General features: G+C 58.0%; 105 protein-coding genes, 1 tRNA gene and 3 pseudogenes (2 of these 109 cut by a window edge). 43 read left to right on the forward strand and 66 right to left on the reverse strand.

The window, feature by feature from the left end; all coding sequences use genetic code 11:
* Positions 1-2,869 carry the 5' portion of a phosphoribosylformylglycinamidine synthase gene (gene purL, locus N018_RS18910; protein ID WP_025390459.1) on the reverse strand. 1,028 nt of this gene lie to the left of the window's left edge, so the window shows 2,869 of its 3,897 coding nt (coding positions 1-2,869); it begins with the start codon at positions 2,867-2,869; the stop codon falls past the left edge of the window.
* A gap of 212 nt (positions 2,870-3,081) precedes the next feature.
* Here purL and mltF point away from each other — a divergent pair, with 212 nt between their 5' ends.
* Positions 3,082-4,572, forward strand: coding sequence for a membrane-bound lytic murein transglycosylase MltF (gene mltF, locus N018_RS18915; protein WP_080274873.1), 1,491 nt, complete (start codon positions 3,082-3,084; stop codon positions 4,570-4,572).
* Here mltF and tadA read toward each other — a convergent pair.
* The 4 genes from tadA to N018_RS18935 form a co-directional block, all read right to left on the reverse strand.
* A complete protein-coding gene (gene tadA / locus N018_RS18920) occupies positions 4,569-5,078 on the reverse strand; it encodes a tRNA adenosine(34) deaminase TadA (protein WP_025390461.1) in 510 nt (169 codons plus the stop codon). The two genes, mltF and tadA, sit on opposite strands and share 4 nt — an antisense overlap.
* Positions 5,078-6,451, reverse strand: a complete 1,374-nt coding sequence (locus N018_RS18925) for a multicopper oxidase family protein (protein ID WP_025390462.1) — start codon at positions 6,449-6,451, stop codon at positions 5,078-5,080. The genes tadA and N018_RS18925 overlap by 1 nt, the downstream gene beginning before the upstream one ends.
* 319 nt (positions 6,452-6,770) lie before the next feature.
* A complete protein-coding gene (locus tag N018_RS18930; protein ID WP_025390463.1) occupies positions 6,771-9,500 on the reverse strand; it encodes an AAA domain-containing protein in 2,730 nt (909 codons plus the stop codon).
* Positions 9,501-9,859: 359 nt separating this feature from the next.
* Positions 9,860-10,345, reverse strand: a complete 486-nt coding sequence (locus N018_RS18935; protein WP_025390464.1) for a hypothetical protein — start codon at positions 10,343-10,345, stop codon at positions 9,860-9,862.
* A gap of 235 nt (positions 10,346-10,580) precedes the next feature.
* Between N018_RS18935 and N018_RS18940 the strand changes: the two genes are divergently transcribed.
* Positions 10,581-11,579 (forward strand): dipeptidase, encoded by a 999-nt coding sequence (locus N018_RS18940; protein ID WP_025390465.1) that lies wholly within the window; start codon positions 10,581-10,583, stop codon positions 11,577-11,579.
* 1,407 nt (positions 11,580-12,986) lie between these two features.
* Here N018_RS18940 and guaA read toward each other — a convergent pair.
* The 3 genes from guaA to N018_RS18960 all read right to left on the reverse strand — a co-directional run bounded on the left by guaA (position 12,987) and on the right by N018_RS18960 (position 16,782).
* On the reverse strand, positions 12,987-14,564 hold the full coding sequence (gene guaA, locus N018_RS18950; RefSeq protein ID WP_024674822.1) for a glutamine-hydrolyzing GMP synthase: 1,578 nt from the start codon (positions 14,562-14,564) through the stop codon (positions 12,987-12,989).
* 105 nt (positions 14,565-14,669) lie between these two features.
* Entirely contained in the window at positions 14,670-16,139 is a 1,470-nt protein-coding gene (gene guaB, locus N018_RS18955; protein ID WP_005891653.1) for an IMP dehydrogenase, read from the reverse strand.
* A gap of 94 nt (positions 16,140-16,233) precedes the next feature.
* A complete protein-coding gene (locus tag N018_RS18960; protein WP_025390467.1) occupies positions 16,234-16,782 on the reverse strand; it encodes a hypothetical protein in 549 nt (182 codons plus the stop codon).
* 130 nt (positions 16,783-16,912) lie between these two features.
* On the opposite strand from N018_RS18960, the gene xseA reads away from it, so the two are divergent.
* The 4 genes from xseA (at position 16,913) to N018_RS18980 (ending at position 22,447) form a co-directional block, all read left to right on the forward strand.
* Positions 16,913-18,292: an exodeoxyribonuclease VII large subunit gene (gene xseA / locus N018_RS18965; RefSeq protein WP_024645266.1), complete on the forward strand. Its 1,380-nt coding sequence runs from the start codon at positions 16,913-16,915 to the stop codon at positions 18,290-18,292.
* Between the two features lie 7 nt (positions 18,293-18,299).
* A complete protein-coding gene (locus N018_RS18970; RefSeq protein WP_025390468.1) occupies positions 18,300-19,124 on the forward strand; it encodes a peptidoglycan DD-metalloendopeptidase family protein in 825 nt (274 codons plus the stop codon).
* 408 nt (positions 19,125-19,532) lie between these two features.
* Positions 19,533-21,203, forward strand: coding sequence for a 2-isopropylmalate synthase (leuA, locus tag N018_RS18975; protein ID WP_025390469.1), 1,671 nt, complete (start codon positions 19,533-19,535; stop codon positions 21,201-21,203).
* Between the two features lie 374 nt (positions 21,204-21,577).
* A complete protein-coding gene (locus N018_RS18980) occupies positions 21,578-22,447 on the forward strand; it encodes an isocitrate lyase/PEP mutase family protein (RefSeq protein ID WP_024645263.1) in 870 nt (289 codons plus the stop codon).
* A gap of 122 nt (positions 22,448-22,569) precedes the next feature.
* On the opposite strand, the gene N018_RS18985 is transcribed toward N018_RS18980, so the two are convergent.
* From N018_RS18985 to trmJ, 22 genes are all read right to left on the reverse strand, one after another.
* Positions 22,570-23,016, reverse strand: a complete 447-nt coding sequence (locus tag N018_RS18985) for a FlxA-like family protein (protein ID WP_025390470.1) — start codon at positions 23,014-23,016, stop codon at positions 22,570-22,572.
* Positions 23,017-23,075: 59 nt separating this feature from the next.
* A complete protein-coding gene (locus N018_RS18990) occupies positions 23,076-23,867 on the reverse strand; it encodes an amidohydrolase (RefSeq protein WP_025390471.1) in 792 nt (263 codons plus the stop codon).
* The gene (locus N018_RS18995; RefSeq protein WP_025390472.1) at positions 23,855-25,003 is read right to left on the reverse strand and encodes a pyridoxal phosphate-dependent aminotransferase; all 1,149 of its coding nucleotides are present in this window, start codon (positions 25,001-25,003) and stop codon (positions 23,855-23,857) included. Before N018_RS18995 ends, N018_RS18990 begins: the two co-directional genes overlap by 13 nt.
* A 111-nt stretch (positions 25,004-25,114) precedes the next feature.
* Positions 25,115-26,584 (reverse strand): ribosome biogenesis GTPase Der, encoded by a 1,470-nt coding sequence (gene der, locus N018_RS19000; RefSeq protein ID WP_003380618.1) that lies wholly within the window; start codon positions 26,582-26,584, stop codon positions 25,115-25,117.
* A 137-nt stretch (positions 26,585-26,721) separates the two neighbouring features.
* Positions 26,722-27,876 carry an outer membrane protein assembly factor BamB gene (gene bamB, locus N018_RS19005; protein ID WP_025390473.1) on the reverse strand — a complete coding sequence of 385 codons (1,155 nt, stop codon included), beginning with the start codon at positions 27,874-27,876 and terminating at the stop codon, positions 26,722-26,724.
* Positions 27,869-28,510 carry a YfgM family protein gene (locus N018_RS19010; RefSeq protein ID WP_024645258.1) on the reverse strand — a complete coding sequence of 214 codons (642 nt, stop codon included), beginning with the start codon at positions 28,508-28,510 and terminating at the stop codon, positions 27,869-27,871. The genes bamB and N018_RS19010 overlap by 8 nt, the downstream gene beginning before the upstream one ends.
* A 38-nt stretch (positions 28,511-28,548) precedes the next feature.
* Complete coding sequence (gene hisS / locus N018_RS19015) at positions 28,549-29,838, reverse strand: histidine--tRNA ligase (protein ID WP_024645257.1); 1,290 nt, start codon at positions 29,836-29,838, stop codon at positions 28,549-28,551.
* Between the two features lie 22 nt (positions 29,839-29,860).
* Positions 29,861-30,970, reverse strand: a complete 1,110-nt coding sequence (ispG, locus tag N018_RS19020; protein ID WP_024645256.1) for a flavodoxin-dependent (E)-4-hydroxy-3-methylbut-2-enyl-diphosphate synthase — start codon at positions 30,968-30,970, stop codon at positions 29,861-29,863.
* A gap of 3 nt (positions 30,971-30,973) precedes the next feature.
* On the reverse strand, positions 30,974-31,978 hold the full coding sequence (locus N018_RS19025) for a RodZ domain-containing protein (RefSeq protein ID WP_025390474.1): 1,005 nt from the start codon (positions 31,976-31,978) through the stop codon (positions 30,974-30,976).
* Positions 31,978-32,736, reverse strand: a complete 759-nt coding sequence (pilW, locus tag N018_RS19030; protein WP_024645254.1) for a type IV pilus biogenesis/stability protein PilW — start codon at positions 32,734-32,736, stop codon at positions 31,978-31,980. The genes N018_RS19025 and pilW overlap by 1 nt, the downstream gene beginning before the upstream one ends.
* A gap of 14 nt (positions 32,737-32,750) precedes the next feature.
* Positions 32,751-33,899, reverse strand: coding sequence for a 23S rRNA (adenine(2503)-C(2))-methyltransferase RlmN (gene rlmN / locus N018_RS19035; RefSeq protein WP_024645253.1), 1,149 nt, complete (start codon positions 33,897-33,899; stop codon positions 32,751-32,753).
* Between the two features lie 33 nt (positions 33,900-33,932).
* Positions 33,933-34,358 (reverse strand): nucleoside-diphosphate kinase, encoded by a 426-nt coding sequence (ndk, locus tag N018_RS19040; protein WP_002552482.1) that lies wholly within the window; start codon positions 34,356-34,358, stop codon positions 33,933-33,935.
* Between the two features lie 96 nt (positions 34,359-34,454).
* The gene (gene iscX, locus N018_RS19045) at positions 34,455-34,655 is read right to left on the reverse strand and encodes a Fe-S cluster assembly protein IscX (protein WP_025390475.1); all 201 of its coding nucleotides are present in this window, start codon (positions 34,653-34,655) and stop codon (positions 34,455-34,457) included.
* A gap of 14 nt (positions 34,656-34,669) precedes the next feature.
* The gene (fdx, locus tag N018_RS19050) at positions 34,670-35,011 is read right to left on the reverse strand and encodes an ISC system 2Fe-2S type ferredoxin (protein ID WP_007248518.1); all 342 of its coding nucleotides are present in this window, start codon (positions 35,009-35,011) and stop codon (positions 34,670-34,672) included.
* Positions 35,012-35,014: 3 nt separating this feature from the next.
* Positions 35,015-36,877, reverse strand: a complete 1,863-nt coding sequence (hscA, locus tag N018_RS19055; RefSeq protein ID WP_025390476.1) for a Fe-S protein assembly chaperone HscA — start codon at positions 36,875-36,877, stop codon at positions 35,015-35,017.
* Between the two features lie 44 nt (positions 36,878-36,921).
* A complete protein-coding gene (gene hscB / locus N018_RS19060; protein WP_024645250.1) occupies positions 36,922-37,443 on the reverse strand; it encodes a co-chaperone HscB in 522 nt (173 codons plus the stop codon).
* Between the two features lie 11 nt (positions 37,444-37,454).
* Entirely contained in the window at positions 37,455-37,778 is a 324-nt protein-coding gene (iscA, locus tag N018_RS19065) for an iron-sulfur cluster assembly protein IscA (protein ID WP_002552477.1), read from the reverse strand.
* A gap of 34 nt (positions 37,779-37,812) precedes the next feature.
* Positions 37,813-38,199, reverse strand: coding sequence for a Fe-S cluster assembly scaffold IscU (gene iscU, locus N018_RS19070; protein ID WP_007248515.1), 387 nt, complete (start codon positions 38,197-38,199; stop codon positions 37,813-37,815).
* An 82-nt stretch (positions 38,200-38,281) separates the two neighbouring features.
* Positions 38,282-39,496, reverse strand: a complete 1,215-nt coding sequence (locus N018_RS19075; RefSeq protein WP_024645249.1) for an IscS subfamily cysteine desulfurase — start codon at positions 39,494-39,496, stop codon at positions 38,282-38,284.
* 44 nt (positions 39,497-39,540) lie between these two features.
* Positions 39,541-40,032, reverse strand: a complete 492-nt coding sequence (gene iscR / locus N018_RS19080; protein ID WP_024645248.1) for a Fe-S cluster assembly transcriptional regulator IscR — start codon at positions 40,030-40,032, stop codon at positions 39,541-39,543.
* A 150-nt stretch (positions 40,033-40,182) separates the two neighbouring features.
* Positions 40,183-40,959 carry a serine O-acetyltransferase gene (gene cysE / locus N018_RS19085; protein WP_025390477.1) on the reverse strand — a complete coding sequence of 259 codons (777 nt, stop codon included), beginning with the start codon at positions 40,957-40,959 and terminating at the stop codon, positions 40,183-40,185.
* Complete coding sequence (trmJ, locus tag N018_RS19090; protein WP_025390478.1) at positions 40,959-41,723, reverse strand: tRNA (cytosine(32)/uridine(32)-2'-O)-methyltransferase TrmJ; 765 nt, start codon at positions 41,721-41,723, stop codon at positions 40,959-40,961. Before trmJ ends, cysE begins: the two co-directional genes overlap by 1 nt.
* A 215-nt stretch (positions 41,724-41,938) precedes the next feature.
* Here trmJ and suhB point away from each other — a divergent pair, with 215 nt between their 5' ends.
* Positions 41,939-42,754: a type III secretion system regulator SuhB gene (gene suhB, locus N018_RS19095; protein ID WP_007248509.1), complete on the forward strand. Its 816-nt coding sequence runs from the start codon at positions 41,939-41,941 to the stop codon at positions 42,752-42,754.
* A 67-nt stretch (positions 42,755-42,821) separates the two neighbouring features.
* Here the strand turns inward: suhB and N018_RS19100 are convergent, their stop codons facing one another.
* The 6 genes from N018_RS19100 to queA all read right to left on the reverse strand — a co-directional run bounded on the left by N018_RS19100 (position 42,822) and on the right by queA (position 48,907).
* Positions 42,822-43,361, reverse strand: coding sequence for a glycine zipper 2TM domain-containing protein (locus tag N018_RS19100; RefSeq protein ID WP_024645244.1), 540 nt, complete (start codon positions 43,359-43,361; stop codon positions 42,822-42,824).
* Positions 43,362-43,469: 108 nt separating this feature from the next.
* Positions 43,470-44,381: a protein translocase subunit SecF gene (gene secF / locus N018_RS19105; RefSeq protein ID WP_024645243.1), complete on the reverse strand. Its 912-nt coding sequence runs from the start codon at positions 44,379-44,381 to the stop codon at positions 43,470-43,472.
* Between the two features lie 9 nt (positions 44,382-44,390).
* Positions 44,391-46,259 carry a protein translocase subunit SecD gene (gene secD, locus N018_RS19110; protein ID WP_025390479.1) on the reverse strand — a complete coding sequence of 623 codons (1,869 nt, stop codon included), beginning with the start codon at positions 46,257-46,259 and terminating at the stop codon, positions 44,391-44,393.
* 63 nt (positions 46,260-46,322) lie between these two features.
* Positions 46,323-46,658 (reverse strand): preprotein translocase subunit YajC, encoded by a 336-nt coding sequence (yajC, locus tag N018_RS19115; RefSeq protein WP_024645241.1) that lies wholly within the window; start codon positions 46,656-46,658, stop codon positions 46,323-46,325.
* A gap of 54 nt (positions 46,659-46,712) precedes the next feature.
* The gene (tgt, locus tag N018_RS19120; RefSeq protein WP_152531826.1) at positions 46,713-47,828 is read right to left on the reverse strand and encodes a tRNA guanosine(34) transglycosylase Tgt; all 1,116 of its coding nucleotides are present in this window, start codon (positions 47,826-47,828) and stop codon (positions 46,713-46,715) included.
* A 14-nt stretch (positions 47,829-47,842) separates the two neighbouring features.
* Positions 47,843-48,907, reverse strand: a complete 1,065-nt coding sequence (gene queA / locus N018_RS19125; protein WP_025390480.1) for a tRNA preQ1(34) S-adenosylmethionine ribosyltransferase-isomerase QueA — start codon at positions 48,905-48,907, stop codon at positions 47,843-47,845.
* A 117-nt stretch (positions 48,908-49,024) separates the two neighbouring features.
* Between queA and N018_RS19130 the strand changes: the two genes are divergently transcribed.
* Positions 49,025-49,109, forward strand: a tRNA-Leu gene (locus N018_RS19130).
* A gap of 317 nt (positions 49,110-49,426) precedes the next feature.
* On the opposite strand, the gene N018_RS19135 is transcribed toward N018_RS19130, so the two are convergent.
* The 3 genes from N018_RS19135 to N018_RS19145 all read right to left on the reverse strand — a co-directional run bounded on the left by N018_RS19135 (position 49,427) and on the right by N018_RS19145 (position 53,904).
* Entirely contained in the window at positions 49,427-50,815 is a 1,389-nt protein-coding gene (locus N018_RS19135) for a membrane-targeted effector domain-containing toxin (protein WP_229631126.1), read from the reverse strand.
* A gap of 124 nt (positions 50,816-50,939) precedes the next feature.
* The gene (locus N018_RS19140; RefSeq protein WP_025390482.1) at positions 50,940-53,264 is read right to left on the reverse strand and encodes a type III effector HrpK domain-containing protein; all 2,325 of its coding nucleotides are present in this window, start codon (positions 53,262-53,264) and stop codon (positions 50,940-50,942) included.
* An 85-nt stretch (positions 53,265-53,349) separates the two neighbouring features.
* On the reverse strand, positions 53,350-53,904 hold the full coding sequence (locus N018_RS19145; protein WP_025390483.1) for an RNA polymerase sigma factor: 555 nt from the start codon (positions 53,902-53,904) through the stop codon (positions 53,350-53,352).
* 243 nt (positions 53,905-54,147) lie between these two features.
* Here N018_RS19145 and sctW point away from each other — a divergent pair, with 243 nt between their 5' ends.
* The 12 genes from sctW to sctU are packed head-to-tail and all read left to right on the forward strand — an operon-like array spanning position 54,148 to position 64,619.
* Positions 54,148-55,254, forward strand: coding sequence for a type III secretion system gatekeeper subunit SctW (gene sctW, locus N018_RS19150; RefSeq protein ID WP_025390484.1), 1,107 nt, complete (start codon positions 54,148-54,150; stop codon positions 55,252-55,254).
* Positions 55,254-57,341 carry a type III secretion system export apparatus subunit SctV gene (gene sctV / locus N018_RS19155; RefSeq protein ID WP_024645234.1) on the forward strand — a complete coding sequence of 696 codons (2,088 nt, stop codon included), beginning with the start codon at positions 55,254-55,256 and terminating at the stop codon, positions 57,339-57,341. Before sctW ends, sctV begins: the two co-directional genes overlap by 1 nt.
* Positions 57,342-57,374: 33 nt before the next feature.
* Positions 57,375-58,349 carry a type III secretion system inner membrane ring subunit SctD gene (gene sctD / locus N018_RS19160; protein ID WP_025390485.1) on the forward strand — a complete coding sequence of 325 codons (975 nt, stop codon included), beginning with the start codon at positions 57,375-57,377 and terminating at the stop codon, positions 58,347-58,349.
* Positions 58,346-59,695: a type III secretion system ATPase HrcN gene (hrcN, locus tag N018_RS19165; RefSeq protein WP_025390486.1), complete on the forward strand. Its 1,350-nt coding sequence runs from the start codon at positions 58,346-58,348 to the stop codon at positions 59,693-59,695. The genes sctD and hrcN overlap by 4 nt, the downstream gene beginning before the upstream one ends.
* Positions 59,696-59,697: 2 nt before the next feature.
* Entirely contained in the window at positions 59,698-60,144 is a 447-nt protein-coding gene (locus N018_RS19170) for a hypothetical protein (protein WP_024645231.1), read from the forward strand.
* A 6-nt stretch (positions 60,145-60,150) separates the two neighbouring features.
* The gene (locus tag N018_RS19175; protein ID WP_025390487.1) at positions 60,151-60,720 is read left to right on the forward strand and encodes a flagellar hook-length control protein FliK; all 570 of its coding nucleotides are present in this window, start codon (positions 60,151-60,153) and stop codon (positions 60,718-60,720) included.
* A complete protein-coding gene (locus tag N018_RS19180; protein WP_025390488.1) occupies positions 60,717-61,433 on the forward strand; it encodes a hypothetical protein in 717 nt (238 codons plus the stop codon). Before N018_RS19175 ends, N018_RS19180 begins: the two co-directional genes overlap by 4 nt.
* The gene (locus N018_RS19185) at positions 61,423-61,824 is read left to right on the forward strand and encodes a FliM/FliN family flagellar motor switch protein (RefSeq protein ID WP_025390489.1); all 402 of its coding nucleotides are present in this window, start codon (positions 61,423-61,425) and stop codon (positions 61,822-61,824) included. The genes N018_RS19180 and N018_RS19185 overlap by 11 nt, the downstream gene beginning before the upstream one ends.
* On the forward strand, positions 61,821-62,474 hold the full coding sequence (sctR, locus tag N018_RS19190) for a type III secretion system export apparatus subunit SctR (RefSeq protein ID WP_024645227.1): 654 nt from the start codon (positions 61,821-61,823) through the stop codon (positions 62,472-62,474). Before N018_RS19185 ends, sctR begins: the two co-directional genes overlap by 4 nt.
* Positions 62,475-62,481: 7 nt before the next feature.
* A complete protein-coding gene (gene sctS, locus N018_RS19195; RefSeq protein ID WP_025390490.1) occupies positions 62,482-62,748 on the forward strand; it encodes a type III secretion system export apparatus subunit SctS in 267 nt (88 codons plus the stop codon).
* Positions 62,749-63,543 (forward strand): type III secretion system export apparatus subunit SctT, encoded by a 795-nt coding sequence (sctT, locus tag N018_RS19200; RefSeq protein ID WP_025390491.1) that lies wholly within the window; start codon positions 62,749-62,751, stop codon positions 63,541-63,543.
* Positions 63,540-64,619 carry a type III secretion system export apparatus subunit SctU gene (sctU, locus tag N018_RS19205; RefSeq protein WP_025390492.1) on the forward strand — a complete coding sequence of 360 codons (1,080 nt, stop codon included), beginning with the start codon at positions 63,540-63,542 and terminating at the stop codon, positions 64,617-64,619. The genes sctT and sctU overlap by 4 nt, the downstream gene beginning before the upstream one ends.
* Before the next feature lie 309 nt (positions 64,620-64,928).
* Here the strand turns inward: sctU and N018_RS19210 are convergent, their stop codons facing one another.
* The 14 genes from N018_RS19210 to N018_RS19275 all read right to left on the reverse strand — a co-directional run bounded on the left by N018_RS19210 (position 64,929) and on the right by N018_RS19275 (position 76,783).
* Positions 64,929-65,288, reverse strand: coding sequence for a hypothetical protein (locus N018_RS19210; RefSeq protein ID WP_025390493.1), 360 nt, complete (start codon positions 65,286-65,288; stop codon positions 64,929-64,931).
* Between the two features lie 2 nt (positions 65,289-65,290).
* Positions 65,291-65,494, reverse strand: coding sequence for an HrpT family type III secretion system protein (gene hrpT / locus N018_RS19215; protein WP_025390494.1), 204 nt, complete (start codon positions 65,492-65,494; stop codon positions 65,291-65,293).
* Positions 65,491-67,587 carry a type III secretion system outer membrane ring subunit SctC gene (sctC, locus tag N018_RS19220; RefSeq protein ID WP_025390495.1) on the reverse strand — a complete coding sequence of 699 codons (2,097 nt, stop codon included), beginning with the start codon at positions 67,585-67,587 and terminating at the stop codon, positions 65,491-65,493. The genes hrpT and sctC overlap by 4 nt, the downstream gene beginning before the upstream one ends.
* Position 67,588: 1 nt before the next feature.
* Positions 67,589-68,020: a hypothetical protein gene (locus N018_RS19225; protein ID WP_024644000.1), complete on the reverse strand. Its 432-nt coding sequence runs from the start codon at positions 68,018-68,020 to the stop codon at positions 67,589-67,591.
* Positions 68,007-68,231 carry a type III secretion protein gene (locus tag N018_RS19230; RefSeq protein WP_024643999.1) on the reverse strand — a complete coding sequence of 75 codons (225 nt, stop codon included), beginning with the start codon at positions 68,229-68,231 and terminating at the stop codon, positions 68,007-68,009. The genes N018_RS19225 and N018_RS19230 overlap by 14 nt, the downstream gene beginning before the upstream one ends.
* Before the next feature lie 115 nt (positions 68,232-68,346).
* Positions 68,347-68,928 carry a type III secretion system stator protein SctL gene (gene sctL / locus N018_RS19235; protein ID WP_025390496.1) on the reverse strand — a complete coding sequence of 194 codons (582 nt, stop codon included), beginning with the start codon at positions 68,926-68,928 and terminating at the stop codon, positions 68,347-68,349.
* A 36-nt stretch (positions 68,929-68,964) separates the two neighbouring features.
* Positions 68,965-69,492 carry a hypothetical protein gene (locus N018_RS19240; protein ID WP_025390497.1) on the reverse strand — a complete coding sequence of 176 codons (528 nt, stop codon included), beginning with the start codon at positions 69,490-69,492 and terminating at the stop codon, positions 68,965-68,967.
* On the reverse strand, positions 69,492-70,301 hold the full coding sequence (sctJ, locus tag N018_RS19245) for a type III secretion system inner membrane ring lipoprotein SctJ (RefSeq protein WP_024643996.1): 810 nt from the start codon (positions 70,299-70,301) through the stop codon (positions 69,492-69,494). The genes N018_RS19240 and sctJ overlap by 1 nt, the downstream gene beginning before the upstream one ends.
* 8 nt (positions 70,302-70,309) lie before the next feature.
* Positions 70,310-70,684: a type III secretion system inner rod subunit SctI gene (sctI, locus tag N018_RS19250; RefSeq protein ID WP_024643995.1), complete on the reverse strand. Its 375-nt coding sequence runs from the start codon at positions 70,682-70,684 to the stop codon at positions 70,310-70,312.
* Between the two features lie 27 nt (positions 70,685-70,711).
* Positions 70,712-71,803 carry a type III secretion system effector HrpZ gene (gene hrpZ, locus N018_RS19255; RefSeq protein WP_025390498.1) on the reverse strand — a complete coding sequence of 364 codons (1,092 nt, stop codon included), beginning with the start codon at positions 71,801-71,803 and terminating at the stop codon, positions 70,712-70,714.
* A gap of 55 nt (positions 71,804-71,858) precedes the next feature.
* Complete coding sequence (locus N018_RS19260) at positions 71,859-72,200, reverse strand: membrane protein (RefSeq protein ID WP_024643993.1); 342 nt, start codon at positions 72,198-72,200, stop codon at positions 71,859-71,861.
* 93 nt (positions 72,201-72,293) lie between these two features.
* Positions 72,294-73,202 (reverse strand): sigma 54-interacting transcriptional regulator, encoded by a 909-nt coding sequence (locus N018_RS19265; RefSeq protein WP_024643992.1) that lies wholly within the window; start codon positions 73,200-73,202, stop codon positions 72,294-72,296.
* A 48-nt stretch (positions 73,203-73,250) separates the two neighbouring features.
* Positions 73,251-74,189: a sigma 54-interacting transcriptional regulator gene (locus N018_RS19270; protein WP_032632435.1), complete on the reverse strand. Its 939-nt coding sequence runs from the start codon at positions 74,187-74,189 to the stop codon at positions 73,251-73,253.
* A gap of 1,076 nt (positions 74,190-75,265) precedes the next feature.
* Complete coding sequence (locus N018_RS19275; protein WP_024643991.1) at positions 75,266-76,783, reverse strand: transglycosylase SLT domain-containing protein; 1,518 nt, start codon at positions 76,781-76,783, stop codon at positions 75,266-75,268.
* A 218-nt stretch (positions 76,784-77,001) separates the two neighbouring features.
* Here N018_RS19275 and N018_RS19280 point away from each other — a divergent pair, with 218 nt between their 5' ends.
* Complete coding sequence (locus tag N018_RS19280; protein ID WP_025390499.1) at positions 77,002-82,287, forward strand: AvrE-family type 3 secretion system effector; 5,286 nt, start codon at positions 77,002-77,004, stop codon at positions 82,285-82,287.
* Between the two features lie 44 nt (positions 82,288-82,331).
* On the opposite strand, the gene N018_RS19285 is transcribed toward N018_RS19280, so the two are convergent.
* The gene (locus N018_RS19285) at positions 82,332-82,721 is read right to left on the reverse strand and encodes a type III secretion system chaperone (RefSeq protein ID WP_024643989.1); all 390 of its coding nucleotides are present in this window, start codon (positions 82,719-82,721) and stop codon (positions 82,332-82,334) included.
* Positions 82,722-82,918: 197 nt separating this feature from the next.
* Between N018_RS19285 and N018_RS19290 the strand changes: the two genes are divergently transcribed.
* The 3 genes from N018_RS19290 to N018_RS19300 all read left to right on the forward strand — a co-directional run bounded on the left by N018_RS19290 (position 82,919) and on the right by N018_RS19300 (position 86,436).
* Positions 82,919-83,683: a hypothetical protein gene (locus N018_RS19290; protein WP_152531792.1), complete on the forward strand. Its 765-nt coding sequence runs from the start codon at positions 82,919-82,921 to the stop codon at positions 83,681-83,683.
* A 344-nt stretch (positions 83,684-84,027) separates the two neighbouring features.
* Entirely contained in the window at positions 84,028-85,227 is a 1,200-nt protein-coding gene (locus tag N018_RS19295) for a pectate lyase (protein ID WP_025390500.1), read from the forward strand.
* A 261-nt stretch (positions 85,228-85,488) separates the two neighbouring features.
* Positions 85,489-86,436 (forward strand): bestrophin family protein, encoded by a 948-nt coding sequence (locus N018_RS19300; protein ID WP_024643986.1) that lies wholly within the window; start codon positions 85,489-85,491, stop codon positions 86,434-86,436.
* Between the two features lie 30 nt (positions 86,437-86,466).
* On the opposite strand, the gene N018_RS19305 is transcribed toward N018_RS19300, so the two are convergent.
* The gene (locus N018_RS19305) at positions 86,467-87,024 is read right to left on the reverse strand and encodes a hypothetical protein (RefSeq protein ID WP_025390501.1); all 558 of its coding nucleotides are present in this window, start codon (positions 87,022-87,024) and stop codon (positions 86,467-86,469) included.
* 122 nt (positions 87,025-87,146) lie between these two features.
* Here N018_RS19305 and N018_RS25805 point away from each other — a divergent pair, with 122 nt between their 5' ends.
* From N018_RS25805 to N018_RS26790, 3 genes are all read left to right on the forward strand, one after another.
* Positions 87,147-88,190, forward strand: a complete 1,044-nt coding sequence (locus tag N018_RS25805; RefSeq protein WP_025390502.1) for a hypothetical protein — start codon at positions 87,147-87,149, stop codon at positions 88,188-88,190.
* Positions 88,191-88,302: 112 nt separating this feature from the next.
* Positions 88,303-88,788 carry an AAA family ATPase gene (locus tag N018_RS19315; RefSeq protein ID WP_025390503.1) on the forward strand — a complete coding sequence of 162 codons (486 nt, stop codon included), beginning with the start codon at positions 88,303-88,305 and terminating at the stop codon, positions 88,786-88,788.
* A gap of 70 nt (positions 88,789-88,858) precedes the next feature.
* Positions 88,859-89,020, forward strand: coding sequence for a DUF2986 domain-containing protein (locus tag N018_RS26790; protein ID WP_080274875.1), 162 nt, complete (start codon positions 88,859-88,861; stop codon positions 89,018-89,020).
* 69 nt (positions 89,021-89,089) lie between these two features.
* Here the strand turns inward: N018_RS26790 and N018_RS19320 are convergent, their stop codons facing one another.
* The 3 genes from N018_RS19320 to N018_RS19330 all read right to left on the reverse strand — a co-directional run bounded on the left by N018_RS19320 (position 89,090) and on the right by N018_RS19330 (position 90,752).
* Positions 89,090-89,536: a GNAT family N-acetyltransferase gene (locus N018_RS19320; RefSeq protein WP_025390504.1), complete on the reverse strand. Its 447-nt coding sequence runs from the start codon at positions 89,534-89,536 to the stop codon at positions 89,090-89,092.
* Between the two features lie 63 nt (positions 89,537-89,599).
* Positions 89,600-90,226 (reverse strand): glutathione S-transferase family protein, encoded by a 627-nt coding sequence (locus N018_RS19325; RefSeq protein ID WP_024643981.1) that lies wholly within the window; start codon positions 90,224-90,226, stop codon positions 89,600-89,602.
* 109 nt (positions 90,227-90,335) lie between these two features.
* Positions 90,336-90,752, reverse strand: coding sequence for an ester cyclase (locus N018_RS19330; protein ID WP_025390505.1), 417 nt, complete (start codon positions 90,750-90,752; stop codon positions 90,336-90,338).
* Between the two features lie 196 nt (positions 90,753-90,948).
* Here N018_RS19330 and N018_RS19335 point away from each other — a divergent pair, with 196 nt between their 5' ends.
* The gene (locus N018_RS19335) at positions 90,949-92,370 is read left to right on the forward strand and encodes a sugar porter family MFS transporter (RefSeq protein ID WP_024643979.1); all 1,422 of its coding nucleotides are present in this window, start codon (positions 90,949-90,951) and stop codon (positions 92,368-92,370) included.
* A gap of 52 nt (positions 92,371-92,422) precedes the next feature.
* On the opposite strand, the gene N018_RS28420 is transcribed toward N018_RS19335, so the two are convergent.
* The gene (locus tag N018_RS28420; protein ID WP_025390506.1) at positions 92,423-93,043 is read right to left on the reverse strand and encodes a LysE family translocator; all 621 of its coding nucleotides are present in this window, start codon (positions 93,041-93,043) and stop codon (positions 92,423-92,425) included.
* A 231-nt stretch (positions 93,044-93,274) separates the two neighbouring features.
* A pseudogene (locus N018_RS28425) lies at positions 93,275-93,517 on the reverse strand (Dabb family protein); the annotation flags it as partial.
* 214 nt (positions 93,518-93,731) lie between these two features.
* Between N018_RS28425 and N018_RS19350 the strand changes: the two are divergent.
* The 14 genes from N018_RS19350 to N018_RS19415 all read left to right on the forward strand — a co-directional run bounded on the left by N018_RS19350 (position 93,732) and on the right by N018_RS19415 (position 108,193).
* Positions 93,732-94,220: an Lrp/AsnC family transcriptional regulator gene (locus N018_RS19350; RefSeq protein WP_024643977.1), complete on the forward strand. Its 489-nt coding sequence runs from the start codon at positions 93,732-93,734 to the stop codon at positions 94,218-94,220.
* A 73-nt stretch (positions 94,221-94,293) separates the two neighbouring features.
* Positions 94,294-94,674, forward strand: a complete 381-nt coding sequence (locus N018_RS19355; RefSeq protein WP_024643976.1) for a glyoxalase superfamily protein — start codon at positions 94,294-94,296, stop codon at positions 94,672-94,674.
* 247 nt (positions 94,675-94,921) lie between these two features.
* Positions 94,922-96,730 (forward strand): allophanate hydrolase, encoded by a 1,809-nt coding sequence (gene atzF, locus N018_RS19360; RefSeq protein WP_025390508.1) that lies wholly within the window; start codon positions 94,922-94,924, stop codon positions 96,728-96,730.
* A gap of 14 nt (positions 96,731-96,744) precedes the next feature.
* Entirely contained in the window at positions 96,745-97,854 is a 1,110-nt protein-coding gene (locus N018_RS19365) for a BMP family ABC transporter substrate-binding protein (protein ID WP_025390509.1), read from the forward strand.
* Between the two features lie 9 nt (positions 97,855-97,863).
* Positions 97,864-98,985, forward strand: coding sequence for an ABC transporter permease (locus tag N018_RS19370; protein ID WP_025390510.1), 1,122 nt, complete (start codon positions 97,864-97,866; stop codon positions 98,983-98,985).
* Positions 98,978-99,898: an ABC transporter permease gene (locus N018_RS19375; protein ID WP_024643972.1), complete on the forward strand. Its 921-nt coding sequence runs from the start codon at positions 98,978-98,980 to the stop codon at positions 99,896-99,898. Before N018_RS19370 ends, N018_RS19375 begins: the two co-directional genes overlap by 8 nt.
* 25 nt (positions 99,899-99,923) lie before the next feature.
* Positions 99,924-100,940: a formamidase gene (locus N018_RS19380; RefSeq protein ID WP_024643971.1), complete on the forward strand. Its 1,017-nt coding sequence runs from the start codon at positions 99,924-99,926 to the stop codon at positions 100,938-100,940.
* Between the two features lie 5 nt (positions 100,941-100,945).
* A complete protein-coding gene (biuH, locus tag N018_RS19385) occupies positions 100,946-101,632 on the forward strand; it encodes a biuret amidohydrolase (RefSeq protein ID WP_025390511.1) in 687 nt (228 codons plus the stop codon).
* A gap of 2 nt (positions 101,633-101,634) precedes the next feature.
* Positions 101,635-103,170: an ABC transporter ATP-binding protein gene (locus N018_RS19390; protein ID WP_025390512.1), complete on the forward strand. Its 1,536-nt coding sequence runs from the start codon at positions 101,635-101,637 to the stop codon at positions 103,168-103,170.
* Positions 103,167-103,844, forward strand: a complete 678-nt coding sequence (locus N018_RS19395; RefSeq protein ID WP_025390513.1) for a cysteine hydrolase family protein — start codon at positions 103,167-103,169, stop codon at positions 103,842-103,844. Before N018_RS19390 ends, N018_RS19395 begins: the two co-directional genes overlap by 4 nt.
* Positions 103,844-104,239 carry an oxalurate catabolism protein HpxZ gene (gene hpxZ, locus N018_RS19400; protein WP_024643967.1) on the forward strand — a complete coding sequence of 132 codons (396 nt, stop codon included), beginning with the start codon at positions 103,844-103,846 and terminating at the stop codon, positions 104,237-104,239. Before N018_RS19395 ends, hpxZ begins: the two co-directional genes overlap by 1 nt.
* Positions 104,236-104,922, forward strand: a complete 687-nt coding sequence (locus tag N018_RS19405) for a GntR family transcriptional regulator (protein WP_025390514.1) — start codon at positions 104,236-104,238, stop codon at positions 104,920-104,922. The genes hpxZ and N018_RS19405 overlap by 4 nt, the downstream gene beginning before the upstream one ends.
* A gap of 41 nt (positions 104,923-104,963) precedes the next feature.
* Positions 104,964-105,428: an NUDIX hydrolase gene (locus N018_RS19410; protein WP_024643965.1), complete on the forward strand. Its 465-nt coding sequence runs from the start codon at positions 104,964-104,966 to the stop codon at positions 105,426-105,428.
* A 518-nt stretch (positions 105,429-105,946) separates the two neighbouring features.
* Entirely contained in the window at positions 105,947-108,193 is a 2,247-nt protein-coding gene (locus N018_RS19415) for a putative bifunctional diguanylate cyclase/phosphodiesterase (RefSeq protein ID WP_025390515.1), read from the forward strand.
* 117 nt (positions 108,194-108,310) lie between these two features.
* On the opposite strand, the pseudogene N018_RS19420 reads toward N018_RS19415, so the two are convergent.
* Positions 108,311-108,697: pseudogene (locus N018_RS19420) on the reverse strand (GntT/GntP/DsdX family permease); the annotation flags it as partial.
* Positions 108,698-108,938: 241 nt separating this feature from the next.
* Here N018_RS19420 and N018_RS19425 point away from each other — a divergent pair.
* On the forward strand, positions 108,939-110,198 hold the full coding sequence (locus N018_RS19425; RefSeq protein ID WP_025390517.1) for a sensor domain-containing diguanylate cyclase: 1,260 nt from the start codon (positions 108,939-108,941) through the stop codon (positions 110,196-110,198).
* A 35-nt stretch (positions 110,199-110,233) separates the two neighbouring features.
* Here N018_RS19425 and N018_RS19430 read toward each other — a convergent pair whose 3' ends face one another.
* The 5 genes and pseudogenes from N018_RS19430 to N018_RS19450 all read right to left on the reverse strand — a co-directional run.
* On the reverse strand, positions 110,234-111,250 hold the full coding sequence (locus N018_RS19430; RefSeq protein WP_051476179.1) for an SMP-30/gluconolactonase/LRE family protein: 1,017 nt from the start codon (positions 111,248-111,250) through the stop codon (positions 110,234-110,236).
* 15 nt (positions 111,251-111,265) lie between these two features.
* Positions 111,266-111,652 (reverse strand): annotated as a pseudogene (locus N018_RS19435) (hypothetical protein); the annotation flags it as partial.
* Between the two features lie 172 nt (positions 111,653-111,824).
* Positions 111,825-113,564 carry a dipeptidase gene (locus tag N018_RS19440; protein WP_025390520.1) on the reverse strand — a complete coding sequence of 580 codons (1,740 nt, stop codon included), beginning with the start codon at positions 113,562-113,564 and terminating at the stop codon, positions 111,825-111,827.
* 229 nt (positions 113,565-113,793) lie between these two features.
* On the reverse strand, positions 113,794-114,312 hold the full coding sequence (gene sodC, locus N018_RS19445; protein WP_025390521.1) for a superoxide dismutase family protein: 519 nt from the start codon (positions 114,310-114,312) through the stop codon (positions 113,794-113,796).
* A 230-nt stretch (positions 114,313-114,542) separates the two neighbouring features.
* Positions 114,543-115,343: the 3' portion of a zinc-dependent alcohol dehydrogenase family protein gene (locus tag N018_RS19450; RefSeq protein ID WP_025390522.1), read on the reverse strand. 210 nt of this gene lie beyond the right edge of the window; the window shows 801 of its 1,011 coding nt (coding positions 211-1,011); the start codon falls outside the window, past its right edge; its stop codon occupies positions 114,543-114,545.

The raw sequence follows: 115,343 nt of genomic DNA on the forward strand, positions 1-115,343 counted from the left end.
CCGCGACGCAATCTGCCAGACCGGCTGCGCTGAACTGCGACAGCACCAGCGGCGTAGCGTCCTGACGAACCTGAATGACAGCACCCAGCTCTTCGTTGAACAGAATCGCGTTCAGCTCGGACGCGTTATCGGCCAGACCGTCGAGGTGCAGGTTCAGCCCGCAATGACCGGCGAAAGCCATTTCCAGTGCGCTGACCAGCAAACCACCGTCGGAACGGTCGTGATAGGAAAGAATATGACCGTCGGCATTAAGGCCCTGAATAACGGCAAAGAAGGCCTTGAGGTCTTCAGCGTCGTCGACATCCGGTGCGACACGACCCAGCTTGCCATGGGTCTGCGCCAGAATGGAGGCGCCCATACGGTTCTGACCACGACCCAGATCGATCAGGATCAGGTCAGTGATGCCCTTGTCCATGCGCAGTTCCGGGGTCAGGGTCTGGCGAATGTCGACCACAGGCGCGAAGCCAGTCACGATCAGCGACAGCGGCGAGGTCACGCTCTTCTCGGTGCCTTCATCGCTCCAACGGGTTTTCATGGACATCGAGTCCTTGCCCACCGGGATCGTGATGCCCAGCTCCGGACACAGCTCCATACCGACCGCTTTCACGGTGTCATACAAGCGTGCATCTTCACCGGGATGGCCAGCCGCCGACATCCAGTTGGCCGACAGTTTGATGTCGGACAGCTTGCCGATGCGCGACGCTGCAATGTTGGTCAGGGTTTCGCCAATCGCCATACGGCCGGACGCCGGAGCATCCAGCAGTGCCAGCGGGGTGCGCTCGCCCATGGCCATTGCTTCGCCGGTGTTGACGTCGAAGCTGGTCGCGGTCACAGCGCAGTCTGCAACTGGCACCTGCCATGGACCAACCATCTGATCGCGGGCGACCAGACCGGTAATGCTGCGGTCACCGATGGTGATCAGGAAGCTCTTGCTGGCGACCGCCGGGTGACGCAATACGCGCTGTACGCTTTCTTCGATATCCAGCGTGCCCGGATCGAAGTCATCGCCGATCTCTGCCTCACGCTCGACCGAACGGTGCATGCGTGGCGCCTTGCCCAGCAGTACTTCAAGCGGCATGTCCACCGGGCTGTTGCCGAAGTGGCTGTCCGTGACGGTCAGTTGCGGCTCGGCAGTGGCCTCGCCAACCACCGCAAACGGGCAGCGCTCACGCTCGCAAATGGCCTTGAAGCGCTCGTAGTCTTCGACGCCAACCGCCAGCACGTAACGTTCCTGGGATTCATTGCTCCAGATTTCCAGCGGGGCCATGCCCGGCTCGTCATTGGGTACGTTACGCAGCTCGAAGCGCCCACCACGATTGCCATCGTTGACCAGCTCGGGGAAGGCGTTGGACAGACCACCGGCACCGACGTCATGGATGAAGCTGATCGGGTTACGGTCGCCCAACTGCCAGCAGCGGTCGATCACTTCCTGGCAACGACGCTCCATTTCAGGGTTTTCACGCTGAACCGAAGCAAAATCAAGGTCTGCCGAGCTGGTACCGGTCGCCATCGAGGACGCCGCGCCGCCACCCAGACCGATCAGCATGGCCGGACCACCCAGCACGATCAGCTTGGAACCAACAGTAATCTCGGCCTTCTGGACGTGATCTTCGCGGATATTGCCCATACCGCCAGCCAACATGATCGGCTTGTGGTAACCACGGACTTCATCGCCATGCGGCGTGGTGATGGATTGTTCGAAGGTACGGAAGTAGCCGGTCAGCGCCGGACGGCCGAACTCGTTGTTGAACGCCGCGCCACCCAGTGGGCCTTCTATCATGATGTCCAGCGCGGTCACAATGCGCTCGGGCTTGCCGTATGGCACTTCCCAAGGCTGCACGAAACCGGGAATCTGCAGATTGGACACCGTAAAACCGGTCAGGCCCGCCTTTGGCTTCGCACCGCGACCGGTTGCACCTTCGTCACGAATCTCGCCGCCGGAACCAGTCGCTGCGCCAGGAAACGGAGCAATCGCGGTCGGATGGTTGTGAGTCTCGACCTTCATCAGAATATGCACCGGCTCCTGCACCGCGCCGTACTGGCGGGTTTCAGGGTCCGGGAAGAAACGCCCGGCAACGCTGCCGACGATCACCGAAGCGTTGTCCTTGTAAGCGGACAGCACGCCTTCGCTGTGCATCTGATAGGTGTTCTTGATCATGCCGAACAGGCTTTTTTCCTGGCTCTGACCGTCGATATCCCAACTGGCGTTGAAGATCTTGTGACGGCAATGCTCGGAGTTCGCCTGGGCAAACATCATCAGCTCGATGTCATGCGGGTTGCGCCCCAGACCATTGAAGCTGGTGATCAGGTAATCGATTTCGTCTTCGGCGAGGGCCAGGCCCAGCTCGACGTTGGCTTTTTCCAGCGCGGCGCGACCGCCACCCAGAATATCCACCGCCGTCAGCGGCTTTGGCTGAGCGTGACTGAACAGACCGGCGGCCTGCGCGTGATCGCCCAGTACAAGCTGAGTCATCCGGTCATGCAGGCTGTCGGCAATCGCCTGAGCCTCGACATCGCTGAACTGCCCTTCTACATAGAAGGCAATCCCGCGCTCAATGCGCTGGACTTTGCCCAGGCCGCAGTTGCGAGCGATATCGCTGGCCTTGCTCGACCATGGCGAAATAGTGCCAAACCGCGGCAGCACCAGAAACAGTCGGCCGCTCGGCTCTTGAACCGGCACACTCGGGCCGTATTTCAAGAGACGGTCGAGAACCTGCTGTTCTTCGCGAGTCAGAACGTCGGTGACGTCCGCGAAGTGGGCGAATTCGGCGTACAAGCCACTGACAGCTGAAACTTTTTGTTTCAGTTGTTCTAGTAATTTGCTGTGGCGGAAGGCAGAAAGGGCAGGAGCACCGCGCAGGATCAACATCTTCGGGACAGCCTCGAGAAGGGGTGTGCTTTGAGGCCGCGTATTCTAGCCTAAAGCGTGATCTGGATCACCCAAAACGGCAGCATCTCGTGCGCCCGAATGTCGCTCCACCGCAAAAAATGCGACAAATGTCACCAAAAAGCCTTCGCCTATCAGACGCAAGCGTCACTGTCGAGATATGGCGCCCGGTGCGCTTTGCGTATACTGCACCGATGTTCTTCAGACCAGACTTCCGCCCACGTTGCGCCAAGTGGCTCATCGCAACCGGACTCTTCCTGATGCTCGGTGCCTGTGTTGAGAAACCCAACACATTGGAGCGAGTCAAGGAGGACGGTGTACTGCGCGTGATCACTCGTAACAGCCCGGCGACTTATTTTCAGGATCGCAACGGTGAAACCGGCTTCGAATTCGAGCTGGTGAAGCGTTTTGCCGAGGATTTGGGCGTCGAGCTGAAGATCGAGACCGCCGATAACCTGGACGACCTTTTCGATCAGATGAACAAGCCGGGAGGCCCGGTACTCGGGGCCGCAGGCCTGATCGACACGCCAAAACGCAGGCAGCAAGCACGCTTTTCGCACTCTTATCTGCAAGTGACCCCGCAGGTCATATACCGCAACGGCCAGTCGCGCCCGACCGATCCGGGTGACCTGGTGGGCAAGCGCATTGTGGTTCTCAAGGGCAGCAGCCATGCCGAACAGTTGGCCGCGCTAAAGCTGAAAAATCCACGTATCGAGTACGAAGAGTCTGACGCGGTCGAGGTCGTTGACCTCCTGCGCATGGTCGATGAGGGTCAGATTGATCTGACCCTGGTCGACTCCAACGAACTGGCAATGAACCAGGTTTACTTCCCCAACGTGCGCGTCGCCTTCGATCTGGGCGAAGCCCGTGAACAGCGCTGGGCCGTCGCGCCGGGTGAAGACAACAGCCTGCTCAATGAAATCAACGCCTATCTGGACAAGGTCGAGAAAAACGGCACGCTGCAACGCCTGAAAGACCGCTATTACGGCCATGTTGATGTGCTCGGCTACGTCGGGGCCTACACCTTCGCCCAGCATTTGCAGGAGCGCCTGCCCAAATACGAGAAGCACTTTCAGACTTCGGCAAAGGCAGAGCAGGTCGACTGGAGGCTGCTGGCCGCGATCGGCTATCAGGAATCAATGTGGCAACCGGCAGTCACCTCGAAAACCGGCGTGCGCGGCTTGATGATGCTGACCCAGAACACGGCACAAGCGATGGGCGTCAGCAATCGTCTCGATGCTCGACAGAGCATTCAGGGCGGGGCAAAGTATTTTGCCTACGTAAAGGATCAACTGGACGATAAAATTCAAGAGCCGGATCGCACATGGCTTGCTCTAGCGTCCTACAACATTGGCAGTGGTCATCTTGAAGACGCGCGTAAGCTGGCAGAAAACGAGGGGCTGAACCCGAATAAATGGCTGGACGTGAAAAAAATGCTGCCGCGTCTGGCGCAGAAGAAGTGGTATAGCAAAACCCGATATGGCTATGCCCGAGGCGGCGAACCGGTGCACTTTGTCGCCAACATCCGTCGTTATTACGACATCCTGACGTGGGTCACACAGCCGCAGCTTGAAGGCAGCCAGGTTGCCGATGGCAATCTGCACGTGCCGGGTGTCGATAAAACCCAGCCCACACCTACGCCTAGCCCCGAACCTGCCAGCAGTCCGGAAAAACCGGCACTTTAAACGTTGCCTTTGGCCTTGCTTGCATCTTTGGCCACCCGACGCATCCTGAAAAACTCGCTCAGCATCGCCCCGCACTCCTCGCCCAATACCCCGCCTTCAAACAGCACACGATGATTGAGAAAGCCCTGGCTGAAAAACTGCCCCTGGCTCTGGACTATGCCTGCCTTGGGCTCAAGCGCGCCGTACACCACGCGCACCACCCGCGAATGCACGATCAAACCGGCGCACATGCTGCACGGCTCCAGCGTCACGTACAGCGTACTGCCCGGCAGTCGGTAATTGTCCAGCGCCTTGGCGGCATCACGAATCGCCACCATCTCGGCATGCGCACTGGGGTCGCTGGCGCTGATCGGGCAGTTGTAACCACGACCGATGATCTCGCCGTTCTGCACCACCACCGCGCCGACCGGCACTTCACCCAGTAATGCGCCCTGAGCCGCAAGCGCCAGCGCTTCACGCATGAAGAGCTGATCATGGCTGCGGTCGATGATCTGCGGCTGCCTCATCACGATACCTCGATGGCAGCCATGAGGCCGGTTTCCATGTGATCGATCACATGGCAGTGAAACATCCACACACCCGGATTATCCGCAACCAGCGCTACGCGGGCGCGTTCGTTGCGGCCCAGCAGAAAGGTGTCAGTGAAGTACGGGATGATCTTGCGCCGATTGGACGCGATCACCTTGAAACTCATGCCGTGCAGATGAATCGGGTGTTGGTACTGAGTCATGTTCTTCAATTCAAAAATATAACTCTTGCCCAGCGTCAATTTGGCGATAGGTCGGTCGGCGCAGGTCTTGTCGGTAATGTCCCAGGCCACACCATTGATCTGCCACAGACTCGGCGGCTTGCCGTTGTCGGTGTTGACCGACATCGAGCCGACCCATTCGAAGTTGAAATTGATCTTCTCTGCGTTAGCCAGATCCGGCTCGGCCACCGGATTAGCGGGCAATTCAGGCGGCCACTGCCCTGGCGCATCGTTATTGGCGACCGAACGAAACGTTCCCAGACGCACCGGCCCATTGCGCAACGAAATCTCCTCGCCTGCGGGCGGCGCCTTGATCGCCAGACAGATACGCATGCCCGGCCCCAGCCAGTATTCGTCGCCGAACGGCCGGGGCTTGACCGGGTTGCCGTCCAGCGCATAAATCTGCGCCTCGGCGTCCGGCAGGTTAAGCCGATAGGTCACGGTATTGTCGAGATTGAGCAGGCGCACCCGGGTAATCTGCCCGGCCGGCAGCTCAATGACCGCCTGAGGAACACCGTTCAGCGTCGAAAGCCGACCTGCCGTGCCTTCTCGCGCCGCCTCGCGCAGCACGCTGAACTCGGTAAAAGCGCCCTCTTCGTCCACATGCCAGCTTTTCAGACTGACCGTGCGCTCATAGGCAAAACCGGTCGGCTCACGCTCTTCCACGATCAACGGCCCGACCAGCCCACGTCCCAACTCTTCGCTACTGTTGAGGTGCGGGTGGTACCAGTAACTGCCAGCGTCCGGCACCCGGAACTTGTAATCGAAATACTCGCCCGGCTTGACCGGCAACTGCGAAACGTACGGCACGCCGTCCATCTCCAGCGGCAACCGGATACCGTGCCAGTGAATAGTCGTCTCGACCGGCAACTGATTGATGAAACGCAACCGCAGCCACTCGCCCTGCCGGACGCGCAACTCTGTGCCCGGAGCAGAACCGCCGAATGCCCAGGCAGGTGTCTTGTGACCCGATACCAGCTCTATATCCAGCGGCGCAGCGATCAGCACGAAATCCGACCCCGCTTCCGACTCACGGCGCCCCATCCAGTAACGCGAAGCACCGCCCGCGCCAAGGCCGACAACGGCCAGACCGGCAATACCTGTGAGGATTTGACGACGGGTGAAAGACATGAACGGCGGGACCTCTGAATACGAAAGCTGCAGGCAGATGCGAAGGGCGAATACGATACACCTGCATTTGGGGAAAGATAAGGGTCGATACCACGAACTGAAGTCGAGGCATAAAAAAGCCGGGCAAGGCAGTGGTGCCCGCTCCGGCTTTTTGCACCGCGCGTGCGCGGAGAGCTCGGCATTTCGTAAACCGTAACCTCAGACCGGTTTACCCAGCGCCAGCTTAATGATCGTCAAGCTGTCAGGATCGAGCCAGATCAACTCGATGATCTGGCTCTTGTTCTACACGTAAATTGCCTGCGTGATGCCAAGGCAATTTTCAACCTGGTAAAGCGTTGTGGCCGTTATCTGGTGCAGGTGGCGTCCATTGATCCACAAAGGCCGCGATCTTTTCTTCAATATGGCTCTCGATAGTCCGCAGACGAAGCAAAGGAATGCCGCACTTTTCCAGAATGCTGTTTTTCACCGTATCTCGTTCGATCTGTACCAGATCGTTATGGTGTCCACCGTCGACTTCAATCACGCCCAGCGGACGCTTCCCTACTTTGAAATAAAGTACGAAATCACAGCGGGAACCGTTATTCATGAACTCCCGCTCTCGCTCCGTGAAGCTTGCACCGGCGACCGATGCCAGCTGTATCAACAGAACTTCGCGATGAAACATGATCGATTGGCGAGCCTCCTGAGCCAGCGCCTCACGAAGTATCTGCGCTACGATCTGCTCGGACTTGAAGGGCGAGTCATCTGGCCTGAGCCTTTTATTCAGACGTTCCTGTGATCGATCATATTCCTTGTAAAGCAGATCGAATGCCGAAATGACCGGCGCCCGGTGGATGTGCCCGTCCTCTGCGTAATATTCCATATAGCGGATCAGCGCCGCGATATGTCCATTGCCGGCTTTGAAAACGCCGTCGCCTGTCACCAGCGTGAACCTGTTTTTAGCTCTGGATACCGCCACATTGACCATCCGCGCATCGTCTACAAAACTCAGGCGCTCCGGGCTTTTATGCTTATCCAGTACGGTAGAAAAGACAATTTCGTCGCATTCACGGCCCTGGAACTTGTGCACGGTGTCGTTGATGAAATCAGCTGGCAGACATGAGCCTGAAAGTGTTGCCTGATTCTTGAACGGCGCAATGAACCCTCTGCCATCCTCACCCTCCCAGATACTCTCACCACTCCCATCGAGCACTGTCAATAAAGAGTCCAACTCACGGAGATTGGAGTTGTTGCGCGTATGGTTACCCTTGGCGGTCACGAGCAGCGTCAACGATTGTTCGCCAGCATCATGAGTCATCGGGACGAGCTGGTTATCGTAGAACTGCTGATTGCAAAACTGAATGATGCGGGGGTGGCATCGATAGTGCTCTTTGAGCAATGTCATTGGAATCGAATCACCGAACACACCCACGCATGAATCCAGCAAGCTGTACGTCTCACAGTCATACCAAGGAGCGGGGGCTTCCAGGCCCAACTTTTCCGGAATATGCGCAAGCTGTTTTCTGTCGCCGACAATAATCAGATTCTTCGCACAACTCAGCGCCAGCACACCCGGAACAATGTCCTGCTGCGAAGCCTCATCGATGATGACGTAATCAAGGACAGCCTTGCCCCCCAAGGAATTGACGATCGAGTGCGTACTGCTACCGATGACCGGATAGCGCTTCAGAAAGGCATCCAGGTGATTTCGGTACGTTATGTCGAAGTCGTCATTAGGCGAAATGTGAAGATGCAGATGGTGCTTGAGGTGACGCATCGAAGAGGAGGTCAGTTCTTCCAGCAAGGCGTTGAAATTACCGATGCGCAACGCCTCCTCATGGGCAGACAATTCCCTCTTCTTCTTTTGCAGGACCTTGTCGTAGTAATCGAGCTGCAAGCTGTAAAAGGCTGACATGCGCTTGCCCCGGTCATTCAGCTGGCCGGTGCGCAGAATCCTGAAGTTGAACAGCAGCTCAATCCGGTCCTTGATCCGGATCCGGTCGCTGGGTATATGCGGTAGATACGCCATCAAGTCAGTAGTCTTTTGCGGCGATAATTTGTACCTGTCATGCACAGGCACTATTCCATTGTCCTGTTGCCACTGCACGAGATAACGCCGTTCTATCTCCAGCTCGTTAATCTCGATCTGCAACTGCGCCACTGCATTGCGAGCACTCAGATAACGCTTGAGCCGCTGGAGAACGCTCTGAATATCTTCCATTGCAGGCGCAGGTTCAGATTCAGATTCAGGGTCTACTGAAGGTCGCAAAGAGCGCTCGGCAAAAAACGTTTCCCGGTTTTCCTTATTGCCCAGTCTGGCGACCAGGTAATCCAGACCGCACTTGCCCAGCTTTTCATAAACATTCTTGACCGCAGCGTTGTTGTTGGACACCACCGCTACGGTTTTTCCCTGCAACAGGATATTGGCGATGATGTTCAGAATCGTCTGTGTCTTGCCAGTCCCGGGAGGTCCTTCGATGAGGCTTATCTGCGAACTGAAAGCCTGCTCTACCGCCTTGAGCTGACTTTCATTGAGACCAAAAGGAAAGATGAAGTTGCCCGGCGAGTCCTGCTGTACAGGCTGGCCTTTGCAATAGGCATTGAGCGCCGTAGCCGGGGACAATGAGAGTGTGCCCATCTGGCGATCAACGTTTTCGGCAATGCCTTTTTTTTGCTCATCGTCAGCCGCGTTGTTGACCCGAGCTGCGGCCACGGAGCGAAAGTAAGTGAATACGGGCTCGTCGGTAATCGAGGTCGGGGAAACGAACTCAATGTTATCCATATGGAACAGGTAGCTATCCGCACTTCCCGGAAACTGGACGAGCGCGTATTTCTCGCCGTAAATCAACGCTTTCTCGATGGGGCTTAAAACATACCCTCCTGTTCTCAGAAGAAGCATGCCCTTGACCTCACGGGTTGGATCGACCTTGCAGTCGCCAAGCGGGCGGGAGTACGTTTTTTGAGAGGGGTAGTGGCAAGTCAGTCTGAACTCACCCTTGCCATTCTTTTTAATAACCCAGTCGCTGATCTGCCGGGTCTTGTCCTCGCCACACACATAGATAGAAACCATAAATCCCTTAATCAGGCGTAATCACCGCCTGTCCGCATCCGTGCCAAAAAATCCGAATTCATTGATTCGGGTAGTGGGTGCCATTTTGGCATTGCTGATCGGGTTGAGGCCAGGGCTGCTCTTATCGGTGTGATGACGATGGGAGCGTGATTGGCTTTGTGCGGGCCTGATGGCGCTGGCCGGTCTCAGGCTACCGAAAGCCAGCGGATACACAGCTTCAAGGACCCGATGCTGTCGCCACCAAGCGCTGCTTGGTAACTGATGATCCGATAGGCGGATCAACTATCGCGGACGCGCCCTCCCCCTCCGAGGAGCCCCACAGGTGCGGGGCTTGGACGGTAGCGCGATCTTTTCCGTGATCAGTCTCGCACGAGCTTCAGCATTCCGCCGTCATACCAGGAAAGAGCCAAGGCCCCATTCTGTGCTAGAAAAAATACCGGGCTTTCTTTATCGAGAGGACCCCAGCTTCCAGATGTGCACTCAACGCCATAAGGTACGGCTTTTTCGATGCCAAGCTTATGAAGTTGTGGCTCCAGTTCAGCTCCACTGATCGTCGGAAGCTTGTGAAAAACAGGCCCTTTGCACACATCTTCCGTTGAGCCTGCTGACGCTTTCCATGCCAGCTGGTCGTGATTGAAACTGAGACGTCGCCCCATAAAACTCGGATCATTATCCTCCAGTGCTTGCACGCCCGAGTCTGATACCGCTACGCCTGCAACATGCCAACTGCCGTACAGCGCGTTTTCTCCAGGCTGATCGTGTTTTGGAGCATCCATATTCACTGCGCATCCTGTCAGCGACAACATGATCAGGAAGGATGAACTGAAGGAGAATCGAGATTTCATGAACGGGTTCCTTGGTTTTGGCGGATACGATATCGAATCCTTTTGCCGAGCTGCCCCTGCCTCGACGTTGGGCTTGAGGTGCATCTGAGCCACTTCTCCGTGAGGATTTTCCTCGAACTTCAGGTCAGTTTCAAATGAGGTGCTTTGCGGATTGCTTAATGTACCGGCCTGCTCACCTTTGGTAGGTTTGGAGAGAGCCTGCTGATACCCGCCCCACGAATCCCGGAGTTGTGCGATGAATCCAAATACCGTGCCTACGCCTGCCCGCGGCGCCATTCGTTGGGAGGCCCATACCTGCCTGCCGCTGCTGCCCAATCAGGACATGTCTGCGCTGCTGCGCTACCGCGACAACGGCTTTCACCACGTCTCGGTCAATGTCGGCATGGACATGACCCCAGTCGGCGATGTGATGCAGGTCATCGCAGGCTTTCGCCAGTGGCTGATCAAGCATCCAGAGAACTTCATGCTGGCCGGTACCCTTGCAGATCTGCAACGCGCCCGCGAGCAGGACAAGCTGGCGGTGTCTTTCGACCTGGAAGGCTCCAACATGCTGCTGCAAGACCCGGCAATGGTCCGCTTGTATGCCGACCTGGGCGTCCGCCAGATGCTTCTGGCGTACAACCGCGATAACAGCTGCGCGGGCGGTTGCCACGGCAGCGGTATGGGATTGACCGCGCTGGGGCGGGAGTTCGTGGGAGCCATCAATTCGGCAGGTATCGTGATGGACTGCTCACATGTCAGCAAGCGCGCGAGTATGGAAATAATCGAGCTGTCACAGCGACCGGTCGTCTTTTCACACACTAATATCAAGGCAGTGTATGACCATCCACGCACAGTGGATGATGAGCAAATCATGGCCTGTGTTGAATCGGATGGAGTGATCGGGCTGACCGGTCTGGGGATTTTTCTGGGCGATCCGCAGGCATCGGTCGAAGCCTTCGTGCGCCAAATCGATTATCTGGCCGAACGAGCGGGAACGGCACATATCGGCCTGGGCCTGGACATCGAACTGCACCCCGACGATAAGGATTTGGCCGAGGGCGTGAATGAAAACGATTGGTGGCCAAAAGAACTCTATGGCGGCATCAACGGGCATCGTCAACTGCAGCCGGAAGCGCTGGGTCAGGTCGCAGAAGCATTGCTACGGCTTGGTTATGACGCCGCGCAGATCGACGGCATTTTTGGCGGCAACTTTATGCGGGTCGCTCAGACGACTTGGCCACAACATGGTTGATCAAGCCGTTCGCGAGTTTGCATAGCATTCAGTTAACTGCATCCAGCCCGTTTTCACACAACCTGGATCGACAGCAGCCGCTATCAAACAGTTTAGGTTCGAGGGAGATATAGGCAGCAGGCGCCGATGTACTGAACGACTAACCAGCGCCTTTTGTAGGGGATGATCATGGCGCCTGATGATGCGCGCTATCTGGAAATTAGTCCCTTTCCAAAAGGCGAGACCGCTTAGGGCAGCGTGAAGGCGGGTGAGATGCACTCAGACGTTGAGACTGCTACGCTCACCCGATGGATGATGTGTTCTGAACATGGATGAGTGGAATGGCGCACCAACGTTTCTTTTATCACCCTGCCAGCCTGTGGCTGGTCATGCTAATCACTCTCTTGCCAGCCAGTCTGATAACGTGGACTTTGTTCTGGAGGGAACCAAACATCCTTAGCGGTACGACAGCGTCTTCGGCGATTCTTTTTCTGGCCCAAGGGACAACTTGGGCGTCATTCATGAAACTTCGGCACCATAAAATAGACGCGTACAACCGCAGCTTCTGGCTAAAGGCACTTGCGGGTTCTGGAATTTCTCATATCACCCTGTTTTTTTTGGCAGCACTTGCCTCTTCTACCTTTTCGCCCTTCGCTATGTTTGTCCTGGCAGGGCCTATCCTGGCTTCCTGCTACATGTGGGTGTTGGTACGCAAATCGGCACGATGGCAACCCGTGGCCTCGGTGCCGCCACCGTGGAGCCTTCATAGGTGGCGTTCCTTGCCTAAGCGCACGATCGCGTCACTGACCAACGAAGCATTACCATTACCTCAACCTGACGATCGCCAAACTCTACCAACCCTTATCACAGCGGCCGTAATTGCGTTGATTGCCACAGCCTTAGTGAGCCACGGTTTGGCGACTAACGATCTGATCCTTGTGAGTAAGCGAGGCACCCTCCATGTAAGTGGGTACGACTCTATTCCATGGGCAGGTCTTTACATTGCCCTTGTACTAATCTGCATATCTTGCATCGCGGGTCATTTGGACAAACGCCCAAATGCTCATATCTACCGCCGCTTTCGGCACTTAATGGTATGGGTTGTGGGTTTCCTGTTCACCTTGGGGGTATGTGTCACCTTTTGGCATCTCTTTGCGCTATTGGCGTCCCCCAGAACGCATTGACTCGTGATGATTTAGGTTTGAGGGACTTGTTAGCGAATCGGCTTTAGACCGTCACATGATATTGATCAAGCACTAAGCATGGCATTTGCCTCAGTCACTGCCCCGTACCATGCCGCCTAAATACAGTGCTTGGCGATGCACAAAGCTGCCCGAATTTGCCAGCCCCACAAAGCCAAAAGCCCGCAATTACGCGGGCTCCACGGCATTTCTTGCTAAAGGGTGCCGGACAACGCCGGCCCCCCAATCACTCCCACTCAATCGTCGCAGGCGGCTTGCTCGACACATCGTAAGTCACCCGCGAAATCCCCTCGATTTCATTGATGATACGGCCGCTCACCGTCTCCAGCAGCTCGTAAGGCAGGTGCGCCCAGCGAGCGGTCATGAAGTCGATGGTCTCTACCGCACGCAATGCCACAACCCAGGCGTAGCGGCGGCCGTCGCCGACGACGCCAACCGATTTGACTGGCTGGAACACCACGAATGCTTGGCTGACCTTGTGATACCAGTCGGCCTTGCGCAGTTCTTCGATGAAGATGTGGTCGGCACGACGCAGGATGTCGGCGTATTCCTTCTTCACTTCGCCGAGGATGCGCACGCCCAGGCCTGGGCCAGGGAATGGGTGGCGGTAGACCATGTCGTAGGGCAGGCCGAGTTCCAGGCCGAGGCGGCGGACTTCGTCCTTGAACAGCTCGCGCAGGGGCTCGACCAGCTTGAGGTTCATTTCTTCCGGCAGGCCGCCCACGTTGTGGTGCGACTTGATGACGTGGGCCTTGCCGCTTTTCGCGCCAGCCGACTCGATCACGTCCGGGTAGATGGTGCCTTGTGCCAGGTACTTGATGTTGTCCAGCTTGCAGGATTCGGCATCGAACACGTCGATGAAGGTGCGGCCGATGATCTTGCGCTTCTTCTCTGGATCGCTCTCGCCTTCCAGGTTGTTGAGGAACTGCTCTTCGGCGTTGGCGCGAATGACTTTGACGCCCATGTTCTCGGCGAACATGGCCATCACTTGCTCGCCTTCGTGCAGGCGCAGCAGGCCGTTGTCGACGAATACGCAGGTCAGTTGATCGCCGATGGCCTTGTGCAGCAGTGCCGCGACCACGGAGGAGTCAACGCCGCCGGAAAGGCCCAGCAACACGTTGTCAGTACCGACCTGAGCGCGAACCTGAGCGATAGCGTCTTCAGCAATCTTCGAAGGGGTCCACAGTGCTTCACAGCCGCAGATGTCGAGGATAAAGCGCGACAGGATGCGACCGCCCTGCTTGGTGTGGGTCACTTCCGGGTGGAACTGCACGCCGTAGTAACCGCGAGCGTCGTCAGCCATACCGGCAATTGGGCAGCTAGGGGTGCTGGCCAGAATGTGGAAGTCTTCCGGCAGTTTGGTGACCTTGTCACCGTGACTCATCCATACGTCGAGGCCAAACAGGCCGTCGGCGTCGATATGGTCTTCGATACCATCGAGCAGACGGCTTTTGCCGACTACGTCAACGCGAGCGTAGCCGAACTCGCGCAGCTCAGAACCAGCAACCTTGCCGCCCAACTGCTCGGCCATGGTCTGCATGCCGTAGCAGATACCGAAAACCGGCACACCCAGGTCAAATACCGCTTGCGGGCAGCGCGGGCTGTCGGCTTCGTGTACGGACTCGGGGCCGCCGGCGAGGATCACGCCTTTTGGAGCGAATTCGCGAATCGCTTCGTCGTCCATGTCAAACGGATGCAGCTCGCAGTACACGCCGATTTCACGCACGCGGCGGGCGATCAGCTGGGTGTACTGGGAACCGAAGTCGAGGATCAGGATACGGTGGGCGTGAATGTCGAGGGCCATGACTCATTCTCGTCAATAAACAGAAACGACACGGGGCTGCGTCAACAGCCCCGGCTATAAAACTTGTTGGCCTGCATCGCGGCGCAAACCCCGATGCAGTCCGGATCAACCAACGCGATAGTTCGGCGCTTCCTTGGTGATCTGCACGTCATGGACGTGAGACTCAGCCATACCTGCGCCGGTAATACGAACGAACTCGGGCTTGGTGCGCATCTGTTCGATGTCAGCACTGCCGGTGTAACCCATGGAGGAACGCAGACCGCCCATCAACTGATGGATGATGGCGGACAACGGCCCCTTGTAGGCAACGCGGCCTTCGATGCCTTCCGGCACCAGCTTCTCGGCACCGGCCGACGAATCCTGGAAGTAGCGATCCGACGAGCCCTGCGCCTGGGACATCGCGCCCAGCGAACCCATGCCGCGATAAGCCTTGTAGGAACGGCCCTGAAACAGTTCGATCTCGCCTGGCGCTTCTTCAGTACCGGCGAACATCGAGCCCATCATCACGCAGGACGCGCCCGCCACGATGGCTTTGGACAGGTCACCGGAGAAACGGATACCGCCGTCAGCGATCATCGGCACGCCTGTGCCTTCAAGGGCAGCGGAAACGTTGGCGATGGCGCTGATCTGCGGCACGCCGACACCGGCAACGATACGCGTGGTGCAGATCGAGCCAGGGCCGATACCAACCTTGACGGCGTCGGCACCCGCTGCGACCAGCGCCAGGGCAGCTTCGCCGGTAGCGATGTTGCCACCGATGACCTGCACTTGCGGGAAGTTGTCCTTGACCCAGCGGACGCGGTCGATCACGCCTTTGGAGTGGCCGTGCGCGGTGTCGACTACCACCACGTCAACGCCGGCAGCGACCAGTGCGGTCACGCGCTCGCCGGTGTCCTTGCCGGTGCCGACTGCCGCGCCGACGCGCAGGCGAGCCTGATCGTCCTTGCTGGCCAGCGGGTAGGCCTTGGCTTTTTCGATGTCCTTGACGGTCATCATGCCCTTGAGCGCGAAGTTGGCGTCGACGATCAGGACTTTTTCCAGACGGTGCTTGTGCAGCAGTTCGCGCACTTCGTTCTTGTCGGCACCTTCACGCACGGTGACCAGACGCTCTTTGGGCGTCATCACTTCTCGGACAGGGACATCAAGACGGTTTTCGAAGCGTACGTCGCGGGACGTCACGATGCCGACCAGGTCGCCATTGTGCAGCACCGGTACACCGGAAATGTTGTGCATGCGGGTCAGTTCGAACAGATCACGAACAGTGGCGTCGGCTTCGATCGTGATCGGGTCCTTGACGACACCGGCCTCGAACTTCTTGACCTTGCGCACTTCGGCAGCTTGCTGCTCGATGGTCATGTTCTTGTGGATGATACCGATACCGCCTTCCTGGGCCATGGCAATTGCCAGACGGGCCTCGGTGACTGTATCCATTGCAGCAGAGACCAAAGGAATATTCAGCTCGATGCCACGGGTCAAACGGGTTTTCAGACTGACTTCGTTGGGAAGTACCTCGGAATAACCGGGCACAAGGAGAATGTCGTCGAATGTAAGGGCTTCTTGACTGATACGCAGCATCGCGGGGGCTCCCGAGCGGGAAATTGGAAGCGCGCCATTATACCCACACACCCTGCCCGGCTCAATGTAAACCTCAGCCTATTATCAAAGCTGTTTATAAGCGCACTTGAACGCAGGACAACGGGCGATCCAGACGTTCGGCGAAGTCATCCAGAAAGCTCTGGGTAAACGCCGCATCCAGCCAATTATTGAAGATGAAACCGAGGTTGGAAAACCCGCAGGCATCGAGAAACAGAAAGCCGTTTATATCGTCTTCGTGGCGACATTCCGGGCAGGTGAAGTTATCGGTGTGCCCGGGCATCCAGTCTTCCAGACTGTCAAACAGCGCCTCGCCGACTTCGCGGCGACATTCCGGGCAGCCGGCTTCTTCGGCAAAATCGTTCAGTGGTGTGAAAATGCAGCGCTTGGTGACGATCTCCAGCCCGTTGACGGGCTGCCCGAACGGTAGCGCATCGGGATTTTTCACCACGGCTCTGGCACCGGGAGCCACAGCGTAGGCCATCTTGTTATAAGAGCGTCCGCAGGTGGTCAGTTCCGGCTCGACCACATTGAGTTTGACCAGCCAGCGCAGAATCAGCCGCGCTCGTGCCTCGTGACCGGGAAAGGTGGATATTTGCGGAACAATGATGCTTTGGGTGTTCATGGTGAAGCGTCGCTCGAAGCTGTTCGAGGCCGCAGCTTAATAGGCTAGCGTTTCAGGTCAAGGTCAAATCCCGCTGTGGCAGCGATACTGACTCGTGCGCTGGGCAGGCATTGCCATTATGATGCCCGACATGATCAAAGACCCTTTCGCAAGACTCGGCCTCGACCGGGAAGTCCTTACTGTCAGCCAGCTCAACGGCCGCGCTCGCGTGCTGCTGGAAGATGTGTTCAGCAGCATCTGGGTCGAGGGCGAGATCTCCAATCTGTCGCGCCCGGCGTCAGGGCACGTGTACTTCACGCTGAAGGATTCGGGCGCGCAGGTGCGTTGCGCGCTGTTCCGGCAGAGTGCGGCCCGTGTGCGTCAGGCGCTGAAAGACGGCTTGCAGGTCAAAGTGCGCGGCAAGGTTTCGCTGTTCGAAGGCCGTGGTGACTATCAGCTGATCCTCGACACCGTAGAACCGGCGGGTGACGGCGCGTTGCGTCTGGCCTTCGATGCATTGAAGGCCAAGCTCAGTGACGAAGGCTTGTTCAGCGCAGAGCGCAAGGTCGCTCTGCCACTGCATCCGCAACGCATCGGGATCATCAGTTCGCCGACCGGCGCGGTGATTCGCGACATCATCAGCGTGTTCCGCCGTCGCGCGCCTCGGGTAGAACTGACACTGATCCCGACCGCCGTTCAGGGTCGCGAGGCCATCAATCAAATTGTCCGCGCCCTGAAACTGGCCGACGCCAGAGGCTTCGATGCCTTGATCCTCGCCCGGGGTGGAGGCTCGCTGGAAGACCTCTGGTGTTTCAACGAAGAAGCCGTGGCCCGCGCCATTGATGCTTGTGTAACGCCGATTGTCAGCGCTGTCGGCCATGAAACCGATGTGTCGATCAGCGATTTCGTCGCCGACGTGCGCGCCCCGACACCCTCCGCTGCTGCCGAGCTGTTGGCCCCCGACTCCAGCGACCTGCACCGCCGCGTCGACAACCTGCATCGCAGGCTGGTCAGCCGCATGCAGGACCGTCTGATGCGCGAGCGGCTGCGTCTGGAAGGTATTTCACGACGACTGCGACATCCGGGTGAACGACTGCGCCAGCAGTCTCAGCGTCTGGATGATCTGGACATGCGCTTGCGTCGCGCCTTCGAGCAGAACATGCATAAACGGCAGGTGCGTCTTGCGCACATGGAAAGTCGTCTGACCGCTCAGCATCCGGGACGCACGCTGGCGTTCCTGCGCCAACGGCTGGACGTATTGGCGGAGCGCTTGCCAAGGGCAATCCGCGAATCGATCAAGGCCCGCAAGCTGCAATTGCAAAGCCAGATGCAGACCCTGAATGTGGTCAGCCCGCTGGCGACTCTGGGGCGTGGTTACAGCATTCTGCTCGACGAGCGGGGACATGCGATCCGCAATGCGGCACAAACCCGGCCTGGCCAGCGTCTCACCGCCCGGCTTGGCGAAGGCGAGCTGCAAGTACGTGTCGAAGACAATCACCTCACGCCCGTGACCCTCTCCCTTCTGGACTGACCGCCTGATGCTACGTTTTATCGCCCCGCTATTCGCCCTGCTGCTCTGTCTGCCTGCCCACGCCGACAGCTTTATTACTCGCGCACTCGACAAACCGGTGCCCGGCGGCGTGGCGGTCATTGATCTGGGCAGCGGCGCACAGGCGCCCACCGCGACCTATCAAGGCAAGCCGGTGCTGGTGGTCAAGGAACAAGGTGCGCGCTGGCTGGCGATTGTCGGCATTCCTCTGACCGTCAAACCAGGCGCGCAGCAGGTGACCTCCGGCGGGCGCACGCTCAACTTCACGGTGGGCAGCAAGAAATACCCGGAACAGCACATCACCCTCAAGAACAAGCGTCAGGTCAACCCCAACCCAGAAGACAACAAGCGCATCGAAGGCGAGCTGGCCGAACAACTGCGCGCCTATCGCAGCTTCAGCCCTGGCACGCCGAGCAATCTGATTCTGGACAAACCGGTCAACGGCCCGCTGTCGAGCAAGTTCGGTGTGCGTCGCTTCTTTAACGGCGAAGAGCGCAACCCGCATTCCGGGTTGGACTTCGCGGTCCCGGCCGGCACGCCAATCAAATCTCCGGCGGCTGGCAAGGTCATTCTGACCGGTAATTACTTCTTCAACGGCAACACCGTGTTCGTTGACCATGGGCAAGGCTTCATCAGCATGTTCTGCCACATGTCGAAAATCGACGTGAAAGTCGGTGACCAGGTCCCACGCGGCGGCGTAGTCGGTAAAGTCGGCGCGACCGGTCGGGCTACTGGCCCGCACATGCACTGGAACGTCAGCCTGAATGATGCGCGGGTTGATCCGGCGATCTTTATTGGCGCGTTCCAGCCTTGAGGCAGTTCGCGAGCAAAACGGACACCGACATGCGTTTGCTCGCGAAGACCAAGCAGTCATCCAGGCAAGCAGCCATGCGCCGGCCTTTCTTTGCGCACATCGCTTAGGGCGCACAAAAAGTAGCGATTAAAATTGAAAAACCCGCTATAAAAAATCGCCATAACGACATTTACGAGAATTTATCCCGATTTTTTTCAAGTGCTTGCCATTGCTCATGCCAGTGGGTACGGTTGGCCTCATGAACAACGCTCAAACCCTTATTTTGTTGCGCCAGCATCGGTGCCTCAGCCTGGTCAGTGCCCGACTGCCAAGCTAGATTGCGGTGCCTCGCCCCTTTGCACGCTACCCCCTATTTCCGAACGACAGGCCGCCGCCAAGCCGGCCCGTTCACTCCAAAAGGATTTCCAGATGACCATGCTCAACGATCCCTCGAAAAAGTACCGCGCGTTTCCAACCATTGATCTGCCTGACCGCACCTGGCCTTCCAAAACCATCGATACGGTGCCTATCTGGTGCAGCTCTGACTTGCGCGACGGTAACCAGTCGCTGATCGAGCCGATGGATTCAGTGAAGAAGCTGCGTTTCTGGAAGACTCTGGTCAGTGTCGGCGTCAAAGAAATCGAAGCATCGTTCCCTGCCGCCTCGCAGACGGACTTCGACTTTGTTCGCACCCTGATAGAAGACGGGCATATCCCGGACGACACTACTATTCAGGTGCTGACTCAGGGCCGCGAAGATTTGATCGCTCGCACCTTTGAATCGCTGCGCGGCGCCAAGAAGGCCATCGTTCACTTGTACAACGCTACCTGCCCCTCATTCCGTCGCATTGTCTTCAATCAGGACAAGGCCGGCGTGAAGGAAATCGCAGTCAATGCAGCCAAGCTGTTCGTCAAGTATGCCGCGCAGCAGCCTGAAACCCAGTGGACGTTCCAGTACTCGCCGGAAACCTTCAGCGCCACCGAGCTGGAGTTCGCCAAGGAAGTCTGCGATGCGGTGATCGAGGTATGGAACCCGACGCCGGACAACAAGGTGATCCTCAACCTCCCCGCTACCGTGGAAGTGGCTACCCCGAATATCTACGCCGATCAGATCGAATGGTTCGGCCGCCACATCACGCGCCGCGACAGCGTGCTGATCAGCCTGCACACCCACAACGACCGCGGCACTGGCGTTGCGGCCACCGAGCTGGGCCTTATGGCGGGTGCAGATCGTGTCGAAGGCTGCCTGTTCGGCAATGGCGAGCGTACCGGCAACGTCGATCTGGTCACGGTCGCCCTGAACCTCTACACCCAGGGCATCAATCCCGGCCTGGACTTCTCTGATATCGACGGTGTGCGCAAGGTTGTAGAGGAGTGCAACCAGATTCCGGTTCACCCTCGTCACCCGTACGTCGGCGATCTGGTTCACACCGCGTTCTCCGGCTCGCACCAGGATGCCATTCGCAAGGGCTTCACGCAGCAGAAAGAAGGCGAGCTGTGGGAAGTGCCTTACCTGCCGATTGATCCGGCCGATATCGGTCGCAGCTATGAAGCGGTGATTCGCGTCAACAGCCAGTCGGGCAAAGGTGGCATTGCCTACCTGCTGGAGCAGGAGTACGGCATTTCGTTGCCGCGCCGCATGCAGATCGAGTTCAGTCAGGTGGTTCAGGGTGAAACCGATCGCCTGGGCCTGGAGATGACTGCCGAACAGATCCACTCATTGTTGCGTCGCGAGTACCTGCAGGCCAACACACCTTACACGCTGATCAGCCACAGGCTGCAGGAAGAGAACGGCAATAGCGCTGTAGATGCCGAAGTGCACGCGGATGGCGAGACCCTGCACTGGCGCGGCAAGGGCAAAGGTGCTCTGGAAGCGCTGGTAGCCGGCCTGCCGCTGGCCGTGGAGATCATGGACTATAACGAGCACGCCATCGGTTCCGGCACCACGGCCAAGGCTGCCGCCTACATTGAACTGCGGGTGAACGGCGAGCGTGCCGTGCACGGTGTGGGCATCGATGAAAACATCACTACAGCAAGCTTCCGGGCGCTGTTCAGTGCACTGAACCGCTCGCTGAGCCAGGCACAGGCCAAAGCGGCCTGAGTCGACAGTGAGGCTGGCGGACTCAGGTCCGTCAGCCTGCTGCTAAAACCGGCTTTCACTCTTTAGCCCCTCCCACTACCCCTCTCGCAAGCCTCTTTCAGTCTGTGCATGGCCCTGCCCGTTTCGGCATAATCTTTTTCATTTATGCTGTGGTAGCATGCTGCCTTTAATCCGGACTGGTAATAATCCAACAGCCATTCATAGGCTGACGATGCCAGGCCGGAATTACCTGCCAGCTGTGTCTTTCCTATAAAACCAAGACGACTATTGCATTGAATTCCGGACGACAAGAATGCTCGGGCAGATTCACCGTGCATTGAAATTACTATCGGCCTCGGTAATGCTGAGCTGATCCAATCACATTTGGAGCGATTATGCCCAAGGCTTCCCATCAAGATCTGCGCCGCAGCTTCCGCGCCCTTACCTCGTCGAACTCCTGCTTCCATACCGCCTCGGTCTTCGACCCTATGTCAGCCCGCATCGCAGCGGACCTGGGCTTTGAAGTAGGCATCCTCGGAGGCTCGGTCGCCTCTCTGCAAGTGCTGGCTGCGCCTGACTTCGCGCTTATCACCCTCAGTGAATTCGTTGAACAGGCGACGCGGATCGGTCGCGTCGCACAGTTACCGGTGATTGCGGACGCCGACCATGGTTATGGCAATGCCCTTAACGTCATGCGCACCGTTGTTGAGCTGGAACGAGCAGGTATTTCTGCACTGACCATCGAAGATACCCTGCTGCCTGCGCAGTTCGGACGCAAATCCACCGACCTGATTTCCACGGCTGAAGGCGTCGGCAAGATTCGCGCAGCACTGGAAGCGCGTGTCGATCCAGAGATGTCGATTTTTGCCCGTACCAATGCGGCGATCATTCCGGTACAGGAAGCCATCAGCCGAGTTCAGCAGTATCAGGCTGCCGGGGCTGACGGTATTACCATCGTGGGTATTCGTGACTTTGATCACCTGGCGCAGGTATCAGAGGGCCTGACCGTGCCGCTGATGCTGGTGACCTATGGCAATCCGGAACTGCACGACAATGCGCGCCTTGCCGAAATGGGCGTGCGAGTCTGCGTGCATGGCCACGCTGCCTACTTCGCGGCGATCAAGGCCACCTATGACTGCCTGCGCGAACAGCGCCAGATACTCGGCAGCGAGTCGAACATGAGCGCTACCGAACTGACCCACACCTATACCCAGCCTGAAGACTATGTCGAGTGGGCACGCAAGTTCATGAACGTGAACGAGTGACAGGCAATGCTGGACGCGGCGCCGCCTGATCAGGAGCGGACGCAGAGCGTCTGCAACTGAATGCCCACGCAGCAACGTGCGTGGACATGATGAGCGTCACTTCGGACGCCGGGCAGGCGATATCACGCGGTGGTGTTTACACCGCCGCCGGTTTCCAGCTGCAACAACGATGCCTGCAACGTCTGCAGGTTGGCGCTGATGACGGATATCTGGCCCTGAATTGCCATGGATTTCTGAGCCTTTTCTTCCGCTGAGCCGTTACCGCTTTGGGCGGCAGCCAACTGCGCCTTCTGCTCGACGAGTTGCTTCTGAACATCCTTGATCTGCTGCTTTATCTGTTCGACGGTCTGATTGAGAGACGCTTCGCTGGAACCACCAACGCTGCCGCCGCCACCCGCCGCACCGGCCTTGCCATCGTCAGTTGACGCCTGATCAGAGCTTTTCTCTGTTTCAGTAGTCGTGGTCGCAGCAGCAGTAGCGGCCTTGGTTGTTTCAGCGTCAGTAGGCTTGACAGCTAGCGTCAACGAGCTTGAGTAACTGTTCAGCGTGGAGGTATTGATAGTAGTCATGACGGTCTCCTGGAGGTCTGGAAGAGCTATCGGCCGACTGGAAACATTCTGAAGTACTTTTATTCAATATTAAAAGAATCAGCATCCAGCCCGGCTGGAAACCGCGTGCGGTAGGCTTGCAAGTCTGTCGCGCTGAGCGTCGCCTTGAAGACTCCGTTCGCTTCGCCCATGCTCAACAGGCTCTCGCCCTGGAAATCCAGGACCTGACTGTCACCGGTGTACGCCAAGCCGTTGCCGTCCGACCCGACACGATTGACCGCAGCGACATAGCAGAGGTTTTCAATGGCTCTGGCAGGCAACAGGCGGTTCCAGTGCAGACGCCGTGCACCTGGCCAGTTAGCGGTATACAGCAGCAGATCGGTGTCCTGAGCATCACGACTCCAGACCGGAAAACGCAGGTCGTAGCAGACCAACGGGCGAATACGCCAGCCATTGAGCTCAAACATTACCTGACGCTCACCCGGCGAGTAGTGCTCATGCTCGCCCGCCATGCGAAACAGATGACGCTTGTCGTAATGCAGCAGCTCGCCATCCGGGCGCGCCCACAATAGGCGGTTACGATGGCTGCCGTCAGCGGCGCGAATGATGACGCTGCCGGTCACCACCGCGTCAAGCCGCCTGGCCTGCTCCAGCAGCCAGACCGACGCAGGGCCGGCTTCCGGCTCAGCCAGCTTCTCGGACTCCATGGAGAAGCCCGTGGTGAACATTTCCGGCAAAATCACCAGATCGGCATCGTGAGCCTGATCCAGCAGTTGCCCGAAATGTTCGAGATTGGCCTCGCGGTCATGCCAGGCCAGCGTAGTCTGGACAAGGGCGATATTCAGGTTCGGCAACTGGCTTATATCGCGCATAGTTTCTCCGCAGCCTGACGCAAGGTTTCTTCCTGCTTGGCAAAGCAGAGACGAATCAGGCGCTGTCCCGGCGGTGGGCTCTGATAGAACACGGAGATGGGAATGCTCGCCACGCCATGCTCGCGGGTCATCCACAGCGCCATATCCACGTCATTGAGATCAGGCCTGATCTGCGAGTAATCCACCAACTGGAAATAGGTGCCACCCACCGGTTTGAAGCTGAAACGAGAATCGGCCAGTTGGCTACAGAAGAAATCCCGCTTGGCCTGATAGAACCCAGGCAGCTCATCGACATGCTCAGGATGCTCGGCCATGAAGTCGGCCAGCGCATATTGCAACGGCGTCACTCCGCAGAAGCTCACGTACTGGTGGACTTTGCGCAACTCGGCGGTCAGCGCTGGCGGCGCGACCACGTAGCCGGTTTTCCAACCAGTGACGTGGTAGGTCTTGCCGAACGAGCTGACCACAAACGCACGTTGATACAACTCCTCGTGATCCAGCACGCTGACATGACTGAGACCATCAAATACCAGGTGTTCGTACACCTCGTCGCTGAGCAGATAGATATCGCGACCGGCGATCAGCGCCGCCAGGAGATCCAGCTCGGCGCGGCTGATCAATGCGCCGCTCGGGTTGTGCGGGCTGTTGATGACGATCATGCGCGTACGCGGGCTGAGCGCATCGGTCAGTTTCTGCCAGTCGATGGAGAAATCATCCGGCCCCAACTGCACGTGTACACAACGCCCACCGGCCAGCTCGACGGCAGGCTCGTAGCTGTCGTAACAGGGATCAAAAATGATCACTTCGTCACCGGGGCGAATGACCGAATGAATTGCACAGAAGATCGCCTGGGTCGCGCCGGGCGTGATGGTGATTTCGCTGTCCGGGTTAATCTCACGTCCATAGCTGCGGGCAATCTTGGCCGCAACCTGCTGACGAAGTGCTGGCAGCCCGGTCATCGGCGAATATTGGTTATGGCCTTGAGTGACATGGCGGCAAACCGCATCGCGCAGTGCCTGCGGTCCGTCAAAGTCGGGAAACCCCTGGGACAGGTTGATGGCCCCGGTTTCCGCGGCCAGCTGTGACATGACGGTGAAGATAGTGGTGCCCACGTTGGGCAACTTGCTGTCGATCATGGAACCCTTTCCCTGCAATCACTCCGCAACCAAAACGGCCCGGGCCAAGCAGAATAGCGCATAAAACAAACACAAAAAAAGGCGCCGAAGCGCCTTTTTCCAGATGCTGACTCAGCGCTTGTCGCGGCGCTTCTTGTCGGCTTTCTTGTGGTGCGACATCATTCGACGCTTCTTGTTGACCTGACGGTCAGTCAGCGTGTTCTTGTTGCCTTCATACGGGTTCTCGCCACCCTTGAACTCGATACGGATCGGCGTACCGACCAGTTTGAGCACGCGGCGATAGGTGTTTTCCAGGTAACGAACGTAGGACTTCGGTACTTTCTCGACCTGGTTACCGTGGATCACGATGAGCGGCGGGTTGGCGCCACCCAGGTGAGCGTAACGCAGTTTGATGCGGCGGCTGCCGACCATCGGTGGCGCATGCTCGCTGACCGCGTCTTCGAGGATCTGGGTCAGACGGCTGGTCGGCCAGCGTGTTACCGCAGACTTGAACGAGTTCTGCACCGACTGATACAGGTTACCCACCCCCGTGCCGTGCAAGGCCGAGATGAAGTGGATGTCTGCGAAGTCGACGAAGAACAACCGGCGTTCCAGCTCGATCTTCACGAAGTCACGTTCGCCCGGCGTCATGCCGTCCCACTTGTTCAGCGCAATGACCAGCGCACGGCCGGCTTCGAGTGCGAAGCCCAGCAGGTTCAGGTCGTGATCGACCACACCTTCGCGCGCATCCATCACGAAGATCACCACGTTGGCGTCCTTGATGGCCTGCAGCGTCTTGACCACAGAGAACTTTTCGACTTCTTCGTGGATCTTGCCGCGCTTGCGCACACCGGCGGTGTCGATCAGCGTGTACTTCTCTTCGTTACGCTCGAAGGGAATGTAGATGCTGTCGCGAGTGGTGCCTGGCTCGTCATAGACGATAACCCGGTCTTCACCGAGCATGCGGTTGACCAGCGTCGACTTGCCAACGTTTGGACGACCAATGATCGCGATCTTGATGCCGTCTTTTTCGCTCGGGCCGGGAATGCGCTTGGCTTCCTGACCTTCGGCGACTTCCTCGACTTCACCTTCTTCAAGTTCGTCTTCGTCCTTGGGGAATTCCCGCAGGGCGATTTCGAGCATCTGCGAGATGCCGCGACCGTGGGCACCGGCGACCGGAATGGCGTCGCCCAGCCCCATCGGGCTGAACTCGGCACGTGCCAGGTTCTCGTCGATGTTGTCGATCTTGTTGGCAACCACATAGGAACGCTTGTTGCGCTTGCGCAGGTGCTCGCCAATCATCTGGTCAGCGGCGGTATAACCTGCACGGGCATCCACCAGAAACAGCACCACATCGGCTTCTTCAATGGCCAGCAGCGACTGCTCGGCCATTTTTTCGTCCATGCCATGCTCGTCACCGGAAATACCGCCGGTGTCGATCAGAATATAGGAGCGCCCTTGCCACTTCGCCTCTCCGTATTGGCGATCACGGGTAAGACCGGACAGATCGCCGACGATGGCGTCACGAGTCCTGGTCAGGCGATTGAACATGGTGGACTTGCCGACGTTCGGTCGACCCACCAGGGCGATTACGGGAACCATGCGGCTCTCCACTTCGTTATTTCAGAAAATACAAAAGCCGCTGCAAGGCAGCGGCCGGAGTTCGGAGCAGCGTCCGAAGACGCTGCAGCCTTGCCGAAGCAAGGTCACCCGGGGCCATAAGCCCCGGGCATGGACACTTATTGCTTGATGGTCAGGGCTTCCAGTTTGCCGCTGTTGCCATACACGTAAATCATGTCTCCAACCACCAGCGGACGGGCACGCAAGCCATCGCTGTCGATGCGCTCGCGACCGACAAAACGACCGTCCACCTGGCTCAACAGGTGAAGGTAGCCTTCCATGTCACCGACCGCGATATAGCTGGAATACACTTCCGGCGCGCCCAACTGGCGGCGAGCCAGCGACTCGTTGCTCCACAAGGCGGAGGACGAACGCTCGTCGATGCCTTCGACAGTGCCGGAGGCCAACGTGGCATAAACGCTACCAAAGCCCTGGGCGACGCCCGAGTAGCTGGAGGCATCGCGCTGCCAGAGTACCCGACCGCTTTCCAGTTCAAGACCGGCAATGCGGCCCTGATAGGTAGCGACGTACAGTGTACCGCCGGAGAGCAGCAGCCCACCGTCGATATCAACCACACGATCCAGTTCCGAGCGACCTTGCGGTACGGCTACGCGCTGTTCCCAGACCGGTACGCCATTGGAAATATCCAGTGCGACCACCTTGCCGGTCGACAACCCGGCGACGGCGAGGCGGTTGGTGGCGAGCGGAGCACCCGTACCACGCAGGGTCAGCACCGCTGGTGTGCTTTCATAGATCCACAACTGCGAACCGCTGGAAGCGTCGAAACCGACGATGCGGTCATCCTGGGTCTGAACGACCACGACACTGCCATTGGTCGCAGGCGGAGCCAGCACTTCGCTGGTCACGCGAGCGCGCCACTTTTCTTCACCGGTCGTAGCGTCCATGGCCACGACTTCACCCTTGAGGGTGCCGATCATGACCAGGCCGTAACCTACGCCGACAGCGCCGGATACAGGAAGATCGAGATCTTTCTTCCAGATCACGTCACCGGTCAGACGATCAAGCGACACCACTTCGCCAGTGACGTCAGACGCATAGATGCGGTCGCCGTCGATGGCCGGAACCAGCATGTTGTAGGTTTTGCCCTGGCCGTCTCCGATCGAGCGGCTCCACTGCTTGTGCAGAACCACCTCTTCCTTGAAGTCGGTCAGCTCGGCCGGAGGCAATTCCTTCTTGCTGTTGCTGCTGCAACCCGCGGCCAGAATGGCCAGAGCCAGCAATGCTGCATGTTTCCAACGAATCACGTCACGCATCCCCTTTCGCCAGATCGTCGAGCTTCATTTGCAGGCCACCGACTGCTGCGTCTTCGGACAGAGCAGATTTGGCCTTTTGGTATGCAGCATGTGCCTCGTCGGTACGACCCAACTGTACCAGCAGGTCACCCTTGAGTTCTTCGCGGCTCGCGAGGAACGCCTTGTCGGCATCTCCGTCAAGCAGTTTCAATGCGTCATCGGTCTTGTTCTGCGCAGCCAGCACGCGAGCCAGACGCTGACGAGCAATTTCGGCCAGTGTGTCGTTGGCCGGTTTGTCCGTCACGGTTTTCAATTCAGCCGCTGCGTCATCCAGCTTGCCCGCGTCAACCGCCACCTTGGCGACGAACAGGCTACCGAACTGAGCATAGGTAGTGCCACCGAATTCGCTTTTCAGCTTGCCGGACAACTCGGCAACGCGTGCGGTATCGGCCTGACCACTTGGCGTCAGAGCGGTTTCCAGCAACTGCTGATAAAGCATCGAGGCGCCTTGCGACTGGCTGGTCTGATACCTGTGCCAGAACTGCCAGCCCAAGACCACGACCACTGCCAGCAAACCACCAGTCAGCAAAGGCTTACCGTTGCGCTGCCACCAGTCCTTCATTACCGCCAGCTCTTCATCTTCGGTACCCGACACCCCAATACTCCTATTCGCTAAACGGCTGTTAATCAGTTTCAACCCTGCACGGCGCAGGAGGCCAGGTGCTCTGACAGAGCATCCCAGGCAATATTTTGTTGTTCGCCCTGACCACGCAGGGGTTTGACGCCAATAACCTTTGCAGCCAGTTCTTCTTCGCCAAGGATCAAGGCATACAGCGCACCGCTCTTGTCGGCTTTCTTGAACTGACTCTTGAAGCTGCCGGCACCGGCGTTGACCTGCAAACGCAGATTCGGCACCTGATCACGGACCTTCTCGGCCAGGGTCAGTGCAGCCAGTTCGGCGGCTTCGCCAAAGGCACACAGATAGACGTCGACCTGACGAGCAATCTCTTCCGGGACCTGCTCCAGCGTCTCAAGCAACAGCACCAGACGCTCGATACCCATTGCGAAGCCGACACCCGCAGTCGGCTTGCCACCCATCTGTTCGACCAGACCATCATAGCGGCCGCCTGCACAGACAGTGCCCTGAGCGCCCAATTGATCGGTGACCCATTCGAAAACGGTCTTGCTGTAGTAGTCCAGCCCGCGTACCAGCTTCGGGTTGATGACGTAGGGAATGCCAGCCGCATCCAGACGCGCCTTGAGGCCTTCGAAATGGAGCCGCGATTCGTCGTCCAGATAGTCTGCCAGCTTTGGTGCATCGACCAGCACAGCCTGGGTTTCAGGATGCTTGGTGTCCAGCACGCGCAGCGGGTTGGTCTTCAGGCGACGCTGGCTGTCTTCGTCCAGTTGATCGAGGTGCGCCGAGAGAAACTCGACCAGCGCATCACGATAGCGGGCACGCGCTTCGCTGGTGCCCAGACTGTTCAGCTCAAGCTTGACCGCATTGCGAATGCCCAGCAGGCCCCACAGGCGCCAGGTCATGACGATCAGTTCAGCATCGATGTCCGGACCGTCGAGATTGAAGACTTCCACGCCGATCTGGTGAAACTGGCGATAGCGACCCTTTTGCGGACGCTCATGGCGGAACATCGGCCCGATATACCAGAGCTTCTGAACCTGGCCACCGCCGGTAATGCCATGCTCAAGTACTGCACGCACGCAGGCAGCAGTGCCTTCCGGGCGCAGGGTCAGAGAATCACCGTTGCGATCAGCAAAGGTGTACATCTCTTTCTCGACGATATCGGTCACTTCACCGATTGAGCGCTTGAACAGATCGGTGAACTCGACGATAGGCATGCGAATCTGCCGATAACCGTAGTTATCCAGCAGGCGCGAGACAGTGCCCTCGAAATGGCGCCACAGCGGCGTCTGCTCGGGCAGAATGTCGTTCATGCCACGAATGGCTTGTAGAGACTTACTCACAGAAAATCCTTAGCAATCCTGGTTAGCCGCGCACGATGACCGATGCATCAGCTTCGACCTTTTCGGCCGCTTTCTTGCGAATCAAGCGTTCAAGCTCGTCCACAAGATTGTCGTTGGTCAGTTTCTGCGCTGGCTTACCGTCGATGTAGATCAGGTTCGGCGTACCACCCGTGAGGCCGATATGCGCCTCCTTGGCTTCGCCGGGGCCGTTGACCACACAACCGATGACCGCAACATCAAGCGGCACCAGCAAATCTTCGAGACGACCTTCAAGCTCGTTCATGGTCTTGACCACATCGAAGTTCTGCCGCGAGCAGCTCGGGCAGGCGATGAAGTTGATCCCACGGGAACGAAGGCGCAACGATTTGAGAATGTCGTACCCAACTTTCACCTCTTCGACCGGGTCAGCGGCCAGCGAGATGCGGATAGTATCGCCGATCCCCTCAGCAAGCAGCATACCGAGGCCGACAGCCGATTTTACGGTACCGGAGCGCAGGCCGCCCGCTTCAGTGATGCCCAGATGCAGCGGCTGGACAATCTCTTTGGCGAGCAGACGATAGGCCGCGACGGCCATGAACACGTCGGAGGCTTTCACGCTGACCTTGAAGTCCTGAAAATTCAGGCGTTCCAGGTGTTCGACATGGCGCAGCGCGGATTCGACCAGCGCTTCCGGCGTAGGCTCGCCGTACTTCTTTTGCAGGTCTTTTTCCAGCGAACCAGCATTGACGCCGATGCGGATCGGAATACCACGGTCACGCGCTGCATCAACGACTGCACGCACACGGTCTTCACGACCAATGTTGCCAGGGTTGATGCGCAGGCAGTCGACGCCCAGCTCCGCCACACGAAGTGCGATCCGATGGTCGAAATGAATATCCGCGACCAATGGCACCTTGACCAGTTGCTTGATGCGGCCAAATGCCTCGGCAGCGTCCATGTCGGGGACGGACACCCGCACAATATCGACGCCTGCTGCTTCCAGACGATTGATCTGGGCAACGGTGGCAGCCACATCGTTGGTGTCGCTGTTGGTCATGCTCTGTACAGCAATCGGCGAATCACCACCGACCGGTACAGAACCGACCCAGATTTTACGGGAGACGCGACGCTTGATCGGAGATTCACCGTGCATGATTTATTGCCCCAGCTTCAGGCGAGCAGTTTCGCCACTGGTGAAAGGTGCGACGTCTACCGCTTGGCCGTTGTAGCTGACCTGCGCACCGCGGGCGAAGCCCAGACGCAAGGTCAGGGGCGGCTTGCCGCTGACATCGAGGGTTTCACCCTTGCGCTTCAGACCACTGACCAGCACCTTGCCGTTACCGTCAGTCAACTGAGTCCAGCAATCGGCAACGAATTGCACGGAGACCTGACCAGCACCAGCAATGGCGGGTGCTGGTTGCTCAGCAGGCGTCGTCGGCATGGACGGCACGTTCGGCGAAGCAATGGGCGCTTGCGCAGTGCTGGCAGGCGGCGTGACGGCAGCAGGCGTTTGTGCTTGCGCAGCGGAATGATTGGTAACGCCCGCAGCCGGAGCCGCAGGTGCCGCGCTAGGCGCTTCACTGGCGGGTGCGCCGGTATTCAACGGCAGCGAGGTCTGCCCGGAAGCCGGTACTTCGGCGACCGGAGCTTCTTCCGGTTCGTCCAACGGGTGAATCTGGGTGGTGCCGTCGGCACTTTCGACTTCGACGTGCTCCATGTTCAGGCCGGACTGATCCTTGCCACGCAAGGAAGCCTGATCCTGCCACCAGACGAAGCCGCCGCCCACCAGCACCACCAGCAACAAAAGGCTGACGATACGCAAAATATTGTGGGACAGCCTGACCGGCTCTTCGATACGCCCCAACGCGTGGACCGAACTGCCTTTGCCGTCGGTCCCGGTGTACTGGTCAAACTGTTCGACCAGCGCTGCCTGATCGAGCTCCAGCAGTTTGGCGTAGGCACGCACGTACCCCCGGGCGAACGTATGCCCAGGCAGTTTTTCAAAATTGCCGTTCTCCAGATTGCTCAGGGAAGACACGGTTAGGTTCAGCCTCAAAGCCACATCTGGCAGCGACCAGCTCCTGCTCTCGCGGGCCTGGCGCAGGGTTTCTCCAGGATTCACGCGGGTGGTTGCCACAACTTCGGGATGCGCCGCTTTCATCATTGCTCCGACAGGTATTGCTGATATTCCGGCGTACCGGGATAGAGTCTTTTCAATAGCAGACCAAGACTGGCCGCCTTGTTGCGATCATCATAGATCTTCGCCAAGCGAGCACCGAGTAATAGACTACGTGCATTTTGCTCGCTGAGCTGGCTAAAACGGTCGTAATAATCGCGTGATGGCACATATTGCTTGTCCTCGTAGGACATTTGGGCCATTTCCAGCAAGGCTCGCGTCAGTCGGCGGTCAAGGCGCAGTGCCTTGGTGAACTGCTCACGAGCCTGATCGCGATTACCCAGTTTCAAAGAGGTCATGCCCAGGCTTTCGAACACCCGGGATCGCTCAGGATACAGATTGTCGGCAGCGGCCTGTTCGAAACGCTCGTAAGCTTCCTTGTAGCGCTTCTGCTCGTAGAGAAAGCTGCCGTAATTATTAACGATACGGGTGTCATTGTTGCTGGCGGACAGCGCCTTGTGAAAGTACTGCTCGGCGAGTTCCGGTTCCATTTCCGTCTGGAACACCAGCGCCAGTGCAGCATTGGCCTGCGGATCGGAACTGTCGAGTTCAAGCGCTCTTTTCAGCGGGATCTTGGCACGCTCGGTCTGACCTTCCTGAAGGTAACCCAAGCCAAGCTGCACATACGCCCTGCGCGCCTCGTCGCGCCCCTGCTTGGTGGTCAGCGGATTGACGCTGCCCGTGGACACACAGGCCGTCAACAGCATGACAACACACAGTAAAAACAAGGCACGCACAGACATGGAGTCCTTCCCGGTCAGGTTCTGGTCGCCGCGACCGGAGCCACATCGGCCTCGGAACTCAACTCACGCACGGCGATGTAGCGTTCGCTACGACGCGTGCGATCCATCACCTGCCCGACCAGTTGGCCGCATGCAGCGTCAATGTCTTCACCACGCGTGGTACGCACAGTGACGTTATAACCAGCCTGATGCAACAAGTCCTGAAAACGACGAATTGCGTTATTGCTGGGACGCTCGTATCCGGAGTGCGGGAACGGGTTAAACGGGATCAGGTTGATCTTGCACGGAGTGTCCTTGAGCAGCTCGATCATCTCGACTGCGTGTTCAACCTGGTCGTTGATGTCCTTGAGCATCGTGTACTCGATGGTCAGCACGCGCTTTTCGCCCAGACTGGCCATGTAGCGACGGCATGACTCAAGCAGCATCTGCAACGGGTATTTCTTGTTGATCGGTACCAGCTGGTTGCGCAGCGCGTCATTCGGCGCGTGCAGCGATAAAGCCAGCGACACATCGATGTGCTTCGAAAGCTCATCGATCATCGGTACCACGCCGGAGGTGGACAACGTCACACGACGCTTGGAAATGCCATACCCCAGGTCATCCATCATCAGATGCATGGCGGCAATGACATTGTCGAAGTTCAGCAGCGGCTCACCCATGCCCATCATCACCACGTTGGTGATGGCACGGTCGACGGTAGCCGGGACGCTGCCAAAGGATTTGTTGGCAATCCACACCTGGCCGATCACTTCAGCGGCGGTGAGGTTGCTATTGAAACCTTGCTTGCCGGTGGAGCAGAAACTGCAATCCAGGGCACAGCCCGCCTGGGACGAAACACACAAGGTGCCACGTTTACCCTGCGGAATGTAGACGGTCTCGACGCAGCTCCCGGACTCTACACGCACCACCCATTTACGGGTGCCGTCGGTGGAGATGTCTTCGCTGACCACTTCAGGACCACGAACCTCGGCACAGGCCTTGAGCTTTTCGCGCAGGGCCTTGCTGACATTCGTCATGGCGTCGAAATCATCGACGCCAAAGTGGTGAATCCACTTCATGACCTGACCGGCACGGAAGCGCTTCTCCCCGATAGAGTCGAAGAATTTCTCCATTTCCGGCTGAGTCAGACCCAGCAGGTTGGTTTTACCAGTCGATGCAATCATGAATTCACCCTTCACTCGTTAGTCAAAAATGACTTAGCGAGCGGTTACTTCAGTAGCGGCGAAGAAGTACGAGATTTCGCGAGCAGCGGCTGCTTCGGAATCGGAACCGTGTACAGCGTTGGCGTCGATGGAGTCAGCGAAATCGGCGCGGATGGTGCCGGCAGCAGCTTCTTTAGGGTTGGTAGCACCCATCAGCTCGCGGTTCAGAGCGATAGCGTTTTCGCCTTCCAGAACCTGAACAACAACCGGACCGGAGATCATGAAGGCAACCAGGTCACCGAAGAAACCACGGGCGCTGTGCTCAGCGTAGAAACCTTCAGCTTCAGCCTTCGACAGTTGCTTCAGCTTGGAAGCAACAACGCGCAGACCGGCTTTTTCAAAACGAGTGGTGATCTCGCCGATTACGTTCTTTGCAACGGCGTCAGGCTTGATGATGGAGAAAGTACGTTGAACAGCCATGGTGAAACTCCAGAAACAGTGATTTAAGCGAAAAATTAAACCCGCGAATTATACGCGGGTTCTGGTGTATTGCCTAACGGCGTACGTTACTGAACGTCAATCCAGCTCTTCGATCCACAATGTCTGGATCGCTTCGAGAACCTTTTCCCCGCTGCGTGCAGGGTCATCGTCGAATTCAGGCAAGGCCATTACCAGGCCACGCAGCTTGGGGAAACTCACAGTGAGCGGATTTACTTCCGGATGGCTTTCAGCCAGCTGGATAGCAATTTCCTGCACATCAACCCATTTGAGACTCATGAGCAATCCTTGAATCAGTGTGGCGCTTCAGCAGCGTGGTTGAGCGAATACTTGGGTATTTCGACGGTCAGGTCTTCAGTGCCGACAATGGCCTGACAGGATAGACGCGATTGCGCTTCCAGCCCCCATGCCTTGTCGAGCATATCTTCCTCCAGCTCGTCGGCTTCGTTCAGCGAATCGAAGCCTTCGCGAATGACGCAGTGGCAGGTGGTGCAAGCACACACACCGCCACAGGCGCTTTCGATCTCGATGTGATGCTCATGGGCAATGTCGAGAATAGACGTGCCGGGCTCCACTTCTACAACCAGCCCATCCGGGCAATGCTCGGCGTGGGGCAGAAAAATCACCTGCGGCATCAGTTATTCCTCAATCTCATTCAAGTTGCGCCCGGCCAATGCGGCTTTTACCGTCGAATCGAGGCGTCGGGCAGCAAATGCGTCGGTCACTTGCGACAGACGCTTGGTCTGCTGCTCGATGGCGTAACCATCAGTGCCTTGCATCAATTCACGTAATTCTTCCATCTGCAGACTGATGACCATACGCTCTTCTTCATCGAGAAGACGTTCGCCATCAGCATCCAGCGCACCCTGAACCGCTTCGAGCAGGCGCTCGGCGTCAACCTGATGCTCACGCAGCACGCGGGCAACCTTGTCGTCGCCGGCGTATTCAAAAGAGTCCTTGAGCATGCGAGTGATTTCGCCGTCAGTCAGCCCGTAGGACGGTTTGACCTGGATACTCGACTCGATGCCCGAGCCCATCTCACGCGCCGAAACGCTGAGCAGGCCATCAGCATCGACCTGGAAAGTGACGCGGATTTTCGCCGCGCCCGCTACCATCGGAGGAATGCCGCGCAATTCGAAGCGCGCCAGCGAACGGCAGTCGCTGACCAGCTCGCGCTCGCCCTGCAGAACGTGGATTTTCATGGCCGTCTGGCCATCTTTGTAGGTAGTGAATTCCTGACCACGGGCCACTGGGATCGTGGTGTTGCGCGGGATGACTTTTTCCATCAGCCCGCCCATGGTTTCCAGCCCCAACGAGAGCGGAATCACATCGAGCAAAAGCAGTTCGCCACCATCACGCTTGTTACCTGCCAGAGTATCAGCCTGGATCGCAGCCCCGATGGCCACCACTTGATCCGGATCGATGTCGGTCAGGGGCTGACGACCGAATAGCTCGGCGACCGCTTCGCGAACGCGAGGAACACGGGTCGAACCACCGACCATGACCACGGCCTCGACTTCTTCAAGCTCGATACCGGTGTCACGCACTGCGCGACGACAGGCCTTGAGACTGCGCGCGACCATTGGCTCGATCAGCGCATTGAACGCGTCACGCGTCAGGGTGCCGCGCCAGTCGCCGTAGGCAACGTCGACGGACTCGGCGTCCGTCAGCGCTTCCTTGGCGGAACAGGCGGTCTGCAACAGATTGCGTTGCGCGGACGGATCGATGTCGGCGGACAAGCCGGCATCGGCGACGATCCAGCTGGCAATGGCATGATCGAAATCATCGCCGCCCAACGCTGTATCGCCACCGGTGGCCAGCACCTCGAATACACCGCCAGTCAGGCGCAAAATCGAAATATCGAACGTACCGCCGCCCAGGTCATAAATGGCCACGACACCTTCGGCTTTTTGATCCAGACCGTAAGCAACCGCGGCGGCCGTAGGCTCATTGAGCAGGCGCAGCACATTGAGGCCGGCCAGCTTGGCGGCGTCCTTGGTGGCCTGACGCTGGGAATCATCGAAATAGGCCGGCACCGTGATTACCGCACCCACCAGCTCGCCACCCAGCGCCGCTTCAGCACGCTGACGCAGAACCTTGAGGATGTCAGCGGACACTTCAACCGGACTTTTCGGCCCCTGTACGGTGTCGATGAACGGCATGTGCGACTCACCGCCAACAAAGCGATAAGGCAGCTGCTCGCCCAGTTGCTTGACGTCGGTCAGACCACGCCCCATGAGACGCTTGACCGACAACACGGTATTGAACGGGTCCTGGGAGGCGGCGACTTTTGCCGACTGCCCCACTTCGACACGATCAGCGTGATAGCGCACGGCAGACGGCAGAATGACCTGCCCTTCTGCATCGGCCAGCGGTTCAGACAGGCCGCTGCGCATTGCAGCAACCAGAGAATTTGTGGTGCCCAGGTCGATCCCCACAGCCAGACGACGCTGGTGCGGTTGAGGACTCAGGCCGGGTTCGGCGATTTGCAGTAAGGCCATGCTGTTCAGAATAATCACTGGCGTGCAGCCGAAGCCGCACGGGGTTAATCGTCGAGGCGCTCTTCTAGCTGGCGCACTTCGTGAGAAAGCTTGTCGAGAAACTGCATACGCCGCATCAGCTTTTCAGCGTGCTCGCGTTGTGCAGGGTCGCTCCAACAGGCAGCGAAGCTCTGGTTGAGAGCTTCCTGAGCGATCTTGAGCTGGCGCTTGAAAGTCGCAACCCCGGCAAGATCGGCTTCATCCTGCAGATCCTCAAGATCTTCGCGCAATTGCATCTGCTGCAGAAGAAACTCGGGGTCATGCACGGTGACCTCGATCGGCACCTCATTGCCATTCATCGCCAACAGATAGCGCGCTCTTTTCGGCGGGCTTTTGAGGGTCTGATAGGCTTCGTTGAGGCTGGCTGAACGCTCCAGCGCGACACGCTGCTCAGCCTCTGAGGCATCAGCGAAACGGTCCGGATGGACATTGCGCGCCAGCTCGCGATAGCGCGTGGCCAACTGGTCGAGATCAAGCTGAAACTCGGGCTTGAGCTCGAACAGGGCGAAATGACAGGGAGTACCCACAATAAAAAGCCTCAGACGTTGAAGCTTTCGCCACAGCCGCACTCACCGCGCGAGTTGGGGTTGTTGAACTTGAAGCCTTCGTTCAACCCTTCGCGCACGAAGTCGAGCTCGGTGCCATCCAGATAGACCAGGCTTTTCGGATCAATGATCACCTTGACGCCGTGCATTTCAAACACAGTGTCTTCGCCAGCCGCCTCGTCGACGAACTCGAGCACGTAGGCAAGACCTGAACAGCCTGTGGTGCGAACACCCAGACGAACGCCATCACCCTTGCCACGCCCCTCAAGGGAACGTCGCACGTGGTTAGCGGCAGCTTCTGTCATGCTGATAGCCATCGGAGCTCCTTACTTGTTCTTTGTGAAGACCTGCTTACAGCAGGCCTTTCTTCTGCTTGTAGTCGCGAACGGCCGCTTTGATAGCGTCTTCGGCGAGTACCGAGCAGTGAATCTTTACCGGCGGCAGCGCCAGTTCTTCAGCCAGCTGAGTGTTCTTGATGGTCTCTGCTTCATCCAGAGTCTTGCCCTTCATCCACTCGGTTGCCAGCGAGCTCGACGCAATCGCCGAGCCGCAGCCGTAGGTCTTGAACTTGGCGTCTTCGATAACGCCCTGATCATTGACCTTGATCTGCAGGCGCATCACGTCGCCGCACGCAGGAGCGCCGACCATGCCGGTGCCGACATCAGGATCTTCCGCGTTCATCTTGCCGACGTTACGTGGATTCTCGTAGTGGTCGATGACCTTTTCGCTGTAAGCCATGATTCTGTTCCTCTCACATCAGGGAGCCGCTCTGCAGGCCATGCTGCAATTGCGCATGACCTGTATTGGAGGCGACTTTAAATTAGTGCGCCGCCCACTCGATCTTGGAGATATCGACGCCATCTTTGAACATGTCCCACAGCGGCGAAAGTGTGCGCAGCCGAGTGACCGCCTCGCAAACTTTCTGCGCGGCGTAATCGATTTCTTCTTCGGTGCTGAAACGACCGAAGGTGAAGCGAATCGAGCTGTGTGCCAGTTCGTCGTTACGACCAATGGCACGCAGCACGTAGGAAGGCTCCAGCGATGCCGAGGTACAGGCCGAACCGGACGAAACCGCCAGATCCTTGAGCGCCATGATCAGCGACTCGCCTTCGACATAGTTGAAGCTCAGGTTCAGGTTGTGCGGTACGCGAACAGTCAGGCTGCCGTTGACGTACAGCTCTTCCAGGTTTTCGACCTGCTTGAAGAAACGATCACTGAGTGCCTTGATGCGCACGTTTTCAGCGGCCATTTCTTCCTTGGCGATCCGGAACGCTTCACCCATGCCAACGATCTGGTGGGTGGCCAGTGTGCCGGAACGCATACCGCGCTCGTGGCCACCGCCGTGCATGGCCGCTTCGAGGCGGACACGCGGCTTGCGGCTGACGTACAGCGCGCCAATACCTTTAGGACCGTAGGTCTTGTGGGCCGAGAACGACATCAGGTCAACCTTGAGGCTGGCCAGATCGATTTCAACCTTGCCGGTCGATTGCGCGCCATCAACATGGAACAGTACGCCACGCGAACGGGTCAGTTCACCGATGGCAGCGATGTCGTTGATGGTGCCGATTTCGTTGTTCACATGCATGACTGACACCAGAATGGTGTCATCGCGCAGTGCAGCTTCAATCATCGAAGGCGTGATCAGACCGTCTTCACCCGGCTCGATGTAAGTGACTTCGAAACCTTCGCGCTCAAGTTGGCGCGTGGTATCGAGAACAGCCTTGTGTTCGATTTTCGAGGTGATCAGGTGCTTGCCTTTGCTGGCGTAGAAGTGCGCCACACCCTTGATCGCGAGGTTGTTGGATTCGGTGGCACCCGAGGTCCAGACGATTTCGCGCGGATCGGCACTGACCAGATCGGCGACCTGACGGCGAGCATTCTCGACCGCCTCTTCGGCTTTCCAGCCAAAGACGTGGGAGCGCGAAGCGGGGTTGCCGAAGTTTCCTTCAACGGTCAGGCATTCGATCATTTTCTGCGCGACACGCGGATCAACCGGGGTCGTCGCGGAGTAGTCGAGGTAAATTGGCAATTTCATTGAAGCTCTCCTATCAGGCAGGCGCACCGCTCATTCATCTGCGTTCATTCGACGGCGGACGTTTCGATCTTACCCAGTTGCGACGTGTGGTTATGACCACGGCGCATATCCTGGCGCTGAGCGACTTCTTGTACCTCACGGCGAGTGACAAGATCCGCCAAGCTGATACCGCTTAGAAATTCGTGAATCTGCTGGCTCAGGTCGCACCACAAGTGGTGGGTCAGGCAGGTGTCACCGGCATGGCAGTCGCCAAGCCCCTGACAACGCGTGGCATCGACCGATTCATTGACCGCATCGACGACCTGCGCAACCTGTATACCTTGCATGTCGCGGGACAGTTGATAACCACCACCGGGACCACGCACGCTGGAAACCAGATTGCCCCGGCGCAGCTTGGCGAACAGCTGCTCAAGGTACGACAGGGATATGCCCTGCCGCTCGGAGATGTCAGCCAGAGACACTGGCCCGTTCTGCGCATGCAACGCCAGGTCAAGCATGGCTGTTACAGCGTATCGGCCTTTAGTCGTCAGTCGCATGGCATATACCGCAGAGGTTCGGAATGAGGGCGAGTATGCTATTCCCGAGTAAATGAGTCAAGTATTAGACCAAGTAAAACAGTCGGGATTAGCTAAAAGCGAGGGCCGTATCATAGCAAAGGCGCGCCGTAATGGCACGCCCCAAGCCCTCTAGCCTGCCGTGTTCTCGCGCTCTTCCTTGACACAGTCGAAGACCTCGTCGCGCAGCTCGGGCAGCTCCTTGGCGCAGTAATCGCTACCCAGTTTTCCGAGGGCGTCGCACATGCCCTCCAGGCGGCCGTCGACCGCCTGCAAATGATCGAGCAACTGACCGATAGCGCGGGCGACGGGGTCTGGCATGTCGCCGCTGATACCGTAGGCATCGAAGCCGAGCTTTTCCGCCATGGCCTTGCGCCTGGCTTCGGTCTCGTCGTCCAACTTGACGATGATCCGCCCCGGGATTCCCACCGCAGTTGCACCTGCGGGCACAGCCTTGGTCACCACAGCATTGGAGCCGATCTTGGCGCCGGCGCCCACCGTGAACGGCCCAAGCACCTTGGCACCTGCGCCGACCACCACGCCATCTTCCAGTGTCGGATGGCGTTTGCCGGCATTCCAGCTGGTACCACCCAGGGTCACACCCTGATAAAGCGTCACGTCATTGCCGATCTCGGCGGTTTCGCCGATCACGATGCCCATGCCGTGATCGATAAAGAAGCGCCGGCCGATGCGCGCCCCCGGATGGATCTCGATGCCGGTCATCCAGCGACCGAAGTTGGACACTACCCGCGCAGGCCATTTCCAGCCGTTGCGCCACAGAATGTGCGCAAAGCGGTGCAGCCAGATGGCGTGCATGCCCGGATAGCAGGTCAGGACTTCAAAGGCGTTGCGCGCCGCAGGGTCGCGATGGAACACGCTTTGTATGTCTTCTCGCAGACGCTCGAACATCACTGATCCTTCCGCTTGTAAGGTTCGCCGCGTGCGACTTTCTGGGTTTCGGTTAGTACGCCGCGCAGAATGCTCAGCTCGGAGCGCTCTACTTCGCTGCGGCCGAACAGCCTGCGCAGGCGCGCCATCAAGTGCCGTGGCTTTTCAGGATCAAGGAAACCGATAGCCACCAGCGTGGCTTCCAGATGACCATAGAAACCCTCCATCTCATCCATGGTCGCCAGCTCCGCACTGTGCGCCGACGCCGGCTGGGACGCTGCGCCCTGCTCCGACGCTTTCAGCCAGGCCATGCGTACTTCGTAGCTGAGCACCTGCACAGCAGCGGCGAGATTGAGCGAACTGAACGCCGGGTCCGATGGAATATGGACATGGAAGTGACAGCGCTGCAGTTCTTCATTGGTCAGGCCGGCATGTTCACGACCAAAGACCAGCGCCACCTCGGCGCCCTCCCCGGCCTGCTCGATAACCTTTTCGCCAGACGCACGCGGATCAAGCAACGGCCAGGGCAGACTGCGATCCCGCGCACTGGTGCCTAGCACCAAGCGGCAACCTACCAGCGCTTCTTCCAGCGTCGCAACGACCTGCGCACCTTCAAGAATATCGGTGGCGCCTGACGCACGGGCATCAGCGTCAGGCGAAGGAAAAATCCGGGGCTCGACCAGTACCAGGCGCGAAAGCCCCATGTTTTTCATGGCACGAGCGGCCCCACCGATATTTCCGGGATGGGTAGTGCCGACCAGGACAACACGGATGTTCTGCAACAAGGCGAACGCTCACTGAGGCGAATTAGGGGGGCAAATCTTACAGAAACGGGCAGGCTTGCGCTACGAACCCGTACACACAGGGTGGCCCGAACGTACGCGTCGAGTGGCAAAAAAACGCATGCCAAGTCGACAGCCGTAACAACGCAAGGCTGGAAATAATTCGAATCAGCCCATAGAATGCCCGGCTCTCTTTAACAACCTTAGGTGAATTGTCCATGCAGCCCATGCTGAATATCGCGCTGCGCGCCGCCCGCAGCGCCAGCGAATTGATTTTCCGCTCCATCGAGCGCTTGGATACCATCAAGGTTGACGAAAAAGAAGCCAAGGATTACGTCACAGAGATCGATCGCGCTGCCGAACAGAGCATCATCACTGCATTGCGCAAGGCCTACCCGACTCACGGCATTCTTGGTGAAGAAAGCGGCATGCACGAAGGCAGCGGCGAAGGTACCGACTACCTGTGGATCATCGACCCACTGGACGGCACTACCAACTTCGTTCGTGGCATCCCGCACTTCGCGGTCAGCATTGCCTGCAAATACCGCGGTCGTCTTGAGCACGCCGTTGTTCTGGACCCGGTCCGCCAGGAAGAATTCACCGCCAGCCGTGGTCGCGGCGCAGCCCTTAACGGTCGTCGCCTGCGCGTCAGCCAGCGCAAGAGCCTGGAAGGCGCCCTGCTCGGCACCGGCTTCCCGTTCCGTGACAACCAGATGGACAACCTCGAAAACTACCTGGGCATGTTCCGCAGCCTGGTCGGCCAGACCGCCGGTATCCGTCGCGCAGGCGCTGCCAGCCTCGACCTGGCGTACGTAGCTGCAGGTCGCTTTGATGCATTCTGGGAGTCAGGCCTGTCGGAGTGGGACATGGCAGCAGGCGCCCTGCTGATTCAGGAAGCAGGCGGTCTGGTCAGCGATTTCACAGGCGGTCACGACTTCCTGGAGAAAGGCCACATCGTTGCCGGTAACACCAAATGCTTCAAGGCTGTACTGACCGCCATCGCACCGCACCTGCCAGCTTCGCTCAAACGCTAAGCTGCAGATGTAAAAAAACCGGCTTTCGCCGGTTTTTTTATGCCTTGAAGAAGCCCAGCGGCTGGCGTTACTGCGCCTGACCCAAAATCAGCTGACCGTTCTTGTCGACCGGAATCTGGCTACCTGGATCACGCTCCATACGGACCTGACCCACTTTCTCGTTCAACTTGTACTTGACGTTGTAGCCCACGACCTTGTCGCTGACATCATTGACCGTAGTGCAACGGTTCTGCGTCGTGGTGTAGGTATCACGCTCTTGCATGCCTTCCTGCACCTTGTTACCGGCATAACCGCCGCCGACCGCACCGGCAACTGTCGCGAGCTTCTTGCCATTACCGCCACCCACCTGATTACCCAGCAGGCCGCCAGCAACCGCGCCAATCACGCTACCAACAATCTGGTGCTGGTCCTTGACCGGCGCCTGACGAGTAACGGTTACGTCCTTGCAAACTTCACGGGGGGTTTTGATCTGCTGGTTGATTGGCTCGACCGCCAATACATCCGCATACTCAGGACCACCCTTGACCAAGCTATAGGTGGCAACGGCGCCGCCAGCAGTCACGACAGCAGCACCTAACACAGCACCAACAAGCATAGACTTGTTCACTAGAACCTCCTGACCAATCGAAACGCAGCATAACTGCGCAATGCCTAGCCTTGGAGCATAAAAAAAGGCGCGAGTTCAGAACTCGCGCCTTTTTTATGATGACCGGGCCTACGGGAGGTCGTCAGCCTTCTCGACCACCACGGGAGGAATCAGATCCTCGGTGGTCAGGTTCAGCCAGATCAGCACCACGTTGGCGATGTAGATCGACGAGTAAGTACCCGCCAACACGCCGATGAACAGCGCAATGGAGAAGCCTTCCAGGCTGTCGCCGCCGAACGCCCACAGCGCCGAGATCGCCAACAGGGTCGAAACCGAGGTGGCAATGGTGCGCAGCAATGTCTGCGTGGTGGAGATGTTGATGTTCTCGATCAGCGAAGCCTTGCGCAACAGGCGGAAGTTTTCGCGTACCCGGTCGAAGACCACGATGGTGTCGTTCAGCGAGTAACCGATAATCGCCAGCACCGCCGCCAGAACCGTCAGGTCGAAGGTGATCTGGAAGAACGACAGGATACCCATCGTCACCACCACGTCGTGGATCAGCGAGATGATTGCACCGACCGCGAACTTCCACTGAAAGCGGAACGCCAGGTAGATCAGAACGCCGCCCAGCGCCATCAGCATGCCGAGGCCACCCTGATCGCGAAGTTCTTCACCCACCTGCGGGCCGACGAATTCGACACGCTTGACCACTGCCGGGTTATCGGCACCCGCCTTGCGCAGCGCTTCAGCGACCTGAGTGCCCAATTGCGGGTCTTCACCCGGCATGCGCACCAGCAGATCGGTAGTCGCACCGAAGCTCTGCACGACAGCTTCGTGATAGCCCGCCGAAACCAGTTCCTGACGAACCTTGCCCAGATCGGCCGGACGCTCGTAGGTCAGTTCGATGAGCGTACCGCCGGTGAAATCCAGACCAAAGTTGAGCCCTTTATGGAACCAGCTGAACAACGCCAGTGCGGTAAGGAGCATCGTAACGGCGAACGCAACATTGCGAACGCCCATGAAGTTGATGGTACGTAACATGGCAGCCCCTTAAATCCACAACTTCTTGAAGTCACGACCGCCGTAGATCAGGTTGACCATAGCGCGGGTCACCATGATGGCCGTGAACATCGAGGTAAAGATCCCGAGCGACATGGTCACCGCAAACCCTTTGACCGGGCCGGTGCCCATCGCAAAGAGAATGCCGCCGACCAGCAGCGTCGTCAGGTTGGCGTCGAGGATCGCCGTGTAGGCACGATCGAAACCTTCGTTGATAGCGCGTTGCACCGTCATGCCATTGGCGATCTCTTCACGAATCCGCGAGAAGATCAGCACGTTGGCGTCCACCGCCATGCCCATGGTCAACACGATACCGGCGATACCCGGCAGGGTCAGTGTCGCACCCAGCAAGGACATCAGCGCCAGCAGCATGACCATGTTCAGGGCCAGGGCAACGGTGGCGATCAGACCGAAGAAGCGGTAGATCGCCATGATGAAGATCGAGACGAACAGCATGCCCCACAGGGAAGCGTCGATACCCTTGGTGATGTTGTCGGCACCCAGGCTAGGACCGATGGTGCGCTCTTCAGCGAAGTACATCGGAGCAGCCAGACCACCGGCACGCAACAACAGCGCCAGCTCGGAAGATTCACCCTGGCCATTCAGACCGGTAATCCGGAACTGTTTGCCCAGCGGCGACTGAATGGTCGCCAGGCTGATGATTTTCTTCTCTTCCTTGAAGGTCTGAACCGGCACGTCTTTTTCGACGCCGTTGACCATCTGCCTGGTGTAGGTGGTGGTCGGACGCTGCTCGATGAAGATCACCGCCATGCTGCGACCCACATTGCTGCGGGTTGCACGGCTCATCAGCTCGCCGCCGTGACCATCGAGATTGATGTTCACCTGCGGACGGCCATGCTCGTCAAAGCTGGCCTTGGCGTCAGTCACCTGGTCACCGGTAATGATCAGACCACGCTCCACCGCTGCTGCCGGACGACCGCCTTCGCGGAATTCGAACATCTCGGTGGTGCCTTTCGAATCATCCGGGCCTGCGCCCAGACGGAACTCAAGGTTGGCGGTCTTGCCCAGAATACGCTTGGCTTCGGCCGTGTCCTGCACGCCCGGCAGCTCGACCACGATGCGGTTGGCACCCTGACGCTGAACCAGCGGCTCGGCAACACCCAGCTCGTTGACCCGGTTACGCACGGTGGTCAGGTTCTGCTTGATCGAATATTCGCGAATCTCGGCCAGTTTGGCTGGCGTCAGCGCCAGGCGCAGTACGGGGATACCGTTCAGCTCGGCAGGCGTGATTTCGAAGTCGGTGAAGGTCTTGCGAACCAGCGCACGGGCTTGCTCGCGCTCCGTGTCATCGGTAAAGCCCAGCTGAATCACGTTGCCCAGTTGCGGCAGGCTGCGATAACGCACCTTTTCCTTGCGCAGCAGGGATTTGACTTCGCCTTCGTAGACTTTCAGACGGGCATCGATTGCCTTGTCCATGTCGACTTCCAGCAGGAAGTGCACGCCGCCGGACAGGTCGAGACCGAGTTTCATCGGGCTTGCACCCAGGTTACGCAACCAGGTCGGCGTAGTGCGTGCCAGGTTCAGTGCAACGACATAGTCATCACCCAGCGCCTTGCGCACTACATCCTTGGCTGGCAACTGGTCTTCCTGCTTGCTCAGACGCAACAAACCGCCCTTGCCATTCTCGGCCAGAGAAGAAGCCTTGACCGGGATGCCAGCATCGGCAAGCGCCTTGGCTGCACGATCCACGTCTGCCTGGGTGACTTGCAGCGCAGTGCTTGCGCCGCTGATCTGAATGGCAGAGTCATCAGGATAGAGATTAGGTGCGGAATAAATAAAACCGACCACCAGCACCGCCAGGATCAGTATGTATTTCCACAGAGGGTATTTGTTCAGCATCACGCCGCCCGCTTAAAACGCGGGGCGCCTTGCGCGCCCCGTCGATGGGTAAAAAGTTGCTACTCAGATCGCTTTCAGGGTGCCTTTAGGCAAAGTGGCCGCGATGGCGCCTTTCTGGATTTTCAGCTCAACCGTGTCAGACACTTCGATCACTACGAAGTCGTCGGTGACTTTGTTGATCTTGCCGGCGATACCACCACTGGTCACGACTTCGTCGCCTTTCTGCAGGTTGCCCAGCAGGTTTTTCTGCTCTTTCGCGCGCTTGGCCTGTGGACGCCAGATCATCAGATAGAAGATGACCAGGAAGCCAACCAGAAAGATCCACTCGAAACCGCTGCCCGCAGGACCGGCAGCCGGTGCAGCAGCATCCGCAAAAGCGGGAGAGATGAAAAAGCCCATTTGTCGCTCCAGTTACATAATTAGAATAAAAAAGCAGGAAAAACTCGTTCTGTTTCAACCCAGAGGCGGCGTAGGAAGGCCGCGTTTGGCATAGAAGGCATCGACGAAGGCGGCCAATGTACCCTGTTGAATAGCCTCGCGCAAACCAGCCATCAGCAGCTGGTAGTGCCGCAAATTGTGGATTGTATTGAGCATGCTCCCCAGCATTTCCCCACACTTGTCCAGGTGATGCAGATAAGCGCGCGAGAAGTTCTTGCAGGTGTAGCAATCGCAGGTCGGGTCCAGCGGCGAATTGTCGTGGCGATGGAACGCGTTACGGATTTTCAGCACACCGGTATCGATGAACAGATGGCCGTTGCGCGCATTGCGGGTCGGCATGACGCAGTCGAACATGTCGACGCCACGGCGCACACCTTCGACCAGGTCTTCCGGCTTGCCCACACCCATCAGGTAACGGGGTTTGTCTGCTGGCATCTGGCCCGGCAGGTAGTCCAGCACCTTGATCATCTCGTGCTTGGGCTCGCCCACCGAAAGACCGCCAATCGCCAGACCGTCAAAACCGATCTCGTCCAGGCCCTCCAGCGAGCGCATGCGCAGGTTCTCGTGCATGCCACCCTGAACGATGCCGAACAACGCGGCAGTGTTCTCGCCGTGCGCGACCTTGGAACGCTTGGCCCAGCGCAGCGACAGCTCCATGGAGACACGTGCTACCTCTTCGTCGGCCGGGTAAGGCGTGCACTCGTCGAAGATCATCACGACGTCAGAGCCCAGATCACGCTGGACCTGCATCGACTCTTCCGGCCCCATGAACACCTTGGCGCCATCGACCGGCGAGGCGAAGGTTACGCCCTCCTCCTTGATCTTGCGCATGGCGCCCAGGCTGAACACCTGGAAGCCACCGGAGTCGGTCAGAATCGGCCCCTGCCACTGCATGAAATCGTGCAGGTCGCCATGGCCCTTGATGACCTCGGTGCCCGGACGCAGCCATAAGTGAAAGGTGTTGCCCAGAATCATCTGCGCACCGGTGGCCTCGATATCACGCGGCAGCATGCCCTTGACCGTGCCATAGGTACCCACCGGCATGAACGCCGGGGTTTCGACCACGCCACGCGGAAAGGTCAGCCGACCGCGACGGGCCTTGCCGTCGGTGGCCAACAACTCGAAAGACATACGACAGGTGCGACTCATGCGTGATCCTCTGGTGCCGATTCCTGTGGGGCCGTCGGCGCGGGATTGCGGGTGATGAACATCGCATCACCGTAACTGAAGAAGCGGTACCCATGCTCGACCGCTGCCGCATAGGCAGCCATCGTTTCGGGATAACCGGCGAATGCCGAAACCAGCATCAACAGCGTGGATTCGGGCAGATGGAAATTGGTCACCAGGGCATCGACCACATGAAACGGCCGCCCTGGATAGATAAAGATGTCGGTATCGCCGCTGAACGGCTTCAACTCGCCATCACGCGCGGCACTTTCCAGCGAACGCACGCTGGTGGTCCCTACCGCGATCACCCGCCCGCCACGCGCGCGGCAGGCCGCTACCGCATCAACCACGTCCTGGCTGACTTCCAGCCACTCGCTGTGCATGTGGTGATCTTCGATCTGCTCGACGCGCACCGGCTGGAATGTGCCCGCGCCGACGTGCAGCGTCACGAACGCCGTTTCGACGCCCTTGGCAGCAATCGCATCCAGCAAAGGCTGGTCGAAATGCAGCCCGGCAGTAGGCGCGGCCACCGCACCGGCACGCTCGGCGTAGACGGTCTGATAACGCTCGCGGTCCGAGCCTTCGTCCGGACGGTCTATATAAGGAGGCAACGGCATGTGCCCGACACGCTCCAGCAGCGGCAGCACCTCTTCGGCGAAGCGCAGCTCGAACAGCGCGTCGTGCCGCGCCACCATCTCAGCCTCGCCACCGCCATCGATCAGAATCGACGAGCCCGGTTTGGGCGACTTGCTGGAGCGCACGTGCGCCAGCACACGGTGGCTGTCCAGCACACGCTCGACCAGAATCTCCAGCTTGCCACCGGAGGTTTTCTGGCCGAACAGCCGCGCTGGAATGACCCGGGTATTGTTGAACACCATCAAATCGCCGGGGCGCACATGCTCAAGCAAATCAGTGAATTGATGATGTGCCAGCGCACCAGTCGGCCCATCGAGGGTCAACAGACGACTGCTGCGACGCTCGGCCAGCGGATGACGAGCAATCAGGGAATCGGGGAGTTCGAAAGTAAAGTCAGCGACGCGCATGATCGGGTTCGTTTAGCAGGGCCGGGAAGTTTATCCGGTTTGACGGCATTAGTAAAAAACCTGCGTAAATCCCTGTTGACCAACGGAAAACTCATCCTTATACTTCGCCGCCATTGAGCCCTGATGGCGGAATTGGTAGACGCGGCGGATTCAAAATCCGTTTTCGAAAGAAGTGGGAGTTCGATTCTCCCTCGGGGCACCACCATTGAAAAAAGACCTTGAAATTCAAGGTCTTTTTTTTCGTCTGGTGGAAAGTGGTCTGGCTCGACCCGTGATCTGACCCCTCAGCTCAAAATTGGCCGCGGAGCACATCCAGATCTGTCTCCTGCGCGCAATGAAGCGAAGCGGGATCACACAAGCGAGAACAGCGCTGTTAAAAACGCTCTGTTACAAGCCACCTCAGTCAGACTTTTCCACGCCCAGAGCCTTTAGGATCAATTCTGCAGCAGGCGGTCAGGAAACCCGGTGATCACTGCAACGCCGCTTCAAACACTTATAGTATGAAGCGGCGCTGTTGCATCAGACCTTATAAGACAGGACAACATCCGGGTTAATCTTATCGGCGTATTTTTTTGCGTTAATGCTGATTTCAGGACGAGGCTTTTCCCCAAAATCGTCGATTATCAGACTCCTGACCCCATGAAGTTCGGCCAGTCCGGGCACACCGTCACAGGTTGCAGCGTGACCTGAGCCCACGAAGGCAACCCATTTACCGGCAGGCTGGTCGAGACGTATTTTCTCTGCGGCGTAATAGTTCATCACTTTGAAGCGTATTTCATTGCCCTCAAGTGATGTTTCATATGTTTTGGCAGTGTCCAGGGGAACCACATGAAGCCCGGCGTCTTTGGCCGCGCGTATTAGCGTTGTAAAGTTATACTCTGATGCGACTTTACCTATACTCAGATTGCCCTTGGTCTGCATATCAAGATAGGCCTTGAGCCTCGCGGGCATTGGGCTACCTTTGGGCGCTTTCAGGTAGTCATCCAGTGCTTTGCCATGGGAATCAGCACACAGGTGTTCCATATACAGCGTGGTCACGCCATCAGACTTAAGGCTTTTCATGTTTTTGATCAGCTCGCGCTTGCTGGCGACTGAGCTGTGGGCTTCGCCAATAACAAGTCCAGGTGAGTCTTTTAGCAGTTCACGCATAACACCCAGGCTTTCCTTGCTTTTTAACTTTGACAGCGGGCCAAGCGGCGGTTTGTCCTGGGCGTGGAAGTCAGAAAAATAGAGCGTCGCCTTGGCACGCAACTTTTCACCTGCATTATTTTTGTCAGGTTGAACCCACAGGTTCTGATTGCGACCCAGGTAGCGTTCCATTTCTATATAGTTGAGATTCACATTAATAGTTTGCCGACGTTGAGACACAATAACGTCGTCCAACGTTACACCGACCCCACTCAGACCTTCTCCCAGCGTTTTTTTTGCGTCGTTCACAAATCTGTCTATTGCCGACACGGGCATTCCCTTGAACATACCAGCGGGGGCCATGCTATAGGAATAGGTGTTTTCGCTCCAACTTGCCAGCTCAGCGAGGCTGGAGGCTTTAAATTTACTGTCTGATGAGCGTGAAGATGAGCCGGCGTTTTGCTTGCCCCTCACGGCAGTGCTGTCACCAGCACGAGACTTCCGTTCGCTTTTGCGGTCCGTGCCTGCGTCATTAGCCTCTGCCTGCTCATGATCAGAGACTTTCATATTAACGATCGCTTCTGCGAGATGAGCATATCGTCCAGCTGCATAGTGCCGAATTTTACCCAGTTTCGGCGTATCTGCCGGGGCGTTGCTGGTCCCCGAAGAGCTGGCTTGTGACGATTGAGAGGGCTCTTTCGGCGCGGATCGCGCAACAGGCTGTTCAATTTCAGGTGTTGGAGGGTAATAGCCTGGGGCAGGCCCACCGACAGGTCTCATAACTGAATCTCCGAGTGAACAAGACCGACTGAACGGTCCAGACATAAGCGCATCATGCAAAGAATATTTAGCCAACGTCGTCCCTACATTGGCTAATACGTGTGCCCAAACCCGCTCTGGTCAATCAATGCGCCTTCGAAATCCCGAACTGCTCCAGCACCGGGTCAACGTTATGATCAAACGCTTTCTGCGCCTTGTGCTTCTTGACCGCGTCGACGATCGCCGAGATGCCGAAGCCCAGTGCCATCGCGCCGTCAATTGCCCAGCCGATCACCGGAATCGCAGCACCCAGCGCGGCACCCGCGGCAAGGCCGGTGGCCTCGCCCGCGACCATGCCGATGGCGCGGCCCGCTATCTGACCAGCCATGCGACCGAGGCCGGCTGATGCTTCACGCCCCATCATTTTCGCGCCAGCATCAATACCGCCCTTCACCGCTTCCGCGCCCAGCTTCGTGCTGTCGTAAATGGTTTGCGCGGCGCCCAGCTTGTTGCCTTGGGCGAGCATGTCGGACACTGACGCGAAGCCCATCACCGACTGCAGCGCACGCGGCCCCATCTCGGAAGCAACCTGGCTGACGATCGACGGACCCTGATTGTCTTCGTTCTTGCCTTCGAGCAGTTTGCGGCCCTTTTTTGAGTCCTGTAGCTGGGTGACAGTGGCGTTCAGATAGTCACTTTGCTGGCTCTGGGTGAAATCGCTGGGCAATACGCTGTCGTAAATCGCTTTCTGGTTATCAGCGGTTTGCAGGGACTCACCGGCATCGGCCTTCTTCTGGCCGAGCAGTTGTTTTAGCGCACCGCCTTCGCTGAAGTTGCGCACGTAGGAGTCGGCGATCTTCGTTTGCAATTCAGGACGATTGCCGATGACCTGATCGGCAGTTGGCACCTGGGTGTCGGGAAACAGATCTTTTTGCAGCTCCAACTGGGCTGAAAGGCCGCTGATGGCACCGCTGTAATCGGCATTCGGCTTTTTCTTGTCGACGGCCTTGTCGGCGGTCGCCATGTCGGTCTGAAGCGCTTGCCCGCTGTTAACGTTTTTTACCTGTTCAACCACCGCCTTTTTCAGCGCGGAATCGCTGCCTACCAGCTTGCGCTCCTGCTCGGGGATGGACTTGTTCAGGTAGGCCTGCACGTCAGGGTCAGACTGTAGTTTGCTGATCCTGTCGTTTAATTCGGATTCGGTTTTTTCGGTGTCGCGCAGTTTGCGCCCCGCGATGACGCTCTGCTGGGTCTGCTGCAACTTGACCATGACCGCAGCTTTTTGTGCGCCGCTGAAGGACTTGGATTTGGTGTCGTCGAACACGTCCGAGTTGAGTTTGCTGATATCGATGCCTGCAACGGAGTTCAGGGTCGCAGCGTCACTGAGCATGCTGGCGAACTGTCCGCCATTGGTCGGCGCGCTGTTTTTGATCCACTCACTCAGGTTATTCGCGTCGAACAATTGGTCCGGGCTGTGAGCGGCCTTTTTGCGCCCGGTCATCCCCGCCTCGTCAAGCTGCCCGAGAAAGCCGGGTTGCGACCAGGTGTTGCAGGATTGCTTAAGCGTTCCAGACAAGCCTGGGTTGCTCTGTGCCAAGCCTTTCAGGTCATCGGCGCTGACGTTGCCGTCGACATCGGTTTTATCAGTCGCACCCACGGCATGATGGGGATCGGCAGCCTTGATCAGCGGCATGTTGGCCTGCATGACCGATGCGTTACGGACCATTTCCAGCGATTGCGGGTCAGCATTGGGATTGTTCTTGATGTAGTCAGCAAGGTCGTCATCGGCCTTGTCTGCGGCCTTCTCCATATTCCTGGCGAATGCCTTGAGGTCCTTGTTGGTGATCTTGCCGTCCGCATTGCCGCCATCCTTACCGACGTCGACTGCGGTTTTAAGCGCCGGATTGGCGTTGATGAAATCCATAGCTTTGGCGGCATTGGGGCCATCTTCACGGGCCATCCAGGCTGCTGCAATCGGCCGGTTGAGTTCCTTTTCAGCTTGCAGGCGTTGTTCGGGCGGTAAATGCGCAACCATCGGCTCCCAGCGTTTCAGGGCCTCGGGCGACGAATATTCCGAGTCATCGAGAAAGGCTGCATCTGCCGCCTTCGGCGCATTGGCCGGGTCGGATGCGTCGGTACTTCTTGCAGTAGCCGCAGCTGGCGTGACCGGTGCGGTGGGTGCGACCTGTGCGGACGCATCGCTGGAGGGCCGAGGCTGTACCTGCGGGCCAGCAGTTGCAGGCGTACTCTCGCCACTTCCTTTGAGCAGCAAGGCCAGGATCGACGACGCTGTCTGTTCGGCCTCAGCGGGCATGCCTGGCGGATTTGCAGCCGCCTGACCAAACTGCACACCGGCTTGACCACCTCCGGCCGGCGTCAATAGAGCTTTGGCAAGAGGCGACTCCCCAGCCAGTTCGTTCGGGGTGGGTTGATTAACGATACCGCTGAAGGGAGAGCCGGAAATACGCATGGTAAGTTGCCATCCGAGAGTGAGGGATGGCAACTGTGTGGTTGAGCAAACGCGTTGGTTCCAGAGAATTCATCGAAACCGCCAGTCAGGCGAAAGGGTCGATGTGCTGTTTCAACTGCACCCTGGCCCGCGACAGCCGCGAACGCACCGTGCCGATCGGTACGCCGAGCGTGTTCGCCGTCTCCTGATAATTGCCGTCCATTTCCAGAGACACTTCCAGGACTTTCTGCATGTTCGACGGCAGGCAATCGATGGCAGCGATGACGCGCGCCAATTGCCGATGGCCGTCTACCTGATGGGTGATATCGCCATTCCATTCCAGCTCGGAATGGACTTCCTCTTCCCAGCTTTCCTGATACGGCTGGCGGTACATTTTGCGGAAGTGATTGCGGATCAGGTTCAGTGCAATGCCACACAGCCAGGTCTGAGGCTTGCTGGCGTGCTGAAACTTGTGCTCGTTGCGTAGTGCCTCAAGAAACACACACTGCAGAATGTCATCGACATCATCAGGGTTCATGACTCGCTTCTGAATGAACGCTCTGAGCATTTGAATCTGATCGGCCGACAGTTGGCGAATGCCGGCTGACGAAGCTGATTGGCGCGGCTCGGTTGCGTCGAGAATCACAAGGTCCTGAAACATGGGCTTACCTTTTAATGAGGATGTGCAAGCCCTATAGCGATAACCGTGCCAGCCAAAAATTGAATTTAAGTTATTGATTTTAAATAATAATTAAAATTATGTAATTCTTTGTAATACAAAATTTTGCGCAAAGTCTGATTTGCGCAAGCAGCTTTTGGCACAAACACATCCATGCCTTCCCACAGGGAACCGAACCGCGACCATGGCCCACTCAACGGACATGACCTGGCTCAGAATTGCCCTATGAAAATTGTCGCTCCGCCTCCCATGCAGACACTTCCGGTCACGCCGACCCGCGTCGTGACACCTGCTGCGTTGCCGCTCACCAACGTCGCTCCGCACAGTTCCGGGACATCGCAGCAACAGGTTTCGCGCTTCGCTGCAGCGCTGATCCAGCACAGCCGCATCCTGCATCAGCGCGAACTCATCGCCAGCAATAATGCCTTGCAGTCGCGAGCGGTGAAGCTGGGTGAGCTTTATCAGCTGTTGATGGGTGCCCAGGACACCGGGCTGGATAACGCCGCCAAGATGCTGCGCAAAAAGCTCATACAGGAAGACTCTTCCGACGATCTGTCGCTGGTTCTGGCATTTACCGAGGGCGATGCGGCCAAGGCGCACGTGGTATTGCAGGCAGCCCGCAAGCAGGCGGAAGCCGACGGTGCCACCGGCGAACATGTGGTCCTGACGCAGCAGCTGAAACTGCTGCGCCGAAAATACGGTCCGCGAGCGCGAGCGGGCATCAACACCGCCAAAGCCTTCGCCCGCCCGAACATCGATAACAAACGCCGGGCCGCCCTGCGCAATCTGTACAACGTGGCGGTCTCCGGCCAGCCGAACATCACCGGGCTGATCGAAGCACTGCTCAACGAACAGGAAGAGGCGGGACAGTTCGACCTCGACCTGCGGGACATGCGCATCGCCATTGCCGATGACCTGTCGGCCATGACGCCATCCGCCTCCCACGAACAACTGCGCACCTTGATGCACGGCCTCAATACCGCACGCCACGTGACCACTCTACTGAAAGGCTGTGAACACCTGTTGGGACGGATGCGCAACAAGAACCCTGATCTGAAAGTCGATCCGCCAGCCTTTCTCAAGCACTTGCTGACCCTGACGGCCAATGGAATGAATGTGAACCAGACCCTGCAGTTGACCCAACACATCGGTGGCAAACAGCTCAAGCACCAGTTGGCGTTTCTCAACGGGTTGCGGCCAATGTTGCTGCAACTGCCGATTCTGCTCTGGCGTGACATGAAGAGCCGTCAGACCGCACTGAGCAACCTGCTCATTCTGATGGCCGAACTCACCCTGCAGGAACAGAAGCAGCTTTACGGGGTACTTGCCTGATGAACAGAGTCATCAATGCACTGAACATGATCGCGCTGTCGGCCATGCGCCGTTCAGAAGTGGTCGGCGCACTGTTCGTGATTGCCATCGTGTTCATGATGATCACGCCACTGCCCACCGGGCTGGTCGACGTGCTGATCGCAGTGAATATCTGTATCTCCTGCCTGCTGATCATGTTGGCGATGCACCTGCCCAGGCCGCTGGCGTTCTCGACCTTCCCCGCCGTGCTACTGCTGACCACGATGTTCCGTCTGGCGCTGTCGATTTCCACCACGCGCCTGATCCTGCTCAACCAGGACGCCGGTCACATCGTCGAAGCGTTCGGCCAGTTTGTAGTGGGTGGCAACCTCGCAGTGGGCCTGGTGATCTTCCTGATTCTGACGGTGGTCAACTTTCTGGTCATCACCAAAGGCTCTGAACGGGTGGCCGAGGTAGGCGCACGCTTCACCCTGGACGCCATGCCCGGCAAGCAGATGTCCATCGACAGCGACTTGCGGGCGAACCTGATCACTGTCCATGAAGCACGTAAACGTCGTGCCGAGCTGAACAAGGAAAGCCAGTTGTTCGGGGCCATGGACGGGGCGATGAAGTTCGTCAACGGCGACGCCATCGCCAGCCTGATCATCGTCGCCATCAACATGATCGGCGGTATTTCCATCGGTGTCATACAGCACGGTATGTCGGCAGGCGATGCCTTGCAGCTGTACACCGTACTGACCATCGGTGACGGCCTGATCGCACAGATTCCGGCGCTGCTGATCTCCGTGACCTGCGGCATGATCATCACCCGGGTTCCTAATACCGAAGCCGGCGTCGAAGCCAACATCGGTCGTGAAATCGCCGAGCAGATCACCAGCCAGCCCAAGGCCTGGATCATCGCCGCCGTGGCAATGCTGGGCTTTGCTGCCCTGCCGGGCATGCCGACCGGCGTGTTCATCACCATCGCAATCATCTGTGGCGCCGGGGGCATGCTGCAATTGCAACGGGCCAGGCCGAAGGCTGAGGAGCAAGGCGCGGTCGCGGTCCCTCCGGAAATGAATGGCAAGGAAGACCTGCGCACTTTCTCTCCCAGCCGCCAGTTCGTCATGCAGTTCCACCCCGGCCAGAGCAGCGCGCAAGTCGACGCGCTGGTCAGCGAGATACGTCAACGACGCAACCGGCTAGTGGTGCAATTCGGCCTGACACTGCCCTCTTTCATCATTGAGTACGTCGACCAGCTGCCGCCAGACGAATTTCGCTTCATGGTCTATGACGTACCCATGCTCAAAGCGACGTTTACCGATACGCATGTCGCGGTGGATGCTCGCCAGTTGCAGGGTGAAGCTGTACCGACAGCGATCTCCGGCACAACCGATCGGCAGGAAGATCAGTGGGTATGGCTGCCCGCCGATCAAAGCGGCGAACTGCCAAGCGTCAGCTCCATGACCCTGATCGTCGAACGCATGGAGCGCGCCTTGCAGGCCTGCGGGCCGCAGTTCATCGGTTTGCAGGAAACCAAAGCCATTCTTGGCTGGCTGGAATCCGAACAGCCGGAACTCGCTCAGGAAATGCAGCGGGTCCTGACCCTGACGCGCTTTTCGGCAGTGCTGCAGCGCCTGGCGTCGGAATGTGTGCCGTTGCGCGCAATTCGAGTGATTGCCGAAACCCTGATCGAACACTGTCAGCATGAACGCGACACCAGCGTGCTGACCGACTACGTGCGCATCGCCCTCAAGTCTCAGATCTACCACCAGTACTCCGGCCCCGATGGCTTGCAGGTCTGGTTGTTGACACCGGAAAGCGAAGGCTTGTTGCGCGACGGCCTGCGCCAGACGCAGACCGAAACCTTCTTTGCACTGAGCAACGAGATCAGTCAGATGCTCGTGCAGCAGTTGCATATCGCCTTTCCGCTGCGCGCACCTGAACAGGCGGTGATGTTGGTCGCACAGGACCTGCGCAGCCCATTGCGCACCTTGCTGAAAGAAGAGTTCTACCACGTCCCCGTGCTGTCCTTTGCGGAAATCAGCAACGCAGCCAAGGTCAGGGTCATGGGTCGCTTCGACCTGGAAGACGACCTTGAACAGCTGGACAACGAGCATGCCGCTTGAGCCTGTCAGGTTTGAGCGCAGGGAGAGGGTCTGATGTTTGAATTACGCGTACTGAACGGCCAGCACCAAGGCGCAGCACTGCCACTGGTGGGCGAACAGTGGTCGATTGGCTCCGCCGCGCAGCTGGATCTCGCGCTGGACGATGCTGGCGTGCAGAACCTGCACTGTCGCCTGCAACGTCAGGATGACAACTGGGTCCTGAACGCGGAAGAAGGCCCCGTCTGCGACGAAGATGGCACTCCACACGCCAGTGTCGATCTTCCCCTCAACCGCGCGTTCATGCTCGGTTCGGTGTGGCTGTGCGTTTCGCCTGCCGGTGATGACTGGCCTGCAGTGCCCGCCGTCATCCCGAAGCAGCCACACCCTGAATCCGAACCTGCGCGCAACGAAGCGCCGCTGGAAAAAGTCAGATCGCGCTCGCAGTTTCTCAATCGCACCACAGGGATCATTGCCGGGCTGCTGGTCGGTGTGATTGGCAGCGCCTGGAGCCTGACACGACCTGCGGCCATGGTGATGGACCAAGGCCCGACACACATGGCCTCGACGGTCGCGTCTGCTCCAGAACCGTCCCGTGCAACGCCCGCGGCGCAAAAGTCTCCGGCAACTGCCGGGCGGATACAACTGAGCAGCGCCGATGCCGTTCGCCATCAGTTGAACAGCATGCTCAGTGACCGCCTGCTCACCGATGTCAGCGTCGAAGAAACGCCAGAGGGTCTGGTGCTCAATGGCAACCTCAAAGATGAATCGTTGCTGGTGTACCAACGCATGTTGCAGCGTTTCAAGGACCGCTACGAATCGCCCGTGACCGTGCTCGACAATGTCGGCAGTGCCCACGCCTCACTGCCGTTCGTGGTGGTCCAGATCATGACCGGCCCCCACGCGCATCTGGTCACGGCCGACGGCCGACGCATTTACGTGGGCGATGAAGTAGATGGTCTGCGGCTGACCAAAATCGATGATCAACGCTTGCAGTTCGATGGCGACCGGCACGTTGAGGTGAAGTGGTGAATGCCGCGCTGAGCGAGTGGCAGAAACGCCAGGGCGCACGTCTTTCGCGCTACTCGGCGGTACGCGTCAGCGGCCGGGTGAGCGCGGTGCGCGGGATTCTGCTGGAGTGCAAGATCCCGTCAGCCAAGGTCGGTGATCTCTGCGAAGTGAGCAAAGCCGACGGCAGTTTTCTGCTGGCCGAAATCGTCGGCTTTACTCAGGAATGCACGCTACTCAGCGCGTTGGGCGCGCCGGACGGCATCCAGGTCGGTGCACCTATCCGCCCGCTGGGGATCGCACACAGGATCGGCGTCGATGACAGCTTGCTGGGCTGCGTGCTGGACGGCTTCGGACGGCCATTGATGGGTGATTGCCTGGGCGCTTTCGCCGGCCCCAACGACCTCCGCACGACCCTCCCGGTGATTGCCGACGCCCTGCCACCGACGCAGCGACCGCGCATCACCCGCGCCCTGCCTACCGGGATACGGGCGATTGACAGCGCAATCCTGCTGGGTGAGGGCCAACGTGTCGGGCTGTTCGCCGGTGCGGGCTGTGGCAAGACCACGCTGATGGCCGAGCTGGCGCGCAACATGGATTGCGACATCATTGTCTTCGGGCTGATCGGCGAACGGGGCCGTGAGCTGCGCGAGTTCCTCGATCATGAGCTGGATGAGACCCTGCGCAGTCGCTCGGTGCTGGTCTGCGCAACGTCCGACCGTTCCAGTATGGAGCGCGCTCGCGCAGCGTTTACCGCAACAGCCATCGCCGAGGCGTTTCGCGCTCGTGGCCAGAAAGTGCTGTTGCTGCTCGACTCCCTGACCCGATTCGCCCGCGCCCAAAGGGAGATCGGCATTGCCTCGGGCGAGCCGCTGGGTCGCGGCGGTCTGCCACCTTCCGTATACACCCTGCTGCCGCGTCTGGTGGAGCGCGCCGGGATGAGCGAGAACGGTTCGATCACGGCGCTCTACACCGTGCTGATCGAGCAGGACTCGATGAACGACCCGGTCGCCGACGAAGTGCGCTCGTTGCTCGATGGCCACATCGTGCTGTCGCGCAAACTGGCCGAGCGCGGGCACTACCCCGCTATCGATGTGTCCGCCAGCATCAGCCGGATTCTGAGCAACGTGACCGGTCGCGAACATCAGCGGGCGAACAATCGTCTGCGCCAGTTGCTGGCTGCCTACAAACAGGTGGAAATGCTCTTGCGTCTGGGTGAGTACCATGCCGGGGCGGACCCGGTCACCGACTGCGCCGTGCAATTGAACGACGCGATAAATACCTTTCTCCGCCAGGATCTGCGTGAGCCCGTGCCATTGCAGGAAACCCTGGACAGGTTGCTGCGACTCACCTCTCAAGTGCCGGAATAGCCATGGACGAATTACTGGAGGACGACCCGCAACAGGTCGCTCTGGAACAAGTCATCAGCCTGCTCACACCCCTGCGCCAGCATCGTCAGGCCAGTGCCGAACGTGCGCATCGCCAGGCGCAGTTGGAACTGAAATCGATGCTCGACCACTTATCGGAGACGAAGGCAGCGCTGGTTCAGGAACGTGACAACCACAAACGACGTCGCGAGAGCCTGTCCAGTGCGCATCTGCAAAAAACCATCAGCCTGAACGATGTCGATCGCTGGCATGAAAAAGAAAAGAACATGCTCGACCGTCTGGCTTACATCCGCCAGGACGTGCAGCAACAGCAGTTACGAGTAGCTGAACAACAGGCGTTGCTTGAACAGAAACGGCTGCAAGCCAAGGCGTCTCAGCGCGCGGTCGAGAAACTCGCCTGCATGGAGGAGACGCTCAACGAAGAAGGTTAAGTGACGATGACCGCACCCATCAAAACCCCGGCCAAAGCGCCAGCGCCGCCGCCACGGGAAAAACCTGTGGACCGACCTCCAGCCCCGTTCAGCGACAAGCCATTCGGTGACAAGCGGCCAGCACTCGGTGGGTCAGCGCGCGGGGACGCAGCGACAAATCGTTCGGCGCTTAACAAATCCCTGCAGGATATGCCGATGAACGCCGATGGCATGTTCTTCTCACAACTGCTGGTGCCGCCGGTAGGCGCCGAGCCCGATCAACAAAGCTTCTCAGGTGGTGGCATAGCCTTCCCGGTGCACGCGGATCAGGTGCCGACCCAGCTTATTGACGAGATCGCACAACGCCTGCCGGATCAGCCCGAAGGTCTGCTCGGTTTCACGCTGCTGATGCCTAATCTGGGCAGCGTTCGGGTCAGCGCCAGCAAGGCCGACAACCGCTGGAGCATCCAGCTGGGCTTCGCGCGTCGCGACGTACTCAAGCGTTTGAGCAGCCATGCAGGCGCATGCCGGAATTCGCTTTCGGAAGCGCTGGGCCAGGACGTTGATCTGTCCATGCATGAAGACCTTGCAGCATGAGCGCGCTACACCTGCGCAAGGTCGCCCCGTTGTTGGCCGAGGCCACGCGTGAACTGGGTGCCGGTCAGCAATTGAGCTTCAGCGCCCAGGGCCATCATGCCGAACTCACGCTGTTGCCGTTACTCGCCGAAACCGGTACACCAGCAGTCGGCGTATGGCTGAGCACGGCCATCGGGCCGGTGTGCCTGAGCGACGCCGAAGCCCTGTTGAGCCTGTTGGGCGATATCCCCCTGACCCTGGCTGGCGAGCAGCAGGCCTGGTACTGGCAGTTTTTCAATCAGCGCCTGAGCCCGACCATTGCCGACCTGCTGGCCCCCATCGAACCGCTGTCCAACGGCAACGCGGAGCTTGCCTTTGGCTGCCGAATTCAGGTCCGGCGAGCTGATCAACAGGTTCATGCCCACCTGCACGCTGCCCCGGAAACCTTGATCAGGCTGTTGCGCTCTGCGCGATGGCAAGCCCGGCAGCAGCCGGTCGATGAGTCGTTGACGGTGAACAACCCGCTGATCATCGGCGAGCTGTCATTGACCCTGGAACAACTCGCTTCGCTGCGTCCCGGCGACGTGGTCCTGCCTGCCCGTTGCCTGTTCGACAGTGCCGGACAAGGCGCCCTGTCCCTCGCCGGCCGAAGCTGGGTGGCACAAGCCGAGCATCAGGCGCAGCACCTTTCATTGCGGCTCAGCCACGAGGAGCACAGTCACCATGAGTACTGAAGATCTGTATCAGGAAGCGGTCGAAGGTCTCGACGATTACGACGATGAAGCGACTGGGCAGGAGCACGAGCAGTCGTGGTCGGAAACGAACGAGCAGTCCGGGTATGCCTTTGCGGAGCAGCAGCCAGAGCCGGAAGATGAGCCAGCCCCGCACAACGCAGCGTCTGATTTTGACTCCCTGGCGCTGGACCTGACCCTGCGCTGCGGTGAGCTGCGGCTCACGCTCGCCGAACTGCGCCGTCTGGATGCCGGGACCATTCTAGAGGTCAGCGGCATCGCCCCCGGATATGCCACCTTGTGCCACGCCGACCGGGTGCTGGCCGAAGGCGAACTGGTCGATGTCGATGGCCGGCTCGGCCTGCAGATTACCCGGCTGGCGGCCCGGCCATGATCATGGAGGGAGCGAATCCGCTCCTGCTGGCGCTGTTTCTCGGTGCGATGTCGCTGATCCCCTTTCTGTTGATCGTCTGCACCGCGTTCCTGAAAATCGCCATGACACTGCTGATCACCCGTAACGCCATCGGCGTCCAGCAAGTACCGCCGAACATGGCGCTGTATGGCATTGCGCTGGCGGCCACCCTGTTTGTCATGGCCCCGGTGGCGCATGAAATGCAGCAGCGCGTGCATGAGCATCCGCTGGAACTGGGCAATACCGAAAAGCTTCAGGCCAGTGCCAGAACGGTCATCGAGCCGCTGCAACGCTTCATGACACGCAACACCGATCCCGACGTGGTCGCGCACCTGCTCGAAAACACCCAACGCATGTGGCCCAGGGAAATGGCTGATCAGGCAAGTAAAGAGGACTTGCTGCTGGCCATACCGGCCTTTGTCCTCTCGGAGCTGCAAGCCGGCTTCGAGATCGGTTTTCTGATCTATATCCCGTTTATCGTGATTGACCTGATCGTCTCTAACCTGCTGCTGGCACTGGGCATGCAGATGGTTTCGCCGATGACCCTGTCACTGCCGCTCAAGCTGCTGCTGTTCGTGCTGGTGTCGGGTTGGTCACGCCTGCTCGACAGCCTGTTCTATTCGTATATGTGAGGCGGCCATGGAAGCGTTGGCATTGTTCAAGCAGGGCATGTTTCTAGTGGTCATCCTGACGGCCCCGCCGCTCGGTGTGGCGGTGCTGGTGGGGGTCATCACCTCGCTCTTGCAGGCCTTGATGCAGATCCAGGATCAGACGCTGCCCTTTGGTATCAAGCTGGCTGCGGTCGGTTTGACGCTGGCCATGACCGGCCGCTGGATCGGCGTCGAACTTATCCAGTTCATCAACATGGTCTTCGATCTGATTGCCCGGTCCGGGGTTGCCCACTAGATGCCTCTGCACGCCGAGGATTTCTTTGAACTCATACTGGGCATGGGCCTGGCGATGGCGCGACTGGTGCCATGCATGCTGCTGGTGCCAGCCTTCTGCTTCAAATACCTGAAAGGGCCGCTGCGCTATGCAGTCGTGGCGGTGGTAGCAATGATTCCGGCACCTGGCATCAGTCGGGCGCTGACCTCGCTCAACGAAGACTGGTTTGCGATAGGCGGCCTGCTGCTCAAGGAAGCAGTGCTGGGCACGCTGTTGGGCATGCTGCTGTATGCGCCGTTCTGGATGTTTGCCTCGGTCGGCGCGTTGCTCGACAGCCAACGCGGCGCACTCAGCGGCGGTCAGATAAACCCTTCGCTGGGGCCGGACGCTACGCCGCTGGGCGAGTTGTTTCAGGAAACCCTGATCATGCTGGTAATCGTGACAGGCGGCCTGTCGATGATTACCCAGGTCATCTGGGACAGTTACAGCGTCTGGCCGCCCACCTCGTGGCTGCCAGGCATGACGGCGGACGGCCTGGATGTGTTTCTCGGACAGTTGAACCAGACGCTGCAACACATGATGCTGTACTCAGCGCCATTCATTGGTCTGCTGTTGCTGATCGAAGCGGCGCTGGCGATCATCGGTTTGTATGCTCAACAGCTCAATGTCTCGATTCTGGCCATGCCCGCGAAAAGCATGGCGGGCTTGGCGTTCCTGCTGATCTACCTGCCGACCCTGCTGGAACTGGGCACCGGTCAGCTGACACAACTGGCTGACCTGAAGTCACTGCTGAGCCAGATGGTGCAGTTGCCGTGAGCGAAAAAACCGAAAAGGCCACACCCAAACAGATTCACGATGCGCGGGAAAAGGGTCAGGTCGGGCAGAGTCAGGACATCGGCAAGCTGCTGGTATTGATGGCCGTCAGTGAGATCACGTTGGGCCTGGCCGATGAAAGCGTTAATCGCTTGCAGGCCTTGCTCGCGCTTTCGCTAAAGGGTATCGACCGGCCCTTTACGTCATCAGTCGAACTGATCGCCAACGAAGGCTTTTCGGTGTTGCTCAGCTTTACCCTGTGCAGCGTCGGCATGGCGATGCTCATGCGCCTGATCAGCAGCTGGATGCAGATCGGCTTCCTGTTCGCCCCCAAGGCGTTGAAGCTCGACATCAACAAGATCAACCCCTTTTCCCATGCGAAACAGATGTTTTCCGGGCAAAACATTACCAACCTGTTGCTCAGCATCCTGAAAGCGGCCGCCATTACAGCGGTGTTGTACACCCAGGTGAAACCCGCACTGGGCACCCTGATATTGCTTGCCAACAGCGACCTGACCACTTACTGGCATGCCTTGGTCGAACTGTTCAGGCACATCCTGCGCGTGATTCTGGGGCTGCTGCTGGTCATCGCCATGGCTGACTTTGCCATGCAGAAGTACTTCCATGCCAAAAAACTGCGCATGAGCCATGAGGACATCAAGAAGGAATACAAACAGTCAGAAGGCGATCCACACGTCAAAGGCCATCGTCGGCAACTGTCCCATGAAATCCTCAATCAGGAGCCGACAGCCGCACCCAAGCCAGTGGAAGAAGCGGACATGCTGCTGATCAACCCGACTCACTATGCCGTGGCGCTGTACTACCGGCCAGGTGAAACACCGCTGCCGATGATCCACTGCAAGGGCGAGGATGAAGATGCCCTGGCGTTGATCGAACGGGCCAAAAAAGCCGGCATTCCGGTGGTCCAGAGCATCTGGCTCGCGCGCACGCTGTACAAGGTCAACACTGGCAAATACATCCCCCGCCCTACCCTGCTGACTGTCGCGCACATCTACAAAGTGGTCCGCCAACTGGACGAAATCACTGGCGAAGTGATTCGTATCGACGACGACCAGTAACCCTCTCGCACAGTCGTTGACGCGGAGCGTCATGAACGGCATGCCCACGCTGGAGCGTGAGGAACGATAGGTGTCTGCAATACCACCATCGTGCGACGCTCCGCGTCGTATGCCGTTCTGGACGCTCTGCGTCCGATCTTGATTGCGAAGTGCAGCGCAGATCTGTGCCGCACCGCGTATTCAGGTGGGTCGCTCTGCGAAGGAGTGCGACGTGCAGGCAGGGAGGGTTTTTCAGGCTGGGGATGTATTCGGAAGGCGATGCTCATAAACCTGTCATTTCAGGCTCATGAACACCGGTCACTCCGACTGTCAGTGCAGCTCTTCGCTCAAATGCTCCAGGCCGGCGAGCATCAATTCGTGCCGGCGGATTTCATCCAGGCTGATGTACGCGTCGGGTGTTGCGTTGACGGCGCGCCACACCACGAAGTCGCGCCTTACGTCCAGAAACAGAAAGTAGTGATTAAACCGCTCTGCTTCCATGAAGCGTCGTTGCAAGGCTTCGCGCAGTTGCTCGGGACGCAGGGCGCGACCTTCGATGTGCAGTGCGATGCCCCAGTCATGGTGCTCACGCCGACTGACAAAAGCGACGCCATTGGCCACTGGCCAGACCGCCGGATTTTGCGCGGCTACCTGGGCGTAGAACGCCGACTTCTCTGTTACCTCGATCATTTTTAATCCTTTAACTGCACGACTGTGTAATCCCGTTCATGGTCCTGATCGTCCAGGCCGTCACGCATGTCCGGCGGCCACCAGATAACCAGCTCACGACTGTTGGAATCAGGACGTTTGCAGGCGCTACCCGAACAGCCGTGGGTGGCGCACCCCGCCAGGGTGGCGAACAGCACCAGCAGAACCGCAATGCTACGGACGTTCATGGTTTCGCTCCCCTGAGCAATGAAGGCCGGCTTTCTTTGGCCATTTTCGATATCTGCGGCTGGCGCACGGCGATGTACACCTCGCTTTCCTCACCGGGTTGCAGCCACGCGTGAGGCCAGGCTGCCACGCCGATCACCCAACGACCGCCACAGCGGCTTTCGTCGATACGCACCGGCTTATCCGTGTTGTTGCGTGCCACGACCACCGCTACGCCCCAGTCCTTCTGCACGAACCATTGCGAACGTTGCCGATCAAGGGTCAGACCTTCGCCCGGATCACACAGGCTGTCGGTTTCGAATGGCAGGGGTTCGCCGGTGCGCATACCGATCGGCGCAGTACCATCGACCATCTGGGTAAACACTTTCTGGATGTCGCCTCGGGTCGGCATCTCGCCTCCGTCGCGGCGCTGCTTGATTCTCTTCATCTGGTCATCGACATCGTGCGGGTTGCCGTTCTGCACGTAGCGGGCCGGGTTGACCTGATCGCCGATCAAGCGTGGCGTCAGGATGAACAGCCGCTCGCGCTGACTCAACTCACGGCTGCGAGACTGAAACAGCAGCTTGCCGATGTATGGAATGTCACCCAGCAGCGGGATCTTGTGAATCCGGTCATTGGCTTCCAGGCCATGAAAACCGCCGATGACCAGCGAACCGTGTTCAGCGATCACCGCCTGGGTGCTGACATTGCCACGGCGCACGCTTGGCTGGGTGTCGTTGATAGTCGACACATCGATCTGCCCATCCTCGATGTCGACGATCATCTGCACCTGAGACTTGCCGTCATGATCCAGCGAACGCGGGATCACTTGCAGGCTGGTGCCCGCCGTGATGGGCAGAATATCGGCGGCGCGCTCGGAGGTGGCAGTCAGGTATTCGGTGCGGCTCAGGTCGATCACAGCAGGCTGGTTTTCGAGGGTGAGGATCGACGGGTTGCCGATCACCGACGCAGAACCGTTGCCTTCAAGCGCGTGCAGTTCCGCAGAAAACTTGCTGGCATTCTGGATGAACAGCGTCGAACTGGTGCCCGCATCAAACAGGTTTGCACCGCCACTGACACTGCCTGCATTGAAATTCCAGCGGCTGGAAAGCTCTGCCAGTTCATTGCGATCAATGTCGAGAATCACCGCGTCGATTTCAATCAGGTTACGCGGCACATCCAGTTCCTTGACCAGCTTCTGGTACATGGCCTTGCGTTCTGGCAGGTCATAGATCAGTACAGAGTTGTTACGCACATCAGCACTGACGCGAATATTCGCCCGGCCAGCAGCGTGACCTTTGGCGGATTTTTTGCTGCCGAAATTCAACACACGATCAATGCCCTGCTGCAACGCAGCGGTGTCGATGCCGTTGGAGCCCAGATTGTAGGAAAGGCCTGTGGACGCCGAACCTGTTCCGTTCGCACCACCTTTACCCTGTGGCAGCAGGTTCACGCTGTCGATGCTCTCGCCTCGCGCACGGCTTTCCAGCAGATCCTGAAGGATGCTGGCGACACCGGCGACCACCAGTTGCTGGTCGCGATAATGAATGGTCCGGTCAGCCGCGTTGGCGTATTTGAGCGGCAGCACGACGACATCCTGCTTGTCGGCCTTTTCGTCAGGCTTGTCGACTTTCTTACTGTAGTCGCGCACAAACTCCACGTATTTGGCCGGACCGCGGACCAGCACCACGCCTTCGTCCGGCAAGGCACCCCAGCCGAAACGCTTGTCCAGCAGGCCGACATCAGTCAGGGCCGTTTGCAGGTCATCCACGGCGTCCGGTGACACTTCGATGCGCGCCGAGGTGTGCTCGCTGGATGGGCTGACATACAGCGTGTCGTTATAGACGAACCACTGAAAATGGTATTCCTGGCTCAGCCGGTCGAGAAATTGCTCGGGGTTCTCGGCACGGATGCGCCCATCGAGTTTGCCCTGCACGGGCGACATGTCCAGCGCCATACCGAACTCTCTGGCAAAGTCGGCCAGCGCGGTAGACAGCTCGGTCTGCCGGGCATCATAGGCGTAAGCAGTGTGCTTCCAGGCTTCGGGGGTGACCGCCCATGAAGCAGAGGTCACCCCGATCAACAATAAAGGCAACCACATCAAGGCCTTGCGCATATCACACTCCCGATTGCCGGTAATTGAGGATCGCACGCCCGGATAAGCCGGGCGTCGTATCGCGAATAGTGGTTTGCATCAGGCTGAGCAGGGCCGCGCGTTGATTGGCCAGACTTTCCAGATGAGTGAGCAGGTCATCGAGACCACAGGGGTTTGCTATCCAACTGATCAGGACCACACAACGGGTCTGCGGATCGATGGCAAACGCGCCGTCGCAGGCACAGGCCAGACTGGCACCGCCCTCGCTGAGCAATGCTTCCAGCCGTTGCGGATCTCCAGCATCGTAGGGATCGAGCAGTTCGATGCTGCACCGTACCCCGTTACCGATCACCGCCAGACGAGCGTTGGCGTCATCGATCCAGCAGTCCAGCGGCGTCGCCGGACGCTGTGCAAACCACTGGCCGAGGATCTCGGTGAAATCACTGAATTCCATCGATGATTGCTTTGGTGATGCCGTGTTTGGCGCGCAGGCTTTCGTTGACCGCGACACCGGCGACGTCGACCTGCTGTTGAGCATCGTTGAATGCCTGCAGGTCTTCGATGGAGCCACTTTCCGAGGCCTCCATCGCGGCGTTTTCCATATTGGTCCGGGCGCGGTCGGCAGAATTGTCCAGATGGCGTTGCAAGCTGTTGAAACTGATCATGTCCTGGTGCTCCAGCAAAAGGGTTCAAACCTTGAGTGGAGCAAACATGCCGGGCGGTTCCATTTTGCGATCCAGTGTCGAACCGTGTCACTCAAACAGACGCTCAAGGCCCTTTTCAGTCTGACGACTCGTCACCCAGCAGCCCGTTGCGCAGGTTCGTCCAGTCGATATCGAATGCGCCATTCGCATCGCTGAGCCGCAAGCTGCCCACCGCTATCGTCGCGTCACGTTTGAGCTGCCAGTGCTCGGCAAAGCGGCTTTCTGCGAGCCATTCTGCGACCGGCTCGGCCATGTCCGGGTTCACGCTGAGCGTTGCCAGCGCTTCATTGAGCTGGCTGGCAGCGAGGTTTCTGACCACTGCCCGCGCGCGCTCTGCCAGCGTCGTGTCGTCCAGCAACTGCCTCAGCGACTCGCTCAATAACGTTTCCACAGCGCACATCGCCTGCTCCTGCAAAGCCTCACGCTGGCTTTGCAGCCCGGCCAGCAAGCTATTGGCACTTTCCCAGAACTCAGCGAGAACCTGCTGCGTAAGGCGCTGCGCTTTTTCTTGCTCAAGTGCCAGTAGCTGGCTGGCCTGCTGCTGTGCATCGGCGAGGACATCACTCGCCAACAGGCTGTCGGCGATGTGTTCACGGCGCAAGATCGGTTCAGGCAGCAGCGCAGCGGCTGTCAGAGCAATACTGCGTTTGGCGAGCATGGGGAGATTCCTGATACAAAGATGACCGGATCGGGATCAGCTCGTCGTGACACGCCACAAAACCGCCTGCCACAACGTCTGAAGTTTGTTTTCGGGCGCCTGACCCGGGCTGTCGGCCACCTCTTCCGGTGGCCACGCCAGGCGCAATCGGGGCCAGTATTGCGCGCCTAACCAGGCCCCCAGCAGCAGTCGCGCATCCTCGTTCTGAAAATCAAGCCAGACGCCGGGGCGCAACGCCTTGGTAAACGCCCAGCACCATTGCCCGTCAGGGCCTTCACTTTCGTTCCGGGAAAAGCAGATGCATTGCGCCAGCGCTATTGCCTGTTCACGCTGAGCGGGCGACAGCGCCAGCCAGCGCACTATCGGCTCTGCGACCTCAGGGGGCTGACCAGGCGTAATGCCGAGACTGTGCAGAAACACACTGTGACGACTGCTCATCAGTGCTTCGCTCTCATCGACCGACAAGCCATGGGCTGCGGCAAATCTGTGCTGCCAGGCCGGATGCGCCCATTGCCAGGGGTTACACCACCAGTGGACCCACAGATCCTCGGCAGTCTGCTGCATCATGCACGCGCCGGAAGCGTCGAACGGCCGCGACTGCCACCTGCTCCGATTCGCTTCAGCAGCGCTGCACGCCAGTCACTGCGCAACAGCAGAGCGGCAATCCCCAGTAACACCAACAGCACGACCGGTATCACCCAGAGCATGACGTTCCAGAAGGGCAAGTCCGCGCTGTCGAGTTTGAAGGGCCCGAAATTGACCCACTGTTTTGTCTCCTGAAATTCGGCAGCCGGCACGAAGACGATGGAAAACTTCTTTGAATCTGCAGATTGCGAGGACATGCCAGGAATACTGCTGGCGACCATCTGCTGAATACGTCCGCGCACGCTGTCAGGGTCCAGTGCGGCGGAATGCTTGATGAACACCGCAGCAGAAGCCGGCTGGACCGGTTCGCCAGGCGCCACGCGCTCTGGCAATACGACGTGCACCCTCGCCACAATGACCCCGTCGATCTGCGACAGCGTTGCCTCAAGTTCCTGAGACAAGGCGTAGATGTAACGGGCGCGCTCTTCAAGCGGGGTCGAAATCACCCCTTCCTTTTTGAATATCTCACCCAGACTGGTGCGCGAATGTCGAGGCAGACCGGCGGCATCGAGCACCCGCACAGCGCGGTTCATCTCGCTGGTCGCAACGGTCACTACGACACCGGTTTTCTCCGTGCGTTTACGCGCATCGATATGCTGGTCAGCGAGCCGCGCGACCACCTCATTGGAGTCCTGCTCGGACAGGCCAGTGAACAAGTCAGTCTCATCATTGCAGCCACCGAGCAGCAGCATGCACAGCACCAGCAATCCTGCGCTCAGATATTTCACGGAAACCTCTACTGCAGGTTGGTCAACTTGTCGAGCGCCTGAGCGCTCTTGCTCACGACCTTGGTCGTCAGCGCCATTTGCAGCGAGCATTGCGAAAGCGCACGGCCCATCTGCACGATGTCCGAACCGTCTTCGGAGTTTGCGACTTTCTTCATCTGCCGCAGGGCCTGCTGGGAAAGCTTGGCCGTGTCACCCAGACGCTCGGACAGCGCACTGGCAACCTGGTCGGCCAGATGCGACGTTGCGGGCCCGTTATCCGGGCGCATCGCCGCATTGAAAAAGTCGACATCCGCCTGAACGGGCTCAGAGGCGAGCCCCTGATGCGCATTCTGCCCAAGCTCCGGCGAGACGCTTTTAATAGTGCTGAGTTGGGAAATGGTCACATGAGTTCTCCGTCAGGCGGCTGTCAGTCAGGACACAGCCTGGTTATGGGTGCCTTGCAGCAGCGCATTGATTAGCTGGGCGGCAGTCTGCGCAGCGCTTGCCTGCAGGTTGCCACCGGCATTGCCAGCATCCTGAATCGTTGCTTCCAGGCCTTTCTGCAACAGACCACTCAGCAGTTGGCCCAGGTCCTGATTGGACAGGTTGCCGTTGGTGCTGCTGGCTGGCTGCGTCGAACTGTCGACCGGTGTGCCCAGGCCTCCGCCAGCCGTGGCCGACTGCAGACCACGATCGATCAGTTGCCCGATCAATTGACCTACATCGACATTGCCATTGCCATTGCCATTGCTGGCCGGGCCGGTGTTGGCATCAATCGCAGGATCCCCCAGCGAAGCAGGCGAATTCGCCCCACCACTCACTGGCGAACCCAGCCCGCCACCGCCGCCACCCAGGCCACTGGCTTCATTTTGTTGCTGGCCAAGCTGCTGACCGATGAGGTCAAGAGCCGAACGGAATTGAGCCGTTTCTTGGCCGTCCAGACCATTGTCTTCCTTCAGCTCATTCATCCAGGAGCCGCCGTCACGGGTCGGGAACTGAGCCTTGTTGTCGTCCATGAACTGGGCGACTTTTTCCAGAATCGGCATGTCGTCTTTGGAGAACGTGGTGCCGCCGTCTTCGCTGGGCGTCAGCAGATCGTCCAGCATGGCTTTTCCGAGGCCGTTCAGGACCTGGTTCATCAAGTCAGACTGCCCGGCGCCCGTACCGCCACTCAGGCCGCCGCCGCCAGAACCAGAACCAGAACCGGAACCGCCGCCAATACCTGCGGAAGCACCGAAGTTGTCACCGAGCTTTTCGTGGATCAGCTTGTCGAGCGCTGCCGTGATGTCATCAACGCTGCCGCCGGACTTGCCATCCGCAGCCATGGCCTTGGCGAGCATCTTGCCAAGCGGCGAGGTTTCATCCAACTGGCCGTTTTTGGTCAGCGCCTGAACCAACTGGTCGATAACGGCCTTGAGCTCTTTGCTGGATGTGCTGGTGTTGCTGCTCAGATTGCTGTCGAGCGACACAGGGAACAGTGATGCCGAGGTTTGCAATGAGGTAAGGCTATTGAGAGCTTGCATAGAACGCCCGTCCTAAGATAGCGGCCCCCTCTGGCGAGAGGGCAATCAGAGATAATTAGTAACTGATACCTTTAGCGTTCTGCGCTGTGGCACTGATCTTCTTGTTGGTCGAGTCTTCCTTGCCCGCTTCAATGGCGTTCAACACGTCCATGGTCTGCTTCTTTTTGGTCTCTTCGGCTTGCATCGCGATCAACTGCGCGCCATTGGCGTCTGTCTCTTTACTGGCCTTGGCCTGCGCTGCGACCGACAGGCTGTCGCCTGTACCGGAAAGGATATTGCTCTGCAGGCCGGCGTTGGACGAAACGCTATTCAGGCCCTGCAATGCTCCACCCACACCATTGACCGCACCGTTACCGAGGTTGGTAAGACTCGAAGTTAAGCTTGGAATTGCGACCATGACTTGATGCCCCTTTTGGCTATACCAGCGTGATTGCTTGGTACAGATACGTGGCCTCAGTCCTTGAATCGGTTCCAGTACCATCACAAAAAATCAGATCTGCAATTCCTTGATGCGGCGGTACAGCGTGCGGCGCGGCATATCCAGCTCCTGACTCACGGCGTCGACGCAGTTCCGGTGACGTTTCAGCGACTCCTGAATCAGGGCTTTTTCGATCGCCCGCAATTGTGATTTAAGCCCGCACGTCAGGTGCTCGTTGCCCTGCGGCTCGCTGCCGAGCAAAGGGAAGCCCAGCACAAAACGCTTTGCCGCCGCTTTCAACTCACGAATATTGCCGGGCCAATCGTGCCCAATAAGCAACGCCTGAAGCGCTGGACAGATAGTCGGTACGCCGACCCTCAGATCAAGTGCAGCGGCGACCGCGAAGCGTTCGAACAAGGGCACGATGCGCTCGAGCTGGGAGCGTAACGGCGGCAGCTTGAGGGTCAGCACGTTCAATCTAAAGTACAGATCGCGACGAAATTTGCCCTCCTCTACGGCGTCGTCCAGCGAGCATTGGGCCGAGGCAATCACACAGATATCCAGCTTGATCGTCGAGGTCGAGCCCAATCGCTCCAGGGCACGAGTCTCCAGCACTCTCAACAGTTTGGCTTGCAGGCTGAGCGGCATGCTATCGATCTCATCCAGATACAGCGTACCGCCCTGCGCCGCCTCGATGTAGCCGACTCGCGAGCGGTCGGCGCCGGTATAGGCGCCGCTGACCACGCCGAACAACTCACTCTCGGCCAGAGATTCCGGAATAGCCGCACAATTCATGGCCACCAGACGCCCTTTGCGGCCGGACATTTTGTGAATGCGCCGGGCAATGGTGTCCTTGCCAGTGCCGGTTTCGCCTGACAGCAGCACATCGATACCCAACTGCGAAATGCTTTCGGCAACGATCCCCAGATTCGGGACGCGTTCCTCGTCCAGATCATCATCAAACGTAGCGTCAAGACTCATCCCGTGATCCCCAAGACTCCAATGTGGCACGAACTCAGCGAATCAGATTCAAGCCGTCAAGGCGATCTGTGTCGCAACGCCCAGTTCCTTCATGCGGTGATACAGGGTACGTCTTGGCAACTCGAGTTCCTCAAGCACAGCATCAACATTGTGGCGATGCCGCTTCAAAGCATCCTGAATGAGCATTTTTTCGATGATGCGCATTTGTGTGCGCAGGTCAGTCGCCGGGGCCACACCCTCGACAGAGTCGGAACCCAGCAAAGGGAAGCCCAGCACAAAGCGCTTGGCGGCCGATTTCAGTTCACGAACATTGCCCGGCCAGTCGTGGCTGAGCAATATCTGCACACGCCCGCTGTCCAGTGTAGGAGCCGGGCGACCCAGCTCGTCAGCAATGCCCTGGGTGAACTGGTCGAACAATGGCAAAATCTGTTCGCGACGTTTGCGCAAGGCTGGCAAGTGAAGCGTCAGCACATTGAGCCGAAAAAACAGGTCGCGACGAAAAAGTCCTTGTTCCACCAGTTCATCCAGTGGCCGCTGAGCCGAGGCGATCACCCGCAGATCGACCGGAATGAACTCGGTCGAGCCGAGGCGTTCCACTCCACGGCTTTCCAGCACGCGCAATAGCTTGGCCTGCAGGCTCAGCGGCATGCTGTCAATCTCGTCCAGGTAAAGCGTGCCGCCACTCGATGCTTCGATGTAACCCTCACGAGCACGGCATACGCCAGTGAATGCACCGTTGACCACGCCAAACAGCTGGCTCTCTGCCAATGACTCGGGGATAGCCGCGCAGTTCATGCCTACAAAGGGTCCGGACCTGCTCGATAGCTCATGGATACGGTTGGCAAGCGTGTCTTTACCCGTGCCGGTTTCGCCACACAACAGCAAATCCATGTCCAGAAAAGCACTGTTCATTGCAATTTGATGACCCGCCGATAATGCAGTTACGCCCCAACACTTCTGAACGTCCTTATCAATGTCTGTGCTCATCGATCACTCTCATTGTAGGTGGCAAGCGGACTATTAATACCACGTCTTACAAGGCACACATATAGTAATTTAGTTCCCCAACGAATGAGAAAAAAATCACAAAAATGAGAACCACTGTCATAGTATTCCCATCATACCAAGCCGGCGACGGTAGGCCCGAACTGAACAAAAACGATCGCACTTTTCTGTATTTATTACATAAACATCAAAGAGTTACCCGTAAAAAACCGCTCAAACCCTACTGTTTCCGGGGTAGTATTGAGCGACACGCCCTGTCCTGAACCCTGGCGCGCTTCCAAAACCACCTATTTGGAAAGTATAAAAAAATCATAATAAAGCACAACTTACTCATCGCAAATTTTCTGCCCACACCTATAAGCCTGACAATAAAAAAAACCAACTAATCGTCGTCAACAGCAACGCACACAACCTATTAATACTCACACACCAATCAACTGTTAAAACTCACTAACAGTTCACCAGCATTTACTAAAAGAACAGTAAATTAACACGGCTATTTTTTTGAAAAAAAAAAGAAGAGGCAAGGTTGACCGACCGATCAGATATTCACCTTACATATTCGGATTTCCGAACAGCCCTGCGCTTTGGGCCAGACCACATCCGGAAACCCCTTATTTTTCGGCCAAAACGGCAATAGCCTTTCGCCACATCTGCATTCGGCAATCCGAACAAGGCGCATGGCCATGCGCGCTCACAGAAAAACTGCGCCACTAATAACGGGCTGAAAGGTTTCACTGTAGGACAATCCATCAATCGCAGACCAGGCTCAGCCGATTTTCACCATCATCAGGTTTACTGATACCTCATCATCACTGAAACTGTTTCAAAATATTTGTAAGCCTCCATTTACAATTTCTTACAAAGTTTGAAAAAAATAGCTAACAAATAGAACAGATAATTCGTGGCCAACTGCCTGTTTTGTGATCCAAAAAAAAAGTAACCAGCTTCGGAAAAATGCTTGAAAAGACATTAACCAAGGCGAGCGTACGAGAGAAAAGCACCAAAAAAGCGCATTTTTCAGGTTTTCTTTACAGGAATAATGAAAAATCTGGTGGTTATTGGCGTGTTTCGCTGGCATAGACCACTACACGAGGACCAGCCGGCAGCTCGCGGGGGCCGGCACGGTACTCGGTGTCGTCCCGCTTGCGAGGCGACGAACGGTCATCCCTGATTCGCGTTGTTTGTAGCTTGATCGCCAGAGGGTCACGTTCAGGTGGAAGTGGGGAATCGGCCATAGCGACAGGGGCCGAGCGTTCAGCAACCTGATCAGAAGAGGGTGTCTCTGCTACCTGCGCCGGCTGTACAACTCGTGTGGGTTCGTTTGAAACCGACGGTGGAGACTGATCAGCTACTGACGTGGCGTGTACAGGTTTGGGAACCGGCGCGTGTTCAACTGCTGCCGGCTCGGAATGGACCGGTAAGGGTGTTGGAGCCCGTTCGGCAACGCGCATTGACGCCACAGGCCTGAAGGCCGGAAGCGGCGCAACTGCCCTGGTTTCATCCACCGGAGAGACTGTGCTCGTTACAGGGGGCTCACCGGTGATTCGCTCGATACCCGCGGTCAGGACTTGCTTATGGGCCTTGGGTATCAACAAGCGTCCGGGGCCATCCGGCGTCCTTTTCCGCAGGAACGCCGGGTTGAGTCGTATCAGTTGGGCCTCATCTACGCCAGTGGTGGCGGCGAGCTGGGTAAGGTCCACTGCGTGATTAAGCTCGACCACGTCAAAGTACGGCGTGTTGGCGATCGGGGTGAGCTTTACACCGTAGGCTGCGGGGTTGCGCACTAACAGAGACAGTGCCAGCAAACGAGGGACGTAATCCTGGGTTTCCTTTGGCAAGCTCAGGTGCCAGTAGTCAACCGGCAGGCCGCGTCTGCGGTTGGCTTCGATCGCTCGTCCGACAGCGCCCTCGCCAGCGTTATACGCGGCAAGGGCCAACAGCCAGTCGTTGCCGAATTGCGCATGCAGGCGCGTCAGGTAATCCATTGCCGCCTTGCTGGAAGCCACCACGTCCCGACGGGCGTCGAAGGTGGCGCTCTGGTGCAGGTTGAATTCGCGCCCCGTGGAGGGGATGAATTGCCAAAGGCCTGCGGCGGCCGCCGGAGAGTTGGCCATAGGGTTGTAGGAGCTTTCGATCATCGGCAAAAGCGCCAGCTCCAGCGGCATCCTGCGCTCGTCCAGACGCTCGACAATGAAATGCAGATATGGGCTGGCACGCACGCTGGCACCGCTCACAAAGCCCCGATTGCTCAGCAGCCAGTCACGCTGACGGATTATCCGTTCATTGACGCCCTGCCCGTCGACCAGCCGGCACCGTTCAGCGAGCCGCTGCCAGACATCCTCTCCGTTATAGACCGGCATGTCGGAAAGGGTCGGCAGTCCCACGTCGGCTTGCGCTTCCGCCGATCCCCCATACACCAGTCCGGCCACCAGACGCGGAGAACGATCGTAACGCGGCGAGGAATGGTCGACTGACTGACAGCCTACACACAGAGAGCCCAAGGCGAGGACGGCAATCTGAACCGAGCGAGCCAGCAAGCGAGGGCGGGAAATATTAGGGATGGCGGCTGGCATTGGCGGGAATGTCCTGTGCATGTCCACCCTACGTGGTGCGAACGCCGTTCCGGTTCCCTGCGCGGCATATATGGCCGGCGAAAGCCTGGCAGGTAAACCATTTCGTTAATCCTGTTTTCTGTGGAACCGCAGGCGCTCATCCGCCACCCAGTTGCTTAAGGATTTTTCAGGATTCACCTCGCCATCGCCAGGCGACAAAAAGGACAAGGAGATTCACAGTGCAGGCACCCACGGTAAACCGGAAAAACGGAAACGTTATTCAGACACAGGCGGCAGCGGACCTTCGTAACAGCTGCGACCTGCAGCAACGAAATGAACAGCCAACCCAGCGCTCTTCACTCTCGCTGGGGAGTGTGGGAAAACGGATGCTGAAAAGCGTCGGCAAAGTGTTTCAAAAATCCAGAGCACCGCAGCAGGCAGCGGCCAGACCGCCCAGCACCAAAAATGCCTCAAGCTCACGCCCTCTTCCCAATAATCATGAGACCGCAAAAAACGCCCCCCGTGAATCTCGTCTGGCGGCCACCGCCCGGAATAACCGCCATGTCAGGTTTGACATTCCGGGAGAGCGCCTGGAACGCACCACCTCTGTCGAAATGTCTGCAGTGCCGATGACTGATACTGATGAAGAAGCGACAGCCAACGCTGTTCGCGAATCCCTACTTCCCGGTAGCCGCCTGCAAGGGCCCGACGGCACGCGCCGGTCATTTCTGGCCACCCGGCCAAACGAGGCAAGCAGCTCCGGAACCAAAGTCGGCGATTCCGATGAGCCGGCACAAGGTCCACGCCTGAGACGTAGTGATGGCGGTCGTTTCGAACTGAAAGATGAACAGTTGGTACGCAACGCCCAGCCACAAGGCACTGTCCATCTGGATGCCAAAGGCAGGCCCGACTTCTCCACGTTCAACACGCCTGGCCTTGCCCCGTTACTGGACTCCATTCTCGCTAACTCCAAACAAACCTACCTGGCCCATGAAAGCAAACACGGCGTACATGGGCACCAGCTGCTAGAAGCAAATGGGCACCTTCTGCATCTGGCGCAGGACGACAGCTCGCTGGCGTTGATTCGCAGCAGTACCGAAGCACTGAATACAGAAGGAAAAAAACCGCTGGCTGTGCGCATGGAGCGCGAAGACAGCCATATTCATATCGAAACCGGCAGTGGGCGAAACAGTCTGGAATTGCCCGGAAAAGCCCACATGGCTCATATCACCAGCGTTCTTCTCAGCCACGATGGCGGGCGTCTGCGTGTGCACGAAGACCGGTTGTATCAATTCGATCCGATCAGCGCCCGCTGGAAGGAACCGGAAGGGATGGAAGGCATCGCGTTCAATAGTCTGACCACAGGCGGTAACGGCTCAGTCTATGCGAAAAGTGACGACGTCCTGGTGGACCTGTCGAGTCCGTTCATGCCGCACGTAGAAGTCAAAGACTTGCAGTCATTTTCGGTGGCACCGGACAACAGAGCAGCATTGCTCAGTGGCACAGACGCTCAGGCTATCCTGCTGACTGACATGAGCCCGGTGATTGGCGGGCTGACCCCGAAAAGAACAAAGGTACTTGAACTGGATAGCGGCAAGGCGCAGGCGGCAGCGGTCGGCCTGAGCGCTGCCAAGCTGTTTGTCGCAGATACTCAGGGCAGACTTTACAGTGCGGACCGCAGCGCGTTTGACAGCGAAGACCCGCAATTGAAGCTCATGCCAGAACTGGAAAGCTTCCAGTTGGCAGACCTGCCTCTTGGCGGCCACAACCGCGTCACCGGATTCATCAGTGGAGACGACGGCCGCATTCATGCGTTGATCAAGAATCGTCAGGGCGAGGTTCACTCGCATGCTCTCGACGAACAGGGCTCAACGCTGGAAAGCGGCTGGAACCTGACCAATGCCCTGGTGCTGGACAATACTCGGGGACTGAATGTACCCGCTGCACCAGACGCCGCTGACCGACTTAACCTGGATCGTGCGGGCCTGGTCGGTATCAGCGACGGGCGTATTCAGCGCTGGGATGCAACGCCAGAATGCTGGAAAGACGCCGGCATCAAGGACATTGATCGCCTGCAACGGGGTGCCGACAGCAACGCTTATGTGCTCAAGGGCGGCAAAATTCACAAGCTGACAGTGACTCCCGAACACCCCAATATGGCGTTCGATCACAACACGGCCCTGGCCCAGACGGCACGCTCGACCAAAGTCGCAATGGGCAAGGAAATCGAAGGTCTGGATGACCGCGTGATCACCGCCTTTGCGATGGTCAGCGACAAGCGATTTGTCGCACTCGATGAACAGAACAGGCTGACCGCGCACAGCAAGGATCACAAACCGGTCACGTTGGAAATTCCCGGACTGGAAGGCGAAATCAAGAGCCTGTCGCTGGATGAGAAGCACAACCTGTATGCACTCACCAGCAGCGGTGCGCTCTTCAGCCTGTCCAGAGAAGCCTGGCAATCGATAAAACTGGGCGACCAGCTGCGAGCCCGCTGGACGTCGGTTGCCGCCCCTGACGGGCAACCGGTCAAAGCGCTTTTCAGCAATGATGACAACCTACTGAGCGCCCAGATCGAGAACGCCGAAGGCCTGGGCCTCATGCAGCTCAAAGCCGGCAAATGGCAACCTTTCGAGCAGCGCAAGGTAGAAGAAAATGGCTTGAACGATGTGCATTCCAGAATCACAGGTTCCAACAAGACCTGGCGAATTCCAAAAACCGGGCTGACCGCCAGGCTGGACGTCAACGTGCTGGGGCGCAGCGGCATGGAGAAAAGCAAGAAAGTCAGCTCCAGCGAATTCATACGCGCCAACATCTACAAAAACACCGCAGAAAAGCCCCGCTGGATGAAGAACGTCGGCAACCATGTTCAGCATCGCTACCATGGTCGCGTAGGCCTGAAAGAGGTTTATGAAAGCGAGTCGATTCTGTTCAAGCAACTGGAACTGATGCATGAGTCGGGAGGAACGCCACCGGCGCCAGGCAAAGACCTGAAAGCGCGCATTGCCGCACTGGAATCAAAACTGGGACCTGAGGGCGCCCAGATGCTCAAAGAACTGGAGGCTCTACGCGACGAGCTGGAAAGCCACAGCTATACAGCGCTGATGTCTATTGGTCAGAGCTACGGCAAAGTGAAAAACCTCAGACAGCAGGATGGCATTCTCAATCAGCACGGAGAGCTGGCCAAGCCATCGGTACGTACCCAATTTGGCAAAAAACTTGCTGATCTGGGCGAGAAGCTCAATTTCAAAAGCTCTGGGCATGATTGGGTCAAGGAGCTTCAGGACGCGTTGAACCAGGTAGCTCCGTCTGCTGAAAACCCCACCGGGAAATTGCTCGGCACGCTCAAGTACCAGGGCCTGAAACTCAGCCACCGGAAAGCCAACATACCTTTAGGCCAGCAACGTGATGCCAGCGAAGAGCATGGTTTGACCAAAGCGCGTCTCGCTCTGGATCTGGTCACACTGAAAAACCTTGGCGCACTTCTTGACCAGGTCGAGCAGCTGCCGCCGCAAAGCGACATACGCCCACTACAAAAGAAGCTGACCACGCTACGGGATGTGGCTTACGGCGAAAACCCGGTCAAGGTGGTAACCGACATGGGCTTTACCGACAACGCAGCGCTGGAAAGCGGCTATGACTCCGTAAAAACGTTCCTGAAGTCGTTCAAAAAAGCTGACCATGCCGTCAGCGTCAATATGCGCGCAGCCACAGGCAGCAAAGACCAGATCGAGCTTGCCGACAAATTCAAGAGCATGCTCAAGCAGCTGGAGCATGGCGACGATGAAATCGGTCTGCAGCGCAGCTACGGACTTAACCTCACCAGCCCGTTTGCCATTCTTGCCGACAAGGCAACGGGCCCCTGGCCAACGGCAGGTGCCACCGGCAACCGTAATTACATACTCAATGCCGAGCGTTGCGAGGGTGGCATCACCCTGTACCTGATAAGCGAAGCCGCGGGGAACGTGAGTGGCGGTGTCGGGGGCGGCAAGGACTACTGGCCGGGATTTTTTGCCGAAAACCACCCGGCAATCAGCGTTGATGTCGGTCACAACCGCACGCTGACTCCCAACTTTCGGCTGGGTGTGGACCTGACCGCCACAGCCGCTGCCAGCCAACGTGCGGGCGTGGTTTTCAATGTTCCGGACGAAGACATCGACGGGTTCGTCGACGACCTGTTCGAAGGCAAACTGAATCCGCTGCAAGTGCTGAAAAAAGCAGTGGACCATGAAGCCTATGAGGCTCGCCGATTCACGTTTGATATCACGGCGGGCGGAACAGCCGACCTGCGCGCAGGCATCAACCTGACCCCGGATAAAAGCCCGACAGCCGACCCTGACAGCGACTCGTTCTCTGCGGTGGTACGCGCAGGCTTCGCTGCAAACATCACCGTTAATCTAATGACCTACACCGATTATTCACTGACCCAGAAGAACGACAAGACTGAATTGCGTGAAGGCGGCAAGAACCGCCCGCGCTTTCTCAACAACGCGACGGTTGGTGGGCAGCTTCGTGCTCAGATCGGCGGCACCCACACAGCCCCCACAGGCACGCCCGCCTCCGCTCCAGGGCCGACAGCCGCCTCACAATCAGCCGCCAACAACATGGGCGTGGCGGCCAACCTCAGCGTGGAGGCAAGAACCGTCAAGCGGGTCAAGTTTCGTTACAACGTAGCCAAACCGATAACCGCCGAAGGTTTGAGCAAGCTGTCCAAGAGCCTTGGCAATGCATTCAATGACAACACGACCAAAGCAAAACTGGCAGAACTGGCCGATCCGCTGAACGCACGCTACACCGGCAAGAGTCAGACGCAAGCCATTCAGGCACAACTCGACGGACTCAAGGAGCTTTTTGCCGACATACCCTCGCAGAATGTTAACGACGAGCAGTACAAGGCGTTACGCGATTTGAAACGCGCGGCAGTCGAACAGGAAGCATCCGTCAACAAGCACAGCGTGCTGGACAACGCACGTTTTGAAACCAGCAAAACCAACCTCTCCGGCCTGAGCAGTGAAAGCATACTCACCAAAATCATGAGCTCAGTGCGCGAAGTGAGCGCCCCGGGCAACGCGGCAAGGGTTGCCGAATTCATGCGCCAGGACCCGAAACTCAGCGCCATGCTCAAGGAAATGGAGAACAGCATAGGGACGTTGGCACGCGTGCGGCTGGAACCGAAGGATTCATTGATCGACAAAATCGACGAAGGTAGCCGCGACGGCACAATGACCCAAAGCGATCTCTCTTCCCTTCTGGAGGACCACAACCAGATGCGCATCAAACGGCTGGTGGTATTTCACACCGCGACTCAAGCTGAAAACTTTACCTCGCCATCACCCTTGATCAGCTATAACAGTGGGGCAAATATGAGCGTTAACAAAACGCTTGGGCGCATTAACTTCATTTATGGTGCAGACCAGGACAAGCCCATCGGCTATACGTTTGACGGGGAGCTGTCACGGCCTTCGGCAGAGCTGAAAACGGCTGCTGCGGAGTTGAAAAAAGCAGGATTCGAGCTGAAAAGCTGACATTGATACATCTGAAAGCGCCGCCTTGAAGCGGCGTTTTTTATTCAGGCGTTTAGAAACGTACGTGCCTCACGTGCCTGAGAAATAAAACCACGCGTCACGTCACAGAATGCGGACTCATCGAGCGCCACCAGCTCACGTTGTGCACACAGGCGCACATCGCCTTGATCGACGGCAAACCAGCAACCGTGCAGGCGGGCGACGTCGAAGTTCAGGCTCAGCAAACGCTGTAAATCGGCAGAGCGCTCCGGGCAGCGCCCTACACGACAATGAAAGATGACCATCTCGCTGTGCTCGGGCAACTCGATGACCGCAGCTTCGTTATCCTGGCCGTCGTACAGCGCGCACACGCCGTTCTGCAGGGTCAGCGAGATCCCGAGCTGTGCCCCCAACGAGCTGATCATGCGGGAGAAATCGGGTGGCGACGTTCTCATCGTTATAGTCCTTTAAGGAAAGCCGAAGCTGGCCAGGCACTGAGTGGCGTTTAAGCCACAACAGTTCCTTTGGGATCAGTCATTTCTCCACACCACGGAACCAGATCAGAAACACGACCACACACCGGAGGTTGATGGAAGCGGTAACTCAGGAGAGCTCGTTCGTCATACGCATCGCGTCTACCCGGAGACTCATTATGTTTAATAGAATTTCGTCCAGTTTTCATAACTATGGCAGCTCAAGCACGTCTGAAACCTCGCGAGCGTCTGGCGCGACGAGTGTTTCCAACTTGTCTTCTGCAACGCTTGGCTACACAGCTGCGTTCAAATCGAACCCGGAACGCTTTCTTAGAGACCACACTATCGATGCCAGGCACGTGTTAAAAATGGGAGATCGCCTGACCGATGAGCTGTTGAGCAACACGATTAAACAGGGCCACTTCGCATTGGTTCACGATGCTGATACCGGCAACTTTATACTGACCCACGTGAATGCTGCGAGTGCTGCTGATCGAGCAAAAGTTATTCATGCCCACTGGATACCGTTCAAAAGCGGAAATTCTACCCCGGGCTATGTGGACATTCCCAAAGACCCTCGGTATGCCACCGAGCAGGATTCGGCGCCGTTTGCCTTTACGCCAGGCATGAATGGTTGCTCGATCGAAGTCAGGGAGCACCCCAATAACGAGGCCTACATGCGTGTGTTCCATAACCAGCACCCGGAGAGCAGTACAGTAAATCGCCTGGTCAGCGCCATATCGGGCGACAAGATCAGCTCCTTCGACGCTGACGACTACCACGATGAGGACTCCAGAGCGCCCGTGGCCTTCAACATGATGCATTTCGACAGGAACTCAGTGAACTGGAAGTTTATAGGCCAGTCCCTCGAGTTCGATCCGTACAACAATCAGCGGCTGAGCAGGTCCAGAGCTGGAATAAGTACCAAAGACGCCACCGACTGATCCAGCACCGCGTTATTCAATCCCCCTCGCTGTTTTTGCAGGGTGACTTCGGAAGTGTCGCGAAGTTGCCCTGTACTTTCACGACCCAAGCCATGCAGCAGCCTGTTCTGGCGCGGTCAGTTCAACCCGCTTTTTACCCTGTCTTCGAACAGCCAGTCTGTTCGAAGACAGGTGACAAGTGCGGACCTGCCTGGAACTCATCGTCGCGCCCTGCCACTCACTTCGAGCACCTTCAAGGCAACAGCCTCATCGACCTATAGAACCGACAGGGACGCGGCGAACATATCTGATAAACCCAGACCATGACGCCGGTTCATATGTCCACCCAATCGAGGTATAGCACTATGAGCATCGGTATCCCCCCCGCCTCCTATCAACCCGTCTCGACTTCGCTGGATTTTTCGGCGCTGAAAGGCACAGGCGCGCAGCAAAACGCCTTGGCAGGGCAGAACGGTTCAGCAAATGTGGACGCTGAATCTCTGCTGTTCAGCAGCGACAAGCAGAAAGACGTCACCTTCGGCACATCAGACAGTACGGTGCAGAATCCGCAGGACAGCAGCAAGACCGGTGATAGCCAGTCCAATGTGGTCAAGCTGCTTAGCGCACTGATCATGTCCTTGCTGCAAATGCTCATGAATCCGATGAAAAAGCAGGACCCGAGTCAAGAACAGAATCGGGGGCAGGATCCGTATCAAGGCAATAACGGACTCGGAACTGCGCCATCGTCGGGCGGCGGCAGTGCGACTCCGCCCACAACAGGTCAGGCCCCTACTGATACACCGGCTTCCACAGGCGGCGATGAAGCGCCTTCCAATAAAGAAGGGACGCCGACCGGAAATGGCGATAACGGAACAACACCTTCTGGCACTGCGCAGCCAGCCGGGCCGCATGGCAGTTCAGGCACAGGTTCCGTGAGCACGCCCAAGGCATCCGGCGATCCGGTTGTTGTGAACCAGACCATCAAAGTAGGCGCAGACGAGGTCTTCGACGGCAAGGGCCAGACCTTCACAGCAAGCAGTGCGCTGGGTAACGGAGACCAGGGCGAAAACCAGAAGCCACTGTTCGAACTGGCTGAAGGCGCGACCTTGAAAAATGTGAACCTGGGTCAGAACGAAGCAGACGGCATCCACGTCAAAGCTGCCACCGGAGCTAAAGTCACCATTGATAACTTGCATGCAGAAAACGTGGGTGAGGACCTGATCACCGTCAAGGGCGAAGGAGGCGCGAAGGTCACTAATCTGGACATCGAAAACAGCAGCGCCAAAGGTGCAGACGACAAGATCATCCAGCTCAACGCCAACACTCACTTGAACGTCGATGGTTTCAAAGCCGATGAGTTCGGTACGATGGTTCGCACCAACGGCGGCAAGCAGTTTGACGATATGAGCATTGCGCTGAACGGTGTAGACGCTAACCACGGCAAGTTTGCTTTAGTGAAAAGCGACAGTGAGGATCTAAAACTGGCCACGGCCAACATCGCCATGGCTGACGTGAAGCATGCCTATGACAAGACAAGGGCTTCTACCCAACACACAGAGCTTTGACCAGATGCAAAAACTGGCCAAAGGAAGGGGGGCGTATTCTTGGGATACGCCCCCCTTCTCGTTACAGGCAGCCTGTCGAAATGCTTATGGCCCATGACTGCCATAAACGATGGCATGCGTCACAATTTTGAAGTGTTGTTTCAAGGCCATGTGACGCCATGGAGAATTAAGCGAGCTTTAAGGCTGGGTGCGTAAGTTTGCAGCGTGACAGGTTCATTGACCGCACACACCCTCTTCCACACCCGCAAAGGAGTGCCGAAAATGCTTGGTCCGTTTGAAAAAAAATGGCTGTGCATCAGCAGAACAGTCACTTATGTTGGCTGGTCGCTGTTTTGGCTGCTGCTCTGGGACGTGGCCGTGACCATGGACTTCATGCTGATACAAAGCACAGGGTTTGTAGATCTCCCGCTCATGCCACTGACCCTGCTGTGTTCGGCACTTATCGTGCTGATCAGCTTTCGCAATTCGAGCGCCTACAATCGCTGGTGGGAAGCGCGCACCTTGTGGGGCGCCATGGTCAACAGTTCACGCAGCTTCGGCCGTCAAGTGTTGACCTTGATCGATGATGAACGTGACGACTGCGACAATCCGGTCAAGGCAACCCTGTTCAAGCGTCATGTGGCTTACCTGCGGGCTCTGCGCGCGCACCTGAAAGGCAACGTCGGTACTGCAAAACTCGAAGGTCTGCTGTCACTGGAAGAAATCCACAACGCATCGCAGAGCAACAACTTCCCCAATGACATTCTGAATGGCTCCGCCGCAATCATCTCGCAAGAGTTTGCTGCTGGACGAATCGACAGCATCCGCCTCGCCCGACTGGAGTCGACAATGGTCGAGTTGTCCAACTGCCAAGGCGGCATGGAGCGAATCGCCAATACGCCGCTGCCCTATCCTTATGTCTACTTTCCAAGGCTGTTCAGCACCCTGTTCTGCATCATCATGCCGTTGAGCATGGTGACGACCCTGGGCTGGTTCACCCCGGCAATCTCGACGGTCGTCGGCTGCATGCTGCTGGCAATGGACCGCATCGGCACAGACTTGCAGGCGCCTTTCGGCAACAGCCAGCACCGGATTCGCATGGAAGACCTGTGCAACACCATCGAAAAGAACCTGCGCTCCATGTTTGATGCACCGGAAAAACAATCGATGGCGATTGACTCGCACGACTACGGAAGTGGCCAGTGGCAAACGCATCGGCTGGCCGTTTGAACGTCGCTTCCGCTCATCCTTACATGAGATCTAACGGCCAACCATCACTGAAGAACGAACAGGCATGTTCAGGTACTCGGGATTCTTTTTCATAAAGCTTTTAACGGCTTGCTCTTGCCGGTCAACCATACAGATGCTCACAGACGGGTAAGGCACAGAACACTCGCCCAGCGCCAGGAACCCGCAACTCATTGCGCCATATAGCGCAGTGGGTCGGGCCTCCAGCGAACAGCCATAAACCAGTTCGCCTACATAGTTCAGTTCGCCCTGCTTTACAGTGAAGCGCAGTGGCCTGTCATAGGCTCCCATTACCCCACGCCGTGACCCTAACCGGTAGAGTTCATACTCACCGGCAGGCAACCAGGCGGAATAATAGTCCTTGGCAGCCCAGCCATACGTTTTGCCGGTGTTCAGGTCACGCAACTCAAACCAGGTACCCCAGTCCCCGCCCTTGATAAGCGCGCCCACTATCAAACCCGCGTTTTGTGCGGAATATGTCTTGGAGTCCAATGCCATCTCTGCGGGCATTGATGAGCAACCCGCCATCAGGCCCGCCAGAACAACTGCAAGAAGCCGGTTTGATTTCAAACTCCATTACCTCTGTCATATTCACGGGTGTCCGCGCGCAGGAAAAGTACGCTGGACGGCGGTCAAGCCGTTTATTAGCATCACGGCCTTCGCCAATTATTTATCAGGGACGACACACTAACATGCGCAGCTACCCGCCTTTATATGCACTCGGTTTGCTGACTGCCATCACCGCCTCGCTCAGCGGTTGCAGCTTCAATGGCAGTTATCCAGACGCGACCGAAACCGATGCGGCGAAGCTGCGTTTTGTCAGCAATGTTGAAAATTCCACCCTTGACCTTTTCGACGCGGAACATTGCGGCGGCCGGAACACCGGCTTGCTCAACAACCTTTTTGCTGCTGATACCCGGCGCAGAGCCGACATGAGCGTCGCACCTCCAGCCGATGCGAGAGGCTATCTGGAAATTCGTCTGAAGCCTGAAAGCGAAGTGTTTTACAGGATCAACACCGTGGGCTCGGGCAGCGTTTGCGGTATTGCGTTTAACTTCGCACCGCAGCGCAACACCGAATACGAGGTAGTCTTTAGTCGTCGTGGCGCTGTCTGCAATGCATCGCTAAATAGGCTGGAAAACGTAAACGGCAAGGCCATCCGCTCTCCCATACCGCTTGTAGAAAAAGGTCTGCCGGCGTGTGCCGGGAGTAACCCGATTTTCCCCAAGGCTCTAGTAGCGCTGCCTTCAACCCCTGAGCGCGACGCGCTGATCGAGCAGATTATCAACGCAAGTATCGTGGCTGACATGAGGCCGGATCCTGGCGCAATCACCAGAGAAGTAACGGCTGAAAAAGTAGACAAGGTCGTCGAGGACCGTAAACACTTGATGGGCGTTACCCTGCCTGACGCCTATTGGACGGAGTATCGTCAGAACGTCAAACTCTTCGCCACCGAAGTCACGGGCGTAAAAGAACGGGCGCTCACGCTTTACAAGAATGTTTACCGGAGCCAGTTACAGTCATTGGATACGGCCCGGATAAAACAGCTGGTACCTGACAGCGATACAGCTGATCTGACTGCGGCACTGGCGCAGAATAACGCGATGATGGATTACTACCACTCCGCGAACCTGATAGCGCTCAAGGAAGCCGTTTCCAACAATCTCACTCGAATGGCCGACCTGGACAGACGCTTCAACGTCTGCAAGCAATATTCCGGCTGCTGGAAAAACTGACAGACAGGATTTGCCTTCAGGGGCGTGATGATCGCAAGTGTGAGCTCAGTGACACGCTTAACGTACCGAGGTGATCTGTATATCCAGCGGCTCGACAAAAGGACACGTCTTAATGCCTGTAGCGAAACTTCACCTCCTGTGCGGCAAGATCGCATCAGGTAAATCAACGCTCGCCAAGTCACTCGCAGTCGAACATGCAGCCATTCTGCTGAGTGAGGATGACTGGCTCTCAAAGCTCTACCCTGACGATATCAAGTCAGTGACAGACTACCTGCGACTTGCACATCGAATTCGTGATGTCGTAGGCCCGCTGGTTATCCGTATTCTGAAATCAGGCATTGGGGTCATTCTGGATTTCCCTGCCAATACTCCCGCTGATCGCACATGGCTCCGAAGTCTGGCAGAGGATGCTCAGGTTTCGCACTGTTTGCACTATCTCGAGGTTGACGATGATGTTTGCCTCGCCAGGCTGCACATTCGCAACGACAAGGCTGAGCATGATTTTTCAGCGACCGATACCGAGTTCAGACTGATCACCCGTTACTTTCGTATTCCGGATGCAAAGGAAGGACTGGATATTCAAGTGCACCCTTCGTGAGCCAGTTCAGGGCGCTAACACGATATTCAAGCTGATATCATCGCGAAAACTGCAAGCCGGGTAGACGACCATGAATCGCCGCAAAAAAATACAGCAACTGCTAAAAGCTCACGCTAAAAAAGCCAGCGCCAAACTCGCCCCGGCGAGCAAGTCCACCTACGTGAGCAAGGCTGACCGGTTGAAACTGGCGGCGGAATCGGCTCAAGACCCGGTTATTGCTACTGAGAGCTGATGGGTGAGGCTGGCGCGCTATTGGAGTTTTTGAAAGGAACGACTGGCACTTGCCTACGCAGGACACACCTCAAGTATCTTCAAGAAACCTGATGTGAGTCGCGTGCTGATCGCTCACGTGCTGGAAGCCGCAGCGCAAGTAGAACTCGTTGCCGCTCGAAGTATCAGTGAACAGGCGCACGACAAGAAAGTGTTCGGCAGCATGCTCAACAAGGCGATTGACCAGGGTCCTTCCAATGTTCTGGCCTCTGGAGGCACTCGCTACGTAAAGCCGGCGTAACCTGCCCACGTCCCCCTCCACAAACGGATCGCGTGTAAGACCTCCGATCCCCACCAGACAGCCGTCCAGAAACGCGGCTATCAGGCACTCTCCTTGCGCGTCGAATCGATTCTTCCCGCACTTCCACTCGTCAACAAGCCGTGCGACAAACCTGAAACCCTCCGCCGCTGCCTCATTTTCCAGCGTCGGAATCTGCGGCGGCAGCTCGGTGATTTTGTGAATCTCAACCTTTTTCACCGTGAAGCCCTTTGTCTGCCGGGGTGCGAGCGCAAAGGGCGATATAGGGCGTTAGCCACGAACCTACTTGGCAAACGAGTACTCACCGCCCTGCTCCAGCGCCTTGCGATACGCGGGTCTGGCCTGAAGTCTTTGTACCCATGCCGCAATGTTCGGGTATGGCTGGAGCATGCCCTGAGCCTTGGCGAATTCGCCGATGAAGCTCATCTGGATATCGGCGCCACTCAGCTCCTCGCCAAGCAGATAGGGTGTCAATCCTAATGCTTCATTCAGATACCCCAGGTAGTTCGCGAGCTCGGACTGGATGCGCGGATGCAACGGGGCGCCAGCGTCACCCAGGCGTCCGACGTACAGATTGAGCATCAATGGCAGGATGGCTGAACCTTCGGCGAAGTGCAGCCATTGCACGTATTCATCATAGGTAGCGCTCGCCGGATCCGGTTGCAGACGGCCTTCGCCGTGGCGGCGAATCAGGTAGTCGACGATGGCTCCGGATTCGATCAGCACATGGGGACCGTCTTCAATGACCGGCGACTTGCCCAATGGATGGATGGCTTTGAGCTCTGGCGGCGCAAGGTTGGTTTTCGCGTCGCGCTGATAACGTTTGATCTCATATGGAAGGCCAAGCTCTTCAAGAAGCCAGAGAATACGTTGCGAACGAGAGTTGTTGAGGTGATGGACGATAATCATATGGGGCTCCGCTGGGCGAAAGTGGGGTATATAAGAAAAAGACTGCCATGCCGCCGGGGAGTGCCCTGAAATGAATGTCAGTCGATGAGCGTGCAACAGAACTCAGACTTCAGATGCTTCTGTCGCTGGACGCAACCACGGGCTCGCCGCCGAGTTCGCGCTCCACTGCAGCTTTGTCGATCACTGACCAGACCGCAACGACCTTGCCTTCGCTAAAGGTATAAAACACATTCTCAGAAAAGCTGATGCGCCGGCCTTGCGCCTCCAGCCCCATGAACCGACCTTGTGGCCAGCAATCGAATAACAGCCGGGCAGCAACCTGCGGTGCTTCCACCACCAGAAAATCGATAGTGAAACGCAAGTCGGGGATTATCCTGACGTCGTTTTCAAGCATCGTCAGATAACCTGACAGGCCGATGCGCTCACCGTTGTAATGCACATCGTCGTCGACGAAGTTACCCAGGTCGTGCCAGCGGCGCTCATTAAGGCAAGCAATGTAAGCGCGGTAGTGTTTAGCCAGGCTCATGCTCTCCCCTCCTCGATGAAGAATACTCACCATAGACCCATGGGCGCGCATGCGTACATGAACATTGCCGGCACCGAAACCCGCAGTAATTCCATACCCGACTCTGTTTGTAGGGAACTAGCGCGGCCGACGTCGCCCTAAGCCTGACATCTATGTACTGGCGCGACGCTGGTTTCAAGCGAAGGACTTCAGGTTCATGTCTTCAAGTAGCACCTCATCAGCGGCCGATCGACAAGGTCGGCAAACTGTTTCAGCGAATCGACTCATCTTCATCTCCGTGCTTGTGGCGACCATGGGCGCGCTCGCGTTCGGTTATGACACCGGTATTATCGCGGGCGCACTGCCCTTCATGACGCTGCCTGTCGATCAGGGCGGGCTGGGTCTGGATGCCTACAGCGAAGGCATGATCACGGCCTCGCTAATCGTCGGTGCAGCGTTCGGCTCCCTGGCGAGCGGCTACATTTCCGACCGTTTCGGGCGACGTCTGACCCTGCGCCTGCTGTCGGTGTTGTTCATTGCAGGCGCGTTGGGCACCGCTATTGCGCCCTCTATCCCGTTCATGGTCGCTGCGCGCTTCCTGCTGGGTATCGCGGTGGGCGGCGGTTCGGCAACGGTGCCGGTGTTCATCGCCGAGATCGCCGGCCCGTCGCGTCGTGCGCGACTGGTGAGCCGCAACGAACTGATGATCGTCAGCGGCCAGTTGCTCGCCTACGTGCTCAGCGCGGTCATGGCCGCGTTGCTACACACGCCGGGTATCTGGCGTTACATGCTGGCCATCGCCATGGTGCCGGGGGTGTTGCTGCTGATCGGAACATTCTTTGTACCGCCGTCGCCTCGCTGGCTGGCGTCCAAAGGCCGCTTTGACGAGGCGCAGGATGTGCTGGAGCAACTGCGTACCAACAAGGACGATGCGCAGCGCGAAGTCGACGAGATGAAAGCTCAGGACGAGCAGGCACGCCATCGCCCGAAAGCCAGGGAGTTGCTGCGTCAGCGCTGGGTCATCAAGTTGTTGCTGATCGGTATCGGGCTGGGCTTTACCGCGCAGCTCACCGGCGTAAACGCGTTTATGTATTACACACCAATCATCCTCAAGAATACCGGGATGGGCACCAACGCTGCGTTGACTGCCACTATCGGCAACGGTGTGGTATCGGTCATCGCGACCTTGCTGGGCATCTGGGCCATTGGCCGTTACGGGCGTCGGCATTTGCTGATGACCGGCCTGGTGATCGTGATTCTGATGCAAGCCGCGCTCGGTTGCGTGTTGCAGTTCATGCCGCAGAACCTGACTCAGAGCTACAGCGCCCTGGCCTGCATTCTGGTGTTCCTGCTGTTCATGCAGATGTGTATTTCGCCGGTGTACTGGCTGCTGATGTCGGAGCTGTTTCCGATGCAGGTACGCGGCTTGCTGACCGGGACGGCGGTGTCGATGCAGTGGCTGTTCAACGCGTCGGTAGCGTTCACCTTTCCGATTGCAGTCGATACTATCGGCAACCCGACGTTCTTTATCTTCGCGGCCATCAATGTCGGCTCGCTGATCTTTGTGTTCCTGTGCCTTCCGGAAACCAAGGGCAAGTCGCTTGAACAGATCGAGAAGCATCTGAAGAAAGAGCTCTGATTTACAACAACAGGATGAGGCCATTGGCGGCCTCGTCCTCCTCTTGAGCTCCTCAGCGAACCAGCATGGAAGCCGCTGCCGCGACCATGATCGCCGCCGCGCCGCGAAACAGTTTTCTCTGCGCGCTCTCGCTCGACAAAAGATGCCGGATGCGCAGAGCAGCGAAGATGAACACCGCGCCTACGGCAAGCAGCACAATTACAGTCAGCGGCACTAGAACCAGACCCCAGGTTTGCAAAGAGACCGTTTCCAGATTGATGACCAATGGTAAAAGTGCCAGATAAAAAGCAATTGTCTTGGGGTTGCCCAATGTAATGGTCAGTCCGGAAGCAGCCGCCGAAAGCAATTCTTTCTTCTTCGCCGGCCTGCCCACCTCTATGGCTTGGTGATCTGCGAACCAGAACTGCCAGGCCAGGTAACACAGATAAATTGCAGCCCCCCAGCGCACCACCTGAAACAACGCGTTGAAGTGCTCGGCGATCATCGCCAGACCGAAGACAGCAAATGACAGGTAGGTCAGATCACCAAGAATCAGCCCGGACAGCAGGCAAAAGCCTGACAGCGCACCACCACTGACGCTTCGCGCGACCAGCGCCGCCATTCCCGGGCCAGGGATGGCCGCCGCGATGCCAAGTGCTGCCGAATAAGTGAGAACCTGTGTCAAATCAAGCATGTCGCACTCCTTGAAATAATTATCAGTGCCTGGCGAATAGTGCCGTGTGTCAACTAAATCGCGAACGTTTAACGGGACGCGATCCACTGTCGGATTATTTCCCGAGCGAACACCAGATCCTGCACAGCCATCGAACAGCCCTGAACAAACTGTGGTCTCACTGTTAATGTCGATATCAACGACCTGCCAACTGGCAATCTTCTGCCACTTGAGAACACCATCCTGATGATTCGGGTGAATAAGAAAATCTGAAAGTTCCTGCTGACTGTCGAACAACCCCATGACCACAAAGTCCATGGCTCGTTTACGAACGCTGATATTCCGTCCGCAGGCCCAGCCTGCAATCTCGTTGAGATGGTGTGGATGCTGGCGGCTTGCCGATTCCGCCTCGACAACTTCACTGTCGCACCATTGAAAGCGTTCATGAAACTTGAAAAAACCAAGTGGAGAATCATGCAACGTCCTTGTTTTCACCGCACACCTTTACACGTTTATTGATGAGCGGAAGTGTCCAGATTTACCTTTTTCACGATCCTGCTGAACACACTTCGTGTATTCATGAGCCGCTTGCCAAGACTCGTCTGAAAAAAATACTACGCTCTTTAAACAGGAAAAAATTATCTATTATGACTGTCAGCGCGCGCAAAACAGGTAGAATTTTCCTCTTCTACAAGGAGTAAAGAAATTTATGACCTATCAGACGTTGAATTCGACTGATATCAGGATCCTCACGGCGCTGCAACAAGACGGCCGTGTTACCAATCAGACACTGGCAGACCAGATAGGTATGTCTGCCTCACCGTGCTGGCGACGGGTTAAACAACTGGAAGAACACCGTTATATCCAGGGCTACAAAGCGGTGCTGGATCGCCGAAAGATCGGCTTGGGTGTCATGGTGTTCATCCGGGTCAGCATTGATCGCCATAGCGAGGCCGAGGCCAGAAAATTCGAGCAAGAGGTCATGCAACTGGAAGATGTCGTGGCGTGCTACAGCATCGGCGGCGATGCCGATTTTCTGCTTCAGGTCGTCGCGCGCGATCTGGATTCGTTTGCCGATTTTGCGATGACCGTGGTCAGGCGATTACCCGGAATCAAGGAGATGCAGAGCATGTTCGTCCTGAAGGAAATAAAGCCTTTCGTGTCGTTCCCGGTGAAACAACCGCTGCCAGCAGCATAGACTGCGGCCGGCGCGAAGGCAGATCATCTGCGGCCGTATCTCCTCGGCCACGACTCAGAATAAAGGAATAGCGATGTCTACAACCGAGCAAGCCACTGTCACGTTCAACAGTGCCATCCCGATACTGCGGATGTTCGATGAGCGCAAAGCGCGCGAGTTCTACCTCGACTTTCTCGGTTTCAGCGTCGAATTCGAACACCGCTTCGAGGCTGCTTTGCCGTTGTACCTGGGGATCAGCCGCAACGGGCTGCACCTGCACCTTTCCGAGCATCACGGTGACGCCTGTCCGGGTGCAGCGGTGTTCATACCCACTCAGAACATCGAGCAATTGCGCGATGAGCTGATCGGCAAACAGTACGGTTATGCGCGACCGGACATCGTTCAACAAGGCTGGGGTAAAGTGCTGGAAGTGTGTGACCCGTTCGGCAACCGGATCAGGTTCTGCCAGAGCTGACAAAAGGCCTCAACGCGTCAGCCGGTGACCAATCAAGTCGGCAACCCGGCAGGCGCGCCCTCCCCAATGGTGGACCTTGCGCCCCATCGTTGGGCAACCTGACACTTTCTGGCGCAGCCATGAAGCACAATCCCCTCGAAAAACCAGGCAAATCGCTTCTCCTCCTCAGTAAATAAGCGTCAGGCAGAGATTGGCCCATTAAGTGCAACCGTGCTGATTCATCTTGTATACATGAATGAACACCACTATGACCGCACTCGATATTTCCGAATTACAGTCGGCTTTACGCTCGGGTCATCTGACCTTGGCGGCACTGGTAAACACCCTGACGACGCACATTGATGCTGACGAGCGACCGGAAGTCTGGATTCATCGAGTGCCCGTTGCGGAGCTTCTCGAAAGGGCTGCAGCACTGCAAAGCACGGCTGAAGCGCTGGGCGAATCGGTTTATGAGCAACTGCCGCTGTTCGGCGTACCGTTTGCGGTCAAAGACAATTTCGACGTAGCAGGAATGCCGACCACGGCAGCGTGCCCGGCCTTCGCCTATGTCGCCAAAGAAAATGCTCATGTGGTGCAACGGCTGCTCGACAGTGGCGCACTGCTGATCGGCAAGACCAACCTTGATCAGTTCGCGACCGGCCTGGTGGGCGTTCGCTCGCCCTATGGCGCGGTGCGTAACGCTCACGACCCTGCTTATGTCAGCGGCGGTTCCAGCTCGGGATCGGCTGTTGCGGTAGCGCGCGGTTACGTCAGTTTTGCGCTGGGCACTGATACCGCAGGCTCGGGACGAGTGCCTGCCGGCTTTAACGGCATCGTCGGGCTCAAGCCGAGCCTCGGGCTGTTCAGCAGTCGAGGGGTTGTGCCCGCCTGCCGCACACTGGACTGCCCGTCGATATTCGCCAGGGACGTCATGCAGGCCTGGCAGGTGACGCAGGTCATGGCGGCTTACGATCCGCTGGACCCTGGCAGTGTGGCGGTAGCAGCGCTGCCGGTGCAGCGACGGACGCGACGTGTCGCCGTTGCAAAACAGTGCGAATTTTTCGGTGACGAGCAGGCGCAAGCGGCGTACCTGAAAACACTGGAGGCCCTGCAGAGCGATCCTCTGGTGACCCTAAAGCCTGTCGACTTCGAGGTTTTTGCCGAAGCTGCGGCGCTGCTGTATCAAGGCCCGTGGGTGGCAGAACGCCGGGCAGCGATTGGCCGATTCTTCGACACCAATGTCACCGACATCCATCCCGTGGTGCGCGGCATTGTGCAGAGCGCTGCCTCGTTCGATGCCGTGGACACCTTCAATGCCCGCTACCGCCTGGCAGAACTGACTCGCGCAGCGCAGCAACTGCTGGCGGATGTCGATGTGCTGGTGGTGCCGACCGCCCCCTGCATGCCGACCATCGACGCGGTGCTGGAAAAACCGATCGAGCTCAATTCGCAGCTCGGTTATTACACCAACTTCGTCAACCTGATGAACCTGTGCGCTATCGCTGTCCCGGGACTGCGACGGGCTGACGGGCTGCCCGCAGGCATCACGCTGATCGGGCCGGCGGGTGCCGATCAGCGTCTGGCAGAAATGGCTGCGGCCTGGCAACCGCTGTTCGGCCAGGCGGACCAGAGTGACGCCGTCGCGATGGCTCCCCTGCCCTGCAACAGCCCGACCGTGCAGGTCGCAGTGGTCGGCGCGCACCTGATCGGCCAGCCGCTCAACTGGCAACTGCTTGAAGGGGGCGCTCGCTTGCTGCGTACCACAACCACCAGCGCGGATTACCGCTTGTATGCACTGGCAGGCACTTCTCCGCCAAAACCGGGGCTGGTGCGCGTGCTTGCAGAAGGCACGCGCATCGAGGTCGAGGTCTGGGAGATGCCGCTCAGCCAGTTCGGGGCCTTCGTCGCCGCCATTCCCGCACCACTGGGCATCGGCTCGCTGCAATTGGCCGACGGTCAGTGGGTCAAGGGGTTCATCTGTGAGCCTGGCGGCCTTGAAGGCGCGCTGGACATCACTGACTTCAAAGGCTGGCGCGCCTACCGCGCCGCGCAAACATCTTCTTCCATCGCTCATTGATCAGGGGTAGCAGCATGTCGAACGTTGATCGTCGCAGTTTCATCAAGTTGGCGGGCATTATCGGCCTGAGCGCGGCGCTGCCTTTTGGTCGCGCCTATTCAGCCGACGCACCGTTGGTAGTGGGTTTTATCTACGTCGGCGCTCGCGACGATTTCGGCTATAACCAGGCTCATGCCCAGGCAGCCGCGATCATCAAAACGCTGCCCAACGTCAAAGTCATCGAAGAGGAAAACGTCCCGGAAACCGTAGCGGTACAGAAAACCATGGAAGCCATGATTCGTCAGGACGGCGCGACGCTGATTTTCCCGACTTCGTTCGGCTACTTCGAACCGCATGTGGTCAAGGTCGCCAAGAAGTATCCGGACGTGCGTTTCGCGCACTGCGGCGGCCTCTGGCAGAAAGGTCGGGACCCGATGAACGCAGGCAGCTTTTTCGGTTACATCGACGAAGCGCAATACCTCAACGGCGTGATTGCCGGGCACATGAGCAAGAGCAAAAAGCTCGGTTTCGTCGCCGCCAAACCAGTGCCTCAGGTGCTGCGCAACCTCAACGCCTTCGCCATGGGCGCGCGCTCAGTTGATCCGAGCATCGTCACCACCGTTATCTTTACCGGTGACTGGTCGTTGCCGGTCAAGGAAGCCGAAGCCGCCAACGGCCTGATCGATCAGGGCTGCGACGTGCTGACCTGCCATGTCGATGGCCCCAAAGTGATTGTCGAGACCGCCGAGAAACGCGGCGTCATGACCTGCGGTTATCACGCCAGCCAGGCTGCACTTGCCCCCAAAGGCTACCTGACCGGGGCCGAATGGAACTGGGAAACACCTTATCGCGCCCATGTCGCGGCAGCCCAGAGTGGCGCGCCAATGATCAACTTCCTGCGCGGCGGGCTCAAGGACGGCTTCGTCAAGACGTCTGCCTATGGGCCGGCCGTCACAGCCAGTGCAAAACAACAAGCGGACGCCATCAAGGCGCAGATGCTCGCGGGTCAGTTCGTGATCTTCAAAGGCCCGCTCAAGGACAACAAAGGGGCCGTGGTGATCGCTGATGGCGTCGTACAAACCCAGACCGATATCGCTTTGGAAAGCATGAATTATCTGGTCGAAGGTGTACTTGGCCAGATCTGAGGAGCGTACATGAGCCCATCCAAAAGTCTTTGCCGTCTGGCCAGTGCGCTACTGCCGGGGCTGCCTACGCTGCTGGCGGTCTGTTCCTCGTGCGTGCTGTTCGGACTGTTTCTGGCAGTCCAGGGCAAACCTGCCTGGCAGGCACTGCACCTGGTCGGCGAAGGCGCGTTCGGCTCGTGGTTTGCGCTGGAAAACACCTTGCAACGCGCCGCGCCGCTGATGCTGACCGCACTGTGTGTTGCCCTGCCTGCGCGGGCCGGGCTGGTAATTATCGGCGGCGAAGGTGCGCTGGTACTGGGCGGCCTGGCTGCGGCAGTGACACCCTTGTGGCTCAGCCATCTGCCAGCTGGTCTGATGCTCGCCTGCATGGCGGTCGCAGCAATGACCGTAGGCGCACTGTGGATCGGCCTGAGTGGCTGGATGCGCCAGCGCCGTGGGGTCAACGAGACGATCAGCAGCCTGCTGCTTTCCTACATCGCTCTGGCGCTGTTCCGGCAGTTGGTGGAAGGGCCGCTACGCGACCCGGCAAGTTTGAACAAGCCTTCTACCCCGCCACTGGACGATGCCTATCTGATCGGCACCATCAGCGACAGCTTTGAAGTGCACTGGGGGCTGGCGGCTGGCGTGGTCGCCTGTCTGCTGGCTTATGTGCTGGTGCGCCACAGCGTCAAGGGCTTCGCGCTGGCGGTGGTCGGCGGCAACGTGCGTACCGCACTGATGATCGGTCTGCCGGTGGACCGCCTGATCCTGCTCAGTTGCCTGCTGGGCGGTGCGGCGGCGGGGCTGGCCGGCATGTTCGAAGTCACGGCCGTGCAAGGCAGCGCCAACGCCGCGCTGATCGCAGGTTATGGCACCAGCGGCATTCTTGTCGCCTTCGCCGCTCGCCATCACCCGCTGGCCATTATTGTCTGCGCCATATTACTGGGCGGGCTGGAGGCCAGCGGCGGATTGCTGCAACGGCGGCTCGGTCTGCCAGACGCCACTACGCTGATTCTCGAAGGCTTGCTGTTTACCAACCTGCTGCTCTGGGAAGCCCTGGGCGGGCGCATCGCGGCCTGGCGGATAAGGCTGCACGCGCCCGATACGCAGGTCGCTACGCCTGTAGATAAGGGAGCGCTGCACCATGGCTGATATCGACCTGGGTACCTTTTTACTCGCGCTGCTGGCCGGTGCGATCCGCGTCGGCACGCCGTTTCTGTTCGTCAGTCTGGGCGAATGCCTGACCGAGAAAAGCGGCCGTATCAACCTCGGGCTGGAAGGCATTCTGGTAGCCGGGGCGATGTCCGGCTATGCGGTGGCGTGCCTGAGTGGTTCGGCATGGCTGGGCGTCTGCGCGGCCGCAGGAGTCGGCATTCTGCTGGGCCTGCTGCATGGGCTGGCGTGCTCGCTGCCGCGGGTCAACGACATCGCGTTCGGCATCGCGCTGATCCTGCTCGGCACCGGGCTGGCGTTCTTTCTCGGTAAAGCCTTTATCCAGCCGCAAGCGCCCATGCTGCCTTCGCTGGCGCTGGGTGCCTGGAGCGATGAGGAGCGCGTGCGTTCGGCGCTGAACATCAATGTGTTGTTCTTCGTCGGCGCCGCACTGGCGTTCGTTCTGCACTGGGGGCTGCGCACTACCCGCTGGGGGCTGATGCTGCGGCTGGTCGGCGATCACGCCGAAACCGCTCAGGCGCTTGGCTATAAACCCCTGAAGGTACGCATTGTTGCCACAGCGGTCGGCGGCGGACTGGCCGGAATCGGTGGTGCCTACCTGTCGCTTTACTACCCCGGCAGCTGGAACGAAGGCTTGTCCAGCGGTCAGGGGCTGATGGCCGTGGCGCTGGTGATTTTTGCCCGCTGGCGGCCGTTGGCCTGCCTCTGGGCCTCGCTGCTGTTCGGTGCTGCTGGCGCCATCGGCCCGGCGCTCCAGGCCGTGGGCATCAGCGCCGGTTATTACCTGTTTGCCGCAGCGCCCTATGCCCTGACGCTGGTGGTGATGTATGCCACCTGCCGCCGGGGCCGCACGTTGAATGGCGCGCCCGGCGAACTCAGCCTGACACGATGAACTGATCTTTTCGAGGAGGCATGACATGGCCAGTGGTCTTGGTGGTTTGAACAAGTCGCCCAATGGCGTGGTGATCGGCCTGGCGCAACTGGCGCTGCCTGATCCCCACACTCGCGAGGCGTTGTGGGCGCAAACGCAAAAAGTGGTCGGCATGGTGGCCAAGGCGCGACGCAGCAATCCGGGCATGGACCTGATCGTGTTTCCCGAATACTCGCTGCATGGCCTGTCGATGAGCACCGCACCGGACATCATGTGCAGCCTCGACGGGCCGGAAGTCATGGCGCTGCGCGAGGCATGCAAAGCGCACCGCATATGGGGCTGCTTCTCGATCATGGAGGCCAACCCGCACGGCAACCCGTTCAACAGCGGTCTGATCGTCGATGATCTCGGCGAGATTCGCCTGTACTACCGCAAGCTGCACCCGTGGGTCCCGGTAGAACCGTGGGAACCTGGCGATCTTGGCATTCCGGTGTGCGACGGGCCGCGCGGCAGCAAGCTGGCGCTGATCATCTGCCATGACGGCATGTTTCCGGAAATGGCCCGTGAGTGCGCCTACAAAGGTGCCGACATCATGCTGCGCACCGCCGGTTACACCGCACCAATCCGCCACTCGTGGAAGATCACCAATCAGAGCAACGCCTTCACCAACCTCATGCAGACCGCTAGCGTCTGCATGTGTGGCTCCGACGGTACGTTCGATTCCATGGGCGAAGCCATGTTTGTCGATTTCGACGGCACGATTATGGCCGAAGGTGGTGGCCGGGCTGACGAAATCGTCTGCTGCGAACTGCGCCCCGATCTGGTCCGCGAGGCCCGTGTGCATTGGGGTGTCGAGAACAACATCTACCAGTTCGGCCATCGCGGGTATGTGGCGGTCAAGGGCGGCGCTCGCGATTGCCCTTACACCTACATGCACGATCTGACTGCTGGCCAGTACCGCCTGCCCTGGGAAAACGACGTGGTGCACACCGATGGCAGCGCGTGCGGTTTTGCCGCTCCTGAACGCGAATTCAAACCCACCCCCAGCAGTTGGAAGGAGTAACGGCCATGAGCGAACGTCACCTTGCTTCGGCGCCCTACCTCTGGCCCTGGAACGGCCAGTTGTATGCGCACAACACGGCGTTGATCGTGATCGACATGCAGACCGACTTTTGCGGCGTCGGCGGTTATGTCGACAGCATGGGCTACGACCTGGCGCTGACCCGCGCGCCCATCGACCCGATCAAAGCGCTGCTGGCCGTGATGCGCCCACTCGGTTTCACCATTATCCACACCCGCGAAGGCCATCGCCCGGACCTCAGTGATCTGCCCGCCAACAAACGTTGGCGCTCGCAGCGCATCGGCGCGGGGATCGGCGATCCCGGCCCGTGCGGCAAGATTCTGGTGCGCGGCGAACCGGGCTGGGAAATCATCGACGACCTCGCACCGCTGCCCGGCGAAATCGTTATCGATAAACCCGGCAAAGGTTCTTTCTGCGCCACCGATCTGGAACTGATCCTGCGCACGCGCGGCATCGACAATCTGATTCTGACCGGCATCACCACCGACGTGTGCGTGCACACCACCATGCGCGAAGCCAATGACCGGGGCTTCGAATGCCTGCTGCTTGAAGACTGCTGCGGCGCAACCGACCCGGCCAATCACGCCGCCGCTCTGAGCATGATCAAGATGCAGGGCGGCGTGTTTGGCGCAGTCGGCCATTCTTCGATGCTTCGCGATCTGCTGGAGGCATGAGCATGCGCGCCCCGAGCCTGGAAACGATTGGTGCCAGCAAATATTTCGGCAGTTTTTGCGCGCTCGACGAGGTGTCGTTCAAGGTCCGCGCCGGAACCGTACATGCCCTGCTCGGCGAAAACGGGGCGGGCAAGAGCACGCTGGTCAAAGGCATCATCGGCTACAGCCCGCTGCAATCGGGCAGCATTCTGGTCGACAACCGCGAGCACGCGATTCGTACCCCGCGTGACTCTCATCAACTGCAGATCGGCATGGTGTATCAGCACTTCACCGTCGCCCCGGGCCTGAGTGTTGCGGAAAACCTGGTGCTGTCACGGGGTGACTTACCGTGGCGTATCAATTGGGCCAGCGAACACCAACGCCTCGAAGCGTTCATGGCGAAAATGCCCTTCCGGCTCGACATCCATCGGCCGGTCAGCAGCCTGGCTGCCGGTGAAAAGCAGAAGCTGGAAATCCTCAAGCAGCTGTACCTGGAGCGTCGGCTGGTGATTCTCGACGAACCGACCTCGGTGCTCACGCCGCAGGAAGCCGATGAAGTGCTGGGGCTGATGCAGACGATGGCGCACCGTGGTGAATTGACTGTACTGATGATCACCCACAAATTTCGCGAAGTCAGTACCTACGCCGACGACGTGACCGTGTTGCGCAAAGGCCGTTGGGTGGGCACGGCGGCAGTGGCCAACACCACGACTCAGCAGATGGCCTCCTGGATGATGGGCGAAGCACAGGTACGCAGCGTCAGCAGTGACCGCCCGACCTTATCAATGCGTGCGCCGCAGTTGCAGGTAGACGGCCTGGACGTGCCAGGCGACAAGGGCACGCTGGCAGTAAAAAACCTGTCTCTGGCGGTACATCCGGGGGAAATTGTCGGGATCGCAGGTATCTCCGGCAACGGGCAGCGCGAGCTCACCGAAGCCCTACTCGGCCAGCGACCGTTCAGCGCCGGGAAGATCGCGGTCGACGGTCAGCCCTACCACGCACGGCGCGAACAAATGCAGCGCTTGCGGGTGTTCAGTCTGCCGGAAGAACCGCTGCGCAACGCATGCATCGGCGCCTTCAGCGTTGCCGACAACCTGGCGCTACGCAACTTCGACCTGCCGCCCCTTTGCCGGCAGGGCTGGCGTGTTGATCGACGGGCAATCGGCGCTCAGGCAGAAACGCTGATCAAACAGTTTCAGGTCTCGCCCAACGATCCGAACCGGCCGATCGGCACCTTGTCGGGCGGCAACGTGCAGCGCGCAGTACTGGCCCGTGAACTGACCCACGACGTCACGGTGCTGATCGTCGCCAACCCGGTTTTCGGCCTGGACTTCGCCAGTGTCGCGCTCATCCACCAGCGCTTGATCGACGCGCGCAACAACGGCACGGCGGTCCTCCTACTCAGTGAAGACCTCGACGAGCTGCTGAGCCTGGCGGACCGGATCGTAGTCATTCACGACGGTGAGTTGGTATTTGAAACCGACGCAGCGGCCGCCGACCGCACCGAACTGGGTCGGCACATGGCCGGAGCCGAACAGCAGTCGGAGGCGTTGGCATGATCAGCCTCAGTGCGCGCCCCGACCCTTTTACCTTCGAGCCGTCGTGCACTGCGGTTGTAATCATCGACATGCAGCGCGACTTTCTCGAACCCGGCGGGTTTGGCGCAGCGCTGGGCAACGACGTCGCGCCGTTGCAAGCCATCGTGCCCACTGTGCAGCGACTGCTGGCATTGGCGCGCAATCAGGGTCTGGCGGTGATCCACACCCGGGAATCCCACCACCCGGACCTGTCCGATTGCCCGCAAGCCAAACTCGACCATGGTTTACCGGGACTGCGCATCGGCGATCCGGGGCCGATGGGACGCATCCTGATTCGCGGCGAGCCTGGCAATCAGATTATCGACGCCCTGACACCCATTGCTGGTGAATGGATTATCGACAAGCCCGGCAAAGGCATGTTTTACGCCACTGATCTGCACGCGCAGCTGGCCGAAGCAGGCATCACTCACCTTATTTTTGCCGGCGTCACCACTGAAGTCTGCGTGCAGACCAGCATGCGCGAGGCCAATGACCGGGGTTATCGCTGCCTGCTGCTGGAAGACGCCACTGAAAGCTACTTTCCCGCGTTCAAGCAGGCCACGCTGGACATGATCACCGCGCAAGGTGCAATTGTCGGGCGGGTTGCGTCACTGGCGGATCTGGAGCAAGCGCTGCACACAAGGAGCACACACTGATGGACATCAACCTTCCCCACGTGGTCGCCGAAGTGACCCACGCCTTCACCGACTACGAACGCGCACTGCTGGCCAATGAACTGACCACGCTGGATGCGTATTTCTGGAACTCTGGACAGACCATTCGCTACGGCGTCGCAGAGAACCTGCACGGTGCCGACACCATTGCGCATTATCGGCGCCAGTGTCAGCCGGTCGGACCAGGGCGTACGCTGATGCGCACCGTGATCAGCACCTTCGGCGAGGACTTCGCCACCGTCAGCACCGAGTTCCATGATGGCGTGACTCAACGTCTGGGAAGGCAAATGCAGACCTGGGCTCGCCTGGACGGCGGCTGGAAAGTCGTTGCTGCACATGTCAGCATTGACCTGAGCAGCCTGGAGCCACACCCTTGAATTCTCCGAACACCACCAACGCGCTGGCAGAGGATGTCTATCGTCGGCTCAAGCAGGAGATTTTCGACTTCTACCTGCTGCCCTATGACCGGTTCACCGAAACCCAGCTGGCAGACCGTTATCAAGTCTCGCGGACCCCGGTGCGCGACGCGCTCTACCGCCTTCAACGCGAAGGCTATCTGGACGTCGAATTCCGGCGCGGCTGGTCAGTCAGGCCGCTGGATTTCAACCAGATCGACCAACTCTACGACCTGCGCATCGTGCTTGAATGCGCGGCGGTCGAACGCATCTGCGCATCGGCCGACGTACACCCGGAGCTCAACGTACTGCGAGAACACTGGCTGGTTGATCCCGCTCACAGGCAGATCGACATGCAAGTCGTCGCCGACCTTGACGAACAATTCCACACCCAACTGGTAGCGGCCTCGGGCAATCTGGAAATGGCCCGGGTTCACCAGGAAGTCACCGAGCGCATCCGCATCGTCAGGCGACTCGACTTCTTCAAAAGCGCGCGCATCGAACACACCTACCTTGAACACGCCGCCATCCTCAACGCACTTCAGGCACGCAAGCGCGACGAAGCCCTGTTATTGCTACGCTCTCATGTGGAAATCAGCAAACTGGAAGTACGCAAACTGACGATATCCATGCTCACCGATGCGCGGCGGCGGTATGAGGCGTGAGGCTTTAGTGCTTCACCGCTCAACTGCAAGGAAGACAGAAAATGCGTGAACGCAAATCCGCACGATTACTGGTAATAAGCCCGCCAGGAAACGTGTTGCTATTCAGATTCCAGCATAAAGAAGGCGCGCTGGCCGGCCACAACTATTGGGCAACGCCTGGCGGTGGCGTCGAGGACGGCGAAACATTTGAAGCCGCAGCCATGCGTGAATTGCGCGAAGAAACCGGTATCCGGGTCAATTCGATCGCGGAGCACATTGCCGACAGAAGTTTCCCGATGCTCCTTCCTTGCGGTGAAACCGTACTCGCTGTTGAACGGTATTACATTGTGCACGCAGAGAATCAGGCGCTCTCTCGATCAGAATGGACCCAGCAGGAAATTCAAGTCATGACAGAGCACCACTGGTGGTCCGCTGAGGAACTGAAGTCGACAGCGGAAACCGTATGGCCAGAAAGTCTTCTACAAATGCTTAAGGATGTGGAGGCTTTTTGGCAGAAACTCTCGTAGGCGACCAAGTCCGGGCACTGTTACCAATCATGAAAAAGCGAAAATTCTGGCACTGTTATAAGACGGTATAAAAACGACCTGCCGAACCCTGGCGTACTTGACCCCTCGTGACATGCGTCACAGATGCAAAAATACATAGTCGTAAACCAGGATGCTGCATTTTTGGTGCAGATGTGTCCACACGACCTGCCAACTCCAATCTCATGCAACCTTTCGAAACCCACTCTGTCGTAACAATTGGCGAGTAATGGCACTTGGGTATCATCGCGCATTCACATCATCGACAACATAAGCCATCCCGGCAAGTGCCGCGAACGATTAACAGTCGGGCGCAGTGCCGCAGGCTGGCCGTTGCCTGAACGAAGCGTCAGGCAGGGACGTTGGGTCTTTAGAAAACAGTTGGATCAAATCAGACCTTCTCCCCGCGCAACAGGAAGAAATTCAGGGAACGGGCCAACAACTGACGCTCCGCCGTACACGATTCAGACATTCATGCAGCCATTCAGGAATAGCGACCGATGAACCCTCAGGGCTATGAGCACGACCACGTCATACCGACGAATAATAAAGATGTTGAAAAGGTATTGCAGGCCGCTGCTCATTCAGTCCTGTGTACCGATGGCTTGCTGATGGTCTCCAGCGCGACAGGCTGGGAACAGATCGCCAGCTTCGGCGCGCATTGCCCCGAGGCGGATGAAGCAGGATTGAGGACGGTTTCATCCTACGGTGACGTCGTACTTGTCGGTCAGGACAGCCCGGCGGGTGCGATGCAAGGGTGTTCCAGCGGGCGCACTTTGATCTATGTTGCCATTCGCGGCTTCAGGCAAGAGTTGCTTGGGGCAATGTTACTCGGCAACAGCGATCCCGACAGTGGGTTGAGCGCTGCGCAACGTTACGCTCTGCAGGCGCATGCCGCTCAACTGCTCACGTGTCTGCAACCGGAACATGAGCATGACGCTAACGACCCGCGGATGGGCTCTTTCGAACGCCTGCGCTTGCTTGAATCCGTGGTCATCAATGCCAATGACGCGATTCTTATCACTGAAGCCGAGCCCATTGACTTGCCGGGCCCGCGTATCGTCTATTGCAACCCGGCATTTTTGGCGATCACCGGTTTCACTGAAGAGGAAGTCATCGGCCGCACGCCGCGGATACTTCAATGTGAGGACACCAGCCGCGCAACGCTGGACGTTATTCGCGAAGCCCTCAGCCACTGGAAGCCGGTTGAAGTAGAGTTGCTCAATACCCGCAAGGACGGTAGCCAGTTCTGGGTCGAGTTGAGCATCGTGCCGGTGGCCAACGAAAAGGGCTGGTTCACGCATTGGGTTTCCGTGCAGCGCGATATTACCGAGCGCAAAGAGTCCCAACAGCTGACCCAGCGGGCCCGCCTGGAGCGCGAAGAAAAACTCGCGCTACAAAGCCGGCTGGAGGAGCGCGAGCGCATTTCCGAAGAGCTGACCTACATAGCCTTTCACGACGAACTGACGTCACTGTTCAACCGTGCCTATCTCATGGACGAGTTGACCAAGGTATTCGAAAACGTTGACCCTAAGTACGAGCGTGCGACCGTGCTCTTTCTGGATCTGGACGGGTTCAAGGTTGTCAACGACAGCATGGGCCATCTGGCCGGCGACCAGTTGTTGAAGCGGGTCGCAAACAGATTACAGACGTGCGTTCGCTCGAATGATGTGCTGGCGCGAATCGGTGGCGACGAGTTTGCGATCCTGCTGGTGGGCAAGGATCAACCGGAAACTGCGGTAAAAATGGCCAATCGCATCGTCAGTCAATTGCAAACGGCCATACAGATCGAAGGCCAGGATATTTTCATATCGTGCAGTATCGGCATTGTCACTGCGGGTGAAAGCCACACAAAACCCGAAGAGTTGCTGCGTGATGCTGACGTCGCCATGTATTCCGCCAAGAAACAGGGCAGAGGGCGCTGGAGCATCTTCAATGCTTCAATGCGCGAAGCGGCGATTGATACGCTGGTCATTCAGAACGCGTTACGCCAGGCACTCAAAGATAAAGACTTTCTGGTTTTTTATCAGCCGATCTACAGCGGCAACAGCGAACATCTGGTCGGCGTCGAAGCGCTGGTGAGATGGGATCACGCCACCATGGGGATTATTTCTCCCGATGCATTCATCCCGATAGCCGAAGACCTCGGGATTATTCATGAGTTGGGTGCCTGGGTCATGCACAAGTCGTGCAGCGAAGTGCAGGCCTGGCGAAAAAAGTTCTCTCATCTGGACCTGAGGCTCAGTGTGAACGTCTCCGGAAAAGAGCTGAGTCATCCCGGATTCGTTGAACAGGTGACCCGGATAATCGCCTCCACCGGTTTACCCGCGACGCAACTTCAGATCGAAGTGACCGAATCAGTATTCCTCTATCAGCCAGACGCGATTGCAGAGGTTCTCAGGCAGATCCGGCAGTTGGGCGTGCGGGTGGCGCTTGATGACTTCGGTACGGGTTACAGTTCGCTCGGTTATATAGACCGTTACCCGATTGATGCGGTGAAGATTGACCGCTCGTTTGTCTCCCGAATGATGACGTACGAACGCAGCGAAGCCATTGTCAGCAGCATTCTGTCGCTGGGGCGCGCACTGAATCTGGATATAACGGCAGAAGGTGTGGAAACAGCAGAACAATACAACCGGCTGCGGAAAATGGGCTGCCCGTATTTTCAGGGTTATCTCCTGAACAGGCCGATGAGATCAGAGGCGTTGTTGCACATCATCAAGTCTGCTGCCGAATGCAGTGTCTGATTCACACCAGACTTGATGTACCGGGATAATCTGCAGTAATCCGCTCTGGCTGCCATGCTGTTCGAGCGGTGCAACAGCACCACTATTTGCGCAAGGCGCATGACAAACCGCTGCAGTTCACGCCAGCCAGTGCCACAACAGCAAGGTCCCGATCAGCCCGACTACCGACACGCTGGTCTGCAACACCGACCAGACCCAGAGCGTCTGTTTCAGTTGAAGACCGAAGTACTCACGGACCATCCAGAAGCCGGCGTCGTTGACATGGCAGAAGAACACCGAACCGGCACCGATCACCAGCGCGATCAACGACGCCTGAACCGGCGCCAGACCGGCCATCATCGGTGCGAGGCTCTTACGCAGGGTCGTGCCGACATGATGGCGAGACAGACCATTGGCCCAGCCCAGACAAACGGTTGCCGCCAATACTGCGATGCCCAACGCCACCAGCGGTTCGCCGAGAAACTTCAAGTTCAGCGCGACATTGCTTTCAGGTTCCAGGGCAACCATGACACGACTTTTGGCCGCCGGGGCTTTCTGGCTGGAGCAAAAAGCAACGCCGGATCAGGCCCGTACAAGTACCCCTCGACTGGATGCACCACCCGGCCTATATGGGTATAGTTGCCACTGCAACGAGTGTTCAGAGCATGAAGTTCGAACGACAGCATCTGCTGCTCATACGGCATTGCGTCATGCAGTATTTGATCAGAGCTGCGGTCAATCACAGGTTCACTCGACGAGAAATCAGATGACCTCATCCAGTCAGCGTCTGGCCTTGCTCGAAGCTGTTGTAGAGCAATCATTCAACGCCGTATTGATCACCGATGCCGACTTGACCGGTGGCGGCCCGTTTATTGTTTACGTCAATCCGGCGTTTTGCGCGATGACAGGTTATGCCGCAGAGGATTTGATCGGTGCGTCACCGAAGATTCTGCAGGGACCGGATACCGACCCTCAGCTCATTGCGCGAATGCGCCAGTGTTTGAGCGAAAACCTGTTCTTCGAAGGGTCGACGATCAACTACCGCGCAGACGGAAGCCCGTATGTCGTCGAGTGGAAAATCTCACCGGTACGCGACGAAGCGGGCACTGTCTGCAATTTCGTGTCGATCCAGCAAAATATCAGCCCGCGTATTCGTGCGGAACGCGAGCAGCACCTGCTGGCCCAGGCGCTGAACGCGGCGCTTGATCCGATCATCATCACCGACCGCAATTCGGTCACCGTATTTGTCAACGAAGCCTTCCAGAACATGACCGGTTACGGCGCCACCGAGATCGTCGGGCAAAACCCGGGGATGCTGCGTTCGGGCAAACACGACGAGATCTTTTACGCGCAGTTCAAAGAGACGCTGGCGAGCGGCGAGCCCTTTCGTACCACGTTCATCAACAAGCGCAAGGACGGTTCCCTTTTCTACGCAGAACACAGCATTTCCCCGCTCCGTGATCTACAGGGGAAAATAACCCATTACGTAAGCATCAGCCCGGACGTCACCACACGGATGGGGCGCGAACAGCAGTTGCTGGAGTTCGCCCACAGCGATCCGCTGACCGGACTGGACAATCGCAGGGCCGCCGAACATACGCTGGAGCGTCTGATCAATGCGACTCGCATATCGGGTCGCCCATTCAGCCTTATTATTTGCGATATCGACCACTTCAAACGAGTCAACGACCGCTACGGCCATCCTGCCGGAGACAGCGTATTGAAAAGTGTCGCGGCCATCCTCAAACATCAGGTTCGGCTGTTTGACGTCGCTGCGCGCTGGGGAGGCGAAGAGTTTCTGGTGCTTGTGGCCGACAGTTCGTTGAACCAGGCGGCCGAGCTGGCCGAGCGCTTGCGCAAAGGTGTTGCCAGTCTGGAGCTGACGGAAACAGGCTCCATCACGATGTCTCTGGGCGTCGCGGAGCTCGGCTCAGGGGAAACCGCAGCAAGCCTCATTCAGCGCGCGGACAAGGCGCTTTATCAAGCCAAGCGCCTTGGGCGTAACCGGGTAGAGCGCGCAAGCTGATCCGCCAGCTCATGCAGGGCTTTCAGGCGCGGTTGTCAGGGCCGACTGCCTTTGACCAGCGTTGGTACTCTCAACACCTTGTTCGCCGCAGTGATGTACACCCAGTGCTGTGAACCGGTCGAACAAAACGCGAGGTTACCGGTGTCTTTGGCAGCGACCAGCAATTTGCCCAGCAACTCCCCTTTGGCGGAAAACACCTGAACTCCCTCTTTGCTGCCGCTCCAGACATTGCCCTGTGCATCGACCTTGACGCCATCCGGAATACCTGGCGCGACCTCGACAAACACTCGGCCTTTGCTCAACGCGCCGTTGCTCACCTGATACACCATGATTCGATGTGCCAGCTTCGGGTTCTTGAAGTCATGTGCCTGTTGCGAATCGGCAACGTACAACAAACGCTGATCGGGTGAAAAGGCCAGTCCGTTTGGCGAATGAAGCCCTGGGGTATCAAGCCTGACCAGTTCGTCCCGCTGCGGGTCATAGCGATAGAGGTATTCACCATCCTGCTCTGGCTTTCCGCCATAACTCTCCGCCTTGTTCAGCACGCCGAAGGTCGGATCACTGAACCAGATGTTGCCGCTGTCATCGACGACAACATCGTTCGGACTGTTCAGGCGCTTGCCCTGATATTTGTCAACCAGCGTGCGCCATTGACCGTCCGCCTCTTGGCGCACGATGGCGCGTTCGCCATGGGACGCCGCGATGACGCGCCCTTCGGCATCCCGTGCATGCCCATTCTGGTAATGAGCAGGATCAAGCCAGGTGGTGACGCCGTCACCTTCTTTCCAGCTCATGACCTTGTTCGCCTTCACATCGCTCCAGATCAGTCCTCCATCTGGGAGACAGAGCGGGCCCTCTGCCCATTGCGCATCGGCGGTCAGCACCTGCGCCCTGGCACCGGGCGCGATCAGCTTCGCAAAACTGGCGCTGTTGTCCACGATCGAAATCGGCAACGCCGGCTCCGATGCCTGCGCCGCATTGGTAATCAGAAACGCACTACCCAACAGCAGTGCGGAGGTTTTTTTGCCGGGTCGACCAAAGACTCTATTCATACAGGTGTCCTGATATCAATACGCACACGCGCCATGGGTACGTTTGGCAGCAGCTTCAGGTTTGAGTTTCACGATCAGTTGTACGTTGGGCTGATCACCCACCGTGCGGCTGAGGTGCCCTACCCGATCATTGTCAGGACGCGCTCTGGCATTGCTGTCGGCGTTGAACTGCATCTCTCCCGGTCCCTGAACCAGGACCGTGCCATCGGTCGTTTCCACCGACCATTGACCCTGAAGCGTGATGACCCACTGCAGGCCCGGGGCATGATGCCAGCTGCCTACATAACCTGGTGGTAGAACGGCGTAGGCAATGCTCTCGATCTCATCGGGCGACACGCCGATCCATTGCGGCTCCGCTGGCGGTGCATAGCTTTTGAATTCAAGCCATCCGATCTGGCAGTGGCGCTGCATGCCGTGCATGTAACGACGCCGGTGAGGGCTAGGGCGAAAAGCGTTTTCATTGGTAATCCTTATTCACAAGAAACCGGGCGCAAAAAACGCTTCGGTCCTGCCACGTCGGCTCGGATCATCCGTTATTAAAGGACCCGCCATGACGGCAGGTCCTGATGACGCATTACAGTTTTGGCAACTGACCGATACGACTCATCATTTCGGTCACGACTTGCAGATCCAGCAGGAATTGCCCGGTGGTCTTGAACTCGCTGTCGGTATGCCCGGTGTATTTGACGTCCGGTCTGGCCAGACCAAACTGCACACCGTTAGGCAATTCATGAACCGAAGTAGCACCGGCCGATGTACCGAACTTGTGCTCCATACCCAGATTCTCGCTGGCGACGGCCAACAGCGCCTTGACCCATTCGCCGTCAGGATTGCGATACATAGGCTCGGCAATCGAGTAATCGAACGCTGGCTTGATAGCGGTTTTCCTGCTCCAGGCCGCCAGCTTGTCGGCGATTTCAGACTTCAGCACTTGCGGAGACTTGCCCTTTGGAACGCGCAGATTGACGGCCAGTTTGAAGACTTCGTCATCCAGCGCAACGTAGGTCAGCGATGCGGTCAGCGGGCCCATGAACGCGTCGGAGAAACCAATGCCCAGTTTGCCGCCCAGGTAATCCAGCCCCCAATTGTCCGCGGCATATCGCGCAGCATCAGTAATGTGGTTGTGCTTGAGCGGGATGTTGCCTTCCAGGCTGTTGATGAAGTCCAGCATTCGCGCAACCGGGTTGACGCCGGACTCAGGGTCGGATGAGTGGGCGGAAACCCCGGTAATCGTCAGTTTGACGTCGTTGCCCTCGACCTTGGCAGCCACCTCAAAATTGCCGCCATTACGCTTCACGTAATCAGCACCTGCCTGTTGCAGACTTGCGGCCAATTCCGCTGGCTTATCCGTCACCAGTGTGGCAACCGACTTCGACGGAATCTGGTTAGTAGCCATGCCGCCGGTCATCGAGGTAACTTCCGCGCCCTCGCCTTCAGCAGTTCTTCGGCTAAAGCTGGCCATGACGGTGCCATAGCCTTTCTCGGCGATGACAACCGGATAGTTGCCGTCCAGCGCCAGATTGTAGTTGGGCGTCGGATTGCGTTCGAAGTAGTAAGGTATGGCGTCGCCAGCGGTTTCTTCAGTCGTGTCTATCAGCAACTTGAAGTTTCTGGCCAGCGGCAGCTTCTCTTCCTTGATCACCTTCATGGCATACAGCGATACCACGATGCCGTTCTTGTCATCCTCGGTACCACGGCCGTACATACGGTCACCGATCAATGTGACCTTGAACGGGTCCAGTTTTGTGCCATCCGGCAGAACCCAGTTTTCCGGCGTGACAGGCACCACATCGGCATGAACATGAATGCCCACAACTTCATCACCGGCACCCTCCAGCGATATTTCGTAGACGCGGTTATCGACGTTACGGAACTTCAGGTTGAAGCTTTCGGCAAGACTCTTGATCTTGTCGGCGATCTTGATGAATTCCGGGTTGTCATGCTGCGCAACGCCCTCCACCCGAACGGTTGGTATAGCCACCAGCTCGCGCAAGGTTTCGGTTGCCGCACTGCCGTATTTCATCCGGGTATAAAGACCGAGCAAACGATAGACCTCGTTTTGCTGTTCTGCGGAAAGCTTTTTGTTATCGAGAAACGCCTCGATCACAGGCTTCAGGTGTGCGCTAACGGCGACATCGCTTTTACCCAGACCTGACAGGAACTGCCTGAAATCGGTCAGCGATGTATCACTGAATGTCTTGAGAATTGCCGCGCTCTGTTGCTCGGTGATATTGGCATGCGCAGCGCCGGTAAACGCTGAAAGGCTGGCCAGCATCAGCGTCGTCGCGGCGAGTTTTTTAAGTGCAAAGTTCATTGTAGCGAGCATTCCCTGGCGAGAGTCTTGAAGAAATCTGATCGTTTGATCAGGAAGCCTTCAAACTTACACCACGAAACAATGATGCGGAAAGCCCGTGTTGAAATCCTGCGCGCCTCTATTCAGCCAATGACTTCAATAACGTGTGACGACGCCCATTTGCATCATTAAGACGCGCTCAAGAAGAACTGAGCCTGCCCACACCGTGTTGAGGTGCGGGCAGAACACATCAGATCACCCCGCAAGCTGCGCGATCACCACCACCGCCCAGCGGCTTGGGCATATCGGCGTGGTTATCACCGCCCGCGTGGACCATCAGCGCGTGGCCTTTGATTTCGGACAGTTTCTTCAGGCGCGGTGCCAGTACCGGATAGTCCGCCTTGCCGTCGGCCGTGACATAAAGGGCAGGCAGGTCACCCAAATGGCCATCTGCGTAAGGGCCGAGGTGTTTGCCGGTCTTGGCTGGGTCGAAGTGCCCGCCTGCGGCCAGCGCTGCAACCTTGACGCCGTCCTTGGTGCCCGCTTCGCAGCTGCCGTTTTCATGCACATGAAAACCATGGATGCCCGCAGGCAGACCGGTCAGTTTCGGGGTAAACAGCAAACCGTATTCGGTTTCGCTGACAGTCACGCTGCCGATGGATTTGGGCGCGCCGTCGGCGCTGACCATATCGATAGGCACGTCCAGCGATGCCGCCTGCGCACTGATGGAAAAAGCGCCGAGCAGGCCCAGCCATAGATGAGTTTTCATAGGTTTCGATGCGTCCCTGTTCCGGTAATCAGATTGAACGTCGCCTTGGCAGCGTAAATGGGCGCGCCGCACAACGTCCGCGATGTCACAGGGGATGTGACCACGGCCAGCCGGTTTTTGGTGCAAAAGAATGCGAGCGAATCGCGAGGGGAATTGATTCAAAACGTCACAACCGGGATGCCGACACAAGTGTCGACACCCCGGCGAAACAGCGACTCAAGAAGCGGGAATCAGATATCCAGGCAGATCTTGCCGAAGTGCTGATTGGTTTCCTGATACTTGAACGCGGCAACGATGTCGGTCATCGGGAACGAACGGTCCATGACCGGACGCATGCCGTTGGCGTCGATGGCGCGGATCATGTCCTGTTGCTGGGTGCGGCTGCCGACCAGCACGCCCTGCATGCGCAGTTGCTTGACCAGCGCCGGAACGAATTCCAGTTGACCGGCGACACCGCTCAGAATGCCGATGACCGAAATGTGGCCGGCCACTCGTGCAGCGTTCATGGAGTGCTGCAGGGTCGATGGGCCGCCGACGTCGATAATATGGTCAACACCGCGCCCGCCGGTCAGCTTGCGGGCAGTCTCACCCCAGTTGCTGTCCTTGCGGTAGTTGATCAGATGGTCAGCACCCATGGCCTGCAGACGCTCCAGTTTTTCATCACTGGATGAGGTGGCGATCACCGTAGCGCCTACCATCTTGGCGAACTGCAAGGCGAAGATCGATACGCCGCCGGTGCCTTGTACCAGCACGGTATCACCGGCTTTCAGCGAGTCATCGACCATCAGTGCGCGCCAGGCAGTAAGGCCCGCAGTGGTCAGGGTAGAGGCCTCGGCATGGCTGTAGCCCACAGGCGCACGGGTAAACGAAGTTGCGCGGGCAGTGACCTGCTCACGCGCATAGCCATCGACGCCATCCCCGGGCACCGTAACAAAGCCTTCAACCAGCGGCTCACCGCTGATCCACTCAGGGAAGAACGTGCTGACCACGGAATCGCCAACCTTGAACTCGCTGACGCCCTCGCCTACGGC

This window comes from Pseudomonas syringae CC1557, from assembly GCF_000452705.1.
Taxonomy (GTDB): Bacteria; Pseudomonadota; Gammaproteobacteria; order Pseudomonadales; family Pseudomonadaceae; genus Aquipseudomonas; species Aquipseudomonas syringae_F.

What these genes read in the sequence shown, in the direction of transcription:
- mltF (WP_080274873.1), top strand. Translation starts at nt 3,082, where the DNA reads ATGTTCTTCAGACCAGACTTCCGCCCACGTTGCGCCAAGTGGCTCATC.
- tadA (WP_025390461.1), bottom strand. Translation starts at nt 5,078, where the DNA reads ATGAGGCAGCCGCAGATCATCGACCGCAGCCATGATCAGCTCTTCATG.
- N018_RS18925 (WP_025390462.1), bottom strand. Translation starts at nt 6,451, where the DNA reads ATGTCTTTCACCCGTCGTCAAATCCTCACAGGTATTGCCGGTCTGGCC.
- N018_RS18930 (WP_025390463.1), bottom strand. Translation starts at nt 9,500, where the DNA reads ATGGTTTCTATCTATGTGTGTGGCGAGGACAAGACCCGGCAGATCAGC.
- N018_RS18935 (WP_025390464.1), bottom strand. Translation starts at nt 10,345, where the DNA reads ATGAAATCTCGATTCTCCTTCAGTTCATCCTTCCTGATCATGTTGTCG.
- N018_RS18940 (WP_025390465.1), top strand. Translation starts at nt 10,581, where the DNA reads ATGAATCCAAATACCGTGCCTACGCCTGCCCGCGGCGCCATTCGTTGG.
- guaA (WP_024674822.1), bottom strand. Translation starts at nt 14,564, where the DNA reads ATGGCCCTCGACATTCACGCCCACCGTATCCTGATCCTCGACTTCGGT.
- guaB (WP_005891653.1), bottom strand. Translation starts at nt 16,139, where the DNA reads ATGCTGCGTATCAGTCAAGAAGCCCTTACATTCGACGACATTCTCCTT.
- N018_RS18960 (WP_025390467.1), bottom strand. Translation starts at nt 16,782, where the DNA reads ATGAACACCCAAAGCATCATTGTTCCGCAAATATCCACCTTTCCCGGT.
- xseA (WP_024645266.1), top strand. Translation starts at nt 16,913, where the DNA reads ATGATCAAAGACCCTTTCGCAAGACTCGGCCTCGACCGGGAAGTCCTT.
- N018_RS18970 (WP_025390468.1), top strand. Translation starts at nt 18,300, where the DNA reads ATGCTACGTTTTATCGCCCCGCTATTCGCCCTGCTGCTCTGTCTGCCT.
- leuA (WP_025390469.1), top strand. Translation starts at nt 19,533, where the DNA reads ATGACCATGCTCAACGATCCCTCGAAAAAGTACCGCGCGTTTCCAACC.
- N018_RS18980 (WP_024645263.1), top strand. Translation starts at nt 21,578, where the DNA reads ATGCCCAAGGCTTCCCATCAAGATCTGCGCCGCAGCTTCCGCGCCCTT.
- N018_RS18985 (WP_025390470.1), bottom strand. Translation starts at nt 23,016, where the DNA reads ATGACTACTATCAATACCTCCACGCTGAACAGTTACTCAAGCTCGTTG.
- N018_RS18990 (WP_025390471.1), bottom strand. Translation starts at nt 23,867, where the DNA reads ATGCGCGATATAAGCCAGTTGCCGAACCTGAATATCGCCCTTGTCCAG.
- N018_RS18995 (WP_025390472.1), bottom strand. Translation starts at nt 25,003, where the DNA reads ATGATCGACAGCAAGTTGCCCAACGTGGGCACCACTATCTTCACCGTC.
- der (WP_003380618.1), bottom strand. Translation starts at nt 26,584, where the DNA reads ATGGTTCCCGTAATCGCCCTGGTGGGTCGACCGAACGTCGGCAAGTCC.
- bamB (WP_025390473.1), bottom strand. Translation starts at nt 27,876, where the DNA reads ATGCGTGACGTGATTCGTTGGAAACATGCAGCATTGCTGGCTCTGGCC.
- ispG (WP_024645256.1), bottom strand. Translation starts at nt 30,970, where the DNA reads ATGCACGGTGAATCTCCGATCAAGCGTCGCGTCTCCCGTAAAATCTGG.
- N018_RS19025 (WP_025390474.1), bottom strand. Translation starts at nt 31,978, where the DNA reads ATGAAAGCGGCGCATCCCGAAGTTGTGGCAACCACCCGCGTGAATCCT.
- pilW (WP_024645254.1), bottom strand. Translation starts at nt 32,736, where the DNA reads ATGTCTGTGCGTGCCTTGTTTTTACTGTGTGTTGTCATGCTGTTGACG.
- rlmN (WP_024645253.1), bottom strand. Translation starts at nt 33,899, where the DNA reads ATGATTGCATCGACTGGTAAAACCAACCTGCTGGGTCTGACTCAGCCG.
- ndk (WP_002552482.1), bottom strand. Translation starts at nt 34,358, where the DNA reads ATGGCTGTTCAACGTACTTTCTCCATCATCAAGCCTGACGCCGTTGCA.
- iscX (WP_025390475.1), bottom strand. Translation starts at nt 34,655, where the DNA reads ATGAGTCTCAAATGGGTTGATGTGCAGGAAATTGCTATCCAGCTGGCT.
- fdx (WP_007248518.1), bottom strand. Translation starts at nt 35,011, where the DNA reads ATGCCGCAGGTGATTTTTCTGCCCCACGCCGAGCATTGCCCGGATGGG.
- hscA (WP_025390476.1), bottom strand. Translation starts at nt 36,877, where the DNA reads ATGGCCTTACTGCAAATCGCCGAACCCGGCCTGAGTCCTCAACCGCAC.
- iscA (WP_002552477.1), bottom strand. Translation starts at nt 37,778, where the DNA reads ATGGCTATCAGCATGACAGAAGCTGCCGCTAACCACGTGCGACGTTCC.
- iscU (WP_007248515.1), bottom strand. Translation starts at nt 38,199, where the DNA reads ATGGCTTACAGCGAAAAGGTCATCGACCACTACGAGAATCCACGTAAC.
- N018_RS19075 (WP_024645249.1), bottom strand. Translation starts at nt 39,496, where the DNA reads ATGAAATTGCCAATTTACCTCGACTACTCCGCGACGACCCCGGTTGAT.
- iscR (WP_024645248.1), bottom strand. Translation starts at nt 40,032, where the DNA reads ATGCGACTGACGACTAAAGGCCGATACGCTGTAACAGCCATGCTTGAC.
- cysE (WP_025390477.1), bottom strand. Translation starts at nt 40,959, where the DNA reads ATGTTCGAGCGTCTGCGAGAAGACATACAAAGCGTGTTCCATCGCGAC.
- suhB (WP_007248509.1), top strand. Translation starts at nt 41,939, where the DNA reads ATGCAGCCCATGCTGAATATCGCGCTGCGCGCCGCCCGCAGCGCCAGC.
- secF (WP_024645243.1), bottom strand. Translation starts at nt 44,381, where the DNA reads ATGTTACGTACCATCAACTTCATGGGCGTTCGCAATGTTGCGTTCGCC.
- secD (WP_025390479.1), bottom strand. Translation starts at nt 46,259, where the DNA reads ATGCTGAACAAATACCCTCTGTGGAAATACATACTGATCCTGGCGGTG.
- yajC (WP_024645241.1), bottom strand. Translation starts at nt 46,658, where the DNA reads ATGGGCTTTTTCATCTCTCCCGCTTTTGCGGATGCTGCTGCACCGGCT.
- tgt (WP_152531826.1), bottom strand. Translation starts at nt 47,828, where the DNA reads ATGTCTTTCGAGTTGTTGGCCACCGACGGCAAGGCCCGTCGCGGTCGG.
- queA (WP_025390480.1), bottom strand. Translation starts at nt 48,907, where the DNA reads ATGCGCGTCGCTGACTTTACTTTCGAACTCCCCGATTCCCTGATTGCT.
- N018_RS19135 (WP_229631126.1), bottom strand. Translation starts at nt 50,815, where the DNA reads ATGAGACCTGTCGGTGGGCCTGCCCCAGGCTATTACCCTCCAACACCT.
- N018_RS19140 (WP_025390482.1), bottom strand. Translation starts at nt 53,264, where the DNA reads ATGCGTATTTCCGGCTCTCCCTTCAGCGGTATCGTTAATCAACCCACC.
- N018_RS19145 (WP_025390483.1), bottom strand. Translation starts at nt 53,904, where the DNA reads ATGTTTCAGGACCTTGTGATTCTCGACGCAACCGAGCCGCGCCAATCA.
- sctW (WP_025390484.1), top strand. Translation starts at nt 54,148, where the DNA reads ATGAAAATTGTCGCTCCGCCTCCCATGCAGACACTTCCGGTCACGCCG.
- sctV (WP_024645234.1), top strand. Translation starts at nt 55,254, where the DNA reads ATGAACAGAGTCATCAATGCACTGAACATGATCGCGCTGTCGGCCATG.
- sctD (WP_025390485.1), top strand. Translation starts at nt 57,375, where the DNA reads ATGTTTGAATTACGCGTACTGAACGGCCAGCACCAAGGCGCAGCACTG.
- N018_RS19170 (WP_024645231.1), top strand. Translation starts at nt 59,698, where the DNA reads ATGGACGAATTACTGGAGGACGACCCGCAACAGGTCGCTCTGGAACAA.
- N018_RS19175 (WP_025390487.1), top strand. Translation starts at nt 60,151, where the DNA reads ATGACCGCACCCATCAAAACCCCGGCCAAAGCGCCAGCGCCGCCGCCA.
- N018_RS19180 (WP_025390488.1), top strand. Translation starts at nt 60,717, where the DNA reads ATGAGCGCGCTACACCTGCGCAAGGTCGCCCCGTTGTTGGCCGAGGCC.
- N018_RS19185 (WP_025390489.1), top strand. Translation starts at nt 61,423, where the DNA reads ATGAGTACTGAAGATCTGTATCAGGAAGCGGTCGAAGGTCTCGACGAT.
- sctR (WP_024645227.1), top strand. Translation starts at nt 61,821, where the DNA reads ATGATCATGGAGGGAGCGAATCCGCTCCTGCTGGCGCTGTTTCTCGGT.
- sctS (WP_025390490.1), top strand. Translation starts at nt 62,482, where the DNA reads ATGGAAGCGTTGGCATTGTTCAAGCAGGGCATGTTTCTAGTGGTCATC.
- sctT (WP_025390491.1), top strand. Translation starts at nt 62,749, where the DNA reads ATGCCTCTGCACGCCGAGGATTTCTTTGAACTCATACTGGGCATGGGC.
- N018_RS19210 (WP_025390493.1), bottom strand. Translation starts at nt 65,288, where the DNA reads ATGATCGAGGTAACAGAGAAGTCGGCGTTCTACGCCCAGGTAGCCGCG.
- hrpT (WP_025390494.1), bottom strand. Translation starts at nt 65,494, where the DNA reads ATGAACGTCCGTAGCATTGCGGTTCTGCTGGTGCTGTTCGCCACCCTG.
- sctC (WP_025390495.1), bottom strand. Translation starts at nt 67,587, where the DNA reads ATGCGCAAGGCCTTGATGTGGTTGCCTTTATTGTTGATCGGGGTGACC.
- N018_RS19225 (WP_024644000.1), bottom strand. Translation starts at nt 68,020, where the DNA reads ATGGAATTCAGTGATTTCACCGAGATCCTCGGCCAGTGGTTTGCACAG.
- N018_RS19230 (WP_024643999.1), bottom strand. Translation starts at nt 68,231, where the DNA reads ATGATCAGTTTCAACAGCTTGCAACGCCATCTGGACAATTCTGCCGAC.
- sctL (WP_025390496.1), bottom strand. Translation starts at nt 68,928, where the DNA reads ATGCTCGCCAAACGCAGTATTGCTCTGACAGCCGCTGCGCTGCTGCCT.
- N018_RS19240 (WP_025390497.1), bottom strand. Translation starts at nt 69,492, where the DNA reads ATGCAGCAGACTGCCGAGGATCTGTGGGTCCACTGGTGGTGTAACCCC.
- hrpZ (WP_025390498.1), bottom strand. Translation starts at nt 71,803, where the DNA reads ATGCAAGCTCTCAATAGCCTTACCTCATTGCAAACCTCGGCATCACTG.
- N018_RS19260 (WP_024643993.1), bottom strand. Translation starts at nt 72,200, where the DNA reads ATGGTCGCAATTCCAAGCTTAACTTCGAGTCTTACCAACCTCGGTAAC.
- N018_RS19265 (WP_024643992.1), bottom strand. Translation starts at nt 73,202, where the DNA reads ATGAGTCTTGACGCTACGTTTGATGATGATCTGGACGAGGAACGCGTC.
- N018_RS19270 (WP_032632435.1), bottom strand. Translation starts at nt 74,189, where the DNA reads ATGAGCACAGACATTGATAAGGACGTTCAGAAGTGTTGGGGCGTAACT.
- N018_RS19275 (WP_024643991.1), bottom strand. Translation starts at nt 76,783, where the DNA reads ATGCCAGCCGCCATCCCTAATATTTCCCGCCCTCGCTTGCTGGCTCGC.
- N018_RS19285 (WP_024643989.1), bottom strand. Translation starts at nt 82,721, where the DNA reads ATGAGAACGTCGCCACCCGATTTCTCCCGCATGATCAGCTCGTTGGGG.
- N018_RS19290 (WP_152531792.1), top strand. Translation starts at nt 82,919, where the DNA reads ATGTTTAATAGAATTTCGTCCAGTTTTCATAACTATGGCAGCTCAAGC.
- N018_RS19295 (WP_025390500.1), top strand. Translation starts at nt 84,028, where the DNA reads ATGAGCATCGGTATCCCCCCCGCCTCCTATCAACCCGTCTCGACTTCG.
- N018_RS19300 (WP_024643986.1), top strand. Translation starts at nt 85,489, where the DNA reads ATGCTTGGTCCGTTTGAAAAAAAATGGCTGTGCATCAGCAGAACAGTC.
- N018_RS25805 (WP_025390502.1), top strand. Translation starts at nt 87,147, where the DNA reads ATGCGCAGCTACCCGCCTTTATATGCACTCGGTTTGCTGACTGCCATC.
- N018_RS19315 (WP_025390503.1), top strand. Translation starts at nt 88,303, where the DNA reads ATGCCTGTAGCGAAACTTCACCTCCTGTGCGGCAAGATCGCATCAGGT.
- N018_RS26790 (WP_080274875.1), top strand. Translation starts at nt 88,859, where the DNA reads ATGAATCGCCGCAAAAAAATACAGCAACTGCTAAAAGCTCACGCTAAA.
- N018_RS19325 (WP_024643981.1), bottom strand. Translation starts at nt 90,226, where the DNA reads ATGATTATCGTCCATCACCTCAACAACTCTCGTTCGCAACGTATTCTC.
- N018_RS19330 (WP_025390505.1), bottom strand. Translation starts at nt 90,752, where the DNA reads ATGAGCCTGGCTAAACACTACCGCGCTTACATTGCTTGCCTTAATGAG.
- N018_RS19335 (WP_024643979.1), top strand. Translation starts at nt 90,949, where the DNA reads ATGTCTTCAAGTAGCACCTCATCAGCGGCCGATCGACAAGGTCGGCAA.
- N018_RS28420 (WP_025390506.1), bottom strand. Translation starts at nt 93,043, where the DNA reads ATGCTTGATTTGACACAGGTTCTCACTTATTCGGCAGCACTTGGCATC.
- N018_RS19350 (WP_024643977.1), top strand. Translation starts at nt 93,732, where the DNA reads ATGACCTATCAGACGTTGAATTCGACTGATATCAGGATCCTCACGGCG.
- N018_RS19355 (WP_024643976.1), top strand. Translation starts at nt 94,294, where the DNA reads ATGTCTACAACCGAGCAAGCCACTGTCACGTTCAACAGTGCCATCCCG.
- atzF (WP_025390508.1), top strand. Translation starts at nt 94,922, where the DNA reads ATGACCGCACTCGATATTTCCGAATTACAGTCGGCTTTACGCTCGGGT.
- N018_RS19365 (WP_025390509.1), top strand. Translation starts at nt 96,745, where the DNA reads ATGTCGAACGTTGATCGTCGCAGTTTCATCAAGTTGGCGGGCATTATC.
- N018_RS19370 (WP_025390510.1), top strand. Translation starts at nt 97,864, where the DNA reads ATGAGCCCATCCAAAAGTCTTTGCCGTCTGGCCAGTGCGCTACTGCCG.
- N018_RS19375 (WP_024643972.1), top strand. Translation starts at nt 98,978, where the DNA reads ATGGCTGATATCGACCTGGGTACCTTTTTACTCGCGCTGCTGGCCGGT.
- N018_RS19380 (WP_024643971.1), top strand. Translation starts at nt 99,924, where the DNA reads ATGGCCAGTGGTCTTGGTGGTTTGAACAAGTCGCCCAATGGCGTGGTG.
- biuH (WP_025390511.1), top strand. Translation starts at nt 100,946, where the DNA reads ATGAGCGAACGTCACCTTGCTTCGGCGCCCTACCTCTGGCCCTGGAAC.
- N018_RS19390 (WP_025390512.1), top strand. Translation starts at nt 101,635, where the DNA reads ATGCGCGCCCCGAGCCTGGAAACGATTGGTGCCAGCAAATATTTCGGC.
- N018_RS19395 (WP_025390513.1), top strand. Translation starts at nt 103,167, where the DNA reads ATGATCAGCCTCAGTGCGCGCCCCGACCCTTTTACCTTCGAGCCGTCG.
- hpxZ (WP_024643967.1), top strand. Translation starts at nt 103,844, where the DNA reads ATGGACATCAACCTTCCCCACGTGGTCGCCGAAGTGACCCACGCCTTC.
- N018_RS19410 (WP_024643965.1), top strand. Translation starts at nt 104,964, where the DNA reads ATGCGTGAACGCAAATCCGCACGATTACTGGTAATAAGCCCGCCAGGA.
- N018_RS19415 (WP_025390515.1), top strand. Translation starts at nt 105,947, where the DNA reads ATGAACCCTCAGGGCTATGAGCACGACCACGTCATACCGACGAATAAT.
- N018_RS19425 (WP_025390517.1), top strand. Translation starts at nt 108,939, where the DNA reads ATGACCTCATCCAGTCAGCGTCTGGCCTTGCTCGAAGCTGTTGTAGAG.
- N018_RS19430 (WP_051476179.1), bottom strand. Translation starts at nt 111,250, where the DNA reads ATGAATAGAGTCTTTGGTCGACCCGGCAAAAAAACCTCCGCACTGCTG.
- N018_RS19440 (WP_025390520.1), bottom strand. Translation starts at nt 113,564, where the DNA reads ATGAACTTTGCACTTAAAAAACTCGCCGCGACGACGCTGATGCTGGCC.
- sodC (WP_025390521.1), bottom strand. Translation starts at nt 114,312, where the DNA reads ATGAAAACTCATCTATGGCTGGGCCTGCTCGGCGCTTTTTCCATCAGT.